The following is a 115,343-nucleotide window of genomic DNA, read 5'->3' on the forward strand; positions in this document are numbered from 1 at the left end:
TGTACTGTCTTCACGTAGGTAGATTGCTTATGACTCGAGTGTCTGGGTGCCGTAGCTGGACTGTCGAAATGCGATTGGTAAACAAGACTGGTTAAGTCTGTGTGAGGATAAGCGCAACTATACGAGAGGAGGAAACGGTTATGGTTGATCGAGTGACCGCTACCGACGAGGCCCTCAAATTAATCGCCTCATTGAAGGAAAAGCATGGCCCTTTAATGTTTCATCAATCAGGCGGTTGCTGCGATGGTAGTTCCCCAATGTGTTATCAAGATGGTGACTTGCTAATAGGTAGTCAGGATATTCTTCTTGGAGAAATTGGCGAAACTCCATTTTACATGAATAAAATGCAATATGAATATTGGAAGCATACCCAACTCATTATTGATGTCGTTGAAGGTCGGGGAGGCATGTTCTCTCTTGAAGGAGTTGAAGGCAAGCGATTCTTATCACGGTCCCGCGCCTTCTCTGATGAAGAATATAAGCAATTAAAAGCATCAAAATCAGTTTAATATAAAAAATAAATCCCCGATCATGGGGATTTATTTTTTATTCATTGATTTCTTTTTCAGTAATAAGGTTTTGAACATCCAAAATTATAGATTCTAACTCTGCCAATCCTTTAGTTGGACTTGATAGAAAAACACTCTCAAGCCGTTCCTGCAAATTATCAGGTTTAATATTCATCAATTCGACACATTGCCTTTGCCACTTATAGGCTGGGTGATGAACATATATACAATTGAGGCCGAATAATAATCCCATCACTCTTGTTTGAGCGGAAGCCATGACAGAATAGAGCATGAGCCAGTCTTCCCGTTCAAGCAAAGCACGGCGATTAGTCCATCGCGTTCCAAAATTCGAATGAGCGTCTATCATGCTATGACTAAGTGACTCTGGGTATACAAGGACTTTAGCTTTTAGACCCTCCAACAGTTCTTCTCCATATAAAGGAATTCCAAAGTGAATAGAGGCTATAATACTTTGATCTTCAGTATCCACTTGAAATTCTTTTGTTACTTTTTTGATTTTTTGAATTACCGTTTCAGTTAAAAAGCTACTAATCTCTAACTTAACTTGATTTACTTCATAAGTTTCCGACCATTCTTCTTCTTCATACTCATGAAATTCCAACACTTTACCTTCTAATTTCTTAATTACGAATAATCGGTCTTCATCTGTTGGTTCTTCCCTCCACAAGATATTTAACTCAATATCTGAGTGAACATCAGCCCAACCTCTTGAAAGGGATCCAGCAATGTAAATTGCCTCTACTTTTTGATTATCTTCATAGACTTTCGCTATTTTAGCAGCTAGTTCTTTTAGCGTCATTTGCTCTCTCCAAACTTTTCATAGAATGTAAATACTGAAGATTAAATGATAGTACAAGCTATTATATTTACACCCTATCAAATAATCAACGACAAGGCTATGTTTATTTTCTTACTTTTTTAGAACCATTCCCTCTCTCCTTAAAAAGGGTACCAACCATATAACGACATGCCATTAACAAGCCAAATAGTTTATATCCTAACATGATCAAGATACAATGGTGTTATAAAAAAATGAAGGAGTGAAGGTATATGAATCGTGAAATTCAACTAATTAAAAGACCAGAATCAACTCCCAACCATGATCACCTCAAAATTCTAAATACAGATACCCCGCAACCTGAAGAAGAAGAGGTTTTACTAAAAACGTTATATGTTTCTGTTGACCCTTATATGAGAGGACGTATGAATGATGTGAAGTCGTATGTAGAACCCTTCAAACTACATGAACCTATTTCTGGCGGAGTAGTAGCACAGGTTAGTGATTCTAAGTCATCTGATTTTGAAAAGGGGGATATCGTAACAGGGAACCTTCAATGGAAAGAATATGTTGTATCTAAAGCTAACTCGTTAAGAAAAGTAGATCCTACACTTGGTCCTGTAACCACTTCTCTCGGTGTTCTAGGGATGCCTGGCTTAACTGCATACTTCGGACTCACTGACATTGGCCAACCTAAACAAGGAGAGACACTTGTCGTTTCTGGAGCTGCGGGTGCAGTTGGATCAGCGGTTGTGCAAATAGGTAAAATATATGGATGTAGAGTAGTTGGCATCGCTGGAACAGAGGAAAAGACACGTTACTTAAGCGAAGAGTTGGATGTAGATGTCACGATTAATTATAAACAGCAAAATGTAAAGAACGCTCTTGAAGAAGCATGTCCTCAAGGTGTAGATATCTATTTTGATAATGTGGGTGGAGATATCGCTGACACAGTTTATCCTTTACTGAATAAGTTTGCCCGGATTGTTCAATGTGGTGCGATCTCCTCCTACAATATTCCTAACGACCAAGGACCAAGACTCCAAATGCACTTAATCAAATCTAGTGCCCTTATTAAAGGATTTACAATTGGCGATTATCAGGATCGATTTAAAGAAGGATTCGATCACCTTTCCACTTGGCTAAAAGAAGGAAAATTAACCTATAAAGAAACTTTTCAAGAAGGTTTTGAAAACATTCCTGATGCCTTTTTCGGCTTATTTACAGGAGAAAACCTTGGAAAACAACTAGTAAAAGTAGCAAATCCCGAATAGAAAAGAGAAATCGACATAAACAATGCTCGGAGCAAAATGCTCCGAGCATTGTTTTTTATATGAGGAAATATCGTATTAGGAGATGTATTGTTACTCATGGTTCTGGTGTACGATTTCCTTTACGATTTTGATCTAAAAGTTTAGATGGAGTTCAGTTACCTCAATCATTTGTACAATTTTCAATCATAGGTGGTCCCCGTTCATCTCAATATGGTAAGAGGGTAAAGAGGAACGGTGAGACTCTTTCTTCTAGTTTAATGCACCTTGAATAACGAAAGTGATAAGAATTGTATCATCTCTCTACACCAAGTGCTCTTTCTAATGATGCTTCACCTTGTTTACTTCTATAAACCTTGTTAAATCAACAAAAAGAAGCATTCCAAATTATATACGAATTGGACTATTAAAACCTTTTTTATTTAATGTTTGATATTCTTAAACCGAACCCGTTCGCACTTACGTTATTTATGTTAGTGTTATCTCACTCAACGCTTGTTTAATATTCGCTCGGGTTTTTACTCTTGTAAAGTCCAGACCCATTCCTACAATTGATTGAGCAATCTCCGGTCTAATCCCTGTTAATATTGTTTCTACCCCTACAAGTTCTAAAGAATGAGTGACTTGAAAAAGGTAGTTTGCTACAGTTGTATCAATTTCAGGAACACCAGAAATATCAATTAATAAATAATGGAGGTGATGCTTCGAACTTTGTTCTAACGAGGTTTCCATAATCAGCTGAGCTCGTTCAGGATCAATTTCTCCAACAACCGGAAGCACAGCTACCCCATCTGCAATTGGGACAACCGGAACAGATAGTTCTGTTAGTTTCTCTTGAGCTTGTTGATACACTTGATTATTATGTTTGATATAGATTTGACTAAATTGGAAGATTACTTGATCAAGTAGTGGATTAATATATTTATTGACATCTAAAACAGTAATAGCTGCAAACTGATTTTCTTTTATTTCTTTATCAAAAGTCTTCCATATTAATGTGCGATAGTATCCCATTATAGCAATGGTTTCATTTAAAGGTATGTTGCTCTTTACTGCTTTTTCACCAATATCATTAGCCCATTGTTCCACCTTACCTTTCACTTCAGCATAATCATTAATCAAGGATTCACCTAAATATTGAAACAAACGCGAGCGCCATTCTTGTATTTCTGTTTTTGAAAGGGCTGATTGTACGATATCTACCAGGTAGTCACTTTTTTCAAACCCTTCTAATTGTTCCGCTAAATGTGTACGATGCTCAATAATCTTATTTCCTATAAAAGTAAGCTCTTCTTTCATAAATACAAAGTCCCTTCACTATTTTACTTATATAATAAGTTTTTATATTAATTTTGTAAAATCATTTAATGAATATACTAATACCGTGGTTTGTCATATTGACCAAACCACTTATAGCGGCGTTTAGAAAACCATATATACAAAGGGGAACCAACTTTAAGTACGCCTGGTAAATAGAGAGCGAACCCTATCAATGACAAAGGTGGCAGAACAATTAGAAGGAATCGAATAGAGCGAAAGCCTTTTTTTAACTCTCCTTGCTTCGTTAAAAGATGAATTTCTTCAAGTGTGTTTTCCCCTTTTAAATATGGATAGTTTCCACTAGCCTCTACCTCTTGGACCGAGACCCATTTCACTTGATCAAACCAATCAAAACGTCGAAGGAACTTTTTCACATGGTAGCAAAAAGGACATTGTGCATCGTAAAACACAATATGCTTCATTTCTTCTCTCCTCCTTATGTTAAATAGACACGAACCCATCCGCGAACACCATTAATCATCCAAATTTCTTCAAATGAATCGAGATTTTTTTTATACAGAGTTTTCTCTTTGATTTTTCCGTTATTTAATAATTTTTCTCTGTAAGTACCTCTTAATAGTCCAGATTCAACGGGCGGTGTGAAATAGTGACCTTGATATTTAACGACGAGATTTGCAATTGTAAATTCTGTAAGTTCTTCTCGTGAATTCCATAATAACACCGCATATACATTTCTACGATTATGAGTTTCATACATAGAGCGATAAGTTGTTTTGTGAAATAAAAACGGATTATTTTCATCGATTGACTCTTTTGCCACACTGCAAAAAACACTTTCCGGCGACTTATCAATCTCTTGAGTCTCTGCATTCAAAGTACCATTTTCATGAAGCAACAACCTTACTTTGTATAGACCCCTAGGGTAGGAGTGTTTCAGTGTCTCAATCTGATCCTCTACTTTCTCTTTATTGTATTGATATTGAAAGTATTCGGTAGAGTTTTCTAGACGGATTAAGTGATAAGAGAGAAGCGGAAAATTCCCATCCTCTAACTTCATAGATTCCAGCAACTGAAAATCAGGTCTTTTCTCCATTAATAATTGCGCTTTCGTAAGAACTTCTTCATATTCCCCGACAGGAGTTGAATCCCATGTTACCCCTCCTCCAGTTCCATATACCGCTTGATCCTGATCTAATAATACAGTCCGAATAGGTACATTAAAAACAGCATCCGCGGTAGGTGTCATATAACCAATTGCGCCACAATAAAAGTCTCTTGCAGAAGATTCAAGTTCAGCTATATAACTCATGGTTCTTACTTTGGGAGCGCCCGTGATGGATCCACACGGAAAAAGTGCCTGGAAAATTTCATGCAGGGTTGTCTTCTCTTCGATAATTGCTTCAATTGTCGAAGTCATTTGATGCACAGTTGGATAAGTTTCAACGTCAAAGAGGTTAGGTACCTTCACCGTTCCCGATACAGCAAGTTTGCCTATATCATTTCGCAGTAAATCTACTATCATTAAATTCTCAGCTTTTTCTTTTTCAGCTTTTCTTAGGGTTTCTTTTTGAACTTTATCTTCTTCTAAGGTTCGTCCTCGACGAGCTGTCCCTTTCATTGGCTTTGTCTTTAGTCTTGTACCGTTTTTACGAAAAAAAAGTTCAGGAGAGGCTGATAAGATTTCTCGGTTACTTCCTAAATTTAAATAAGCACTATACCCAGACTTCTGATTATTTGTCAGCTGCTTATAAAATGAGAAAGTATTCCCTTTAAATTTGGATGTTAGGCGGGTAGTATAATTAACTTGGTACGTATCACCTTTTTGAATCGCATCCTTAATTTGATTTAAGCCATTCTTATATTCCTGAAAACTCCCATCCATTCTCCATTCTGAAGATTCATATGGTAAAATTTCATGATCCAACCTCTGAGAAAGAGGTTTTTCAAACACTCCAAACCAAACAAGAGGCCAAGTAGAGCTTTTATTCACTTTATATGAAGAATCAAATGCCGGGGCTGCTTCATATGATACACACCCTGCTACATAGCATCCTTCAGCTAAAGCCTGTTCTACTAATGAAAACGCATCGTTCACTTCATTTACATGATGGGCTGTAATTATATTGATAGGATCGGAAAACTGTAAGGGATGAAGCTTTCCCTCTTCATCTTCAAATTCAAAATATAATTGTACATCATTCATGTTCTCACCCTTCCCCTTTTTTTCTCCATAAAACACAAAGCCCTTCGGTAAGCATTTTCCGTCATTTGAAAACCACATTCTGTTAAGATTGACTCTGGGTGAAATTGGATACCTTCTACAGGATAAGAATGGTGGCGAACACCCATAACTACAGAATCCTCAGACATTGCACTGATTTCTAGACAAATCGGTATGTCTTCAAAGGGAGTTTGAAAAGAGTGATAACGAGTGACTTGCACAGGGTTAGGTACTCCACGAAAAATACAACGACCATCATGGGTGATCATCGTTACTTTCCCATGCATCGGTTGCTTTCCTTCTTGTACGCTTCCACCAAAATATTCAACAATTAGTTGATGACCTAAGCAAACACCTAGAATAGGAATGGAAGTATAAAAATGTTGGAGAACTTTTTTACATATCCCTGACTCTTCCGGTTTTCCTGGTCCAGGTGACAAAACAATAAGGTCAGGGCTTTTTACCATTATTTCAGCTAACGTTACTTCATCATTCCGAAAAACTACCACTTCTTCATCCATCTGTTTAAAATACTGAACTAAATTATAAGTAAATGAATCATAGTTATCGATTATTACGATCATATTGAAACACCTTCACTTCTAAAAATCTATTCTCTATTATATCGATACTTTCTAACTATTTCACGGTATACCTCTCTACTGGTCCTCACTTTATAAACAAACTTTTATTTAAAATATTAAACTTTTTGAAAAAACAGTTAATTTTGTTGAAAAATTACAAATCTACGTAGTATAATAAAAAATGTGTAAGCGTATACAAAAACTGCTTACCTTACAAAAGGAGGAGGGGTTCAAATGAGTGCAATCTGGCTTGCTGTAGCTGGAGGTATTGTCTTTATACTTGGCTATAAGTACTACTCAAAATTCATTGCAGAAAAGATTTATCGTTTAGACCCAAATTATACGACACCCGCTCATCGTTATAAAGATGGCGTAGATTTTGTTCCTACGAACAAATTCGTATTATGGGGACACCACTTCACTTCTGTTGCTGGAGCTGCCCCTATCGTGGGACCTGCTATAGCAGTATATTGGGGTTGGCTGCCAGCTTTATTATGGGTACTGCTTGGAACTGTATTTGCAGCGGGAGTTCACGATTTTGGAACACTCGTTTTATCTGTTAGGAATAAGGGACAATCAGTTGGTACATTAGCTGATAAGTTGATTGGACAAAAAGCCAAAATATTGTTCTTATTCATTATCCTACTACTTGTATTAATGGTTAACGCTGTTTTCGCTTGGGTTATTGCGAATTTATTTATCTCTTTTCCAGCAAGTGTTGTATCCGTTTTTATACAAATTCCATTAGCTATATGGATTGGCTACAGAGTCTACAAACGGCGCGGAAATATGTTGCTTCCGTCTGTTATCGCTCTTGCAGTTATGTACTTATCAGCTATCGTAGCAAGTTATGTACCTGCGTTACAAATTGATCTTGTCCGTTATTTTGGCGGTGAAGGGTCTGCAGGGTTATTTGGACTTGATGCTACAGCGACAGCTTTCTTTGTATGGATTATTGTTCTAATGGTCTATGTTTACATTGCATCTACTTTACCTGTTTGGAAACTACTACAGCCGCGTGACTATATTAACTCTCACCAACTCATTGTTGGACTAGGATTGCTTTATTTAGGAATGCTAGTCACAAATCCTGAAATTACGGCTCCAGTAAGTAATGCGCAAGCCGATACTTCATGGTTCCCGCTTCTGTTTATTACCATTGCTTGTGGTGCTATTTCTGGATTCCACGGACTTGTAGCTTCTGGAACATCTTCTAAGCAATTGGATAAGGAAACCGATGCTAGATTTGTTGGGTACTTAGGAGCTGTTGGTGAAGGTGCTTTAGCACTTGTAGCCATTATTGCCGTTATTACTTTCTTCCCAACTTCCGCTGAATTTAGTGCGACTTATAGTGGGTTTACAGCTGCTAGCGGAGCAGGATTAGGTGTATTCATTCAGGGTGCTGGAGCTTTGGCCTCAGGCTTAGGGATTCCAGTGTCTGTAGCATCAACGATTGTATCTGTTATCGTTGTCAGCTTTGCTGCTACGACTCTTGATTCGTCTGTTCGTCTGATGCGTTACATTATTGCAGAACTAGGTACAGAATATAACATTGCACCACTCACTAAAACACATGTAGCTACTACAGTTGCTGTTGTTTCTAGTGCGGCCCTTACTCTCATACCTCAAGGACCTAATGGTTTTGGATCTGGTGGATATCTGTTATGGCCGTTATTTGGTACTTCCAACCAATTACTAGCCGGAATAAGTTTACTCCTCATTTCAATTTGGCTAAAACGACTTGGCAGAAATTATTGGCCTGCCTTGATTCCTATGGTATTTCTAATGTTTATGACTCTTTACGCAATGATTATACAAGTCTTAACTCAATGGGCCCCTTGGGGCGATCAGAGTGATTGGTTGCTCTTTACTTTTGGAGCTATCGTCCTTGTATTTACAATTTGGATATTGGTTACAGCGGCTTCTTCTCTTATGGGCAAAGATAAAGATAATATAGAGAAAAGTGCTTAGTCATCAAATTAAGAATGACCTATTTATTAGCTTAATGTACTTTCGATTTTCATAAGCACAGAGAGAGTCGCGCAAATTGTGCGACTTTCTCTTTTTATACGAAAGGGGCAATAACAAATGGTTGAAATTATGATCATACGTGCTGAGAAAGAAATTGGCATGGGTTGCTGTGGTGGGATTTGCGAAGAGGGCATCGTGAATATGAGCAATGAATTTAAACATCATGATGATGATCGAGAACAGATGGGACAGCTTTATCAGAGATTAGATGAGAAATATGGAGAGCAAATTCATATTACCTTTTTAGACCCAAGAAATTTATTCGCTTTGGCGGGGTATTTTATAAAGCAAGTGAAGAATCATCACATTTCTCCTTTAGAAGCCCTGAAAAATTTTTCTAGTCACATTAGATACAATGCCCTTTTCATTAACGGCCAATACTCAGAAAAATCACAAAACTATGATACACTTATTAACGATATGTTGCAGGCGTAAGGTGGGATAAAATGACCGAAAAAAAATACTCATTAAAACGACTATTTCAATTATACGATGAGATATTAAGCCTCCCTCATAAAAACGAGGTTGCGCGAGAATTAAGGGATGAAGATGATCTCTTTCTACTCCTCGTTTATTCAGATATGCTCGGTATTCCTAACCCAGCATTTTACTATACGTTAGAATTGTACCCATATATCATTGAGAAGTTTCATGATTGGCATCTTCGGATGGGTATGGAAAAGTCACCATTAGACGGAATTAGATGTTGCTAAGAAGGGAGTAACTATCATGAGTGATTTACAACAAAACAAAATTCTATTTGTAGGCGGCAAAGGTGGTGTGGGAAAATCAACGACCTCTGCTGCCATTGCCGTAGCCTTTGCTAGAGCTGGTCATAAGACACTCATTGTATCGACGGATCCAGCTCATAACCTAGGAGATATCTTTCATAAAAAAGTAAAACATGAGAAAACGAAGTTGGAAGATCAGTTATGGGGAATCGAAGTAGATCCTAACCGTGAGTCAAAGCGCTATATCCAAGGCGTAAAAGACAATCTTCAAGGTTTAGTTAAATCTAGAATGGTGGAAGAGGTTCACCGTCAAATTGACATGGCAAGCGCTTCTCCCGGAGCAGATGAAGCAGCACTATTTGATCGCTTAATCTCCATCATTTTAGATGAGTCAGATCATTTTGATAAAATTGTATTTGATACCGCTCCTACTGGTCACACCATCCGCTTATTAACACTTCCAGAGCTCATGAGTGTCTGGATCGATGGAATGCTTGAAAAAAGAAAAAAAGTCAACGACAATTATACACAACTTCTCAATGATGGGGAGCCGGTCGATGATCCAATCTATGAAATTTTACAAAAAAGAAAAGAGAAATTTTCGGAGGTCAGAGAGATCATTTTGGATAGCAAACAAACTGGATTTATCTTTGTTTTAATCCCGGAACGTTTACCGATTCTAGAGACCCAACAAGCCATTAAGCAATTAGACCAACATCACCTTCATATAAAAACGTTAATTGTTAACAAAGTACTTCCTGATTATGCAGATGGAGTTTTTTTAGAAAGACGACGGAAGCAAGAACAAAATTATCTAAATGAAATTGATCGGACATTTTCAAAGCAACGCAAAATCCGCGTTCCACTCTTTGAAGAAGATGTTTATGATATGGAGCAACTCTCTACTTTCGCCGATCACTTAAAACACGTACTCAAGGAGGAATCACATAAATGAAAGCTATAACACACGCAGAAACAGAAGGGCTAAGCGGATTATCCTATCAAGATATGGACCAGCCAACAGCAAAACCTAACGAGGTAAGAGTGAAACTAAAAACAGCCGGCATGAATCGCAGAGATGTTTCAGTCACATCTAGACATAAGTCAGATCAGCCTCCTTTCATACTAGGATCGGACGGCGCTGGTATCATCGACGAAGTTGGCAGCCAAGTTCAACACATAAGTAAAGGAGAAGAAGTTATTATTAATCCAGGATTAGGATGGAAGAATAATAGTGACGCTCCCCCTGCTGGGTTTGGAATTCTTGGCTTCCCCGGCAACGGAACGTTTGCTGAATACATTACGATTCCGGCAGATAATGTGGAACGGAAGCCTGACCATTTAAATTGGGAAGAAGCGGGTGTTCTCTCACTAGCTGCACTAACGGCCTATCGCGTTTTATTTACTCGTGGAAACATTAAACAAGGTGACACAGTCATGCTCCCAGGGATTGGCAGTGGTGTGTTAACCTTTGCGCTAAAATTTGCCAAAGCAGCTGGTGCTAGAGTAATTGTGACATCTCGTAGCGAAGAAAAACTCACAAAGGCTAAAGAACTTGGTGCTGATGTTGGTATTTTAACGAGTTCTGATTGGAATGAAGAGTTAAAGGATGAACAAGTAGACGTTTTAGTTGAAAGCATAGGAAAGGCTACTTTCGAAAAATCTTTAAATATCATTCGTAAAGGCGGCACAATTGTTACATTTGGTGCTACTACAGAAGATAAATTCACCATTGATATAAGACATTTCTTCTACGGCCAGTTCAATTTACTAGGTTCGACAATGGGTAGTGCAGAAGAATTTAAAGAACTGCTTCATTTCTTAGAGAAACACGAGATTAAACCCGAAGTGGATCGTATGTTTAGTCTTTCAAATTTCCAAGAAGCCTTTGAATACGTGCAAGACTCAAAGAATTTCGGTAAGATAGGCTTCACTATCGATTAATATAAATATCGCCCTATGGTTTACAGACCTTAGGGCCTTTTCTGTACGAGAAAAACTTCTTTACTTTCTTGACTCAAACCATTGCCAATAAATGATTAAAATTATAATATTAATAGTATTAACACGGCGAACCGGTAAAGAGTAAAGAAAAGGAGAGTATTATCGATGAAAATCCTAATTGTGGACGATGATGAATCCTTGCGAGAAATGATGAAAGATTTATGCACTAAGGATGGATTAGTAGCAGATACAGCTGTAGATGGTCGGGACGGTTTATACTTATTCAACAAAAACCATTATGATATATTAATCGTCGATTACCATATGCCTATTATGGATGGGTTAGAGTTTGTAAAGCACGTACGCTACGAAAATCAACAAGTTCCCATTCTTATAATAACCGAAGATGATCGACAAAAGACGGCAGATCAATTTATTCAAGAAGGTGCTACCGATTTTTCATTAAAACCAATAAAAGCCCTCGACATCATTTCTCGTATCCACCTACATATCCAAATAGTGAATATGAAAAGCAGATTAAAATTAGAAGAAGACGTCTATACAGCTAAAGGAATTAGCAAAGGCACCCTTGATTCTATTGCTTCTTACTTAAAAGAACACCACACTCTTAAGTCAGTAGATGAAATTTCTTCTAGTGTAGGGCTCGCTTACCCAACTGTGTATCGCTACCTGATGCATCTTTTAGAAGAAGGTAAAGTAAAGCAAGTGATTCGCCATCAAAAAATTGGTCGTCCTAAAAAACTATATGAATGGTATACTCACTAAAATTTAAAAGACTTCATTCGTTTAGCTGTAGGCGAGGCATTTTCATTTTGAACAGGGGAAGATTATATCGATCCTCCCCCCTTAAAACCACTTGAAAACGGTTTTCTTTCCCATTAACAATTGTTGTGAAATGATGTTATTATATAGCTAACCACTCCCCCCTTTATATAGTATTTTTGCCAGCAGCCAATTGGAGCTACTGGCATTTTTAATCGATTTTCATGATGGTATGATAACTTAGGGACGGGATGAACATGATGTGTACGAATAACATAGAACTACGTTATCTCCCGTAGCTCGAAAATAAGAAAGAGGCCGAGTTCATTATATAAGAACCCGACCTCTTTCTTATTTTCGATGTAAAAATTCAAAAAAGTCAATAAAAGCATGAAACATTGCAATCGATTGAAAAGTAATAAGGCTCAAAGCAGTCATCGAAAAAAAAGCAATAAATAGCAAACGTACAGCATGAATGCCGTGTAACCAAGCCATTTGAAATCCTCCTTATCGATACACCCCTCTACTTCGAACGGTTTAAATCTATTCTACTCCTCTCACTTCAAATTTCAATTGTTTTATTTGTCGAATACTTTATAATATTTCTTCATATTTCCTCCACCAAGGACGTGTTCTTTCAAGCTGTCCCGCTAATTTAAACAATGTGGCTTCGTCACCAAATCGCCCCATAAAGTGGGATCCTATCGGCAAGTTATTTTCACCCCAATATAGTGGAATGCTCATTGCAGGCTGACCTGTTACATTAGCAATTGGCGATAAATGAGCATAATTCGCAGAAACTTGTAAAATTTCGTCTACAGATTTTTTGGAACCATTATATTCTCCGAGTGGTAAAGGAGGCTTCGAACTAACAGGATGAAGAAGGACATCATATTTTTCAAAAAACTGATGAATTTTCACACTCTCATCAAATAAAAACTGTCGCGCTTCCTCATATTCAAAAACGGTGATTTTTTCACTTTTCTCGATAATTGTTGATAATAGCAGTTCCACATTTTGCGAAGTAGCTTGCTTGCCATTTAACCGTGAAGCATTTCTAACCGCTATAGCTCCTCCAACTACCCAAACGGTAACATAGGCATTCATAAAGCGATGAAGATCGAAATCTGGGTAAGCAATTTCAACATTATGACCTAGATCCTCACATAGTTTAGCCGTTGACTCAATCGCTCCTTGAACTTCTGGTGCTATTTCCATTAAGGAACTAAAGTCAGCCATATAAGCGATATTAAGTGTTCCTGGATCCGTTTCAACATATTTTTGAAAAGGGGCGCCTATGCTAGGAGTAGAAAAGGAGTCCCCCACTTGTGGACCTTCTATGACATCTAACAGGGCTGCACTATCACGGACTGAGCGTGTAATGGCATGATGAACCGATAAACTGTTAATGCGCATAGATAAAGGACTTCGCCCGCGAGTGGGCTTTAATCCAAATAATCCACAACATGACGCTGGGATTCTGATCGAGCCTCCTCCATCGCTCCCATGTGCAAAAGGAATCATTCCCGAGGCTACAGCTGCAGCCGCTCCACCACTTGAACCACCGGGTGAAAAGTCAGGATTCCAAGGGTTCCTGGTAAATCCCAAATAGTCGGACTCAGTAGCAGGAGTAAAACCAAACTCCGGTGTGTTTGTTTTCCCTATAATAGTTAAACCCGACTTTTTGTAACGCTTAACTATTTCATCATCCCACGTGGCCTGAAAGCCTTCCATCACTTTTGAACCATAAGAAACAGGAGCTCCTTCAACAGCATTTAAATCTTTAATGAGAAAAGGAAAACCTCCAAATGGGCCATTCCCTTGATCGAATTCCTCTGCCGACTGATCAAACATTGTATGTACGACGGCGTGAAGTTCAGGGTTTTTGTCGATAATTTTTTGTTGATAATGGTTCGTCAATTCACTTAGCTTTATTTGTTTCTTTTTTAACAATTCAAGTTGACCTAATCCATCCATATTTTGGAGTTCTTGAATAAACATTATCTTTATCTCCTTTACCTAGGCGTGGTCGGTCTCTGGAAAATCTAGACTCCATTTTTATTGTTGGTTTTAACCTTATAAAGCGCCTCATCTGCATGATTGAGAAGTTTATTTTCAGTTTGTCCATGTTGGGGATAAAGCGCAATTCCGATTGATACTCCCAAGTTCAAAGATTTTCCTTCGATCGTAATAGGCTGACTAAAACTCCTCTTCATCATATTCTTTATCGGTTATATCACGACATACCGTAATTATAGACACTTTTCCATTATATAAGACTTTCCCACCATGCATTTCCACCTTTTTCTTCGTTCCATCCACGGCTTTTAAACATCTATTAATTGGCCTAGAAATAAATTCATCAGCTTTAATTTGACCTAGTCTTTCTTGGATATCCTCTTCCTCTTCGTCCACTACAAACTGAAATATATCCGCTCCAATAAGTTCAAGACTACTTGAGGCATTTAATAAACAAATGCCGGACTGATTAACATAGTCAATTTTATTTTCATCTCCATGTACAAACATTGCGTCTTCAGAGGTTTTAACAATATCCCAATACTTGTCACCCGGATATTTAACACTAGTTAGTAACTTGGTTATCAACATATATTTATCATTTTCACTTTTCAACGGTTTGATGGTACATTCACAATTATCCCAATCAATAAACTGATAGGATGCATCACCTTTATTATGATTTCTTTTTCATCTTTATAGAATTGGTTTATCGATTTACCAAGAAGATTCGGTTCCCTATGTAAAATAGTTTCATTTCCATAAGTAAATACGTACAAGTCTTTTTTCTTCTCTACAATCGCTATTCCTTCCTCCATAGAGTTGAGGATATCATCAGTTAGTTCATTACCAATTATTGCCAAGTTAAAGTCCTCCCCTTTATTTATACTTCAGGGAATGTTGTATTTTTTCCATTACATCTAGATACCTGAATGTTTCTTTGTGATATTTATCTAAAGATTCCTTTTCGTTAATTGCTTTCATAAATGCCTCTACTTGCAGACTATATTGGTCACCATACTCTTCAAAACTTCGCTCCCCATAATTATTTTCCAGAGTGATCTTCCCTTGATGGTCGTTCTTGTCAGGTCGGTAAGCATCATGAACTCTAAGCATTCCTTTTGTACCTATTACTTGGTACTCATTTCTAAAATGTGCGTCAAAGCTACAGTCTACTTGAACAATTATATCGTCCTCTAACAAAAGAGTTGCTACAGCGGTAGTATCGACACCAAATTGTTCGTCCATCTTAGCTGTCGTTGTCAGACTTTTCACTTCCCTGTCAAGAATATGCAAGGCAGAGTGTACCCCGTAACAACCTATATCCCATAAAGAACCGCCACCTTTTGATGGGTCCAGGCGAATATTATATTGAGATCGATCAAAATTAAATGAAAAGCTTGAACGTAAAAGAGTGACCTCACCAATCTCCCCTTGTTCTATTAAGCTTTTTACTTTTTGGTGTTGAGGGTGAAACTGATACATAAATGCTTCCTGAAAATATACTCCATTGGCTTCACACGCTCTCATCATCTCTCTTACATCAGCTTGTGTTAATGATGCCGGCTTTTCGCAAAGCACATGTTTTCCTGCTTCCGCTGCTTTAATCGTCCACTCTTTATGTAAGTGATTCGGTAATGGAATATATACTGCTTCTACTTTTGGATCTTCTAATAGAGCTTCATAGTTGTCATATGTGTACGGAATGTTAAATTCCTCTGAAACTTCTTTTTCTTTGCCGCTTTGACTTGCAATAGCATAAACTTCTGCTCCTTCTGTTCGTTGTAATGCTGGAATTAAAGCCTTCTTTGCAATATTTGCTGCACTCATTATGCCCCACTTCATACTTCATTCCCCCTATACAATAACTTTCATAAAATTATAACATTTATTGGTTATAGTGTTAAAAATACCTTTAAAAATGTTATTTTATTGGTTTTCTGTAAAATGTGGTGTTGGAGAGTGATCTCCGTCACCCTTTTGATTTAGCTGCTTTCGCATAGTTTGTTGCTTATCCCACCGCAACCTGAATACACTTCGCTTTCCGCGGGTGACCCGTGAGCCTCCTCAAACAATTATCTATCCAAAACAACAATGATTCCCTAACAACTCTATGATAAAATGATTGTGCATTCGTTCTCTCTCCTTTGCCTTGTTGTGTCGCAACTTTAGGGTATCAAAAGAGACAATGGAGTGCATTTTTTATATTCTCCTGAACCTTTGTGACCGTCATTTAAAATGAAACAGTTTCTGCTAAAATAACTGACACACTTTACTGGAAATTATAATCCCCATTTCATAGTGAATTGCAGCCTCTAATAACAAAACATTTGTTAATCATTATCCTGATTTATACGATGGTTTCCGTTACAAAGGATGGCGTTAGATGTGGTTGACAGGAAAAAACACTCAGCTTCGAGAGATGTTGTTTCCGTTATGGTTGAAAGCGTTTGGAGGTCCGCGAAATCACTCGCTTTCCATGGGCATGTGGCGAGCTTCCTCGGGCTATCGCCCTGCGGGATCTCACCGATCATGTTCATCCCAGCTCTTACGCCTTATAAGGACGAAGGTTAAATCTAGTTCATCAATCCTATCGGGCGTTATCCAGCTCCAGCGCCTAGCGGCTAGTGAGACTTCCTTCGCTTCTGTACGATAAGTCAACATCGAATCACGATGTTCTTCGTGTTTCCTTTATCTCCGACAGCTCAGTCCAGTCCATACGCCGCTGACCAAGGCGCCTCCGCTTTTAAAAGTGGAGTCTCGTGATTTCCCGGACCTCCTTGCCATTGTGAGGCAGACGGAAACCTCAGTAATGGGTTTTTCAAATTGTAGGCTATTCATAGATGGGAGTGGGTGGCTAGGAAACGGGGAGATTCCCAAGCCCCCCATTCGATGTGTGAGAAACGAACCCCTTTCCCATAAGGATCATCTTCCACTATCCGTGTTCTATTGCAATGAACCTCTCTATACCAAGGATTTTAATAGGACCCGCCCGCTATCAAAATTTGCATGCAAACTTAGGAATGGGTGCCTTTTCTTGAAGGGGTATCGAGACACTTATATGGTAAAGGGGCGGAGGGAAACGGGGAGACTCCCATGGGATTTGCGGGACAGCTGAGACCCCACAGGACGAAGTCCGAGGAGGCTCAGCGCCCGCCCCATGGATTTTCCCTAATTTATAAACTGAAAATGGGGATAGAATCTGTTTACATATCTTCTGATAAGAAACATCCCCTTTAGTAGAAAACCAAAGGGGATGTTGGTAAGTCTATTATTTTTTGCTATTTATTTCGCCGACTATCGAGGTGTCATAAATAATTGTGTCCAATACGTACCGTAAGAATCTGAACCCTGTTCTACATAACCGACACCAATATGAGTAAATTCAGCCTTCATAATGTTCTCGCGGTGCCCTGGGCTATTCATCCATCCCTCCACTACTTGTTCAGGACTTCGTTGGCCTGCGGCAATATTTTCTCCAGCTCTTGAATAAACAAAATCATATTGATCCATCATTTCAAAAGGTGACCCATAGGTTGGAGACGTATGATCAAAGTAATCATTATTCGCCATATCCTGGGATTTCAAACGGGCTAAGTCACTTAGACGATCATACATTTCTAAAGGTTGTAAATCCTCTTTTGCGCGTTCCTCATTCACTAGTTCGACCACTTCTTCTTCGTAGTTAGACGGGCTTTCAGATTCTAGGGAGCTTGTCGAATCTTCTCGACTCTCAAGTTCCCCCATTTCTTTGAGTTGTTTTTCAAGCTCTTGTTGCTCAGGTTGGTCTTGTTCTCGAATTTTTTGAGTTTTCTCTGGATTGAATAGCTGATTTAAGTTCGTTTCAAACTCATCCATCGTTATATTACGATCATCTAACCAACCTTTTATATGATTCGACCATTTATCAAAGGTCGTTGGTTCATCACTTTTCCACATTTGCTCAGCTAATGCTGGAGTGGCAACAGAAACCATAAACAGAACAGCAATAAAGACAAGTAAATACTTTCTAAGCATACAGGTCCACTCCTTGCATTTAATTATAAGTCAAGTATTTCACGATCTAGGTGGCGCTCACAAGAGGCTATAGATAGAAATATACTACTTAATTCATGGGAATATATCCAACTATTTCTATATTACCCTGAAAGGATCTGTTTTAAAACACAAGATCCCCTTACTGACTGGTAAGGGGACTTTGATTATTTACTCTTTAACTGACCTTTCACGATGTCCTTTGGATGCAAGGAGAAGTCATAATCACGTGAAAATTTCTTCAAACGTTTCTCATCAACTGGATTTACGAGCGAAACTACAACTCCTGGCAGTGATCCTAACCTGGCCGTTCGTCCGGCTCTATGAATATAAGAAGTAGCATCTTTAGGAATATCTAGATTAACGATATGCGTAATATCCTTTACATCAAGACCACGTGCCGCTACATCTGTTGCAAGTAAAACGTGATATTCACCATTACGAAAACCCCGCAGAGCTTTAGCACGCTGTTCCTTATCAGCATCACTATGAAGGATTGCTAGTTCTAGACCTTTGTACTTTAATTTTTCTGCATAAACACTCAAATTACCAATATCCTTCATAAAAACAAGACCTTTGAAATCATCCATACGAGCTAACTTTCGTACAATTTCAATTTTTTCTCGATCTTCACAAGCTATAAAGGTATGTTCTACATCTGGTTTTAAAGTTTCCTGGGCTACACGTATTACTTTAGCATCCTTCATGAATTCTTGTGCATGACTTTCAACTTCTTTTGGTAAAGTTGCTGAGAATAGCAAGATTTGCCGTTCCTTTAATGTACTCTTTATTATACTTTGCAAGGTTTGAATATGTTCAGGAACAAGTAACTGATCCGCTTCATCAAAAACGAGCGTCTTGATTTCATGGGCCTTAAGCTTTTTCTTCTGCATCAGCTCATAAACGCGTCCGGGAGTTCCTATGACTAATTGAGGCTTTTTCTTGAGCTTGTCTATTTGTCGATTAACATTAGCTCCTCCAATCAATGTCATACTATTTATACCGCTGCCTTTCGACCACGTTTGTACTTCCTGATGGATTTGCATTACTAGTTCGTGAGAAGAAGCTAAAATCAATATTTGTGTATGTTTCTTAGTAGGGTCAATCTCCATTAGCAATGGTAGTAAATAAGCAAGAGTTTTACCGCTTCCCGTTGGTGCCTCTGTGATGACATCTTTCCCAGCTAGGATGTAAGGAATGCTATCTTCTTGCACAGTGGTTAGTTGACTGAATTGTGATTGATCCCAAGCCTCTTTCATGAATGGCAGCATCTCTTGAAACCAGTTTTGATTTAATGAATGACTCATAAATAATTATCTCCTTTTGTTCATTTCATTTTCATAAAAAAACAGGCCTCAACCCATGCCTAATGGAAAGAGACCTTTTCCGTACTTTATTATGGATTTTCATTATAGCATAAACTATTCTTTCTCGATATATTCCTTCATTTTATCAAGGTGATTGGCATCTTCTTTTTTAATAATTTTTTTGATCAACGGCTTTACCAAAGAGTTACGCAATCCTTTTGTAAATAACTCTCCCTTAAATTCTACCTTTGTTCCTTCAGTTGTTTCAATAAATTGATAATGATAACGAAGGTCAAGTCCGTTTTGTTCACTTCTTGCTGTGTAAGATTTATTATTTTCAAAATTGGTAATTTCAATAGTTGAAGCAACTTTCCGTCCTCTGATCTCACGAACTTCTTTGAATTGGTACCCTTCACGAACAGGTCCTTGCGTGAGCGGTTCAACCCCCACAACAGCTTCCATCATTTGTGGACTGTTTGTAAAAGTAGTTGCCGCTTGGAATACGTTCTCTAAAGGTTTGTTTATAATAACTACTTTCTCAAGGAAAGGCATAATGTAGACCTCCGAATATTATAGTGATGTGGTACTCATTGATAAAGACATTACCTCTATCAATATATTACCATTAATCCATTTAAAGTGCGTGTGCAAAAAGACGCCAAATTAGAAGCAAGCAGGTCGAGGCAACGAAGTTTCTGAGGACCAGAGTGTAGGCTTTTTTCCTACATGAGGACCGGAAGAACGAGCCAAAGAAGAGATGCGCCGCTTAACATTTGGTGACTTTTTGAACATCCTCTTAAAGAGAAGCAGTCAAGAGTATAATCATTAATCCTAGCTACTACTGCTTCATATGGAAATTGTTTGTTCTAGTACATTTAATAGCTTATGTTAAAATAAAACCATTCTAATAAGTAGGAGAATAACTATGAATAAAAAATTAGATCATATCGGTGTTGCTGTTCGTCAAATTGAAGAATCCATCGATTTTTATAAGAACGTTTTAGGTGCTAAAATGATTGACCACTATCGTAGTGAAGCGAAAGGCGTGGAAAGCGAGATTGCGATCATGGATATTGATGGTGACCGTACTGAGTTATTGTGCCCTACAAATAATTCGACGTCTCCCATTGCTCGTTTTATTAAGCAAAAAGGCAAAGGTGTTCACCACATCGCCTATCAGGTGGATGATTTGGAAGAGGCACTTCAAGCCCTGAAAGAAAAAGGAATTCGCGTGATGGAGGACACTCGTCGTACGAATAAACATGGTAGGAGGTTAATTTATTTAAACCCCGCCGATACAGAAGGCACAATTATTGAATACTGCGACTATCCAAACGAAAAATAAAATTTTTATAACTTGTTTGCTTCACTTTATTTACTTTACTATGCATACAATACCTCCTCTTCACTCAAGCTAATCAAATAGATAGAACCAAAGAGGTGGAAAAAATGGACTGGTTTTCCGTAGTTCCTTTTATCGTTGTAATTGCAGCAGCAATCTGGACAAAACAAGTAATTCCCAGTTTGCTATTCGGAGTTATTGTAGCTGGATACTTAGTAGAACCTCACTGGCTCAACGGCATGATCAAAACTTTGGAATTTATCATGGCAGGTCTATCAGACGAAAGTAATCTTAAAATTATTATTTTCCTCTACGCATTTTCTGCACTTATTGGTTTGATTCGTATGTCTGGAGGTATAAAGGGTTTTGTAAAAGCAGCTACAGAGAGAATTGAAAACAAACGTGGAGCTTTTGTGCTCACCTGGCTCTCTTCTGTAGGGACCTTTGCCGCCCCAAGTTTTCGAATCGTAACAATTGGGCCAGTTATGAAGGCAATGCGCAAAAAAATTCCGATGTCCAAACAAGAGCTCGGCTTTGTTATCGAAACGACAGCGTCACCGCTTGTTGTGTTAATTCCGGTTGCGACAGCATTTGTCGGATACATGACCTCAGTGATCGATTTATCTTTGGAACAGGCAAATGCTTCAGGTGATTCCTACTCTCTTTTTCTTCAAAGTATTCCTTTTAATTTCTTTGCAATATCAATGTTGCTTCTAGGATTCTATTTAAGTTTCTTTCATAGCAGCAAAAAAAAGGCAAACGATAAAGAGAAAACTGAGGAGGAGAAAAAAGAAGAAGAGGATGATCAGTGGGAGGATTGCCATCCATCTGTCATGAAGGATTTACCAGCAAAGCCTTGGAATTTAATCACCCCACTAATCAGTGTCATTGGTCTAACATTTGCATTTATGTATGCAATTGGTGTTAATAATGGTAAATCCGGCTTCAGTGCTCTGATCAATGATGGTGTCCTTGATGCAATGGTTTTAGCCGTAGTTATTACAATCATGTGGTTTGTTTTCTTTTTAAAATTTAAAAAAGAGCACTTAAAGAAAATGATGAGTGGTTTAATTGATGGCGGTAATGATATGATGACAGTCATCCTTTTACTCGCCATGGTATGGGGGTTAAGTAAAGGAACGGAAGCACTAGAATTTGCAGATACCATTTCTGAATCCTTTGACTGGATTCCCGCAAGTTACGTAGCTGTAGTCATATTCATCGCCGGCTGTGGCTTATCTTACTTTATAGGCTCAGCCTGGGGGACATGGGGAATACTTATGCCTGTGGCCTTATCCATTGCCACAACATCTGGAAGTTCATTACCTGTTGTGATTGGAGCCGTCTTCGCCAGTGGAACATTTGGTGCGTTTTCGTCACCCCTAAGTGATGATACGAATACGACTGCTGGGATTTTAAATTTAAACACCATAGAGTATGCAAAATTCAAACTGAAACCAGCACTTATTGCCGCTGGGGTCGCTGCTGCAGGCTATTTAGCATTATCCTTTTTCATATAATAAACCCCACCGTCGATGGTGGGGTTTATTATTATACTCAAGTTACAATTACAGATTGTAATATTGCTTTTTGAACATGAAGACGATTTTCCGCTTGTTGGAATACGGCTGATCGAGGACCATCAATAACAGAAGCGGTCACTTCTTCCTCCCGATGGGCAGGAAGGCAGTGAAGGAAACGAACATCATCTTTTGCCAGTTTCAAAAGTTCATCATTCACTTGAAAACCATCAAAGGCTTGCAATCGTTCATCTATTTCACTCTCTTGACCCATACTGGTCCAAACATCTGTATAAACAACATCTGCATTCTGAACAGCGACCTTTGGATCAGGTTCAATCTTTATCGATCCATGGTTTTTTTCTGCAATGTCTTCAGCTTGTTTCACTACTGCTTTATCTGGTTCATACCCTTGAGGTGAAGAAATAACAACATCCATTCCCATCATCGCTGATAAGATCATGAGAGAATGTGCCACGTTATTCCCATCGCCTATATATACAACTTTAAGTCCTGACAATCTACCCTTCAATTCCAAAATAGTAAACACATCCGCCAATGCCTGACAAGGGTGATAGACGTCACACAACCCATTAATCACAGGTATCGAAGCGTGTTTAGCGAGCTCCGTTAATTTTTCATTAGAAGTGGTACGATACATAATTGCATCTACATATCCCGATAAAACTTGAGCGGTGTCCGCAATCGTTTCACCACGACCAATCTGAATATCACGCGAATTCAAATAAAGAGCATGCCCCCCCATTTGCACCATCCCCACTTCAAAGGAGACGCGTGTGCGGGTGGAAGATTTCTCAAAAATCATACCTAAGGTTTTTCCTGCCATCATACTGTTATGAGGATTCTCTTTTAGGTCCTGTGCTTGAGCTAGTAATTGGGAAACATCACTCTGTGTGAAATCCACCCAAGTAAGAACATCGCGACCTTTTAAATTATGAGTGTGTGCTATCATTTCTTCCATTAAATTCACCCTAAATGCACTCCTTTTCTGTACTCCCAGGTAATGGGGTTGGTTGATATGGGTCATACGATAAAGATTCAATATAGGCATTAAAGGTGGAAGGTTGAGTAAAGACAGTTATACCACTTTTTAATGCTTGAATTCTTCTCAAAGATGCTTCTTCCGTATTTTGGTCATTCATATATACTTGGGCTTCCTTCAACTTTATCCAATCTGAAAATTTCAGATCAATTGATTGGCCTTTAACAAATCCAGTTGTTTCGACGAGACAAGCCTGTTTATTTTCAAAAGGATTAGGTAAATGCTCAAATACCTTTGCCATCGCCTCTTCCACAGTAAAACCAAGACACATACCCTCTCCTGTTGACAGCATATTTGCTCCAAGTTTGTGATCAAGTTCAGGCAGAGCATGGGATGAAAACAACGGATACTTCACAGCTACGTGCTGAAAAGTTGGCTGGTGGAGATTTGTAAAGTCCAACGTTGGATCACCGACTAACGATCTGATAGCCAATTCAATCATTGAGACTCCTGATACTTTACTTATAATAGGAACGGTCCGACTCGCACGAGGATTGACTTCAAGGACATAAATTGTATCTTCAGACAATAGAAATTGAATATTCATAATTCCTTTATACTCTACCTCTTGAACAATTTGTTGAGCATATTGCTTCAATGTCTCTTTTACATCAATCGATAAATTCGGAGATGGAAAAATAGCCATACTATCTCCAGAATGAACGCCCGCCGGTTCAACGTGCTCCATAATTTCCGGGATAAACACATGTTTTCCGTCTGCTACAAGATCAATTTCTGCTTCCATCCCCGTTGTAAACTGATCGAGTACAATTGGGTAGTGCTGCGAGTCAGTTTCCTGTAAAGCATTTTTTAATTCAGATTCACTCTCTACTTTCACCATGCCCTGGCCACCAATTACATAAGAAGGACGACAAAGCAATGGGTACGAGTATGAATCAGCTACATCCAACGCTTCTTCCATCGTGTGACACATGGATCCTGGAATATGTGGTATATCTAATTTTTTCAAAACCGAGTAAAACTGTTCTCGGTCCTCGAGCTGTTCGATCGTATCTACACTAATTCCAGCAAGTGGGATCCCCACCTCTTCTAATTCATCCGCAATATTGATAGCGGTTTGCCCACCAAACTGTGTAAATACGAGATCAATGCCCTCATGTTCAACAATTGATTCAATAACTTCTTTATTAATTGGATCAAAGTAAAGACGATCGGCAGTCGTATAGTCTGTACTTACCGTTTCTGGATTATTATTAATCATAATCGTCGTCCAACCGAGCTTTCGTAAGCTCTGAATAGCTTTCACCGCACTGTAGTCGAATTCAACACCCTGACCAATTCGAATAGGACCCGCACCTACGATCAATGCTTTTTTATTTGGGGGAAGCGGTGTGATTTCATTCGTTCCTGCATAGGTCGTATACACATAGTTTGTTGCTGCCTCAAACTCAGCCGCACAAGTATCAACCATCTTATAGCTAGGCTTGATATTGTATTCCTTGCGCATCTGCTTTATCTCACTTTCATTTACACCCTTCAGTTCAGCTAGCTTTTTATCCGTGAATCCTTGGATTTTAGTCGTTTTTAGAAGTTGTTTTGTAAGCTCTTCGTTTTGAATAGTTGCCTCTGCTTTCACTAGATTGGAAACAATATTCAAGAAAAATAGGTCAATTAAAGTTTCCTTGTGAATAGTGTCTGTGCTTACTCCTTGCTTTAGTAATTCTATAATGGCGAAATAACGTAAATCAGTTGGTTTTCTTAAATGGTCATAAAGTTCATCAGGGTTCATATTAGTGATGGACTGGTCAAGCGATGCCACCGCTTTTTGGAATGCCCCTTCAAGTGTTCGATCAATAGCCATAACTTCCCCTGTTGCTTTCATTTTCGTACCAAGTTTACGGTCGGCATTAGAAAATTTATCAAATGGCCAACGTGGGAATTTAACTACGACATAATCTAATGCTGGTTCGAAACTCGCATAAGTCGTTCCCGTTAGTGGATTCTTCAACTGATCTAACTTGTAACCTAACGCTAGTTTTGTAGCCATTTTAGCTATTGGATAACCCGTCGCCTTTGACGCCAGTGCCGAAGAACGACTAACCCGAGGGTTTACCTCAATTACATAATAATTTTTACTATGAGGGTCTAACGCGAACTGCACGTTACAACCTCCGATAACGTCAAGAGCTGAGATTATTTTAAAAGCGGCTGTTCTCAACATTTGATACTCTTGATCCGTAAGCGTTTGAGATGGCGCGACAACGATAGAATCCCCAGTATGAACTCCAACAGGGTCAAAGTTTTCCATATTACAAACGCTAATACACGTTCCATTAACATCACGCATGACTTCATACTCCACTTCTTTAAAGCCAGCTATGCTTTTTTCTATAATCACCTGACCAATAGGACTAGCTTTGAGCCCGTTAGTAATGAGTTCCTTTAACTCTTCTTCATTATCGGTAATTCCACCTCCACGGCCACCTAGGGTATAGGCCGGACGACTAATAACCGGATATCCGTATTGATCCGTGAATTGCAGAGCCTCTTCCACACTTGCAACCACTTGACTTTCTGGTACAGGTTGGTGCAAGTCATCCATCAATTCTCTAAATAATTCACGATCTTCACCTTGTTGAATAGATGCCACGCTTGTGCCTAGTAGTTCAAGATTATATTTTTCGAAAATATTATGTTTATTAAGTTCAACAGCTAAGTTAAGTGCGGTTTGTCCTCCAAGTCCTGCAAGAACTGCGTCAGGACTTTCTTTTTTGATAATAGCCTCCACACTTCTAATAGTTAGAGGTTCACAATAAACCTTATCTGCGACTTCATTATCAGTCATAATCGTTGCTGGATTATTATTTATAAGTACAACCTCATGCCCCTCTTCTTTGAGTGCAAGACAGCCTTGTGTACCGGAATAGTCAAATTCTGCAGCTTGCCCGATAATAATAGGACCTGAGCCGATTACGAGTATTTTTTTAGGCATAGACTTGCCCTCCCTTTCTAGTTGCTATATTGCTTAAAAATTCGTCAAAAACCCATTTTGCATCCTCTGGTCCTGGATTTGCTTCTGGATGAAACTGGGCCGATAAAATTGATTTGGAAGGATGCATTAACCCTTCGACCGATCCATCATTAATATTGCTAAAACTAACTTCTAGTACTGTTTGCTCTATGCTACTTTCGTCTACTACATAATTGTGGTTCTGAGAGGTAAGAAAGACACGTCCTGTTTGATGATCTTTCACAGGATGATTAGCCCCACGGTGTCCAAATGCCAGTTTCGTAGTATCCGCACCATAGGCTAATGCAATCACCTGGTGCCCTAAGCAAATACCTAACGAAGGAAACTCTTCTAAGACTTCTTTTAATTCAGGCAAACAATGGGTAGCGTCCTTTGGATCCCCAGGTCCATTCGATAGTACGACACCGTCTGGATTCAGCTCCTTGATGATACCCATATCAGTAAACGGCACTACTGTCACACGTGTTTCCTTTTCCAAAAGCTGATCAAGAATAGAGCCTTTGAACCCAAAGTCAATGAGTACAATGTGCAAATCCCCTTCCCCATGAGTAGTAGGTTTCGGACAACTAACTTGAAATATATGCCCAACTTCCTTTGTGTCTGAGGGTTTTGTAGACTCTAATGCTAAGGTTGCCTGGCAAGTTCCATGACTTCTGATCGCCTTAGTCACTTCTCTTGTATCTACCTCTGTCAAAAAAGGTATGTTCCATTTATTCAGATAATCTTTTAATGATATTGTGGCTTGATAATGCGTTGCCGTATCAGCACATTGAAGCATAACAACTCCGCTGACTTGTGGTTCAGCACTCTCAGAGTCAACTTCATTGATCCCGTAATTCCCAACTAATGGATAAGTAAATACGACAATTTGACCTTTATACGAAGGATCTGTTAATACCTCTTGATATCCTGTCATCCCTGTAAAAAATACGATTTCTCCTTCTAGAGTATTTTTCCACTGTTCAGATGCTTTACCCTTAAACGTTTGACCCTCTTCTAATGTTAGAAAACCTTGCATATTTCCACCCCGCTGTATATTTATCAGTACAATAGTATTTTTATACATTCATGTGTGTAAAAATGACTTTGCAGAAATGACTGTCATTCCTGTCAAAGTCTCCTTGCTAACTATTACTTAAGATTAACTTTCTCATATTCTAGCACTTTTTGCAATATACTTATAGCCTCATCGATTTCTTCCCTTGTCACATTCAATGGTGGCAGCAACCTGATCACACGCGGACCAGCTAGCACAGCCAGAAGACCGTTTTCCCGAAGTTTATGAATAAAGCCAATCGCATCCTCATCGATTTCAATACCAATTATTAAACCTTGGCCGCGCACTTCTTTCACTCCACTCAAGGTCAGTAATTTCTTCTGTAATTGCTGATGGAAATAAACACCTTTTTCCTGGACATCTTGTAAAAATTGATCAGAAAAAATAGTTTGTAGTGTTGCCTTAACAGCTGCAGAAGCAAGAGGATTCCCACCAAAAGTAGAGCCATGTGATCCTGCATTAAAAGTCTCGGCGAGTTCTGCTTTTCCTAGCATTGCTCCTACAGGAAAACCACTGCCTAAACCCTTAGCAGATGTAACGATATCAGGATCTAAGTTATGCAACTGGTAAGCAAAAGGCTGGCCTGTGCGTCCAATTCCTGTTTGAACCTCATCAATGATTAGTAAAGCACCGAGTTCTTTACATTTTTCTTGAATCGCTTGTAAAAATTGCTCCGTACCTTTAACCACTCCACCTTCACCTTGGATAACTTCAACCATGATAGCTGCAACCTTTTGATCGTTAACTTGTGCTACTGCTTCTGTATCATTATACGGTAAATATTCAAATGTGGGAAGAAGTTCTCCAAAACCTTCATGTACTTTTTCCTGGCCCGTCGCACTCATCGTTGCAAACGTTCGGCCATGAAAGGACTGCTTGAATGTAATAATTTTATCCTTCTTCGTATGCTTTCGAGCTAGCTTGATCGCTGCTTCATTTGATTCTGCTCCACTGTTGCAGAAGAATACGTAGTCAAGATCAGTAGGACCTGTTAAAAGTTCGGCGGCATCTTCTTGAATAGGAATTTGATACAAGTTGGAAACATGCCACACTTTCCCTAACTGCTCTTGAATAGCCTGCTCTACTGCAGGAGGACGATGACCTAGGTTACAAACAGCAATCCCAGATACAAAATCCAAGTATTGTTTATTGTTATCATCAGTAACAACCGTTCCTTCGCCTGATTGAATAGTTAGAGGGAAACGATTATATGTTGGAAAAACACTCATTATTTGGTCACCTCTTCCTTCCGCTGCTGATAGATCGTTGTCCCCTTAATCGTTTCTCCTTCGATTAAAGAGCGCTCTCCACTAACAACAAGTACTTCTTGTAAATCATCTGATAGAGCAGATATTGCTGCTGTTACTTTTGGAATCATTCCACCGTAAATATCCCCATCCTCAATCATTTTTTGAATTTCTTCAGGGGTAGTTCGATCAATGATTTTCCCTTGTTTGATAATTCCTGCCACATCTGTTACAAAAAGCAACTTCTCAGCATTTAACGCATTGGCCACAGCTGCGGCTCCAGCATCTGCGTTCACATTTACTAATTGCCCTTCACTCGTTCTGGCGAGCGGAGCAATAACAGGAATATACTCATGATCAAGAAGCTGTTTAATTAGGTTACCTTTAACTTGTTCTACTTGACCGACAAACCCTAATTTCTCTTCATCTATTAAACTGGCCTGAATTAACCCACCATCAGAACCCTTTAAACCTATGGAATGCCTACCGTGTCTAGCTAACGATGATGTAACTTGGTTGCTTACTTTTCCACCAAGAGTCATCATTACAACGTCTAGTGTTTCCGCTGTAGTTTTACGAAGCCCGTCATAAAATTCTCCTTTAATCCCCAGATCATTGAGTAATGACGTAATAGCAGGCCCCCCACCGTGTACAATGACACAGTGATAATGTTCGCTAAGTTGGATGAAACTCTCATAAAAACTTTCGCTCAATTGGTCAATCATACTTCCGCCAAGCTTGACAACAATAACGGGTTTTTCTCTAGGTTCGGTAGCTTGCATTGATTTTGATATAGTCATATGTTAAATCACACCCCCAAGCCGTACCTGTGCCAGTCCCTTCATGAAGGTCAATGTTTACCGTTACGTTTTCCTTGCTGAGATCCTTAGTTGCTTGTTCTTCTGAAAAAGAGCATGGCGTACCCTCACTAAATACGAGTTGACCTTCAATATAAATATCACACTTCTCAGCATTGACATGTGCTTCACTATGGCCAATTGCTCCAACTATTCTTCCCCAGTTTGCATCTACACCATAAACTGCTGTTTTCACAAGACTCGATCCCACTACTTTTTTTGCTACAATTCGAGCTTCCTGATCAGACCAAGCACTTGAAACATTCACCTCAATTAACTTTGTAGCTCCTTCACCATCTTTAGCAATTTGCTTTGCCAAATCCTCACAAACAAGTTGAAGTGTCTGGTGGAAATCTCCCCACTGAGAATGATCAGGCGAGAGAGAATGATGCTCTACACTTCCATTCGCTAAGGTAAGCACCATATCATTAGTGGACGTTTCTCCGTCGACCGTAATTTGGTTGAATGACTTATCAATTGATTGACTTAAAGCTAATTGCAAATGTTCTGATTCAATTTTTGCATCTGTAGTTATAAAACCGAGCATGGTAGCCATATTCGGATGGATCATGCCCGATCCTTTAGCCGCTCCCGCAATGGTTACTGTTTCTCCGTCAATCTCTACTTGATAACAAGCTGATTTTTCACAAGTGTCCGTCGTTAAAATTGCCTGCTGAAAATCGTGAGCTCCTGTTTCGGAGGGGTGAACATTTTCTACTCCATACTTGATCTTATCCATTTCCAACTGTTCACCAATGACACCTGTAGATGCAACAGCAACATATTCTTTACGTATAGAATATTGATTTGCTACTAGTTCTCGCATCGTATAAGCATTTGTCAGGCCTTCATTTCCTGTACAGGCATTGGCAATAGCACTATTAATTGCGATTGCTTGGATCTTCTGAGATTCAGCAATACTCTCTTGGTTGACCTTTAAAGGTGGTGCTTGAAAATGACTTTGAGTATAAACGGCCGCAACAGAAGCAGGGTGATCACTTATTAATAAACCGAAATCTTTTTTTGAGCGTCTTAAACCACAATGGATTCCTCCAGACTTAAAACCTTTTGGCGATATAACCGTTCCATCCTCAATCTTCTCAATATTGCATGCGTCCGTTGTTTGAATCAATCGCTCTCTCCCTTTCTATTCATCTTATGGATAAACTGGAACTTGATGAAGTCCCGTAGATTCATCATTCCCTAGTACTAGATTCATATTTTGGACGGCCTGACTGGCTGCCCCTTTCATTAAGTTATCGATGACTGCCACAATAGTAACACGACCCGTGCGTTCATCGAGTGTAAGACCAATATCGCAATAATTGGAAGCATATACATCTCTTGTACATGGAAAATCACCGGCTTTTCTAATCCTGACGAACGGTTGATTTTCATAAACTTTTTGATATAACTTAATTAATTCCTCTAATGAACGAGACTCCAATAATTCTACATATATAGTTGCCATGATGCCGCGCGTCATAGGAACTAAGTGAGTCGAAAACGTAATCGGATTTGTTTCGCTATTCCAAATCTTTAACTGTTGTTCGATTTCTGGGATATGCTGATGCTGATTTACTTTATATATTCTAAAATTTTCTTGGGTATTCGCAAAATGGGTAACAGGACTAGCATTTTTTCCGGCTCCAGATATACCAGACTTAGCATCAATAATAATACGTTTTGGATCAGCAAGCTGTTCGTTCATAACAGGTGCTAAACCTAAAAGTGTAGCTGTAGGGAAACATCCTGGGTTAGCGATCACTTTTGCAGACTGAATCGCTTCTTTATTCCACTCAGGAAGGCCGTATACTGCCTTTTCAAGTACTGATTGGATAGCGGCCTCTTTTTTATACCAATTCGTATACGTTCTGCTATCTTTAAGTCGAAGGTCTCCAGAGAGGTCAATCACTTTTGCTTTTCCTTCTAGAAGCTTTGGTGTCAGCTCACTTGACACCCCTGCTGGTGTCGCAAGGAAAATAATATCAAGTTGCTTACTCATTTTGTCTGGATTAAGATCTTGCAAAGTATATTGTTCATTGTTTACATGACTGTATAATTCTTGAAAAAATTCTCCGGACTGGGTGGATGAGTATAAGTTAATAGAGTCTATACCAGGATATGATGATAATAGTCGAAATAACTCTACCCCTCCATATCCTGTTGCTCCAACGATACCAATTTCCAAACTTCATTCACCTCTTTTGTGTATGTGTATAAATATTATTTATACCGTATATTTAAACTATTATTACGCGTGATGTGAATTCTGTCAACAGTTGTACAGAAAGTTTTCTTATTAATAGGAAAATTGAAAGAATAACATACTTAAAATAAACAATTAAACTCCTTAGACATTGCTCCAACATGTAAGCGAATATGCAAATTAAGAATATAAGAGACCAGCAAATTTAAATGCTGGTCCCTTATTTCTATTCAATGTCAAACGACTGAAATATGCTTTTCTCAGGTAACTTATAAACCTCTCGCCCTAGCAAATGATTAATAATTACTTTGTTACGGTGAACAGCAAGTCCTAGATTAGTCGAGCCAACACCATGTGTATGAGATATGCCAGTATGCACATAGATCTCGTTTTCAACATGCTCCGTCTTTTTCAAACGGTAATCGGCTTCGACTTTATAACGTCCTTCTTCATCCCATTCTAAAAAATCACTCAAATGGTGGATAAAGCCTGGAACGTACGGCTTGTATCCAGTTGCCGTAATCACGACATCACTTTCATGCTTAAACCACTCTTTCTTTTGCCAATGATAACAGTCAAGTACATATCCATCTCCTTCTTCCTTAGGATGAATACCATTTACTTCACTTAAAACTTGAAGACCTGTATCAATTTTCTCTTCACCAATTGAATATTCATACAAAAGGTTATAAATATCATCAATCGTATGATTACTAATCCCCTTATAATAAAGTCCTTGTGTTGCGAAAATTTCATCCTTATCCTTTTGGGGAAGTTGATAAAAGTATTTTACGTAATCAGGGGAAAAATGTTCAAGGCTTAGCTTTGACTCTTCCATCGATTCAAAGCCTGGTGAACGAGTGATCCAGTCTAACCTGAAACCACACTCTCGCTGTTCTTTTAAAAGTTCACGAAACGTTTCAGCAGCACTTTGACCGGAACCAACCACAGTAACTGATTCAGCACTCCGACAGCGTTCTTGATTCGGAATATAATCTGCCGTATGAAATACATCTTTTTTTGGTAATTCCTTAAACGATTTCGGCATAGTAGGCACACTGCCCGTTCCCATCACAATGTGCTTCGCCTTATAAGTATTCAATTCTTCTGATGATAAATCCTCCACCACAACTTCAAAATAATCGGTTTGTTCTTTAACGTGGCGTATACTAGATACACGCTGAGCAAACTGACAGCTTTCAATCCTACGAGAAGCCCATTGGCAATAATCATTGTATTCTCGTCGCGGGATATCCAGTCTCTGGAGAAAATAGAATTGGTACATACGATCATTCTTACTAATATAATTTAAAAAGCTGTGTATATTGGTTGGGTCAGCCATGGTTACAAGATCTGCAAGAAAAGGGACCTGTAGCTTGGTACCTTCAATTAACATACCTGGATGCCATTCGAAGTGCTTTTTTTTCTCAAAAAACAGGCTGTCTACTTCATCCATTTCATCTAATAAAGCAGCGAGGCTTAAGTTGAAAGGCCCAACACCTACTCCAATTAGGTCGTATATCTTATCCTGAGCTGTCATTTATGTTTCACTTCTCCTTTTTTCTGAAAAGACATCCATTTCAGAATCATTCACTATTTCTCATGTTACCATAATTCCTAAATAAACAGTAATAGATGGTAAGAGTTCTTATTAAGCTCTTTAGTTTTCCAACTAAGAGGATTGATCACTAATTTAACGCAAATAAAAAGAACTGCTTTTCATTAATATGAAAAATAGTTCTTTATGTTCTTAATTAGTTAATATTATGGGTTAATCCTTGAGCTTGACTCATAAAATTCACATAAAATAATTGATAAGGATAAGGGGTGTCATGTTTGTTGGTGCTTTATCTTCATAATCCCAGAGAAAAGCAGTAAAATAGCACCTAAGCCAATGAGGATAGAATCTGCTTCTTTAATAGCGACCTCCACCTCAAACAGCCATATCCCCGCACCTATTAAAAATAATACCCAGCCTGCGATTGAAAGTTTCCGCTGCATAATCTCATCCCCTCTTCCTATTTCTTATAGAAATTGTAACATGGTCGAAACTTTTTTCACTGCCCACTCGTATTCAATAAAAGTAGATGATTAACAGCCACCTCAATCTGAATATCCTAATTAATGAATAATATGCGAAAGAGCCTAAATGATTACACAGTAATATTTAAATGAAAATATAGGAGATACTTATGATTAAGTTAATAAATGCAGAAAACAGAAAGGATTACCTACCTTACCTACTTCTTGCCGACGAGAATGAAGACATTATAAACGAATACATTAATGATGGAGAAATGTATGCCATTACATCAGAAAACCAAACGATCGGTGTTTGTTTATTTATATTTCCAGAAATTAATGTGGTCGAAATTAAAAATATTGCTATAATTTTTTCAAAACAAGGGAAAGGATTAGGGAAAGCTGTTATCCAAGAAGCATGTACTTTTTTTAGAAGAAGAGGATATGCACAACTAATTGTAGGGACGGCTAACTCTAGTATAGCTAATATCATTTTCTATCAAAAAACTGGATTTCACATGGAGGCAATACGGAAGAATTTCTTTCATCGTATCCAGAACCTATTTACGAAAATGGGATTCAAGCAATTGACATGATTGTATTTTCTAAAGACCTTACTTAAAGGAGATGACAGGATTGAAAAAAAAGCTCTACAAATCAACTAGTAATAAAATGTTAACAGGTGCGTTAGGCGGCATCAGTGAGTTATATGACATTGATGCGAGTTTACTAAGAATTCTATATGCTGTTGGTGTTTTTCTTAGCAGTGGATTTCTCGTTCTTGTGTATATCGTTGCAGCCATTATCATGCCTACAGATAAAGAATTAAATGATCAGATGTAACTGAAATAAGAGCAGCCCCAAAAAATAACAGGATTTTGATCAGCTGCTGATCAAAATCCTGTTATTTTTTTGTATTTCTCACACTATTTATTGAATTTACTTAATCAACTACAATATAAGCAATCATCGGCCCATCATTTTCAATGTCGGCGTGAGTCGTACATATCAATCGATAAACCCCTTCTTTATCGAACTTAAGGTCCACTACTGTTTCACTCCCTTGTTTCACTACACCCTTTTTATCCGTCCCCTCAATCATAAAAGGGTGTTCCTGTCCATTCACTCCATAAATACTTAACTTAAAAGATTCTCCTTCTTCTGCAAAAATCGTCCCAGGGTCCCAGCGATACGCTTCTATTTCTTCGCCATTTGGCTTTTCTGCTTTAAACTCTCCTGTAACTAAATTAATCGTTCGCACCGTTTCACTATTCGATTCAGAAAACGTAGGAATAGACCCATTCCAAAATGAATTAGCTGCAAATAATGCTGCAACCACCAATACAAAACCACTGACTACGAAAATAATTTTTTTACCAGAAAGAACTAATGCTTTCAAGCGAACCCCTCCTAAGGCTTGTATGCTTATGTATATGCAGGCAAACCTTAGGAACTTGTCTACTTTCTTATAAAAGCTGAATTCTACTTAGATTTAGTTATAAAAACATCAGGGGGATCAACGGTGAAACGCATGACTTTACCTGAAGAAGGATGAGTAAAAGATAATACACTGGCATGAAGACCCAACCGACCTATCCCTTTTTTAACGGCTCCATATTTTTTATCATCTGCAATAGAGTGGCCAAGATCTTCCATGTGAACTCGTATTTGGTTTTTCCGTCCTGTTTCTAGTTGTATTTCTAATAAAGAGAAGAACTGGTTCGATTGCAATCGTTTATAATGAGTAACTGCATGTTGACCCTCATTAGGCTTAGTACTAGAGTGCATACGCAGAGCACTTGATTCCTTTAACCATGAAGTTATCGTACCTTTAGCCTGCTTGACCTTCCCTTCTACTAATGCAATATATGTACGTTCCTTCACTACACTCCTCCAAGAATTCTGAAGCTGATGTTTAATTTTCTCACTTTTAGCAAACATCATAACCCCGGAAGTATCTCGGTCGAGGCGATGAACGACAAATATTCTTCCACCAGGATTTGTACTACGAACATGATTCATCAACTGATGGTGGGCTGTTTTGCGCTTTTCCTTCGGTGACGAAACAGACAAAAGCCCAGAGCTTTTCTCTATGACAATGATGTCCTCATCCTCATGCAGGATTTTTACGCCTTGAAAAATAGGTTGTTTCTTAGATACGCTATTAGGAATGATTTCCACCATTTGCCCTGGTTGGAGTTGATAGTTATATGCTGTTTCCGTTTGCCCATTTACAGCTACTTGTCCACGAGATAGCAAAGATTTCACCGAGTTACGGCTACGATGAGATAAAATGTTCAGCAAGTATTTAAGAAGCTGAGTGGATTCTTCAACCATATACTCTTCAGGTTGTTTTGTTTCATTTCTTTTTTTCAAAAGTGTTCCTCCTCAATACCACGTTAGCTTACCGTTTGATTTAATGATTATATTCTTATTATAATACGATGGTTCATTATTAAACCGAAGCATGGTTTCCAGTCTGTTGCGCCTCCACTAGAGCCGAATAAAATCCGCCACGTTCGACAAGATCATGATGTTTACCGATCTCTATGATCTCTCCACGCTGTAGTACTAGAATCAGATCAGCGGAACGAATCGTGTTCAATCGATGAGCGATTACAAATGTAGTTCTACCTTCCATCAACTTTGCTAACGCATCACTGATTTTCATCTCTGTCACAGTATCGATACTGCTCGTCGCTTCATCCAAGATTAATAAAGCAGGATCAGCCAGCATAGCTCGAGCAATGGAGAGAAGTTGGTGTTGCCCATGACTAACCCCTTTCCCATCAGAGTCTAGGACGGTATTATAACCATTTGGTAAATTGACGATGAATTCATGAGCGTGCGCTGCTTTAGCTACTTCTTCTACTTCTACATCTGTTGCATCAAGACGACCATAGCGTAAATTTTCTCGTATAGTTGTATTAAACATTGTCGAGTCTTGCAATACAACTGCCATTTGATCTCGCAGGCTATTCCTTGTGATTGACTTTATGTCACGACCGTCAACTAATATTGATCCAAGATCAGTTTCGTAAAAACGAGATAATAGCGAGATAATCGTAGTTTTCCCAGCTCCTGTTGGTCCTACTAATGCGACAGTATCTCCAGGGGAAGCATGAAAACTAATATTAGAAAGCGTTTTCTCTTCTTCCTTATAAGAAAAACCTACCGAACGAAATTCAATATCCCCTTGCATTTCATCAACTGCGGTTGCCTGTTCCTCATCTTGTTTTTCTTCGGTCTCATCAATAATTTGAAAAGCTCGTTCAGCCCCTGCAACTGCCGACAAAATCATATTGTACTGATTGGCAAGATCATTTAAAGGACGAGTGAATTGACGTGAATATGTAGTGAAGGTCACAATTACACCAATTGAAATATTTCCATTGAGCGCAAGCAGACCACCTGCCCCAACAATAATTGCAAAGCCAATGTTATTTAACATATTCATTAACTTAGGAATGAACCCAGAATATGTTTGCGCCCAGTACCCTGATGTTTTTAATGCTTTGTTTTTCTCTTCGAAGTCTTTAATAACTCTTTCTTCACGAGAAAACATCGATACAATCGTTTGACCTGAAAATATTTCCTCTACGTACCCATTTACGTCACCAAGGTGATTTTGTTGTTCTTTAAAATAGAGCCCCGTCCGCTTCGTAATCCACTTCATACCGAAATACATTACTGGCACAATCATTAAGGTTAACAGAGTAAGGAGTGGACTGAGCCAGAGCATAACAGATACTGTCCCCAAAATCGTTAGCACGCTCGTTACGAACTGAATAACTGCAGTATTCAAGGTTCTACTCACATTTTCCATATCATTGGTTAGGCGACTCATTAGCTCCCCTTGCTGCCGCTCCTGGAAAAACAAAATCGGTAGTTGTTGCAAGTGTGCAAATAGATGACGACGCATAGCATAGACTGTATTTTGTGCAATGCCAATCATCAAATAGTTTTGCAACCATAAAAATAACGAATGAAAGGCGTATACTCCAACGAGTAAACTAATCATAATTAAAAGTGTCTCGGTAGCTGGCGTTGCTATAACCCTATCGACAGCAACCCCTAACAAATAAGGACCCATCAAAGATAAAATTGAACTCAACAGAATGATCACAATAACGATAGTAAACCGCTTTTTCTCATATGCCATATAACTCCAGATTCGCTTCAAGGTCGACTTCATATCCCCTACTTTAGGAGGAGACGCACCTATGCCCTGATGACGTTTAATTGGTGTACGATCCGTTTTCTTGGAATCATCCATTACATCACATCCCCCTGCTGTGATTGGTAAATCTCTCGATAGTAAGGGCTAGCTGCAAGCAACGAACCATGGTCTCCCTCTGCCATAATCTGCCCTTGATGTACTAATAAGATTTTATCTGCAGCCATTAACGAACTAATTTTCTGAGCTACCATGATCACTGTACAGTGCTGCTGCTTTAACGTTGTTAAAAGCCTTACTTCCGTATGAGCATCAAGAGCACTCGTACTATCATCTAAAATTAATATTTTCGGTTTGCGTACCAAAGCTCTAGCAATGGATAGGCGTTGTTTCTGCCCACCTGAAAAGGTTACCCCCCTTTGGCCAAGATGTGTATTATATCCATCGGGTAAAGTAGTTATAAATGAGTGAATTTCTGCTTGCTTTGCTGCTTCGATAATTTCTTCGTCTGTTCCGTCTTCTTTTCCCCAAGCAATATTTTCTTTTACACTTCCTGAAAATAAATGGATGTCCTGTGGAACAAGACTGATTTGTTGACGCAGGCTTTTCACACTGAGGTTCGTAATCTCGTGATCGTCTATCAAAATTCTCCCACTGCTTTTTTCAAAAAGTCTAGGAATTAGATGCAGCAAGGTCGTTTTTCCTGAACCCGTTTCTCCAAGAACACCTATAGTTTCACCAACTCCAGCCTTAAAACTAATCTTTTTCAAAGTTTCCCTTCCATCCCTATAGAGAGAAACTTGATCAAAAGTAATACTGCCTCTTAATGTAAACTCACGTACGCCCTCCTGTGCAAGATAGCTCGGTGTTTTCTCATCGAGCACTTCACTGATGCGGTTGGCTGAAGCATTCCCTCGGGAAAAAACCATAATTAAAAATGAAAAAATTGAGAACGTGAACATTATTCTAGTAGCATAATTTATAATAGCAACGATCTCACCAGCTTGCGCACTACCAAAACTCAGTTGTGTAGCTCCGAACCAAAGAATGATCAATATAATCACGTTCATCCCAAGCATAACTACAGGCATAGCCAACTCCATTAGCCTTAATGCCTGTTTGTTCTTATTGATAAGCGAATGGTTTACTGTATGAAATCGTTTCTCTTCATAATTCCCACGATTGAAACCTTTGATTAGGCGTATTCCTGATAAACTTTCGCGTATTACAGTATTCACACCATCTAAATTAGTTTGCACTCGTTTAAATAATTTGACACCTTTGACCAAAATCCCCAATAAAAAAACCCCAAGCACAGGGACTGCCACAACAAGGATAAAAGCTAATTCTACATTAACTGTAAAGGCCATTACTACGGCGAAAATAATAAATAAAGGGGCCCGTAATGCAATTCGCATAAGCATTAACACCAAATTCTGAATTTGAATAACATCATTTGTCATACGGGTAACCAAATTAGGCGTAGAATAAGCTTGGAAATTTTCATTCGTAAACTCTTGGACTTTCTTAAAAAGATCACCACGCAACTCATAACCCACACCTTGGCTGACATTAGCTGCAAAGAACGAATTGGTTATTCCGGCAATAAATGCGAGCAACGATAAACCAATAAGAACACTACCCCATACGGAAACAACCGTATAATTTTCTTGCATAATCCCTTCATCAATTATGCGTGCTAGCAATAACGGTTGGACTAGTTCTACCACGAGTTCTATAAGCATTAGTATGATAGCAATTATTGCTGAAATTCTATAATTAGATGCATAAGAGAATACTTTCTTCATAATTATCCCCCGATATCTGAAAGTTCCCACTTACTATACAGGATAATGATATGTTGGAGAACTGATTAGACTTTAACCATTGTCAAAGAACTTGAGTGAGTGAAGAATTTCACCCAAAAGACGGACTTACCATTAGAAACAGACCGTCTTTTTTTAAATGATAAGGTACTTTTAATTTACAAGGATGTTAGAAAAAATGGCCTGGATATTTTTCCAAGCCATTTTTTCTGTATTTAATAATGAAAAATATGTGATTATAGTTGAGGTGAAACTCAATAATCATTGTTATCCATATTTATCACAAGGAACCTGATAACAATGGCAAGCCCAACTTTTTGGTTTTATATTTTGTCTGCAGGATAGGAAATCCCCATTTGTTCTCGTGCTTCCTGTAAAATTTGCGCAGTAATTAGTGAATTTTCATGTGAGTTAACCGTAGATTGAGTTGCTCCCTGTTCAACTAGACCGATAAATTCATTAATTTCATAGTACATCGATGGATAGGTATGTGAAACGTTTAAATTCTCAATCTCTCCATTGTTATATTGAATAAATACATCACTAGGTTCTGAAATATTAGGGATAACTAACACACCTTCTTCTCCTTGAATTTCAGAAGGGGAATGCGAATGACTAATTTTCGAGTGCATAACAACAGCTTCCATGTGCGGATATGTTAGCAGTAAACTTCCTTCTCCATCCACACCAGAGCTTAATGCTATACCATTTGCTTGAACCTTATCTGGCTCACCGAATAACACAACCATTGGATATACGCCATATACACCTAAGTCCATTAATGAACCATTAGAAAATTCAGGATTAAAGGCATTCAGTACCGTTCCCTCTCTGTAAGCATCATACCTGGAGGAATATTTACAGAAATTCCCGACATATCTTCTCACTTTTCCAATTTTATAAAGATTTTCTTGAATCGACAAGAAAGATGGCATGAGAGTTGATTTTACTGCTTCCATCAACATTACACCGTTTACTTTAGCCGCTTCAATCATGGATGCTACCTCCCGTTCATTGGAAGCAAAAGGCTTCTCACAAAGAACGTGTTTCCCATTGTTCATGGCTTTAATTGCCTGCTGAGCATGAAATGAATTCGGACTAGCCACATAAATCGCATCCACTTGTTGACTCTCTACCAAGTTATCTACGGATGTGAATATCTCAGGGACATCAAATTTTTGAGCGAATTCAGCTGCACGTTTCTCAGTTCTCGAATATACGGCCTGCACTTGAAAATTTTCAAGATGGTTACCTGACTCAATCATAAGTTTAGTAATAAAATTAGTACCTATAATGCCAAAACGGATCATATTATTAACTCCTTAATTTTACTGATTTGTTTTTAATTATAACAGTCTCAGCTATGGAGGAGGAAAATCAATTCACATTCCTATGTACCGTGCCGAATGTGAACAACTCGGCACCATTATTCCTTGATCTGCTTCAACCCTAAATTGGCAAGCACTTTATGACCTTCAACTGTCGGATGTACGTCCTCTTTGATGATATAGTCAGGATTTCCTTTGAATGCTTGGTAAGCATCTATAAGTTTTACTTCCGTAAAGTGACTTAATAATTCAATAAGTGAACTGTACTGTACATTTATATAGTGAAGAGGTTGATTCAACGTCTTTCCCTCTATGGGATACGGATTATAAATGTTATAAACTAAAATTTTCCCGTCGGTTAATTTGTCTAGCTCCATCACAGTGGAATAAACATTAAACAAAAGATTTCGAACAACAATCCCTACTTCATCCATGTTAATCCCTTTTACCCCTTTATCTTTATGCTTCTTTAATATATTTAGTAAATCATTTCCACCAATATAGACAACCACATAATCTGAATCTTTGACCGTGTTTTGAAATACCTCATTTTCACGAATTGCTTGGAGCATTTCTCCTGATGTTAATCCAGGAATTCCCAGGTTGGTAACTTCTAGGTTGGCATCTTCACCGATGACGAAAGGGAATGCCTCTCCAGGAGGGAATTTATTTTCTTTCTTTAAATTATATCCATAAGGGATGGAGTCGCCAATAGCCACAAGGTGCTTGGGATGTCCTGCTTGTACCATGTAGGGAGTTATAATATTTATAACTAAAAGGAAGCAGAGCAGAACACTTATTTTCTTCAATGGTATATCTCCCTTTTTAGCTCTAATTTTAACTTTCCTCTTTAGCATTCCAGCTTAAATAACAATTCAATCAAAGTTAATTCTTCCATTTTTACTGCAATAAGTAAATATACTGTCTATTTAGGTATATAAAAAAGAAAGACGCGGTTCTCCGCGTCTTTGCCTATTAACTTCCTATAAACATTTGCGTCCAGTAATTACCACTTTCTGAATAGCCAATTCCAATTTCAGTCATGTTTTCGTTCATAATGTTTTTTCGGTGTCCTGAACTGTTTAACCATCCATCTACTACTGACTCAGGAGTTTTCTGCCCTTTTGCTATATTTTCTGCAGCTGTTCGATAGTCTACATTATATTCCTTAAGCATATCAAAAGGAGTACCATATGTTGGTGAAGTGTGAGAAAAATATTCATTTTCTGCCATATCCTCAGATTTATCCTGAGCTACCTCCGATACTTCTTTGCTTAATTTTAAAGGTTGGAGCCCTTGCTCTTCACGGGCCTCATTTGTCAATTGGACAACTTGCTCTTGAACCTCACCTGTTGCCTCATCAGTTCCACCGTCTCCAGTGTCTTGTCGTTGTTGATTTTGTTGGTTTTGTTGATCCTGTTGATCTCGTGGTTGATCTCGCTGCTGGTCTCTTTGCTGATCTGGTTGTGCTTGTTGTTGTCCCCAATTGTTTCTATCCTCTGGAATGATAGGGCCTCTACCTGGATTGGGAAAGTTATTGTCGAAACGGTTTATGTCTGGTAAACGTCCATTTTCTTGGTTTCCAGGTCCATAAGTTACCTGGTTATAATCGTACCCTGTTTCATCTACTGCACCATCGTTATTATTCGCACCACATGCAGGTAGTGTTATCATGCTAAACGCTATTAATGTGGTAAAATATACTTTTTTCATCATTTGCCTCCTAAAAGAAATTCCTCCCCATTACTATGTGCATAGAGATAGAAAATATCATGATAAAAGACAAAAAAAAGCCGCTAAATGATAGCGACTTTTCCATTTATTCCGTGCATTTTCATTAATTGGGGGTTTTACAAAAGATTCTCCTGCAGCCGAAATGAAACGACTTTCGATTCCGTCATAGCTTCTATGGCGAATCGAATCCCTTCACGTCCGATACCTGATCCTTTTGTACCACCAAAAGGCATAGCATCAATGCGGTAATCACTGCTGTCATTTATCATAATACCACCCACGTTCATATGCTTTATTGCAAAAAAGGCAGAATTGATTTGGCTTGTGAAAATCCCGGCCTGTAATCCGTAATTTACACTATTTGAACGTTCAACAGCCTCATAAAGCGAATTCACAGGATAAATAAGAACCACCGGACCAAAAATTTCTTCCTTCGCAATGGTCGCATCGTCAGACACGTTTGTTAAAACAGTAGGTGTATAATAAGAACCATCTCGTTTACCGCCAACTTCAATAACGGCACCTTTAGCAACGGCTTCCTCCACCCAACTTTCCACACGTTGTGCTTCCCTTTCGTTAATCAGCGGCCCGATATCGGTTAATTCGTTCATTTTATCTCCTACCTGCAATTCAGCGGTTCGATTTACAAATGTATCGAGAAACTTTGAATAAATTCTTCTTTCAACGTAAATCCTTTGAACGCCAAGACAATTTTGCCCAACAGCTGAAAAAGCACCAGATACTGTTGCCTGAACCGCATCGTGAAGATCAGCATCTTCAAGTACAATGACAGGAGAGTTGGATCCAAGCTCCATACTTAGTTTTTTCGTACCTGCTTTTTGCGTGATGTGTTCACCAGCAACAGGTCCTCCCGTAAATGAAATCATCCGTACAGCAGGGTGAGTAACCAAAGGATCTCCGATTTCGCGGCCTGATCCTGTTACTACTGAAAGAAATCCCTCGGGTAACCCCGCTTCTACAAAGGCATCAGCTAACTTTAATGCACTAAGAGGTGTAACCGAAGCAGGTTTTAAAACAATTGCATTACCAGCAGCAATCGCCGGGCCAATTTTATGGGCTACCATATTCAGTGGGTCGTTAAACGGTGTAATGGCTCCTACAACACCCACAGGAAAGCGATAATAATATCCCACCCGATTTTCACTGCCTTCGTTTTGGTCAAAATTAATCGTCTCGCCATTGATTCGCCGTGCCTCTTCCGCACTGATTTGGATCGTCTGTGCTGCACGCTTCACTTCCCCACGCGCCTCATTAATTGTTTTACTGCCTTCGCTTGCAATAACTTGGGCAAAGTCTTCCATGTGCTCTTTCATGTAAACCGCTACCTTATTTAAAATGGCTATTCGTTCGTGTGTCGGCCACATTTGAGTGGTGCGATACGTGCGATCAGCCATTTCTATAGCTTCAATCATTTGTTCCTTAGAAGCTAAAGGGACCTTAGCAATTACTTGACCGTTTTGAGGATTAACGACTTCGAACGTTTTTTTGCCTGCCACCCACTTTCCGCCAATTAACATTTTCATCGCCTTCACCTTCGTATGCATCGTTATCACCACCCGTTAGATTTTGGTAAGCTTTTTCTGTTTTTGATAATGAATCAAGTCGATCAATAATGAAAATCCAGTCTCTTTTAAGCCAGCTCCAGCTCCAGTTAGAAGTATCGGCCCAGATAAGTCACACTCATACAGAATGGCATTTGTAGCACCAGTCACACTAGCAAGTGGGTCTGTAGCATCAATACATTCAGGTTGAACTGAAGCTACAACTGTGCCATTTTCCTGTTTAATACGAGCTAATAACTTCCACTTTTTATTTTCTTTTAATGCGGATTGCACTTGATTCTTTGTAATATGAGTAATTCCTTCACAATACACATCCGTATGAGAAATCTCCACGCCCATAATATAATTCGATAAGATTGCGGCCTTGTATCGAGCGTCATACCCCTCGACGTCACTTGTCGGATCCGCCTCGGCATACCCTAGTTCTTGGGCTTTTGATAATGCTCCCTCATAAGATTGGCCTTTTTCCATTTCCGATAAAATGTAATTCGTCGTACCGTTAAGAATCCCTCGAATCTCAGTAATTTTATTTCCCGCTAACGTCTCAATCGGCATTCTCAATGCAGGGGTGCCACTCATTACTGTTCCTTCAAAGCCAAAGAACACATCATTGTTAGCGGCCAATTCAGCAAGTTCACGATACGCAAGAGCTACAGGACCTTTATTAGTCGTCACAACACTTTTGTGATGTTCAAATGCGGTGCGGCAATGAGTAATTGCAGGCTCACCTGTATTTACATCAGTGAACGTCACCTCCACAATGACATCAGCATTACTATTTGTAATCGTATCAATACTGCTTAAACCTTTAATGAGATTGGAGCTACCCTCATAAGCTTCGACAGAACCTGTGTCCCGAACAGCTTCTAGTAAATCATTAACATGTAGACCTTCAGGATCATATACAGATCCCTTCATAACATCAGCTACAGCTACTATCTTTGAATCAAAACCATAGGACTCAAGCAACGATTCTTTTTTTTCAGCTAAAATTTCAGCCAGAGCTTGCCCGACTCCACCAAATCCGATAAAAGCAATGTTCGTTGTCATACTCTCCCTCCTACCCTTTGAAAAAATTTTCGATACTTTTCATCATTATTGCTACTCCATCAACCATCGCTTTTTCATCAATATCAAAGCTAGGATGATGCAAACTCCGCTCTTGCTCCAATCCACATCCTAGAAAAAACATCGCACCAGGAATTTGTGCTGTCATATAACTGAAATCTTCACTTCCCATTCCAAAGGGTTCTTCAAAGATCTCCATACCTTCTCCTGCTTTTCGAAAAAGTTTGTTAATCGATGGATCATTTACTAATGCAGGTTCACCTTGCTGAATACTTAGCTCATAATCTCCCCCTAAAGCATTGATCATAAGACATACTTGCTCAACTTCTCTAGCTAATTGTTCTCTTATCTTTCCCTCGTAAGAGCGTACTGTTCCTTTGATACTCACTGTACTCGGAATAATATTATGGGCTTCTCCTCCATAAATTTGTCCTATACTGACCGTCCCTACTTGTAATGGATCTACTTTTCTCCCATTCAAACTATACAGGGCTTGCAATACATAAGTAGCCATCCACAATGGATCAAGTGTTTTGTGCGGATACCCACCGTGGCCACCGCGTCCTTTAATGACTAAATGAAATTCATCATTATTAGCCATGCTAGGACCATCATGAACCTGAATGGAACCCCTCTTTCTCCATGGACACATATGCAATGCAAGCACACCATCTAAGTCATCAAGGATACCAGACTTCAGCACTTTCACTGCACCCGTTTCACCGTTATCATCACAGCTCTCTTCTGCCGGTTGAAAGATTAATTTAACCGTGCCTCTCCAAGAATTTTCCTCAAAATTTTCAACAAGTAGCTTTGCCACCCCTAACAAAATGGCGGTATGAGCATCATGACCACAAGCATGCATTATCCCTTGATGTTGAGAAACATACTCTAGAGATGATTGCTCTAAAATCGGCAAGGCATCGATATCTGCTCGTATTCCAATTACAGGACCATCACCTGTGGAAAGGGTGGCGATGATTCCATAACCACCCACCCCTGATTGAATGTGATCTAAGCCAAAGCTACGCAAAACCTGAATAATTTTCTCGCTTGTATGACTTTCCTGAAAACTTAATTCAGGGTATTTATGAAAATGACGTCTCCACTCTATTAACTTCGGAAGAATTTCTTCAGCTTGAGTATCAAAGTCCAGCTTTTTGGTGTTCAACTAAATCACCTGCCATATTAGCTGCGCACCGCCATGTTCTTTGGAAGTGCTTTAAAAGCTTGTTGTAAATCTTGTTTTAAATCTTCAATATCTTCTATCCCTGCCGAGTAACGAATTAACCCTTCAGGTATTCCCATAGCTGCTCTTTCCTCTGGAGTACATTCAACATGGCTCGTCGTTCGAGCAGGACCGACTACAGTCTCTACACATCCAAGGTTCGCAGCACGATTGGCGTACTTAAGTTTGGGCAACAAGTGACGTACCGTATCGATGCCTCCTTTAACTGCAAAGCTCAACATTCCACCATAGCCTTTCATTTGTTCTTTAGCTACATCGTGATGAGGGTGTTCTTCAAGTCCTGGATAATAAACACCCTCTACTAAATCAAACTCTTTTAAATACTCTGCAATCGCTTGAGCATTTTGATTTTGCTTATCTACACGAAGTTTTAATGTTTTCATACCACGTAGTAGAAGGTAGGCAGCCATCGGATCTAACGTTGCACCGTTAATTTCACGATAGTGATAAATTCGTTCCACAAGTTCTTTAGTCCCACAGACCGAACCACCTAAAGCATCTGCGTGCCCCCCTAAGAATTTCGTAGCACTATGAATAACAAGGTCAACTCCAAGGTCAATTGGGTTTTGGTTTACTGGTGTGGCAAACGTATTGTCAACGATAACCGTTGCTCCCATAGCTTTCCCTGCTTTAGCCATGCGCTTAATATCAGTGATTTTAACGGTTGGGTTAGTCGGGCTTTCTAAATAAAGCACTTTACAACCTTTTTTAATTTCTCGTTCAATTGCCTCATGATCTCCAGTATCACAAAGCATAACCTCAACATTTTGTTTAGGCAGGAATTCTGTAAAAATTTTATTTGTTCCACCATACGTATCTTTAATGGATACAATTCGGTCTCCTGGATATAGAAGCGTTCCCAATGTGTTGCTAATAGCAGCCATACCTGTCGAGAAACTGGTTGCCGCTTCAGCCCCTTCTAAAATGCGTATCTTTTCTTCAAATGCTTCTACCGTAGGGTTAGTATTTCGCCCATAAATGTGGCCTTTTTTATTACCAATTGCCACTTCATACCATTCATCCATATCTTCATAACCATAAGAAACACTATGAACGACTGGAACCTGCGTAGCTCCAAAAGCGAGAGAATCCTTTTCCCCTGCCCAGATTGATTTAGTACTAAATTTAGCTTCCTTCACGATCATCAGCCTCCTTATATTCCATTAATTGATAAGCGTAACGGGCGATTGCCGTATCCTGAACTCCCGTACCTGTTAAATCACATACTGTAATTTGATCATCACTTAATCGGCCCGCTTTCATCCCGGTTGTTATCTCACCTAATTCAACTGTTGCCTCTTTTACTTTTTCATTCGCACAAGTTCTTAGCTCACCTAGCCTTAGAGATTGTTCCAACACATCACAAACGAAGAGATCTGCTTTCTCAAGCACCTTGGTATCCAGTTCTTGCTTATGCTCTGCATCCGATCCCATCGCTGTAATGTGAATACCTGAATGAAGCCAGTCCGCGTGAATAATTGGATCAGTTGATGGGGTAGTTGTTACCACAATATCGCTATTTTCTACAACATTTTTAGCACTCTTACTTAGTTCAACTGCCAATCCAAGCTTTTCCTCCATTTCTTTTTGATATTTAACCATATTTTCTTTTGTTCTTCCGTAAACATAAACCTTATCAATAGGCCTGATATTCACAAGCGACTCCAACTGATACCTGGCTTGTGACCCTGTGCCAATCACACCAACCACTCGACTATCTTTTCTACTTAAATATTTACTGGCTACCGTTCCTGCAGCAGCAGTTCGTAAGTCCGTCAACAACCCATTATCTGCAAAGATCGCTTTAGGCTCACCAGTGATCGCACTAAGCAAAATCATCATGCCATTCGCACTTGGCAATCCTAATTGAGGATTATTAAAAAACCCCGAAGAAAGTTTGACGGCAAAGGTATCTAAACCTTCAATATAAGCCGACTTAATATCTACTTCTCCGTTATTTTCCGGAACATCGATTCGCATAATAGGCGGCATTGTAACTTTCTTCGTTGATAAATTGGAGAAAGCTGCTTCAATCACTGCAATTAAATTTGTATCTAATCGTATAACGTTATCAATTCGATCCCTGTCATATAAACGAATCGTTCCCACCTCCTAACTAATTTGACCATTGCTGTTAAGAAACATAGAAGATTCTTGCTTAACGATCAGTTCTCGTGGATACGTTGTAAACTGTTCACAACCTGTATCTGTTACACGGAATGTTTCACTAATTTCAATACCGTCATGATCAAACCAGAGCCCCGGAATTAAATGAAAGGTCATATTGGGTTGTAATACGGTTTGATCTCCTTTTCGTATGCTAGCCGTATGCTCTCCCCAATCAGGAGGGTAATTCAGACCAACGGAATACCCAAGTCGTGCCTCTTTCTCAAATCCATACTGTTTAATACTCTTTGACCAAACTGCCTCCAACTCACTACAAGTGACCCCTGGCTTTGCAGTTTGTAATACATTTTGAATTCCTTCTAATACAACAGGAGCTAGCACTTCTAACTTGTTACTTGGCTCCCCGATCGACACCGTACGTGCTAATGGAACATGGTAACGCTTATAACACCCTGCTAATTCCACTATTACAGGGCTTCCCTCGACAAACGGTCGATCAGACCACGTTAAATGTGGAATGGCCGTATGGTCTCCAGTTGGTAAAAGCGGGACAATAGCCGGATATTCTCCACCATAATCTGGCGTACCTTTAATAAGATGATAGTAAATCTCTGCAGCTGTATCGCATTCCCGACGACCTGCATTAATGCTATCTATACCCTTCGTCATCGCTAAATCTGCAATGACTCCAGCACGTTTCATATATTCTATTTCCTGATCTGATTTAACCATTCTTACACGATTCACTAATAGGGAGGCATCTTGAAACTTTGCATTAGGCAAACCCTTTTTCAAACGTTCCATAGCCATTCCCGTAAAATAGTAATGGTCCATCTCTACACCAATACGCCTAGTCCCTTGACCTACCTGGGAGAGAATCGCAGCCATAAAATCCATTGGGTGACGTATTTCTGAATGCACATAATAATCTGGATAAGCGATGACATTCTCTTCATAAATCCAAGTAGTCGCTTTAGCTCCATTAGCATCTTGATAACGGCCAATCCAAAGTGGCTGCGGCTCGTCAATTACAATGACAAGCATTTGATGAACATAAAAGGACCACGCGTCATAACCTGATAAATAGTTCATATTAGCTGGATCAGTGATAAGCAATACCTCGATACCCTTCTTAGCCATAAGCTCTTTCGTATCGTCTAATCTTTTTTGATACTCTAAAATATCAAATGGAAGCACCATGACTATCCCTCCCTCTATTATCTGAATATTAAAACTTCTATACTTCCATTGTATTCATTGTTAAATTGATATGTAATGTAAAAATTGTATGAAGTTTTAAGGGAAAGTTTTATACAATAATTCTGTTAGTCAAATTAGTGCTGATGTAGCTTCATCTAAAATAAGAATCGGTGGATAAAAACATACGGGCAATGGCTAGTCGTTGTTTCTGTCCTTCTGAGAGTTTAAACCCTCGTTGATACGGAAACTGAAGTAGCCATTCAAAAATCACTAGCTGAACTGACAGAAGGGAGAACGACACTCATCATTGGCTCACCGATTAGCAACTATTAAAAATGCTGACAGAATTATTGTTGTTACAAATGAGGGGATTGCTGAGCAAGGAAATCATGATGAGCTCCTGCATTCTAAAGATATATACAGCCGCCTTCACGAAGCACAATTTAGATAGTACTCATTCAAAAAGCCGAACTTAAGTTCGGTTTTTTCATTTTTTTCCTGTTTCTCTATTATATGTATGATAATTTATCCGATAATTTAATTAATGGGAACATATATAGTTGTCCAACTGGAGAAATGAGGAGTTTTATTCATGAAAAAGTTTTGGAACATCAAGGAATCGATTAGAGGTAAGATATTTTTAGTCTCGCTAATTTTGTTAGCGGTTCCAGCTATCGTAATTGGTTTAATAGGGTACCAATCAAGTAAAGCGAGCCTTGACGAACTTGGAAAAACAAATTTAAAAAATAGTGTTGAGTCTGCACTTAATATGATTGAAATAGCCAATCAAAATGTAGAAGACGGCAGTATGTCTTTAGATGAGGCTCAAGAATCTGTTAAAGTACAGTTACTTGGTGAGCTTAATGAAGATGGCACTCGTCCGATTAATCCGAATATAGATTTAGGAGAGAACGGATATTATTTTGTTTTAGATGAAGAAGGGACAGAATTAGCTCACCCACTTCTAGAAGGAGAAAATATTTGGGATAGCCAAGACTCTAATGGTGTCATGGTTGCTCAAGAATTGATTGAGAAGGGAACAAATGGTGGTGGTTTCACCTATTTTGAGTGGCCTTTGCCTAACGATTCTAATACAGAAGCCCCCAAGGTTTCTTATTCTGCACAAGACTCTGATTGGGGATGGGTTGTTGTGTCGGGTACTTATATGATGGACTTTAACAGTGGTGCCAGCCAAATTTTGTATAGCTTATTAATTACGTTAGGAGCCGCATTACTTATAGGCGTTCTCATTATATGGGTGTTTACAGGGAAATTAACTAAACCAATCAAAGAGCTTTCTCAACATTCCAGACAAATGGCTAATGGTGATTTTATTATGGAAGATTTAGAGATCACCACTAAAGATGAAGTTGGCAATCTAGTTCATAACTTTAATACTATGAAAATTAATTTGAGAGAACTTGTTCGGTCCGTTTCCGAGTCATCTGAACAAGTCGCTGCTGCCTCACAGCAATTACACGCTAATGCGGAAGAGAACTCATCAGCAGCTGAACAGGTAACTATCGCTATACAAGATGTTGCAGCAGGTTCTGATAAACAATTGGAGAATGTGAATGAATCTTCTTCATCCATTCACCATATTTCTCAAGACATTCAATCCATTTCACATCACGTAAAAGATTTATCAACATCCTCTAGCGAAGCAGCCAATATATCAGAGTCTGGTGAACAATTGATTCAAAGCGCTTTACAACAGATGGAAGAAATTAATGATAATAGCGATGTGACTAACCGAACCATTCAAGTATTAGACCAAAAGTCCGGAGAAATCGGAAGCATCGTATCGCTAATCACCGACATTTCCGAACAAACAAATTTACTAGCCCTTAATGCAGCAATTGAAGCTGCACGAGCAGGTGAACACGGAAAAGGCTTTGCCGTGGTAGCTGATGAAGTTCGGAAATTAGCCGAACAGTCAAACAAATCAGCAAGCCACATTATGGAACTTATTACCGATGTACAGTCCAAAACCAAAGAAGCAGTGGAATCCATGAATAAAGGGGAAGGCGCTGTGAAAAAAGGAGTACAAACAGTTCATGAAGCAGAGGAAGCCTTTATAAAAATCACAAATGAGGTTCAACAGCTTTCAGGAGGTATGCAGGAAATTAATAGCTCTGTTCAAACAATTACAGAGCGTAGTCAAAATCTAGTAGAATCTGTTGATATAGTGAAGGAGATTTCTGTTCAAGCATCAGAGCATTCCCAACACGTCGCAGCAGCTACAGAGGAACAAAATGCATCGGTTGAAGAAATCTCTTCTGCTAGTGAAACCTTAGCCCATGAAGCCAATAAACTGCAGGAACAAGTAAGTCGATTTAAATTCTAATAATAAAGGAGTGTTTCTGAGTTATCTCAGAAACACTCCCTTCACTCTTCTCCAAACATAAATGTTCGATGATGATAAGAAACTGAAAATGCGAGACCTACTGCTATTAAAAAGGCTAGCAAGGAACTCCCACCATAGCTAATGTACGGTAATGGAATACCGGTGATCGGCAATAGCTGAATAGACATACCAATGTTTTGAAACACATGAAAGGTAATCATACAAATCAAACCAACCATCAAATACGTACTGAATTTGTGATTCGCACGTGACGCAATCGTAGTTAATCGATAAATAAATAAGAAAAAAGCAAGTAGAACAACACAACTACCAAGAAAACCATATTCTTCTCCGACTATACTGAAAATGAAGTCCGTATGACTTTCAGGCAAATATAATTCTCGTTCTCCCATACCTTTCCCATACATTTGACCAGATCCAATAGCACGCATGGCTCTTATAAGTTGAAACCCTTCTGAAGAACTATACTGTTGAGGGCTTAACCAAGCATAGATTCGCCCCAATTGATACTGTTTTACTCCTAAGTATTGATCCAGTAACTGAGGAAAATTTAAGGCTGTCCATATTAACACTGACCCAGTAAGTATTACAGTTCCAAATATCGGGAGAATGACACGCCATCTAATACCTGAAATCACAATCATCCCAGCCATAATCGCTAAAAAGACAAGTGCTGTTCCCAAGTCTGGTTGTTGCATGATAAGCACTAATGGAAGCAATGTAAGGCCAACAATTTTACCTAAAAGTACTAAGTCATTTCTTATATGAATTAACTTGTTTTTCTCATGATGATTTGTTATAACATTGGACAAGATCAGAATCGTGAACACTTTCATAAACTCAGAAGGCTGAATCGACCCAAAACCAGGTAGAATAAACCAACTTTTTTGTCCTTTTATCACAGGGGCAACAGTCGCTGGTGCAAGAATTAACGCCAATAGGACGATAAGCCCGGCAATGTATAAGGGCCAACTGATCTTCTTATAAAAATCAGGCTCAAAATAGAGCATGATGGCGATGACGACCCCACCTACTCCATACCAAATTAATTGTTTAAACATAAAGTTTTCATTATATTGAGCGCTTTGCTGAGCGCTATACAAAGCCACACAGCTAATCGTTAAAAATAAACACAAAGTAAAAAATAATTTCCAATCGAACCGTTCCTCAAAATTCACTTTTATCCCCTTCCCCCTTTCCAAGGGACTCTAAAAAGACTCACGGAATCCATTTAACCATATCTTTTCAATAAAAAGAAGGTAGAATACAAAAACACTTAAAAATCTCCATACTCTCTAATTATTTTACCACATACATACTAGTCTAAGTCTTGGTCATATCTAGTTCTTTAAAAATCCCCAAGCAATCTAGTTCGCTTTTCCTTCAAATGTTAAACTATAAGGAATATGTAACATCCTCCCCGAATAGTAATCGCGAAGAAAAGTTATTGAAATTATGGGCTGTGAATAAAAACATCAAAAATCGTCCTGCCCCCTCGTTAGAAACAGAGAAAGAGCTCAAGGGAGTGATCGCTATTCGCGGACGAACAACTCTGTGCGATATATACCAATGATTGTGAACATCCCAAACTTTTAGATTGATTAACACTACAAAATTGTGATATTTGTATCCATTATGTTTCAATTAAGATAACATGCCGATCATAAGCCTTTACCTTATTGTCGGGAATCTAGACTAACTTATTAAGGAGCAAATTGAATGACCAAACAAAAAGTTCAAGGTAACCAAGTTGACCCCTACACACGCTGCACACACTATCATAGTACCGTTGATATCATCGCCATTAAATTTTATTGCTGTAACGAGTATTACGCGTGCTACTACTGTCATCAGGAATTAGCAAATCATACAACATCCAAATGGCCAAAGAACCAATGGAATGAACGAGCAATTCTCTGCGGCAACTGTCATCACGAACTAACCATCCATGATTACATGAATGCATCCGCATGTCCTCAATGCGAAAGCTCCTTTAATGAAAAATGTATCCATCACTTCCATCTATACTTTGATACCTAAAAAAAGTTTCGTTACAGTAATTACTGTAACGAAACTTTTCACTCAAAGCAGTTTAACTGCTCTAACTACATCTTTAGCTGCAGTTATCGCAGTAATAGCGGATACACCATCGGCACCAACTTCCATTACCTCACGAGCATTTCCAACGGTGATACCGCCAATCCCGACAAGCGGAATCCCAGGATATAAAAACTTCACCCGCTTGATCCACTCGACACCAACCGGCTCCTTTGCATCCACCTTCGTAGACGTAGCAAACATAGGACCAGCACCTAAATAATCCACCACATCAACAGCACTACCCTTTAGCTCCTCTTCATTAGAAATTGAAAGACCTATAATTTTCTTTGGAAAAAGGGAACGGAGCTCCTGTACATCAACATCGTCCTGACCGACGTGAATACCATCCGCCTCAAGTGGATCCACCAAAACGCTATCATCATTTACAATAAACAAGACATCATGCGTCCGGCATAACTCGCGCAACCTCTTGCCCAGTGCAAGCTTCTCTTCTCCTTGAAGTGATCCTGGACCTTTCTCTCGGAACTGAAAAGCTGTTATCCCACCTTCAATCGCTTCTTTAAGAATGTCAGCCGGATCACGCTCGCAGTTTTGGCTACCCATTATTAAATACTTTCTTAAACGTTGGCTCAGTTCCATAACTATCTTTCCTCTAATTGCGTTAAATCCATAGCTAAGGCATCGATGAAACGGGCAGCAAACGTTCCAGGTCCGTTTACACTCGTGAGACGCGCTGCTTTTTCAGCTGCTAATCCATAGAATCGAGTAGCTGCATGAGCTTGATCAAACCGCGTTCCTGATGTGGAAAGGCAAGCTGTTAAAATTGACCCTAGCAAACAACCAGAACCCGTTACCTTGGCTAATAAGTCATGTCCTGTTTCATTTTTCACCACTTCTTGTCCGTAGCTTATCGTGTCAACTTCCCCAGTTACAATAGCTAAAGTATTGTATTTTTCAGCCACTTGCATAGCGATAGTTTCGTTGTCTCCTTCTCCAATTGAATCGACACCCTTTGTTGCCACAGAAACACCAATAATATGAGCTAGTTCTCCTGTGTTGCCTTTAATCGCTGTAGGCTGAACCTCAGATACAATTTGTTCAAAAGCTTTCGCACGAAACGATGTAGCTCCAACTCCTACTGGATCGATGACTACAGGAATACCCTTTTCATTGGCAGCTTTTCCTGCAAGGATCATCGCTCGCAAATGAGGTTCAGTTAAAGTCCCAATATTGATTAACACACCGTCCGATAGCTGAGCAATATCCCAAGCTTCTTCCTCGGCCATTGCCATAATTGGAGATCCTCCAAACGCAAGCAGCCCATTAGCACTAAAGTTCATCACAACTTGATTCGTTAAATTGTGAATGAGAGGCTGTTTTTCTCTGACTTCATTTACAAGTTTTATACTCATTTGTTCATAACCTCCTCGCGTGTTGCAAAATGGTTCGTAGGTCCACTTCCTTTTCCAATGTCAAAGGAATGTCGAATCGCTTCCGTTACGAAATGCTTAGCTTGTTCCACTGCTGTTGATAATGGTGCTCCTTGACTTAAGAATGCGGTAATAGCTGCTGCATACGTACATCCAGTTCCATGCGTATTGTCCGTATCGATCCTCTCACTCGAATAGGTAAGAATGCTCGATCCATCATATAAGAAATCAATCGCTTCTCCTTCGAGATGACCTCCTTTTATTAAAGCAGCATTGGCTCCAAATCTGGAGCATATTTGTTCAGCAGCCTGTTTCATATCTTCAGTATTTCTGATTTTTTCTTCCAAAATGAATTCAGCTTCTGCAATATTGGGTGTAATCACAGTAGCAAGAGGGATTAAATGGTCACGCAACCAACTTCTTGACTCCTCTTCTATTAAAGTATCCCCACTCGTGGCCACCATCACGGGATCCATCACGTAAGGAGCATTCACTTCAGGTATCCATTCAGCGACTACCTTCATCATCTCCATGTTTGAGATCATCCCTGTCTTAAATGCATCTACAGGTATATCTGAGGAAATTGCTTCAAGTTGACTTTTCAGTATCTCAATCGGTACATGATGCACATCCTTAACTCCTGTTGTATTTTGAGAGACGACTGAAGTGATTACGCTCATTCCATAACTTCTCAATTCTTGAAATGTTTTTAGATCGGCTTGAATGCCGGCACCTCCACTCGGATCAGTGCCAGCAATCGTTAAGGCTGTTGAGACATTTGTCATTTAGTGTTCACTCCTTCTCCTTGAGGCCATTCTTCACAGGAATAAGCCATTTCCCAAAATTTCAACTCAAGTTGACAGCTCTTCCTGAAGGCGTCTTTCATGCGTTGTCGCTCGGTTTCTGAGGCTTGGTCGGCTAATTCATCGAGGCGTTGGCGCATGGCGTTGGATAGCGTTTCAAATTCCTCATTTGCGTAAAACTTAATCCACTGGTAGAAGGTATCATTCGGTGTTGGCTGATACTTTTTCATCAAATGATTACCGATCTCTAGATACGTCCACGGGCATGGAAGCATAGCGGCTAAAATTTCACCTAATCCTCCCATTTGGGCGTGGTACATCATGTGTTTGACGTAGTGATCAGCTGTTGGAGGAAGCGGGTATCCATGTAGTTCATCATATCCAACACCGATGACATCACAAAAATTCATGTGTGGGTGTGTTTCACTATTTAGTATAAATCCTACTTGCTCATTAAAGTATTCAATGTCTTTTCGGTTGGTCGATTTAGAGATGCCAATGCCATAAATGTGCATAAATGCGTTCAAGTATTCATAATCGGCTTTAATATAGTGGGCTATGGAATCGTGTGGCAAGTCCCCTTTACCGATTCCGTCAACGAATCGATGGTTAAAAATTGCTTCGAATATATCATTGTTTTCCCTTCTTAGGGTCTCTGTAAAACTCATTAGTTTAACCTCCTTGATTTTTAGCGGAATCTAAATAGATTCCGAGCAGTTATGCGTTAGCTTGCGGTATTAATTTTGTTTGGCGTACTCGTGATGCTACGAACCAACCAAGTAATGATCCGCTAATACTGCTTACGAGAAAAGGCGGGATAAAAGCAAAGGCCCCCGCCGCACTTCCCATTAATACAGTGGCAAAGGGAACAGCGAACAGTGCACCAATAAAACCAGATCCTATCATCTCTCCTGAAGCAGCAGCGAATGACTTTTTTGTCCATTTGTAAAAATATCCAGCAAGTAAAGCACCAATCATCCCGCCAGGAAAGGCTAGTAATGTTCCTAGTCCAAGTAAGTTTCTCAGCAGTCCGATCACGAATGCAATAGCTACCGCAGGAATCGGGCCAAGGGTGATGGCCGCCATGACGTTTACAGCATGTTGAACAGGATACGCTTTTGCTATCCCTGCAGGAAACCATAGAAGTTGGGCGCCAAGCGTTCCAATGGCAACAAAGACAGCCATCGTTGTAAGTAAATGTGTTCGATTCATTCTCTTCCTCCCATTCTTTGAAGTAGGGGCCGGAAAACACAAAAAAGCCAGATCCTTGGGGGGACCTGGCTACGTATAGGTAGAGTAATAGACTTATCGTCTAACTACTTCCCTCCGCTGGTCTTAACCAGATCAGGTTGATAAGAGTCGGAAAGGTTGTTCCTTTCCTCTCAGCCCATTCCGGGCCCCCCTAGTAGTTCATTTCATCAATTCGCTTGGTTGAGTTCATCATAACAAAGCTTCTTTGATTTGTCATGGTTAAAGGTGTAACATTTTTCACAGGGAAGCGACTGAACTGGTAAGAAAATGAGGGAGACTTTCTAAATGAAAAAATGGATGCTTGTATTATTACTATTTGGCGTTGCCTGTGGTAAAACTGAAGTGGATGAAGGATCTGAGGATGCAGGAACTCATCCAGAGGAAGAGTCTGAAGAAATGAATTCCTTTTCCGGTTACGTTATGGATCAACATGAGAACAGGATTTTGGTCGTTAATACGATTGAGAACGAAGGTGGTTCACCCATATGGGTATCAGGGGTAGACCAAGGTATGTGGATCGGGAAGAAAGTTGAGGTTAGAATAGCCGGCCAAGTTGCTGAATCCTATCCAATGCAAGGAGAAGCAAAAGATGTGCAAGTTGTAGAATCTCCATCACCTGAAGGAGCCAGTCTAACGGAATCTCAGGTTTTGGCTAAAGCACTGGCAGGTATTGACCGGAGTAACGCACTGGCAGTTGAGAGTTTAACTTATGAGGCAGAGGATGATCACTGGACTGTAAAACTTCGGTCTACTGTGACAGAAAGTGGATCAGAGAAAGTGATTATATCTGATAAATTGCCGGACTGAGTTTTTAAAGGGGAGTATCTTAGAAGTAAGTAGCTCCGATACCGTAGAGAAACAAAGGACTATTGAGGACTCGATTCCGAAATAATGGGGTTCGTTACCGTATGAGGGATAGGGGTGACTTTGAAACAACTCGCTTTCCTGCGGGGGACTGGCAAGCCTCCTCGGTCGTTGACACTCCCTGTGGGGTCTTGCCTAACTCCTTCTCCCGCGGGAGGTCTCGTCGTTTCAAAGCCACCCCTTTCGACATGGAAATTAACGCCCCCCCATAGGAGAATGCGTCTTATCTATGCTATAGAATAAAACCTTACCCCACACGGCTTCCGTTCTCCTTACGAAAGCAAGAAGGTCCGGGAAATTGCGAGACTCTCCTTTAAAAGCGGAGGCGCCTTGGTCAGCGGCGTATGGACTGGACTGTTGACTTATCGTACAGAACCGAGGGAAGTCTCACTAGCCGCTAGGCGCTGGAGCTGGATAACGCCCGATAGGATTGATGAACTAGATGTAGCCTTCGTCCTTATAAGGCGTAAGAGCTGGGATGAACATGATCGGTGAGATCCCGCAGGGCGATAGCCCGAGGAAGCTCGCCACATGCCCATGGAAAGCGAGTGATTTCCCGGACCTTCAAACGCCATTCTTTGTAACGGAAACCACCGAAATGTCTCGAAATTGAGTCTTCCCCAATCTAAAGCTTTAGTTTAACAAGAAAATATAAAAGAACACTTAGGCATTAAAAATCCAAGCTTTTTTGTTTGTTATTTGTACTTTTATTTATGGAACTACTTATCTTAAAGAGCTCCCCTTATTTATTCATCCACTTTTTTTAACATCCAAAGTCTTACACTAAGCTCAAGTAAAAATAGGTCATCTGCATTCAATAAGGAAAGTCCGGTCAATTGCTCAATGTTTCTCAGCCGATGTAGCAGTGACTGCCTATGCAAGTTCAAAGCCCGTGCCGTCTGACTTACATTGCTGTTGAATTTATTATAAATGATAAATGTATGAATTAAGTCCGTTTGACGTTTCTGGTCATAGTCTATCAATTTATGAAGAGTGTTCTTAACAATTTCTTCAATTTCTTTTTCATGAGAAAGTGCCATCAATAATCTATTCATTCGTGTATCGCTGAAGAAGGTACGCTCTCCTATTTCATGTTGTTGACGCCCAATATTATGCGCTGTAACGGCTTGATTATAGCTTTTATGAAACACATACAACCCATCTTTATGCATCGATATTCCCCAGGAAATTTTAATTCCAGCTAATAATTCATTTAAGCGTCGTTCAACAAGGTCAAGAAACTGATTTGATGTTTCCATATAAGGACGATTGTCTGCTTCTAAGAAAACAATAACTTCTCCATCTTCAAATGTAGCCATGGTTCTCCTTTTTAAAACATCCCCTGCATGGGCTACTTCTTTTTGAATATAATAATTTCGACTATGCATGGAAGAGGACATAACAGCTTGATCAAAACCTCCAATATGCTCAGTAGCTTTCTTTTTAAAACGGATATTACCAACAAGACAAATATAGGGCTTTGTTAAATCATAACCTAGGAGTTGTGCTTTTGACTGAAGCTGTTTATCCATGTCGATATTGGTTTTAGCTAAATCGAGAAGGAAGTTGTCTTTCAATCGAATTTCTGTCATTTCAATTGCATTTTCTTTCACAAAATATAGTGCACAGGAAGTCAAAGCATGTTCCAAAATATTTAAATTGGACCAGGTTAGTTCATCGTCTGATTCAGGTTTAAATAAGAGGTAGCCTTGTTTTTTATAGTTCGATAAAATCGTCAATTGATAACAACAATCTTCGCCAATTTGATACTGCTCGATGTAATGATATAAAGGGTGATCTTTAAAAGGTGTTTCATATGAAGGAATGAGCTGATAGTCACCTTCAACCTCTCCATTAAGTAAAGCGATCATATGACTGTCGAAATAGTAATTGGCACGGATAAGTTTGTTATGATCACTAATTGCCACGGGAATATTTGTATTTTCATAGACTATTTTCATAATCTCCTGCAATCCCATTCCGTTTAATACGCAGTTAATCAATTCCTGTCGAATTTCTTCTGTACGCTGTTGAGCAGTTCGCTTCTTTTTACTAATTTCATTCAAGACATCATGGAGAACATCTCCAAACCTTACTTCCCACGGAATTTCAATTAGAACTAATTTATGTTCAGATGCTAAACTCATTATGCGATCTGGAATTTTGTAAATGTGTCTTCCCGTTGCAAAGGCTAGTGCAGATGCACCTGAATCAATGACATCTTGAACATACTTTTCAAGGGCGACAGGATCGTTTCCACACCCTATACCAGTACTTAATACAAACTCGTTTTTTCTGACAAAATTCTCTACTGGTGTTTCAATGACAGAAATCCATTCAATTTCTCTTTCTTCTAGATGAGCCTTTCCCATTAGAACCTTCGCGAGTTCCATTATAGGCAATTGCAGGACATCCTTTACATGTATACCCATCTTACCACCCCATTACATTCTTATCTAAATTAATTGTTGAATTGTAGCATGGTCTATATTATTTCCGCTGACTATAATAACCACATTCCTCCCTTTTGCTTGGGTATCTTTTAACACCTTTCCAATTCCTGCTGCGGCTGCTCCTTCTATAATCATTTTATGAAATTCCATCATAAAAAGGATTCCTTTTTCAATCATTTCTTCTGAAACGAGAAGACTTTCATCCAGGTATTGTTGTGTTAAAGGAAAAGTGTGCTGATTCTTGGGGCCTAATCCTCCCAGTAAACTATCTGCCAAGGTCTCCGTTTCTTTCATCGTGATAGGAGTTCCCTTCTTGAGACTTTCATGCATGACAGCTGATGCTTCCATAGAAACTCCTTGGATATGGATTTCAGGAATCATCGATTTAAGAGTGAATGCAATACCCGTTAGCAATCCTCCCCCAGACAAAGGAATAACCACCTGATCAACATCTGGGCACTGATGCATGATCTCAAGTCCAATCGTGCCTTGTCCGGCAATCACTTTAATATCATCGAATGGCTTAATAACAAACAAACCCTGTTTTTTTTCTAAACCATAACAATAAGCCTCGGCATCATCCTGGTTTTCACCTACCTTTTTTACATGGGCACCTAACCTTCTCAGTCGATTGACTTTCTCCTTAGGAACCCGATTAGATATACAAATGGTTGCTTCAATATCAAGTTGCTTAGCTACATACGCAACGGCTATTCCATGATTTCCTGTTGAAAAAGTAGTGACACCCTTCTTCCTTTCTTGGGCCGTAAGTGATAATAGTTTATTTGCCGCACCTCGTAATTTAAATGCTCCCGTTGGTTGGCAATTCTCCAATTTCAAGTATATATGATTGCCTGTTCGTTCTGATAATGGTTCCGAAAATAAGAGTGGTGTTTGGTCAATTATTCCTTGAATCCTGTGATTCGCCTTCCATACCTCACGCATAGTAAGTGCTTCACCCATGGGCTCCCCCCTGAATTCAGATTATTCTGATAATATAACATATAAAATAAGACCGCACGATATGTACGACCTCATTTATTATTCCTAGAACAAGTTTTAAATGAACATGTTCTAACAAAAGGGATTTATCTTACAATTAGTATACTACATAAACCTGTATAAACATAGATATTTAGTTCGACAAATCGCTTCATAGAAAGTGCTAGCCCTGGATCAAGTTATCATTATGACGTCTTTTTCTTTCCACTCGCTTTTTTAGTCGTGGTCTTTCTTTTTGGAGCTACTTTCTTAGATTCCTTCGTACTTTCAAGTGACTTTTCGAGTGCATCCATTAAATTGGTCACATTGTCAGGAGTAGTTTTGCTCTTAGCGGTCGTAACTTCTTCGTTATTACGTTTCGCTTCAATAAGCTCCATTAATGCAGTTCTGTAATTGTCTTTATACTTTTCAGGTTGAAACTCAGCGGTTAATTGGTCAACTAAGGTGACTGCTGTACTCAACTCTTTCTTACTCAGATCGAATTGTTCTGGAACATTTGGAACATCCGCTATACTACGAACCTCATCTGGGTAATGAATAGTCTCCATAACGAGTGTATTTTCATAAACACGAACGATAGCTAGTTGTTCTTTTGAACGGATAATGATCTTTGCTATGCCAATTTTCCCTGTATCCCCTAATGCTTGTCGTAGTAGTCCATATGCTTTTGTCCCACCCTCATTAGGAGACAGATAATAACTACGGTCAAAATATATTGGATCAATATCGTCCAGCTTTACAAAATCCAAAATTTCAACTGATTTATCCTCTTGTTCTTTCTTTAAGCTTTCTAAATCCTCTGCATCGAGTACAACAAACTTATTTTTCGCATACTCGTAAGCCTTTACAATTTCATCATTGGATATTTCCTTATCACATACTGGACATCTTTTCTTATATTCAACCGGGGACTTGCATTCCTCATGTAATTGACGAAGCTTAATATCCTTGTTTTCTGTTGCGGCATGGAGTTTAACAGGAATATTAACCAATCCAAAGCTGATCGTACCCTTCCACATTGTATGCATCGTCCACACTCCTTTTTCATAGCATGTACTCCCATAAAAGAATTATGATTAAAATCCTTATTCATGCCCAAACTAACTTTGAATTGAAGGTGATGACTGTGAACCAACCAATGCTCCCCACGTTATCTTCTACTCCTCCTAAAGAAGATAAATGGATGTATGAGATCAAATATGACGGGTTTAGAGCCTTTTTAAAATGGACCAAAAAAGGCATGACACTTACTAGTAGAAATGGAAAAGATTTATCCTCATATTTTCCAGAAATTATTAACGTCCATGGAATAGAACCCCCTACGGATCTTCCCCTTTTATTAGATGGGGAAATTGTCATATTAAATACACCGTATCAAGCAAATTTTGGTCTTTTACAAAAACGTGGACGTATAAAAAAGTCGGAAAAAATCCAAAGCCTTGCAAAAAAGCGTCCCGCTACTTTTATGGCTTTTGATGTATTACAACAGAAGGAGGACCTTTCGTCACATCCATACACAAAACGAAAAGCAATTCTCCATTCATTGCTTGAAGATATTGATCTTCCTCAGATTCAGCATGTGACGGCCTTTGAGGATTGGGAGGAAATCAAACAAATATGTTTCGATTATTTAGGGGAAGGAATTGTCGCCAAATTAAGGAAAAGCACTTATACGTACAACAAACGTTCCAGGGAATGGTTAAAAATCAAACAATGGCGAACAGTGTCTGGATTTCTAACCAAATATAATCCAGAGAATGAATATTATACGTTAGAGGTTTTTGACAAAGAACAGAGGGTTTCTTTAGGAAGTTTCAAACATGGATTAGATTCAGAGCAAGCGCAAACGCTCCGTACTTTTTTTAAAGAAAAAGGGGAGAACTGGCACTTAGAACCAAGTGTCTGCGTAGATGTTCATTGTTTACAAGCAGAGGCAGGAGAGTTAAGAGAGCCTTTATTTAATGAATTTCGCTTTGATTTAGCGCCTAGGGAATGTACCGAGGAAAAACGCAGGTGGGACATAGCAATGCTTCCTGAAGAAGTAGAGGCTTCGCATACTGAGAAAATCTTATGGTCTAAAGGACTTACAAAGCAAGATTATTTAATTTATTTACGTAGAATGGCTCCGTATATGCTTCCTTATTTTCAAAAGAAAAAAGTAACAGTCATTCGTTATCCCGATGGAATAAAGCAACAATCTTTCTTTCAAAAACATCGCCCCGATTATGCGCCAGATTTCGTTGGTGGATGGAAAGAAGAGGACGGAGAGGTATCGTTACGAGCCGATCAGGTTTCTTCCTTAACATGGTTAGGGAATCAAGGTGCTCTTGAGTTTCACTTACCCTTTCAAAAGGCCTTAGCCAAGCATCCAGATGAAATCATATTTGATCTAGATCCACCCAATCGCTCTTCTTTTCACTTGTCTGTGGTGGCAGCTCAACTACTAAAGCATTTACTCGACAAATTAGAAGTGCGTAGTTTTGTAAAAACATCTGGTAATAAAGGGCTGCAGATTCACATCCCTATAGAAGAAGGAAGCTTGAGCTATGAGGAAACAAGAAAGTTTATCGAATCATTAGCCAAGCTTATAGTAAAAGAAAAACCTGACATTTTTACAACAGAACGATTAAAGAAAAAGCGGGGAGACCGACTATATGTAGATTATGTACAGCATGCGGAAGGAAAAACAATCATCGCTCCCTATTCAGCTCGTGCTACGGAGGAAGCAAGTGTAGCAACCCCACTATTTTGGAGTGAACTCAAGGAGAGCTTAGATCCTACAGCATTCACGATCGAAAATGTCGCAGAGCGAGTCCAGGAATTTGGTTGTCCTTTTCAAGATTATGATCAATTTCGACAGCTTCAACCGATTGAAATAATGAAAGAGTTATAAAAAACCGACCTTTTGATGAAGTATTAAATGGGGGTGTTGATGGCTAGAATATCTAGTCGCTTCCCGAAAATGAATTGGAAAATATTCTCGTCACCCCCTCTTTTCTGCTGAAGCAGAGTTATGGCTATAGAATATTTCTCCTTATTTCTTTTTTTATCATGCCTTATCCAACTAAAAAGCAGTCCAATAGAATGGACTGCTAGAATCTATGTTATTTAATGTTTTGTATTTCTTAAAACATACCCAATTAAATGAATATCATGCCTTATCTATTTTCAAGATCGACTTTCTTGTTGATCTCTTAGCTTAAATTTTTGTAATTTCCCACTTGCATTCCTTGGTAACTCTTCAACAAATTCATAGCGCCTTGGCCGTTTATAGCGTGCCAATCGATTGCTTGACGTGCAAAACTCGTCTAGTTCATCTTCTGTTAATTTACCTTTACTTACAATGTAAGCAACAACTCGTTCGCCCCACATTTCATCAGGTTCTCCGATAACCGCTGCATCAATAATTAAGGGGTGATCAAATAAAACATCCTCTACTTCTCGTGAATATATATTTTCTCCACCAGAGATAATCATATCTTTCACCCGATCACTAACCCAAAGATAATTTTCATCATCGAAATACCCTATATCACCCGAGTGATACCATTCTTTATACATGACTTCTTCAGTAGCTTCCGGTCGTCTATAATACCCCTTCATTGTGCTAGGGCCCCGTACAACGATTTCTCCTAATTCACCGGAGTCACAAATGTTATCAGGGTCAGCAGGCCCATCTTCACGTGTCCTCACCACCCGAACATCATGATTAATTAGGGCTCGTCCTGCTGATCCTGCTTTAGATATTTGTTCATCTTCTAACAGAACGGTAATGGCCGGACCCATCTCGGTCATTCCGTAGGCCTGAATCAATTGAACACCTATAGCATCATGTAAACGAGTTGTTAAAGCCGGGGCCATGGGGGCTCCACCATATAGTCCTTGCCTTAGTGTCGCGAAATCCTCTTGACTATATTCTTCTTGCAAAACCATATTCCACATCGTCGGAGCAGCAAATAAAGTAGAGATTTGTTCTTCACGAATGGTTTGAATCATAGCTGATGCATCAAAATGGTGGAGTACAACATTAGAAGCACCTATCATCACTCTTGGGAAGAATGTACAGTGAAGTTCGGCACAGTGGAACATCGGAGCAACGGTTAACCCTCGATCGTGTTGAGTAAGTCTTAAGGTTGCCGTTAAAACAAGTGCTTGGTCCACCATGTCCCGATGGGAATGCAACACGCCCTTTGGAGCACCAGTGGTCCCTGAAGTATACATGATCGCATAGATATCGTCTTCATCCACTAGACAGTCAGGTTTCGATGTTTGTGAGTGATTAATCGCGTCATAGTAATTTTTCGCATAAGATAATTCATCTTCGTCAATGGACCAATAGGTGATTTGAGGTAATGAGACCGCGACGCCTTCAACGGATGCAGCCGTAGCTTTTTCAAATAGAACAATTTTAGGATCAGCATCTTTAATAATGTAGTCTATCTCTTGAGCCGTGAGTCGAAAGTTAATAGGGTTAAAAACAGCTCCAATTTTCATACAGGCAAACAACGTTGTAGCAAATTCTGCCGTGTTGAAAAGCACAGTAGACACTCGGTCTCCTTTATCTACTCCCTCCGCTAGTAAAGCATTGGCTAGTTTATTCACTTCAAGGTCCCACTGCTGATAGGTCCACCTTGTTCCTAATCGTAAATCAACAAGTCCTTCCTTGTTAGGATACTTGGCTACAGTTTGTTCAAACATACTCGTTAACGTTGGCCCCATTACTCATGCACTCCTTTTTATTTTTTATATGTTCTCTTACTTTGGTTGCAATCTTATCGCACCGTCGAGTCGAATCACCTCCCCGTTCAGCATGGAATTTTCTAAAATGTTTAGAGCGAGTTTTCCATATTCTTTTGGCTGACCTAAGCGATTTGGAAACGGGGTCTTTTTACCAAGAGCATCCTTTGCAGACTCTGGAAGTAAGTCGAACATCGGTGTTTCAAATAATCCAGGAGCAATGGTCATCACTCGAATTCCATAACGTGCTAGTTCTCGCGATATAGGTAATGTCATAGAGACAACTCCACCTTTTGATGCGCTATATGCCGCTTGACCAATTTGCCCTTCGAAAGCTGCAATTGATGCAGTATTTATAATCACACCTCGCTCACCTTCACTATTTGCCTCATGATCTTTCATTCGTTCGGAAACGAGACGAATCATATTAAATGTTCCAATTAGGTTTACTTCTACTACCTTTTGGAACGACCCTAAATCATGTGTTGTTTCTTTTCCTAACACCTTTTCTGCAATCACGATTCCTGCGCAATTAATTAATCCATTTATATACCCAAAATGACGGACTGACCCTTCTAACATTTGTGTAATTTGCTGTTCTGACGTGACATCCACTTGGTAAAATAAAACAGAACCTTTTAGTTCAGCTGCTAACTTTTGTCCTTTTTCAGCATTTTGATCAGCGATTATTACTTTACCACCGTTTTCTACAATGGTTCTTACAGTTGCTTCACCTAATCCAGATGCTCCTCCCATAACCACAGCCACAACGTCTTTGACTTCCATTACTATCCCTCCAGTCGTTCAATAATGGTGGCATTTGCCATTCCCATCCCTTCACAAACTGCCTGTAATCCATACCGTCCTCTTGTTCTTTCTAATTCATGGACTAAGGTAGTTAACAATTTTGTACCCGTAGCTCCTAGAGGATGTCCCAATGCTATTGCTCCCCCGTTAACGTTGAGTTTACTAGCATCAACTCCTGTTTCTTTTAACCAGAACAACGGAACAGAGGCGAACGCTTCATTAACTTCAAATAAGTCAATGTCTTCAATGCTTAGTCCGGATTTTTTTAAAACTTTTCGGGTTGCAGGTACTGGACCGGTCAACATGAACGTGGGATCAGAGCCAACGACGGAACGGCCGATAATTCTAAAACGAGGCTTTAAACCAAGCGACTCTGCTTTTTCACGTGACATCAGTAATACAGCTGAAGCCCCATCACTTATTTGGCTAGAATTTCCTGCAGTAATTACACCATCTTCTTCAAATACAGGAGTTAGTCCTGCTAATGTATCAACCGTAGTTCCGGGTCTTGGCCCTTGGTCTTTTTGCATCATAAGAGGCATCCCTTGTTTATCCTTAGTCTCTACAGACATAATTTCCGTGTCAAAATGCTCATTTTTAATGGCTTGGAGGGCTTTCTCGTGACTTCGAGAGGCGTATTCATCCAGTTCATTTCTGCTTAAATTCCAGTGTTCTGCAATCCGTTCTGCAGAAAATCCTTGATTTATGATTTCATAGCGGTCCGTCAACTTTTCACTGTAGTTGATACCTTTCATATTTGAAAACATCGGCACACGAGACATACTCTCTACACCAGCAGCAATAACCACGTCCATATCGCCACTTGCAATGGCCTGGGAGGCAAAATGAACAGCTTGCTGACTTGATCCACATTGCCGATCTATGGTCACGCCCGGAACTTCCTTAGGGAACCCTGCAATAAGTGAAGCCACCCGTGCTACATCACCAGCTTGCTCTCCTACTTGTGAAACGCATCCTGCTATAACATCATCCACAGCTTGAGGATCAAGGGAAACACGATCAACAACTTCCCTAAGTACTTTAGCTAGTAACTCATCAGGTCTTATCCCGCTAAGGAGACCATTTCTCTTTCCTACAGGAGTACGAACGGCTTCTATGATGACAACTTCTCTCATAATAAATCCCTCCAATTGAGCCTTTTAAACCAGCCCCATTTTTTTAGCTATAATCGATTTCATAATCTCATTTGACCCAGCATAGATTGCCGTAACAGGGGCATCTCGAAACCGTCTTGCAATCTCATATTCTTCCATATATCCATAACCGCCATGTAAGTGCATACAAGTTGCTGCTACTTTTTTGACAAGATCCGTAATCCACCACTTCGCCATCGAAACTTCTTTTACAACATCCTCACCCTTCATATGAGCTTCAATTGTACGGTCCAAGTAGGATCTGCCTATCTCCACTTCAGTTTGAAGTTCTGCTAACTTAAATTGTGTGTTTTGAAATGAAGCAATGGATTGTCCAAACGCCTTCCGTTCTTTGACATAATCTATGGTTAATTCAAGCATACGTTCACTTGAAGCAATTCCACCTATCGCAACAATTAATCGCTCTTGTTGGAGCTGGTCCATAAGGTAATAAAATCCCTTACCTTCTCCCCCGAGTAAATTCGCTTTTGGTACTTTCGCATCCTCAAAAATCAATTCAGCTGTATCCTGACTATGCAAACCAACTTTATTTAATTTATTTCCCCTTGCGAATCCCACTGTACCTCTTTCCACAACAATAAGACTGATCCCACGATGAGCTGGGTTTGCTTTCAGGTCAGTCTTACAAACAACGACAATTAGATCTGCTTGAATCCCATTTGTGATGAAAGTCTTTTCACCATTGATAATAAAATGATCATCTTTTAACAGAGCACTTGACTGAATAGCTGACAAGTCTGACCCTGCTCCAGGTTCAGTCATTGCGATAGCCGTAATTAGTTCCCCGCTTGCACATTTTGCCAGCCATTTATCTTTTTGTTCATTAGTACCATAATGATACAGATAAGGAACTACGATATCGTTATGAAGGCCAACCCCTATTAACCCTGTACCAACCTTTTCTAATTCTTCATTTATAATTACTGAATATCCGAAGTCAGCACCAAAGCCCCCGTACTTTTCATCTAGCCATGGGCAAAGAAACCCTTGTTCTCCAAGTTTTTCCCAAAAAGATCGAGGGATCATCCCATTTGCTTCCCAATCTTTAAAGTGTGGGTACGCCTCTTTAGCTAAAAACTTTTTTTCCGAAGTACGTAGAATGTCATGTTCTTCTTTTATATATTCTGCTTTCATTGAGTACCCCCTTTTTGGAATGATCAGATTTAATAATTCAAAAAATACCTTCCTTAATGATATTCGTTTCTTATGACTGAATTCCTGCTGTTATCAGTAAGCGTTTTCATTTTTAACAAAAAAAAGCGATCCTTTTTAAAAAGGTACCGCTTTTTTTTATATAGGAGGAGACTTTAGGTAGGGTGTTATTACTTTATGAATCTTCCAGATCACTTATGCCAAAGCTGATTATAAAATACTTTCGATAGCTTTAGCTACTCCATCTTCATCATTTGTAGTTGTAACCCAAGTAGCTGCTTCCTTAAGATCTGCTTGAGCATTTCCCATAGCAACTCCAATACCCGCTTCTCTTATCATAGCCATATCATTTAAACTATCACCAACAGCAAGCACATTGTCCATTTCTATATTCAGGCGTTCACACACTTTTAGAAGAGCTGCGGCCTTGTTGACACCAGAGGGGTTCACTTCAATATTTGTAGGGCTTGAATTTGAGATTTCTAATGCATCATTATTTAAAAGTTCATCTAGTACTACCTGTCTTATTTCATCATCTTCAATATCAAAGCCAAACTTCAGCCAATCATATTCTTTAACCTCTTGTTCAAAATTCTGAGAGCTATTGAACTGACCTTGAACAGTAGTAGACCAATAGTGGACCTTATGTTGTTGTCTAAGTTCCCAAAGCCGTTCAACAAGTTGGTAATCTAGAACCGTTTGGTCAATAAGTTCGAACTTATTGTTGTAGATTTCTCCCCCATTTATTGTGACTATATAAGATGAATCTCCTAATGACTCCGCTATTTCTTGGCAACGATCAAGGGAACGTCCGGTGCTTAGAACTACATGGTATCCTTTTTCCTTAGCGTTCTTTATCGCATTTAGGTTCGCCTCAGACACCGTTTCCTTAGAGTTTAGTAAAGTTCCGTCCAAATCTAATGCTATCAGTTTAATTTGTTTTTGCATGGATGTGTGTCACGTCCTCTCTTTTGCTCCCCTTATTCTAATACAAATGAGGGAAATGATACAGGTATACTGTAGAACTTTTTCGATAAATAAAAGATAGAAGCCTACAGACAACTTAAAATCTATAATTCTACTCCACAGGAATAAAGGTTGTCGGTTCATGCAACTACATTACATCACCTTCATCAGCACCTAAAATATACAAACACCCTATCACAACCAAATAATTCCATCAGTTATAATTGAATGGTTAATCCTATTGAATATCCAATAAAAAGAAGATGTATACCCTTAGCGTTTCCTCACATTTTGCTCAAACTACCCCACTTTTAATAAAAATTAAAAGCTTAAATATGATTAACAAAATACTTAACGGGGTATATTAAAAATGAAACCATACCATAAGGAGGATCTACATGTTTGATTATACTGTCTCTACAAAAAAAGGAATAGATGAAGCTGTTAATAGCCTAGAAGCATCTTTAAAGGAAGAACAATTCGGAGTACTTTGGACTTTTGATATTAAAGATAAACTCCAGGAAAAAGGTCTTGATTTCGAAAATGAATATAAGGTATTAGAGGTGTGTAACCCTAAAGAAGCGCAACGAGTCCTGAGTGAGAACAAAATGGCCGGTTATTTCTTGCCTTGTAAAATGGTTGTTTATGATGACGAAGGAACGACAAAGATCGGAATGCCTAAGCCAACATCACTAATAAGCATGGTTAATGATGAAAATATTGAAGCACTAGCTAAAGATATCGAGGATCGCCTTATAATATGTATTGACCGAAGTGCATGAGAACTGTATTAAAAAAGACAACCATCTAACGGTAAGTAGTCCAGTTTGGGAGCATAAATATACTATCCCCTAAATTGGACTACTTTTTCATATGAATTCACAAATGAAATTGTAGTAACGCCAAGCGCATTAAATCTCTAGCCTTGCCAACACACGTTAATAGTACTGGGTCTATTAATGGCAGAGTTGGATCAATCTAATGTACTGGCAAGACCGTCTGCGGAAAAATAATCGTAAGAGACCCCACAGCGTATCCGAGAGACTCGAGGGTTCTCGTCACCGGGAAAGAGAGCTAATTCCTCCCTATTAACCCTTTATTGAATCAGAACGAGCATTTTCCAATAAGGAATTTGCTCTTTTTTTGTAGAAGGATTCACACTGTATTTCACAAGTTAACTTTAATCATCATTCAACGATTATTTCTACGGTTTGTCACTTTTCACTTTAATGGTCTATAGGAGGAATGTTCTCACTAGAACGATCTTTTAAGGAAAAAATAAAAGTTCCGCTTGGTGTAAGTGCTCCGTAAAATACTTGTTTAACGTCTGTAACTTGAACTTGACTATTCACCAATTGCTGACGAATCCAATCTTCATCCTTGTTCATTTTTTCCAACAACTCATATTGAATTTCCCCATCTAAAATAACAGGGATATCATATTCTCCTTTTGATACTTGTACACCCATATCAGACTTCGTTGCCCATTCTTTTTCTGACTTTAACTTAACAGATAATTGACCATTAGCTTCTACAATGGCAATTTCGACATCCTTCACCGTGAAAACACTCTTCTCTCTTAACATTTGAACGATATTATCAATGGCGTAATGAACTTTTTTCATATTCTCATAAAGAAATTCTCCATTATATATGACTACCGTTGGTTCAAATGTAAGTAACTTTCCCACTTTTCGACTTTTTAATTTCATAAAAATAATAAATTGATGGAGTAAAGCAAGGGTAACCATAGCAACTGCCGTATGAATGTGTTCTATATTAGGATCTGCAATATCAGCACCTACTACAGCACCTAATACTAGTATGACTAGGAAATCAAATACTGGCAGTTCACCAACCGAACGTTTCCCCATATAAAGCCCGATGACAAGCATGAAAGGTAAGATCGTCACAATTCTTCCAATCACTTTAAGTGAATCCATTAATATATCCATGCAAAAACCACCTCGTTTCTATCCTATCCAAATTATTTATTTTTAACGGTTGACATTATACCTACAGGGGTATATTATTAGTCATGTACTATTCAAATTAACGAAAAATAAACTTCCTTAAAGGAGGTAAACAATATGGAATATAACAACTCTGTTAAAAATAGAGTGAAACGTATGGAAGGTCAGCTACGCGGTGTATTGAAGATGATGGATGAAGGCAAGGATTGCAAAGACGTTATCACCCAACTTTCAGCAACTCGAAGTGGACTGGATCGTACAATTGGTTTAGTGGTTAGCTCAAATCTAGTCGAATGTATCCAGGAAGCAAACGATGAAGTGACTAAAGAAGAGTCAATCAATGAAGCAGTGCAGTTATTAGTCAAAAGCAGATAAAACCAATCATCTATTGATTACGTGAGTCTTACAAAAAAATTTTAACATTCTATATACCCATAGGTGTATAAGTATATTAGGAGGATGAATATGTCAGAAACAAAGAAAACCAATATTATTTTATTCAGTGGAGATTACGATAAAGCGATGGCCGCTTATATCATAGCAAACGGCGCAGCCGCTTATGACCATGAAGTAACAATCTTCCACACTTTCTGGGGATTGAACGCACTTCGTAAAGATGGCCATATCGCCGTCAGGAAAAGCTTTACGGAAAAAATGTTTGGCAAAATGATGCCTAGAGGCGCAGATAAAATGGGCCTTTCAAAAATGAACTACGCTGGATTTGGCCCAAAAATGATTAAAAATGTTATGAAAAAGCATAATGCGATGCCATTACCAGATTTAATCGATATGGCACAAGAGCAGGATGTGAACCTAGTAGCTTGTACAATGACAATGGACTTACTTGGTTTACAAAAAGAAGAGTTACTAGACGAAATTGAGTATGCAGGTGTTGCCGCTTATTTAGGAGATGCTGAAGACGGTAACGTTAATCTATTCATTTAATTAGGAGGTGTAAAGAAATGAAAACAACAACAGCAAAAGAAGTAGAAAAGCAATACCAATCCTTAAACATCATTGATGTTCGTGAAGTCGAAGAAGTAACTACAGGGAAAATCCCCGGCGCGGTTCATATCCCACTCGGCTTACTTGAATTTCGCATGAATGAACTTAACAAATCAAAAGAATATGTTATGGTTTGCCGTTCTGGAGGACGTAGCGGCCAAGCTACTCAATTTCTTGAGGGGCAAGGATACAACGTTACGAACATGGACGGTGGCATGATGAATTATGAAGGAAAAACGGAATAAACTTCCGATAATCTAAAGGAGGATTTTTAGATGGATATTAAAACACATCAAACGTTAGACGCTAAGGGTCTTGCTTGCCCAATGCCCATTGTAAAAACTAAAAAAGTAATGAAAGACTTGGAAGCAGGACAAGTTATTGAAGTTCAAGCAACCGATAAAGGTTCCACTGCAGATATGAAAGCATGGGCTGAAAAAACGGGTCATCAGTATCTTGGAACCATGGAAAAAAGCGATGTATTAAGCCATTACATTCGAAAATCTAGTGACGAAGATTCTCAGGAAAAACAACACCCACACGTAGTAGATAATGAAATGATCCAATCGCTAGATGATGATTCCATTATTTTAGATGTTCGTGAAGCTGCAGAGTATGCTTTTGGCCATATCCCGAATGCAACATCTGTTCCACTAGATGAATTGGATGACCGCATGGGCGAGTTCGATGATACGAAGAATATTTATGTTGTTTGTCGTACAGGAAATCGTAGTGACATGGCAGCCCTAAAATTAGCAGCTCGTGGCTTTGAACATGTCTACAATGTTGTACCAGGTATGAGCGACTGGTCAGGTGAAACTTCAAAATTAGATTAAATTTTTTTACTACAAATTATACCTTAGGGGGTAATAAAAATGGCGATAACTGCAATGACAGCAAAAGAAGTCACTAAAAAAGTCTTCAACAAAGAAAACTTATTTATTTTAGATGTTCGTAACGAGGATGCATTCGAAGATTGGAAGATTGAAGGAGAAAATTTTTCTTACCTTAACATTCCTTATTTTGATCTTCTTGATGGTGTAGAGGACATCCTTGATCAACTACCATCCGACCAAGAAGTATTAGTCGTGTGTGCCAAAGAAGGGTCGTCTGTTATGGTTGCAGACATGCTTTCGGAAGAGGGACGTGACGTTTCTTATCTAGAAGGAGGTATGAAAGCCTGGAGTGAACATTTGGAACCTGTTAAAGTTGGCGATTTAAATGACGGTGGTGAACTGTATCAATTTGTTCGAATTGGCAAAGGATGTCTATCTTACATGGTAGTATCCAATGGAGAAGCAGCAATTGTAGATGCTTCTCGTATGACAGATGCCTATCATAATTTCGCCAGGGAAAAAGGTGTAAAGATCACTCATTCATTGGATACGCACTTGCACGCAGACCACATTTCAGGTGGGCGTACACTATCAGAACAAACCGGAGCCACTTATTGGTTACCACCTAAGGATGCCACAGAAGTAACATTTAAATATGCACCGTTAAAAGACAATGAAGTAGTTAAAGTAGGCGATACTAGCATTACAATTCACGCCTTGTACTCACCTGGACATACAATTGGGTCCACATCATTTGTAATTGATAGTAGCTACCTTCTCTCAGGAGATATCCTATTCATTGATTCTATAGGACGCCCAGACTTATCAGGGCAAGCAGATGATTGGGTCAAAGACTTACGCGAAACTTTATATTCTCGCTATAAAGAACTTTCCCATCAGTTACTCGTACTTCCTGCACACTTCATGATCATGGATGAATTAAATGAAGATGGTACTGTGGCCGAGAAACTCGGAACGTTATTTGATAAAAACCACGGGTTAAACATTGAAGATGAAGCAGAGTTCAGAAAAATGGTAACAGAAAACTTGCCACCACAGCCTAATGCGTATCAAGAAATTCGAGAAACAAACATGGGCAAAATTAGTCCTGAAGAAGAATACCAACGCGAAATGGAGATTGGTCCAAACCGTTGTGCTATTAGATAAGTTAAACTTTCTTGCAAAAAAGCAATTATAATATTAAATGGAGGTATTTAAGATGAATTCAACAAAAGTATTAGATGCAAAAGGTATGGCATGTCCTATGCCGATCGTTAAAACAAAGAAAGCTATGAAAGAATTAGAGACAGGTGACGTTCTTGAAATTCATGCAACAGATAAAGGAGCCAAAGGTGACCTTACTGCATGGGCTAAATCTGGCGGACATGAATTTTTAAAAAATGAAGAAGAAAACGATGTTCTTAAGTTTTGGATCCAAAAAGGGTAAGTAATGCTAAAAGGGAACCTGGCAGGGTTCCCTTTTTTAAAGGAGGTTGATCGGCAATTATGGAAATTGGTTTAATTATTACTATATTCTTAATCGGCTTTGTAGGTTCCTATGTGTCTGGCATGTTAGGCATTGGTGGATCAATTATTAAATATCCAATGCTCTTATATATTCCTTCATTAGTTGGTTTCACAGCATTTACAGCTCACGAAGTATCTGGAATTAGTGCTGTACAGGTTTTTTTCGCAACAATTGGAGGCGTGTGGGCCTACCGTAAAGGCGGTTATCTTAATAAAAAATTAATTAGTTACATGGGTGTTAGTATCTTGGTTGGTAGTTTTATTGGTGGCTATGGGTCCCGCTTTATGCCTGAAGATGGTATAAATATTGTTTATGGAATATTAGCTTTAACAGCTGCTGTCATGATGGTTGTACCAAAGAAGGGAATAGATGATATACCTTTTGATCAGGTAAGGTTTAATAAGTGGTTGGCAGCCACTCTTGCTCTTATTGTAGGTATAGGTGCGGGGATAGTAGGAGCAGCCGGTGCATTTCTGTTAGTTCCTATCATGCTAGTCGTTTTAAAAATTCCTACGAGGATGACAATTGCCTCTTCATTAGCAATTACTTTAATATCTTCAATAGGTGCTACGATTGGTAAGGTTTCTACTGGTCAAGTTGATTATGCAGCAGCTTCCATTATGATCGTTGCTAGCCTAATCGCTGCCCCCTTAGGAGCAAAGGTTGGTAAATCCATGAATACAAAAGTATTACAAACTATATTAGCTGTTCTCATTATTGGAACAACAATCAAGATTTGGTTAGACATTATTTAAAAAGCCTTCACCCCATGGGGTGAAGGCTTTTTCATTATTCTTGCTCTGATGTGTCATCTTTCTCTTCCTCAATCATCTCTGTTTCATCAAGATAGCGAAGAAGGTCACCATAAATGATGGAATCAGATATTGCTAATTCTTCTTCTGCCGTTTCAAACCCAGGTTTGCAAGCTTCCTCTTCTATCTCTTCACCTGTTTCACGGTCATAACACATTCCTTTGACACCTACATATTCCTCATTTGCAAAGTCACCGTCCCGCGTAATCATCATTTGACGACGGTCTTCACTGAATAAGTCATGTCCAAACTGTACTGGATTATCATCCTCAACACCTAATAAGTTCATAATTGTAGGACGCAAATCAATCTGTCCACCAACTGTATCATTCTTTTGAGGTTCAATCCCTTCACCAATCATCAATAACGGTACACGCTGAAGTTGGAATTGTTCATATTCATTAATATCTTTGTCTAAATATTGACCCATAGCTTCCTGATGATTTTCAGAGATTCCAAAGTGATCTCCATAGATTACTAGGATTGTATCATCGTATAGGTCAGACTTTTTAAATTCTTCAACAAACTGTTTTAACGCTTCATCCTGATAACGAATGGTCTGGAAAAAGCGGTTTAACGTTCCACTAGAAGTTTCACCTTCCTCGATATATTTCTTATCCTCTGGCAGTGTAAACGGGTGATGGTTCGTTAGGGTAATCATCTTGTTATAAAATGGTTGTTCAAGATTTTCCATCTTATCTAAGGAATCCATAAAGAAATACTCGTCAAGATAGCCCCACCCATATGATTTTTCCTCTGTTACATCATAGTCTTCTTTTGAATAAAACTCATCATATCCAAGAGAATCATACATCACATTACGGTTCCAGAAGGTTTTATCATTAGCATGCATATTTGTAGATGTGTATCCATGTTCACCTAACACTTCTGGCGTAGCTTCATATTCATTACCCGAATGCGTAAAGAAAGCAGCACCTCGGTTTAAACCGTACATTGAATTATCAAGCATAAATTCTGAATCTGAAGTACGTCCCTGTTTTACTTGATGGTAGAAGTTACTAAAGTAAGCCCCTTCTTCTTTTAGATCATTGAAGTAAGGCGTTAATTCCTTCCCATTTAACTTGTTATCAACAACAAATGTTTGGGTACTTTCAAGTGATAGAGCAATAACGTTTTTACCTTCTGCAACGCCTGTCATCTCACTATTCGGCTCTGATTTTTTTTCATTTAAATAGTTTAAGGCCGGTACTAATTCATTACTATCTGCAAAAGTTTTCTTCATTTCTGTCTGACCTTGAAGGACAATGTCGTACACGTGGAAATTAATGACTCCGATATATTTAACTAACATATTGCGATCAAATGCACGTTCAAGAAGATCGGTACGTTCTGTCTCCGCCCATGCTAAATTCACAAGAAACAACGGAATGGCAACTATAGCAAGTACAAGACCTTCTCGACGTTTCGGCATGAACCTTTGAAAGCGTGCAGGTTTTAAATAAAATAATAGAAAGACTGCCGCCAAAACGTCAACAAATAGAAAAATATCTGTTACAGATAAAATATTTGTTATACTGCCACCTAATCCCGCTAGATTTGCCACCTGCCCAAGCATAGGAATCGTAACAAAATCACTATACTCACGATAGAATAGGACATTAACATACAGGACAACTGAGCCTATAATATATGTCACTAATAAACCTCTCCGCCCAGCTAGTAAGATTCCTATCCCAAATAGAAGAAGAATACTACTTAAGGGGTTAAAGGCTAGAATTGCAGCTTCATTAGCATTTTCTACACCAAGTGTGAAGATGCTCCCTTGGATGATATACATCTTGATCCAAAAGATTGCAATGACTGCCGCATATATAAACCATTTACTTCGATTGTCTTTATTAAATAATTTATCAATTTTAAACATAGTATAACCTCCGTTAATTCTGCACTTTTCTATTCTACCTTATATCCCCTCTTTTTTGAACTTAAAACTGGCTTATTTTATTAAATTGAAATATTTGTAATCTATTATTCAAATCTTTGACACATAATAAATGGATAAATATACCCTTCACAGATAAAATTACCTATTAAACTATAAAGCCTTGAAAACACCTGTATCTTACAAATTGTTTACCCTATTTATACTAAAATTATTCCCGTCTATTAAAGGATAAAAATTCCACTGAAGACTATTATAGGTAAATGCACTCATTTTATCGACTATTTTCTGTAATATTGATAATAAACCAGAAAATGAACACCAAAAATTGATACTGAACACGATAGTTTCAACCTCTGCTCCACTTTTTATGGAGATCGATATTTTGTTAATATATAACTTGCCAATTTTAAAGAAGTGAATTATCAGATCCCCAAACTATTAGATTAGAACATGAAAACATCATAAAAGAAACCTATTTCTATATGTAAGATACATAGGTTAGATTTTCCTTTATATGTAAAACGAAAAAATTGAATTCCAGGTAACTTTATAATTACTTAAATTTTTATCTCTAATTTTCATATCGCAATCAACTTTTTTATGTTAACTTATTTTATAATTAGTTAACATAAAGGAGATGAGTTAATTGAACAACGAAAGTAAAAGGTTAAGAATCATAGTAAATTGCGCCATTTTTGCTGCAATTACAGCTATTCTTGCTCAAATTGAAATCCCCCTCCCTTTAGTACCAATCAGTGGACAAACACTGGCCGTAGGATTGACAGCCACTATTTTAGGAAGTCGCCAAGGTGCTATTGCCATGATAGGTTATGCGGCTATTGGAGCAATAGGTCTCCCCGTATTTGCTGGTTTTAGCGGTGGCGTACAAGTTCTTGTGGGGCCTACTGGCGGATATATTGTTGGCTTTGTAGCAGCCGCCTATTTTACGGGGTTCATTCTAGAAAAAACAAAATTTTCCATACCTTGGGCTTTAGTAGCTAATACAGTCGGAATGATCATTACATTATTATTCGGAACTGTTCAACTAAAGTATGTAATGGATCTAACCTGGACACAGGCTATGGCCGGAGGAGTATACCCGTTTCTCATTGTGGGATTGATTAAGGCATTTCTATCTAGTTGGATTGGAATTATTGTGAGAGAGCGTTTAATACATGCTCATCTACTTAAAAATAACCACAAAGACGCAGCTTAGTTCAGTGCCATCTTTATTAAAGGGTGGCTTATTTTACTTTACTGCCTATTTAGAATATTCATCCGTCTCATTTATTATAATAGGTAAAAAGCATGAAAAATCTTTAAATAATCAAAGGCAACTAGGTTAGCGTGAAAGTAATATGCGCTATGCTCATGGGTTTTCACTAATTCAGCAAATAAAATGGGTAGAAAAGAAAAATGAAAAAATATGCTTACTGCTTATTACCTGGGAAATTTTTATTTAGACAAAATGTTAATGCAGCAATAATTAGCGGCATTGTAAAGCTTATGAACAGGTGAATGTTGTTCACCCTCGTTTGCTACTACTATATGTAACCCCTAAAGGAAAACAAGATTATAAAGTAGTCCCATGTATAAATTAAATCAACGCTAGGAACAGATCTGGTTCTGTCTTTAGAATCACAGAAAGGGACTCTGGGGTACAATTCGCTTTCCTCGGACGAAGAAGTCTCATCATTCCCCTGAACCCCTTGCCGTCGTTGAGGTAAACGGAACCGCAACAATCTATCTGTATGGTTCACCCATCGGTAATCGTGCTAGAACCATCGAATAGGCTACCGTCGTAGTTCGATTAAAGCAACTTTAATATGGATAATGATTGATTATCTGTAGTGGTATTTGTTATCGACTTTTTGTGGTTCTTATACTATTTCATACGCACAGGCTACAATAATACAGGACACCCTCTCCCGTACTAGTCCAAAGCGAAAAACACACATCATAAGCGTTCCGTTGTTTAGCTTTCTCATCATAGCATTGATTGGATGGGAATCTGCGAGGCTCCTGCGGAAAACTGGCCGAAGAGACCCCTCAGTGAGAGACGAACGAGGAGACTCGCAGATTCGTCCGCGGAAAGCTAGCTAAGATTCCCAACTTCTGTTGATATCGATACTTCCACAATAAGGAACTTCCTTGTCTTATTACAAGTCAACAACATTGATGAAGTCATTAGTGGGTAACATATCTTTTCCCTGAGCCCTTTCCTTTGTTTTTTGTTTCCCATGAAAGAACCACGGATGCTTCTTAACTATCTATAAACCTTGATAAATCAACAAAAAAAGCAGGCCAATCTATATCAGAGTTGGACTGCTAGAAATTTCAAAACCAAACACTTCATAAAAGTTCCTAGAATGTTGTTAGTTAATCTTCTGTTTTTAACTCTATAATAATCGTACTAACTACTGTTATTATAACAATACTCGATAATGTTACAGCAAATGCAAAAGACATGAACTTGTTCCTCCCTTTACCAAGTTTTAAATCCTTGCGAACCATTTGGTGCGTTCTGAATCATTTCGGCTAAAGGGACTGTATAAGCAACTGCTATGAGAATCAATGCTATACCAATCCATAGTTTCCAATTTTCTAAGACTTTTGGTGTGTTCTCCGAATCGCTGGTTGCTATAGGAAAGACTACTTTAGAATGTTGATCTGATTTTGGTGCAAACCACCAGAGTTGCACGACAATAAACACTAGAATAGTTGCTGACAAAAACAAGATGGAACCTCCTATTGCCATCGTCACATGATTGCTCAACACTCCTTCAAACCAGCTTTCGGCAGCTTCATGATTATAGCCAGTGTAAGCCGTTCTTCTAGGAGCTCCAAGTAACCCTAACAAATGTTGAGCAGTGCTCATCAATAACATTCCTATCGACCACGTAACAATCTGAAGAAATGCCAACTTTTGTAGTGATTTTGTAAATTGCCGCCCTGTTAAATAGGGAACGAGCCAAAATGTCAGACCGAAAAACGTCATAGCTACAGGGGTACCTACAGTAATATGAAAGTGCCCTACAACCCACATTGTATTGTGAATAACTTCATTCATTTGAAAGCTCGCATTTATAATCCCACCAGCCCCTCCAGGAATAAAGAAAGCCATTGCTACAAAAATTGATGTAAAACGGACATCTCTCCAAGGAAGCTTTGTCACCCACCCAAATAAACCTTTTCCACCTAGTTCTCTCCCTCTTAGTTCAAAGGTAGCAAACATTGAAAAAGCAGTCATAAGTGACGGTACGATAACCATAAAAGTAAGTGCCGTTTGAAGGAACTTCCAAAAACTTGAGATCCCCGGCTCTGTTAACTGATGATGGAATCCAACAGGAATTGAAAACAATATAAACAAAATAAAGGACAAACGAGCTAATGAATCACTGAAAACTCGACCACCTATAATTTTCGGAACGATAACGTACCAAGCAATATAAGCAGGTAACAACCAAAAATAAACAAGTGGATGACCAAAATACCAAAACAAGGAACGACTTAGTTCAACGTTAATCCCATCTACCCATCCGAAAGCCCATGGGATGAACTGAAATAAGACGGTGGCAACTACACCTAGACAAGCAATTACCCAAAGGATAATCGTAGAAACTGTCATGAATGCAAAAAGCGGACTTAGAGACCCCTTATTCTTCTTCCGCCACGCTCGGTAGTGGGAAATTAACGCAAATCCTTGAATCCAAGTACCAACTACAAATAATGCCAAACCCACATAAAAGAGCCCATGAGCTTGGAGTGGAGCATAAAAAGTGTATAAGACAGATGCTCTGCCTGTAACAACCATAATAACAACTAATATCGTTCCTAATGCAGTAACCCAAAATCCTATCCAATTCCAACGCAAAACCTTTCGACTAAAATAGCCTAGCGTTCGACTCATTCCTGCCTGAAAGAATGCAAATATGAAAAAAGTTGTAAAAACCAAAGCCAAAAGAATACCGTGAGCTGTTAGCACTTGATAATAATCGAGCCACGGTGGCAAAGTCAATGCATCATTTCTAATAAAAACTTGGAGTAATCCACAAAGCGTACCGATTATAAAGGCAACATAAGCAAATCCTAAATTGTATAAAGCAACTTTTCGGTCTAAATTTGAAACTTGAAGAACATCCATTATTCGACCACCTCAATCTCTGTACTCATAAAATGATGGCCATTGCCACAGTATTCATTACATATAACTAAATAAGTTCCAGTCTCTTTAAATGTGTGAGTTTTATGATTTATTTGTCCAGGTACAGCCATCATATTCACATTTGTACCTACTATGGAGAAGCTATGAACTACATCCTCACTCGTTATTGTAAAAGTTACTTCCTCCCCTACAGGAACCGTAACTTTTCCAGGTTTATAACCAAAAGTCAACGCCACCATTACTACTTCATATGAACCATCTTCCTTTTGTTGGAGACCGGGTTCATTAAAAGGTTTCGTTTCATTTACCTTTTCCGAGTCGATAGTCATCTGACCTCCAGATGGTGTATGCCCTTGGTGAAAAGCACTCACACCAACTACAGATAAAAAGATTATAAGAGCAATAATACCGAAGGCTAACCATATTTTTTCAAATTTATGCAAATGCATGTAACAACCCTCCCTGTGTTAGGTTCTTCCAATATAGAGTAAATAGATGCTCATCCACATGACTATAATAATTACCCCAATAAATATCACACTGAATAGCGTTCCCTTCAGATTTTCTTCAGATTTAGTCTTCAATGATCCATCCCCCTTTTTATTTCTTATACTTTTATAATTGTAACGATGAAACTGTTTCATCGTTATCAGGGAATCCCCTCATCTTTTGCAGCAGATTCCCTGATTCTAAAATCCCCACAAAAAAGCCTGCAATTCTGCAGGCTTTTAGGGATTTACCCATGGTATCTTTTAGTAAGTTACTTATATGTATTTATTCTATTACTTTTCGTGGTATGGTATAATGCTTTTAGGAGTGATGGTTATGAATAAATCTATTTGTCCTCGATTTGAAAAGGCAATAGGTATCCTTAGTCAACGTTGGACTGGCCTTATCATTTATCAACTATTAGAAGGCAACCAACGCTTTAGAAGCATCGAATCATCGATTGGTATTAGTGGAAAAGTTCTCTCAGACCGCTTGAAGGATATGGAAAAAGAAGGGCTTGTTAATCGTGAGGTTTTTCCTGAGACTCCGGTTCGAATAGAATACTCCTTAACTGAAAAAGGACAATCTTTAAAACCTATTATAGATAATATAGAATCTTGGTCCCATGATTGGATTAACTTAACTCAAGACGATACCGGAATTTCGAAATAATCTACGGAGACCTTACTATTAATATAAGTAGTTCCGTTACCGCGGAGAAACATACGAAATAGCATACTAATTAGCAGGCCAAGTCGCATATGATTTGGTCTCTTATTTCCCTCTTATATATCAATGGTTATGGGATACTACACAACTATCATACAAAATCGCAACAAAAATAACATAATGACAAAACACAGACAACATAAAAACGACCTTAAAAAGACTCAGAGAAAATACTGAGCCTTTTTGCTTGTTAATTATAATGCGTATTTAATGTGAAAACCTATGATGATTCCCTTGTGATTTAATATGTTATTCCCAATTTTCGCTTCCAATACGGAACCAGTTACTATTAATGTAAGGTCTTTTTTTCTGTATTATATCGACATTTCCCGGGAAATATCGAGTTTTACATTATTTCACTTATAATTTTTGATTTAAATACCCATAATAGTTGCTATCTACTTAAAAAAGGATGAGAGATCTCATGAAACCTTACTTATGCCCCAATTGCAAAACAAATAGGTCAAGATTTAATAAGATTAAACAAGTATCTACTTCTGTAAAATTAGACCCAAGATCTGGTGAGGTTCTTTCGGAGTGCAGCTCTGATCAACTTGCAGTCTATCACATCGATTACAAAGGACCTGAATATAAGATTCAGTGTGGCTCATGTGGTTTAATAGAAAATGAACTTACTTTTCTAAGTTTTGCAGAACATAACCCACTTTCTTAGTCCATTAACACACCATTCCTGATCACGGGACAAATATTTGGAATTCGCACATGAAATTTTCATGTGTAAATTATGACGTTATTTATCCTAGTCATTCGTCTTCTAATCATAATGCGATTCCTATTCTAATTCAAATTTCGTATATAAAAGCCCCTGATATTATTGATAATATCAGGGGCTTTTATACTATTTATTCATACTTGATAGAAAGTCTCCAAGTAAATCATCATCATCTTCCTCCACTTCATTATCACTTACACTACTGCGGAGGTCACCTTGCAAACTATCTAAATTTAAGTCATCCAGGTCATTGTCGTTATGTTCTGACGAGGATTCATCAATTTCTTTTAATTGTGGGTCTTTTTGATCATCCGTTTTCTCTTCACTAGCAGCAATCTCTTCTTGGAGATAGAGTGCTTCATCGATGTCTACAGATTTACTGTTTAATGAGGCTAATAATGTCATCGCCCTTGTGGGATCACTCATCAATTGATAGATAATGCTTCCCATTAGAGCTTCTGAGTGTTCGTGCTTCATCCAGTTACGTTGTTCTTTGGTAAGCTGGCGGGGCAAAGGGATCGTAACCGTTTCTTTTTCCTTTGAAAGAGAGCGACTAACCCCATCCATTACGAACTCTGCAACTTTACTTGAAAAATTCCTTCGCTCCGTCTCTTTTAGTTCCGTCAACTGTTTTAGCAAATGATCTGGTGTGTCAGAGGGGACACGAAATGTAATGGACTGCCCCCTTTCCACACCTTTCTTATCATTACTCATTTAATCACCTTACTTCGATGATGCTTTCTCTTTCTTGTTGTCGTCCTTTTTCGCATTTACGGCTTCTGATTTACGTTGGAAATCAGAAATTAACTTATAGTAAGCATTGGCCATCATCCAAATACTTTCATTTTCGTCTTCAAAGAAGTCAATATTAAATCCATCTAACTTATTATTAAGTGTCTTAATATATTCTTTTAATACAGCTGAACCTCCGCCAACAAAATAGCAAATCTCTGATTGAGAATTCTTTTGCCATACATTTCTTAAGAAGCGATATTGCTTCTTGGCTAATTCTAAGAGAATGCGGTCTGTGGTATCATGAACGCTGGTTCGACTACCTTTTACCATAATGTGATGGCGGTCATTTTTCCTTGTGATAATGTCTACAACGTCACGACGACTATCCAATTGAACACCATGTTTAGTCATAATTTCATCACGAATTTGCTCTAATGACTCAGCCACTCCTAAGTTAAATCCTTGCGCCTTATCGTCATCAACATTACGATTCCTGATCACAGCGATATCTGTTGAAAGACCTCCAATATCTTGAATAAGGATTTGCTTGTCTACTAGTTCTTTATTGATAATATTTAAGTCGTTATCCATCACTAAGTTCACATATGCTGCAAACCCTTCAGGGTAAACCTTAACCTCATCAAATTTGATATTCACTTTCATCCCTTGATATTTAGGAGTTACTAGGAATTCCACTTGGTGGACTGATCCTAGGAGTTGGGAGCGATATCCAACATCTTTACCTTCTTTCACTTCACGAAGAGGAAGACCTGTTCCAAGGGTGTAGTTTGCTTCAATTACACTGTTTTTGTGTGATTGTGCATCTTTTCTCGATACTGAATCTAAAGCAATAGAGGCAAACAACATTATGAGAGTTTGATCTTCTTCAGATTTACTGCTTCCTGGATCTAATTCAGTTGAATTATCACTCTTAGCAGCAAGATTACCTACTCGATAAATCGCATTATTCTCTTGTAGTGCAGGAGAATGCACGCGAATATGTATATTATCAATAGGGTCTTTATCATCTAAGTCCTCAATCCCAATTACCGGACGGTCCTCCAAATCTCTCGCGAGTACATTAGGTATATATAATTCAGATTCTAACTTGCCGAAATTCGCTTTTACTGAATCGTTTCCTACATCAACAGCAGCAATTCTTGATTTTGTCATATAATTGCTCTCCTTTTAAAAATGGATTTTTTGCTAGATTTATCTAGCTATACTATTAAACATATTAGATTCCTGTTTAATAGTCAATGTGACTATTTACGTGTTCATTAATGTGTACAAATATGCGGTTTTAGTGTACATGTATACAAACACGCACACTTCCTTTAGTAACAACTTGTTTGCATTTTTGTATACAAGCGTACGTCTTTGTGTACAATTTAAATACTTTTTGTGTACATGTTTACTTTTTCGTTTACATTAAAATGACTCAATTAACAAGCGTGATTTAGTAGATAATGTAGTAGGAGTTTAAATAGAAGTGAAGAAAAAGTTTGAATATAAATAGTTTGAGAGTTAAATCGCGAGAGAATATTGAATGAATTTTAAACGAGATGAATTGGTAATTATATTAAATTTACTATCAAAGGGAAAATCATATTTCATAAAATTACCACAGGAAAAACGGACACTGTTAAGGTATCCAGTATACTGTTAACCATTTACCTGTTCTTTTAAATAAAATCTTTTGATCCTATTGAGATTGTGCTTTAAATTGCAGAACAAAATTATATCTTCAACTTACCTATTTTCCCATCCCCCAAAAATCACACTCTTATAATACACTTGTGTAAGAGGAATTAATTTGCACACTTCAAACCCGCCCATTCCTTTATTCTTCAGAAATTACTAGAGAAAGCTATTAAATATGTGAGGGGGTGCGTTAGATTATATAGTAAGTATGTTCTACTGACCTCAATTTGTATTCTTTTACGTATACATGCGTGCATTATCGTATACATGGCTGCAAGTCAACGTGTGTTCGCATTTGTATACATGCATACGTAATTGCGTACAAATTAAATACATATTGCATACATGTAAACATTTTTGCATACATGAATAGTCACTATATTATAATGAGTGTGATGATAGATTTATAATAAAATGACGCACGTAGACCGCTTCTGAGAAGAGTTCAAGCATCTATTGGTACATTGATACTCAAATGAATTAAAATCCGTGAGAAACTATGAGAAGCACGTTTACGAGTAAGTAGTTCCGTCTCGGTGGATAAACTTACGAAATAGCATATGATTGGGGCTCTTATTTTCACCTTATATATAAATGGTTATGGGATAATAACACTTGAATTATCAGACAAAATCGAAACCCAAATAACATAATGACAATAGCTGTTGTCAACGTGCTAATTACTCTGTTGATTTTTATAGACCAAGTAGATAATTATCATTTTATGTTGAATTAATTGTAGAGTATGTGAAGGATTGTTCTTAACAGAGCAGTATTGTTGAAGACTCGATTACGAGATGATTGTGTGGAGAAAGGGGCGGTGGGGAAGGAGTCGCTTTCCGTGGGCGTGCGCTGAGCCTCCTCAGGCTGGCGCCTTCCGGGGTCTCATCTAACCCGCGTATCCCACAAGAGTCTCCCCCCTTGCCCTATGTTTCTATCGAAATCGTGCCGTACGACCTTCCCTGTTAAAGTATGAGATATCTATTATAACGCCAATTGAACCCTGCTGATACAGACCAGTGAATATTACCATAACACTAGATCTATTGAATCACTCAGATAAGTTATTAGATTACCTGTTTAGATGAAGTGCGCCTGTTAAGGGGCCTTGACAATAAGACTCTGTAGTAATAATTTCAGGACATAAACGGCAACTAGGAACTTACTTGGCGTGTTATTTCAGTTTGCAACTGCACACTTGTTCCATATGGTGTAGCGAACACAGAAGACGACTTATGGCAGTAGGGCCCGTTCATTAAAAGCAAAGGATGGGTGGCTAGGAAGCGGGGAGATTCCCAAGCCCCCATTGATGTGTGAGAAACGAATCCCTTTCCCAGAAGGACTATCTTCCACTATCCGTGTTCTATTGCAATGAACCTCTCTCTGTCAAGGATTTTAATAGGACCGCCCGCTATATGCAAACTTAGGAATGGCTGTTTTTTCTTGAAGTGGTATCGAGAAACTTATATGGTAAAGGGGCGGAGGGAAACGGGGAGACTCCTATGGGATGTGCGGGACAGCTGAGACCCCACAGGACGAAATCCGAGGAGGCTCAGCGCCCGCCCCATGGAAAGCGAGCCGTTTCCCGCAGCCCCTACATTCACACAAACATCTCGAATTCAAGCACAATCTCTGATTTTGTATGCTAATTTATATGTTAAATACCGATAATCGTTGATATAACAAGGAATAATAAGAGACCAAATCATATGCGATTTGGTCTCTTCATTCGTATGTTATTTCATGTTTTGTACTCGAAAACTGAATCCGTTACTCTTAAAGGAACCGTACTCTAGTTGATCAACCTTCTATTCTTATAAATAAAACCTTTAAATAATTACCTTCCTTAAATTGTGACGAAGTTTTAAAATCATTAGGTAAAGAGTATTCTTCCACTATTTTATATTTCCTACCCATTTCATTGAATGCCGTTTCTGCGAAGGATTTAAATTTACTCATATTAAATTTACTACAATTGGTTGAAGCGACAACTACACCGTCACGTTCAGTTATCTCAATTGTCTCTTTTAATAATTTTGTGTAATCCTTTTCCGCACGAAAAGTTGTTTTTTTCGACCTTGCGAAACTAGGTGGATCAAGGACAACAAGATCAAACTTCTTATCTTTTCTTTTAGCATATTTAAAATATTGGAATACATCTTCAACGACAATATCCTGTACTTCGTAGTCCACACCATTTAGGCTGAAATTTTCGATCGTTTTTGCATAACTACGATTAGCTAAATCAACACTTGTGGTATGGGATGCCCCTCCCAATGCAGCAAAAACAGAAAATGCGCCTGTGTAAGAGAATGTATTTAAAACCTTTTTCCCCTGTGCATACTCGTTGCGAATTTTTTTCCTAACCTCACGTTGATCTAAAAACACTCCTACCATGGCACCTTCATTCAAATAAACAGCAAAGCTTACTCCATTTTCTTTTACAATTATAGGGAAATCACCTCGTTCGCCAGTAACAAATTCGTCCTCTTCAATGTATTGTCCTTGTTTACCGAACCTTTTCTTTTCATAAATAGCTTGATATTCAATCAATTCAGTTAGTGATTCTAAAACATAGTCCCTAAAAGTAAAAATTCCTTCACTGTACCAATTGATTAAGTAGTAACCGTTAAAGTTATCGATTGTCAAACCGCCAATACCATCCCCTTCCCCATTAAAGATACGAAAAGCATTAGTATCATCAGCAGAAAAGAATTTTTTTCTTAAGCTAATGGCCTTTTGCAGACTTTTTTTGAAAAAATCTCTATCAATTTCTTCTTCCTTGAGTGTCAAGAGCCAGCCTAACCCTTTATTTTGTAAACCATGGTAACCTTTTCCGATAAATCCTCCTCTTTCATCTAACAGTTTTAAAATTGCACCTTCTTCCTTTAACTTCTCAGGATTGACTAGAGATGACTTTTGAATAAGTGGATAACCTTTACTATATTTGTTAACATATTTACTTTTTACAGTTAAAGTTGTTTCTTGTGACATATAAATCTCCCGTCTTCTTAGTGATTTGCTTCTATGTTAAAGATATCTTTGATCGCAAGCAAGTTTTAATCAACATTTTGCAACCTTAATGATCATGGAGAATTAGTATAAGTTTTATATTATCGGATATGTCTAAAGTATTCTTAAAATTGGAACTCCCTCTCCTAGCTTTAGGTAAGCAGAATCTTTTGAGACACGAAATAAAATTGGTACGATAAAAGAGAATTAAATGATTTAAAAAAAGAAGGAAGATGCAGAATGACAGATAAACAATTGAATGAAATAAAATTTTCCGTATTAGATTTAGCTCCAGTTGTAGAAGGAGGCAGTCCAGACCAATCCTTTAGGAACAGTGTGGACTTAGCTCAAAACGTTGAAAAATGGGGATTTACGAGATATTGGATGGCAGAACATCATAATATGCCATTTATAGCGAGTTCGGCTACATCTATTGCTATTAGTCATATTGCTCATCATACATCTACGATTCGAGTAGGATCCGGCGGAGTTATGCTTCCAAATCATGCACCCCTTATCATAGCTGAGCAATTTGGGACTCTTGAGACGCTGTTTCCTGGCCGTATTGACCTAGGCTTAGGTCGAGCCCCAGGTACTGACCAAATAACCGCTCAAGCGCTTCGTCGTAACTTAAACGGTGATGCCAACAACTTCCCTGCACAGCTTGATGAACTTCGTGGGTACTTTGATCCTTCTTTATCTACAGGAATAAACAGAGTTCACGCTATACCAGGGGAAGGGCTTGATGTGCCAATTTGGTTGCTTGGGTCAAGTGGCTTTAGCGCTCAATTAGCCGGCCAACTCGGTTTACCTTTTTCCTTTGCTAGTCATTTCTCCCCAAACAATACAATGGGAGCCTTAGATTTATATCGTCGTAATTTCCAGCCCTCTTCAACCTTAGATGAACCTCATGTAATGGTAGGAGTGAATGTCATTGCGGCAGATTCTGATGAGGAAGCTGAACGGTTAGCTACATCACTTTACCAACAATTCCTAAACTTAATTCGTAATACGAATATGCTGTTACAGCCTCCTGTTGATGATATGAATGAAATTTGGATAGAGCAAGAAAAGCAAGCTCTACAACAACAGTTAGGAGCTTCAATTATCGGCGGTCCTGAAAAAGTTCGCGCTGAATTGCAAAATTTCCTTAATGATACACAAGCGGATGAAATGATGGTAATTTCCCAAATATACGATCACGATGCACGTCTTCGCTCGTATGAAATTGTTGCGGATATTATGAATAGCTAGTTATTGACCCAGTCACAAATGTGGCTGGGTTTTTTAAAACCATCAGAGGGTAAGTTTACGTTATAATAAATTTAATAAAGGACGGTGTTTTTTCATGAAAGAATTAGTTGGAATCTGTAAATACTGCGGACGAAACATCTACTGTATGGATGGATTTTTGGATGGAGAAATTGTAAAAGACAACACCCTCATATGCCCAAAGTGTGCAGAATGAAAAAACAGATTCCTAAGATGATGTAGTTTGCTTTAGGTACAAAAACTGAACTACTTCAACTGAAAATTCAGTCTCTCCTCTTATAGGTCCAATAAATAATCACAAACAGTTTCTATACCTTTTGTGAAATTTTCGATGTGTAAGTGTTCATTTGGTGCGTGCAAGTTCTCAGAAGGTAACCCAAATCCCATTAAAACAACAGGAGCATCGAGGACTCTAGAGAATACTTCTACAATAGGAATTGACCCTCCTTCTTTAGGAAAAAGCGGACGTACACCATAAACTTTTTCAAAACTACTCGCTGCTTTTTGAATCATTTCATTAGTAGAGTCTAAAGAAACAGGTTTAGCTTGAATTAGCTGGTTTAAGGTAACTTTGCTGCCCACTGGCTTCTGTTTTTGGATATGCTGTTCAATTCGCTTAAACACTTCCGATGGATCTTGGTCCCCAACGAGGCGACAACTTATTTTTGCCTGTGCTTGGCTTGGTACAATGGTTTTCAAACCTTCCCCTTGGAAACCACCACCCACTCCGTTTATTTCCAGAGTAGGACGTATTCCTACTCGTTCTTGAAAAGTAAAACCATTTTCACCATATAAAACGTCTAAACCTAATTGTTTTTTTGTGCTCTCTTCATCAAAAGGAATTTCAGCTACCTCATTACGAAGCTGTTCAGTTGGCTCCGGAACCCCTTCATAGAAGCCTTCTACTGATACCTGACCCTGATTGTTATGAAAAGATCCTAACAACTCGACGAGTGTATGAATACTATTAGGCACCCCTCCCCCATAAGATCCCGAATGAAGGTCTGTATTAGCCGTTTCCACATTTAATTCTAGCGCTAAGGCTCCTCTCAAGGAGGTACATATTGCTGGTTGTCCTTTTTCGATAAATGAAGTATCAGAAATAAGCACCGCATCTGCAGATAGTTTTTCTTGGTTTTCCTTAATAAAAGGGGCTAAGTTCGGACTCGCTACTTCCTCTTCCCCCTCTATACAAAACTTCACATTTACCGGGAGTTTTCCGTGCTCCTCCATTAATAATTGCATAGCTTTTACATGAATAAATAATTGGCCTTTATCATCTGTAGCGCCGCGAGCATATATTTTGTCGTCTTTAATAGTAGGTTCAAAAGGAGGTGTTTCCCATAATTCTAGAGGATCAGCTGGCTGCACATCATAATGCCCATAAATAAGCACTGTTGGTTTATCATCGGCATGTAACCAATCACCATAGACAATTGGGTGACCTTCCGTTTTAATAATCTCCACATTTTCCATCCCTGCTAGCTCTAGGGAATCTGCTAGCCACTTTGCCCCTCTTTGAACATCAGGTTTATGTTCTGATAAGGACGATATACTTGGTATGCTTAAGAATTCCACTAATTCGGTTAAAAACCGACTTTTATGTAATTCAACTTGTTTCCTCATACAATCTCTCCTTATAAATTAGGTTTAATATTTAACATAGCCAAATATTATTAAGACTATTATATCAAATCGGCTGCTTTTATTCTCGAGCACTAATAAGTGATTGTGTATGTCATCTCGTTTGGCGTTGATGGGGAGGAAATTGGTGAGACTCTTGCGGAAAAACCTACGCATCGAGACCCCGCAGCGCAGCTAATTTCCTCCCCATCAACCATTACCTCTTATTAAACAATCTGGGGCTTTAACGTAATAAGATAAGCAACTTGCCTAATAAAGAAATCAATACTTTTCACAACAAAATTAACACACCAAATTAATAAGTAAAAAGAAGACTCTGTGGTAGATACCACAGAGTCTTAGAAGACCTATTCTATATATTTTACAATCAGCCCTGCTGATTTACTTCCAATACAGGGGTCGCATGATTTGAAGGATCTGATAACGTGTTTTTCTTTTTGAATAAGCTTTGAACTTTTTCAACAGCCACTAAAACTAGAAATGTGATTAATACAGTTAGTGACAACATATAAAGAGATGTAAGCATAAGCTATTATCCCCCTTCTCCATTAATATATCGGGATTTATTATTAAATCCTCTTATATAATACCAAATATCCCGATAATGTAAACACATTTTTTGTATTCTCTTAAATACTTTCAATTTCTAATCGTTTCCTTGAATACATTTAAAAAAGACATAACAAATGAAGCTCATCTTATTTTAGTTAATGAACTGGATAAATAACGCTACTTTGACAATCAAAGCTTAAAGTTCTTAATATACTTGTGACCGCTTGAAAGAGTTGACACAGTTTTTTCTTGTTAAAATATAACATTTTTTCCAGTTAAGGACTGCCCTTTTATTTATAAGAGTGTGTATGATCGTCTTACCAATCATACAACCATTGTTACTCTTATCAATATCGATGCTCACGAAAGGGGTAAACATACGAATAGTTATGCACATTGACGAAGTTGTGCTTGTTGCGCTAACTTAGCAGGATTGTTGAAGACTCGATTCCGAGATGATTGTGTGGAGAAAGGGGCGGTGGGGAAGGAGTCGCTTGCCGTATGTTTCTATCGAAATCGTGCCGTTCTACCGTCCCTGTTAAAGTATGAGATATCTGATATAACGCCAATTGAAGCCTGATACAGATCAGGAGATATGGCCATCACAGAGGAATGCTTTTCACTTGAAGCACCACATCTGATGCTTCCGTTCTCCTCACGAAAGCAAGAAGGTCCGGGAAATCGCAAGACTCCTGTGGGATGAACATGATCGGTGAGATCCCGTAAGGCGTAGCCTGAGGAAGCTCACCACATGCCCACGGAAAGCGAGTGATTTCCCGGACCTTCTAACGCCATCCTTTGTAACGGAAACCACCGTATAAATCAGGACAATGATTAACAAATGTTTTGTTATTAGAGGCTGCAATTCACTATAACATGGGGATAATAATTTCCAGTAAAGTGTGTCAGTTATTTTAGCAGAAACTGTTTTATTTTAAATGACGGTCACACAATACTATTTTCTAATATAAAAATTCCTAGCGTATCGTTCATACTGTAGTCACTTTAGAAGCTTTCTCTGATCAGGGCCTAGAATAGAGCCTTCTTAAATCTTGATAAATCAACAAAAAGAAGCAGTCCAATCTATATAAGAAAATGGACTGCTAGAAACTTAGTTATTTAATGTTTTATACTCTTAAATCAAAAACCATTACTATTTTAGATGAGTTTCTTTTCTATTTACTATTATAGCAGGGACAGTATAAACCCAATAACCACTATGGCACCAATTATCATTAAAATTGTACGTATCATGAATGACATCCTCTCTTCCGGGTATTACTCTTCACTTTCCTTATTTATCTGCATATAAAACGATAAGTATGTAATTTCGTTCATTTTCCTCATAAGATCACAAAAAAACTAGACCCACCATCAGGTCTAGTTCTTTGTTCTCTTATGGAAGTACTGTTGACCCCATCAGATAACGATCACATTCACGAGCAGCTTCACGGCCTTCGTTGATAGCCCAAACAATCAAACTCTGTCCTCTGCGCATATCTCCAGCAGCAAATACACCCTCTTCGTTCGTTGTATATTTACCATATTCGGCTTTAATATTTGATCTATCTGTAGTTTCTACGCCTAGTTTATTAATCAAGTCTTGTTCCGGCCCACTAAATCCGATGGCAAGCAATACAAGATCTGCTTTCCAGACTTTTTCAGTACCTGGAATCTCACGACGCATTCGATTTCCTTTTTCATCAAAAATCAATTCAACATTAACTGTATGAACCTCTTTTATACGACCTTTCCCATCACCTACGAAACGTTTAGTCATAACAGCATAGGCCCTAGGATCACGCCCCAAGTTAGCAGATGCCTCATTATGACCATATTCCACACGGTGTACAATTGGATATTGTGGCCATGGATTAGTTAGGTCATCACGGTCTTCAGGTTTTTTATCATAAATATCAAATTGCGTAAGACTTTTACATTCATGACGTACAGATGTAGCTAAACAGTCTGTCCCCGTATCCCCACCACCGATAACAATGACGTCTTTATCTTTGGCAGAAATATAGTTGCCATCTTCAAGGTTAGAGTCTAAGAGACTTTTAGTATTTGAATGAAGGAAATCCATCGCATAATGAACGCCTCTCAAACTTCTGCCTTCAGCTTCTATATTGCGGTGTACAGTAGCTCCTCCACAAAGTACGACAGCGTCATATTCATCGCGAAGTCTAGATACAGGATAGTTGCGTCCCACTTCTGTATTCGTCACAAATTTGATGCCTTCTTGTTCTAAAATATCTACACGACGTTTTACGATGGAATACGAAAGTTTCATTTCTGGGATTCCGTAAGTAAGTAGACCACCTACACGGTCGTTACGTTCGTAAACAGTCACGAGATGCCCTGCTTTGTTTAATTGTGCAGCAGTTGCTAGTCCAGCTGGACCTGAGCCTACGACTGCTACTTTTTTACCTGTCCGAGTTTCTGGAGGCTCAGGCTGAACCCATCCATTCTCAAAGCCTTTTTCAATAATTGAACGTTCAACTGTTCGAATAGCCACAGGTGGTTCGTTTATCCCAAGTACACAAGCACCTTCACAAGGCGCTGGACATGCGAATCCTGTGAATTCAGGAAAGTTGTTCATTTCATGTTCTTTATTCAAGGCTTCTTTCCATTGTCCCCGATAGACTAGATCATTCCATTCAGGAATTAAGTGATATACAGGACAACCTGTTGTTGAGCCATTGATTTCCATACCAGATTGACAAGTAGGGACGCCGCAATCCATGCAGCGAGCCCCCTGAACTTGTACTTCTTCTTCAGACAAAGGAAGTGTATAGTCATTCCAATCCTCTGTCCGGTCGGCTGGGTCACGTTGATTTTGTGATTGCCGTTCATACTCCATAAAACCTGTCGGCTTCCCCATTAGATCCCCTCCTGTTGTATTTTAGGCTTTAACCGGTTCTTTTGTACTTTCATCAAAGGCTGTCATCTCGGCATCATAATTATTTAAGCCACTTTCCTTAAGGACTTTAATTCTCTCTTGAATCTGAAGATATGATTCAGGAATAACACGTTTGAACTGAGGAAGTACTGTCTTCCAATCATTAAGAATCCGTTGAGCTTTCGGGCTATTGGTATACTTAACGTGATCTTGGATCATGTTATAAAGATCATAAATCTCTTCATCATCTGTTAAGGATTCTACCCTTACCAATTCCGCATTAACTTTCTTATGGAATTCGTCCTCTTCATCCAGTACATAAGCTGCTCCGCCAGACATACCAGCGGCAAAGTTTCGGCCTGTGGCACCTAGGACTACGACTTTTCCACCTGTCATATATTCACAACCATGGTCACCTACACCTTCGACTACAACGTCAGCACCACTGTTCCTTACACAGAAACGTTCTCCTGCTAGGCCATTTACGAATGCTTTTCCTTCAGAAGCTCCGTAGAAAGATACGTTCCCTACAATTGTATTATCTTCTGGAATAAACGTTGATTTTTTCGATGGGTGAACGATAATTTTACCACCAGATAAGCCTTTACCTACATAGTCATTCCCATCACCAATTAAGCGAAGAGTCATACCTTTAGGAATAAATGCACCAAAACTCTGACCAGCAGACCCCTTAAATGTGAGACTAATCGTATCCTCTTTGAGACCTTTTTCTCCGTAGCGACGGGTGATCTCACTTCCAAGTATCGTACCTGTTACTCGATGGATGTTTCGGATAGATCCAGTTGCTGTTACTGGTTCTCCTTTTTCAAGAGCATCTTTACATAACGGTAAAAGTTCCTCATTATCAATCGTTTTTTCTAAGCCGTGGTCTTGTTTTTTAGTGGCATAACGACCGACACTGTCAGCTACTTCTGGTTGATGAAGTAAAGCCGATAAGTCGACTCCTTTTGCTTTCCAGTGATCAATATTTTCATTGGTTTGTAAGACGTCTGTACGACCAATCATTTCATTAATTGTACGGAACCCTAGCTCTGCCATGAGTTCTCTCGCTTCTTGGGCGATAAAGCGCATGAAGTTAGCTACATGCTCTGGATCTCCATTATATTTCTTTCTTAATTCAGGGTCTTGAGTGGCTATACCTACAGGACAAGTATTTAAATGACATACACGCATCATTACACAGCCTAATACAACTAATGGAGCTGTTGAGAAGCCATATTCTTCTGCGCCTAATAATGTAGCTACAACAATGTCTCTACCTGTCATCATCTTACCGTCTGATTCTACGACAATACGATCACGCAGACGGTTAAGAAGCAACGTCTGGTGGGTTTCAGCTAAGCCAATTTCCCAAGGCATTCCTGTATGCTTCAAACTCGTTCTTGGAGCGGCACCCGTTCCACCATCATAACCACTGATTAACACGTGATCCGCACGGCCTTTAGCTACACCCGCTGCAATGGTACCTACTCCTACTGCAGATACAAGTTTTACACTGATACGTGCTTTTGGATTAGCATTCTTCAAATTGTGAATCAATTCTGCTAAATCTTCGATTGAATATATGTCATGATGCGGTGGTGGAGAAATAAGCTCTACACCTGGAGTAGATCCACGCACTTCAGCGATCCATGGATACACTTTTTTCCCTGGAAGATGTCCACCTTCACCAGGTTTCGCACCTTGAGCAACTTTTATTTGAATTTCATCAGCGTTTACGAGGTAATGACTAGTTACGCCAAAACGTCCAGAAGCTACTTGTTTAATTGAACTACGTCTAGAATCACCACTTTCATCAGGAGTAAAACGGCCAGGATCTTCTCCTCCTTCTCCTGTATTACTGCGGCCACCTACACGGTTCATAGCTACAGCAAGTGCTTCGTGTGCCTCTTGACTGATTGAACCATAAGACATCGCACCTGTCTTGAATCGTTTACAGATTTCTTCCACAGATTCTACTTCATCAATCGAGATCGACTCGCGCTTCTTAAAGGAAATTAGCCCACGAAGAGATTGAAGGTTGTTGGTTTCATCTGTCAACATTCGGGAATATGACTTAAACAAGTCAAAGTCATTGGAGCGACAAGCGTATTGTAACGTATGAATGGTTTTTGGATTGTATTGATGATCTTCCCCATTTGCACGATATTGATAATCATCACCAGGATCAAGGTTTTTCGATCCCTTACGATGTTCACCAAAGGCATTTTCATGTCTCATTAATACTTCTTTTTCTATAATATCTAATCCTATTCCACCTAAGCGTGATGCTGTACGTGTGAAATAACGATCAATGACCTCAGGGTGAATACCAACTGCTTCAAATATTTGTGCCCCTCGGTAACTTTGAATCGTGGATATTCCCATTTTGGATAGGATTTTAATTACACCATCAGTTACAGCATTCACATATCGGTTAACTGCAAAGTCAAGAGATTCAACGTCAAGATCGCCTGTTTCAATTAAGTCATTTAATGATTGATAGGCTAAATATGGGTTGATTCCTTCTGCCCCATACCCTAGTAGTGTGGCGAAGTGATGAACTTCACGCGGCTCTGCTGATTCAATTAGAATACTGACCTTAGTTCTTGTTCCCTGACGAATTAAGTGGTGATGTAAGCCAGAGACGGCAAGCAACGCTGGAATAGCCGCATGGTCTTGGTTAACTCCACGGTCGGAAAGGATTAATAGAGTTGTCCCTTTCTCTACTTCCTGATCCGCTTTTTCAAACAATTCATCTAACGCCTGTTCCATAGCATTCGAATCTGACTTGGCATCAAATAAGATTGGTAAAGTCTCTGCTCCGAATCCTTCTAAGTTTTGTTGACGTAATCTCTCAAGCTGGTCGTTTCTTAAAACAGGAGTTTCCAGTCGGATTTTACGGCAACTGTCAGGTTTTGGATCAACAAGATTTCCTTCTGCACCAATTGTAGTTTCGACCATTGTAATGATCTTTTCACGTATTGCATCAATCGGCGGATTTGTTACTTGGGCAAATAGCTGTTTGAAGTAGCTATATAGAAGTTGTGGTCTTTGTGATAAAACAGCTAATGGGGAATCGTAACCCATTGAACCAACTGGGTCTTTCCCGTCTGAAACAAGTGGTTTCAGGATTTTATTTAACTCTTCCGTTGTATACCCAAAAGCCAGTTGATGATCAATCAATTTTACATTTGATTGCTCCGGTTCTGTTTTCGGTTCAGGCAATGCTTCTAGATCCATTTTATATTCATCTAACCATTCGCGATATGGTTCCTGATTAGCAATCTCAAGTTTAATTTCCTCGTCCGGGATAATTTCCCCCTTTTCAAGGTCAACGAGTAACATTTTTCCTGGATGAAGACGCCCTTTATATAAGATATCATCGGCAAAGATATCCAGTGCACCAACCTCTGATCCAAGAACAATCATTCCGTCTTTTGTTACATAATAACGAGCTGGACGCAGTCCATTACGGTCAAGGCATGCACCGATTTGCGTACCATCTGTATAAGCAAGCGCAGCTGGTCCGTCCCACGGTTCCATTAGACAGCTATGATATTCATAGAAATCTTTTTTCTTTGGATGAATAGATTCATCATTTGCCCAAGGTTCCGGCACCATCATCATCGCAGAATGAGCCAATGAACGCCCAGATAAATAAAGGAATTCAAAAGCGTTATCAAACATAGAGGAATCACTACCGTTAGAGTCTATAACAGGTAACAATTTCTGCAAATCTTCTTCACTGAAATATTCAGACTCACATAATACTTGTCTAGCCCTCATCCAGTTCACATTACCTCTTAATGTATTAAATTCACCATTATGAATCGTATATCTGTTTGGGTGTGATCTTTTCCAACTTGGGAACGTGTTTGTACTAAAGCGTGAGTGAACTAATGCTAAAGCTGTCTTAAAGTCTGGATGGTTCAAGTCGATATAAAAAGAGTCAAGTTGTTCTGGAACAAGCATCCCTTTATAAACAATCGTGCTTGAAGACAGACTACTAATATAAAAATCATCGTAGCCATCCATTTTAGCGGTTTCGATTTCCGCACGCTTACGGATAATATATAAACGACGTTCTAAAGCCATACGATCATCGATTCCTTCACCAGGAGCGATAAAAGCCTGTCGAATGAAGGGCTTTGTTTTCTTAGCATCATGACCAACAAAAGAATCATTAATTGGCACTGTTCGCCAACCTAAGAACTGTTGCCCTTCTTCTTTAACTATTCTTTCAAAAATTTGCTTGCAGTGCATTCGAGTATCGTGGTCTTCGGGAAGAAAGATCATACCAACACCGTATTTTCCTTCAGGCGGCAGTTCTATATCTTCCTTTTCACATTGCTTTTCAAAAAAGTAGTGCGGGATTTGTGTCAGGATCCCTGCTCCATCGCCTGTACTAACGTCAGCTGCTTGACCGCCTCGGTGTTCCAAATTACAAAGGATGGTGACTGCATTTTCAACAATGCTATGTGATTTTGTTCCATTAATATTAGCAAGCATTCCGATTCCACAAGCTTCATGCTCATTCTCAGGATGATACAACCCTTGAGGAATTGGATATCCGTTTTTTTGCATATTGGTTCCCCCTCATCTTCTCTTATCCTTGAAGTCTCTACGCAAAAGTGACAAAATTCTGTTTTTTCATTTCGTACTAGTATAGCATGAAGAAAAGCATATTTCACGCTTAGAACGCTTTGATGTAGAGTCTCATAAGTAATTTTCCGAAAATTAAATTATTTTATTTCACCTTCAAAATCCTTGAAATGAATGGGGTTGTTTGAAAATACCCCTTACATGAAAGCGTAACCATCATATGATAAAAAAATTTAAATTTTTAACATATACCTCTGTTTTTTTGGCTGGAAATTGTATAATAGTTCCATTACATACAAGATATACGTTTATTTTTGCATAACCTTACATTATTATACACAATTAAATAAAGGAGCTGAAATTATTTATGAGAAAACAAGAAAGAATTAGAGATCACGGTGTAAACATAGGTGAATTTTCTCCAGGTTTAAACAACTTAATTACTGATGTAAAGGGTGTTACTATTGGACACGTCACGTTAAGCAATGAAGATATGCAAACAGGAGTTAGTGCAATTATTCCACATCAAGGCGACTTGTTTAACGAAAAACTAATTGCCTCCACATATGTAATTAATGGATTCGGTAAAACCATGGGTACCATCCAAGTTGAAGAAATGGGTACTTTAGAAACTCCAATTGTGTTAACAAACACACTAAGTATTGGCACAGCTGCTGAGGCAGTTATTGAGTATATGTTAGAGCGCACTCCCGAAATTGGTAGAACAACAGGATCCGTAAACCCTGTTGTTGGAGAATGTAATGATATGTACCTGAACGATATTAGAGAAAGATTTATTAATAAAGACCATGTTCTAACAGCCTTGAATCGAGCTTCAACACTTTTTCATGAAGGAACTGAAGGAGCTGGTACTGGCATGCTTTGTTACTCATTAAAAGGCGGCGTCGGCTCCTCTTCAAGAATAATCAAATTAGCACATGGGACCTATACGTTAGGAGTCTATGTTGTAACAAATTTCGGGATATTGAGGGACTTAAAAATTGATGGAAAGCCGATTGGGAGACAGGTTAAGGAGAGATTACAAAAGAATATTGAAGACAAAGACAAGGGCTCTATTATGATTATAGTTGCTACCGATCTCCCTTTATCCGAAAGGCAATTAAATCGAATTTTAAAAAGAAGTGTGACTGGGTTATCCCGAACCGGAAGCGTCATTACAAATGGAAGTGGGGAGATTGTGATTGGTTTTTCAACCGCAACAAAGATCCCGCACAATCCGACAAATCAATTATTAACGATTCCCACATTGCATGAAGATGAAATGGACCATGCTTTTCGAGCAGTTGGCGAAGCGACAGAAGAGGCAGTATTAAATTCATTAATTACTGCACAACATGTCATCGGAAGGGATGGTCATGAACGACCTTCTTTAGCTGATTTATTACTTGAATACTCATTAAATATTGGGTGAATTATATTATTATTTTAAGATGTTGAGGGGGTACAAACATCAATAATAGAATGGTTGATTAGATGGGAACCTGCTCACTTTCAGCCGATCCTATTCCTCTGTCTTCATTAGAATGGTCCCTAGTGTTGCACCTAAGACTGTAAAATCGCAGCACTCAATCCCAATGGATATCTTCATTTGTGATCGAGTTTATAAATCATAAATATTGTAACAACTGTTCCAACTAGTAATACGGCTGCATTCTTTTTTAAGAATGACTGAGTCTGTTTTCATAATATTCTGTATTTTATTGAGGACAGACGTCTCCCGCAAAATAACCCTGATGGTTATTTGTTGAGAGGCGCGTTTTACGTTATAATCTATCATCCTCTAATGGGAGTAGATCAAATATTTCTCCACTCTCTATTGATGCTACTAATTTTTGTAACCAATGATAATAAGGCTTGGAACCCTCTATCTGCCTATAAGTTAAAATTGCTTCTTCTCGAAGGTTCTCATCAAGATCATCTAATTCCAGAAGTTCATCCAACTCATGCTGTGCTTTGTTGATGGCATCTAAATTAGTTTTAGCTTCCCGTAGCCACTTTTTCGTAAAAAAATTAGTAAAGAATTGAAAGAAATCCTTTTCGGCCACAAACGTTTGCCTTCTTGTACCTTTTCGAAATGTTTGCTTTACAATGTTGTAGTCTTGAAGCTTCTTCACTCCCGTACTCATGCTTGGCTTGCTCATGCCTAACTTCTCGCGCATTTCATCAAGCGTCATATCATCCTCAAAGTACATCGTGCCATACAAGTTACCGGCACTTCGAGTAACTCCGTACAAATCCATTGTTTCAGCAATCGAGTCAATCACAAATGCTTGTGCCTCATCTATAGCATTACGTGCGCGCTCATCGTGTTTATCCGCCATTTACAACCTCCTCCGTCAAACAAAGTAAGTTTTATTAAATTTTTTCTTTACAAACTTATCTTAACGAAATATCTCAGCATGTCAAAATTTTAAATTATTAAAATTTACGGTTCGGGCCAATCAGTTCGACCTTGATGTTCCAGCACTTCAAGACCAAGGCGTACCAACTGATCAAACAGAACGTTTCTCTAAAGAAGCGATGAATGACCCACAAACAGAAGACAACCCTCGTGACTTGAAAGTTCAAGATTACCATTAGATCTATAAGCGCTGCTTCAATGAAGTGCCTAAGTCTAACTAAATAGTATAAGGTGAACTCTCCTTTAAGGAAGTTTGCCTTCCCATTACATCATAATTAATGTCTCCCTTTTAAAAGCAAAGCAATTATTTAAAAACGATCGTTTTGTTTTTATGCACAATTAACCGATCTTCAAGATGCCATTTCACAGCTCGAGCAAGTACACTGCGTTCAATGGAGCGACCCATTTTCTTTAAATCATCGACATTATCACGATGATCTACACGCATAATATCTTGCTCAATAATCGGCCCTTCATCAAGATCGTTCGTTACATAATGGGAAGTGGCTCCGATTAACTTCACTCCACGTTCATAAGCCCGTTTGTGTGGGTTAGCCCCAATAAAAGCGGGTAAGAACGAATGGTGAATATTGATGATCTTAAAAGGTTGTTCAGCTACAAATTCAGGCGTAAGAATTTGCATATATCGAGCGAGAACAATGAGATCAATATCATATTCTTCAAGTAAAGAAAGCTGTTGCTCTTCCACTTGCTTACGAATGTTTTTATTTGCAGGAATATGATAAAAAGGTAAATTGAACGATTCTACAAGTTCTCTGCAATCTTCGTGATTACTCACTACGAGTTTTATATCTGTGATTACATCACCACTTTGCCACTCAAGTAAAAGTTCCCGTAAACAATGCAATTCTTTCGAAACAAAAATCGCCGTTTTTTTTATGTCATATGCTCCTGTTAAATCCCATGACATATCAAATTGTTCTGCAATTGGCTGAAAACCTTCTCGAAACGTAGCTTCTGCCTCAGGTAGATGTGGCGATTCAAATTCAATTCTCATAAAGAATCTTCCATCTTGAGGGTCTGTCGTATATTGATTTGATTCAATAATATTAGCTTCGTTTTTGTGCAAAAACTGTGTTACAGCAGAGACGATCCCACGTTTGTCCGGACACTTAATAAGTAAGCGGGCCGTTTGTTTATTTTTTTCCTGATAGGTCTGAATTTGTTCTTGAATATACGACTTCATAATCAAACTCCTTTTCTGTAACTTCATCTAACCATGTGGAGCATAGCATTTATTGCAACACTTGGATCTTTTTTATTAATTGATCAGCTCGGCTAAGATTTAGTGATTTTTCTCTTTTTTTGTTCACAGTATCATTTTATAAAATGCTTGCTCTATGAGACTTAATAAGTACTTCTATTTTCGTTGATATGCCCGTGTTTTTCAAGTTTTATCGTGTACTTACTGTAAGAAGCTTATTCCTATTATACCTTTTTTATAAAACATGCGTATTTCGGCATAATAGATATGATTACAACAATTAAAGGTACATTGTTATACTAGAGAGGAATTAATTGTAGGCACGGAGTTGTAGGTGTATGCAATTGCAAAAAATGTACATCCGGAAAGGTGGAGGTCAAGTGAGTGAAAATAAGCCAAAAATCTTAGTACTTGGTGCTGGATATGCTGGGATGATGACAACGAGGAGACTCTCTCAGCAGTTAAATCCAGAGGAAGCTGATATTACTTTAGTTAACAAACATAATTATCATTATATAACGACATGGCTTCATCAAGTAGCTGCAGGTACGGCAGAACCTAATAGTTCTAGGGTAATGATTAGTGATGTCATCGATACAAAACGTGTACAGTTGCATTATGATTCCGTAGTTGAAATTAAGAAGGACGAACAACGAGTGATCCTTGAGAACGGAGAATTAAGCTATGATTATCTCGTTATTTCTCTTGGGTTTGAAACTGCAACCTTTGGCATCCCTGGAATTAAGGAACATGCGCTTAAAATTGAAAACATCGACAGCAGCCGCTACATCCGTGAGCATATTGAATTCCAATTTGCACGCTACAGCAGTGGTGTAGACAAAAATGAGGATAATTTGAACATTTTGGTTGGCGGAGCAGGTTTTACTGGCATTGAGTTTGTCGGAGAACTAGCAAAGCGCGTTCCGGAATTATGTAAAAAGTATAATATCGATCGGGAGAAAGTTCGTATCATTAACGTAGAAGCTGCCCCTACCATTCTTCCTGGATTTGACGAGGATCTAGTGGAATACGGTAAAAAATCTCTAGAAGATCGAGGGGTTGAATTCCGCATCGGTGCAAAGATTCAAGAGTGCACGGAAAAAGGATTTGTTATCGGTGATGATAGAGAGGAAATAAACGCAGGTACAGTCGTTTGGACAGGTGGAGTTCAAGCCAGTCCAATCGTTAGTGAAGCTGGATTTGATATTGTTAAAGGGAAAGTTACTGTAGAAGACGATTTACGTGCCCCTGGACATGACAATATTTTCATCATAGGCGACTGCTCTTGGGTCATGGATAAAGAAAATGACCGTCCTTATCCTGCTAATGCACAAAGTGCTATCCAGGAAGCTGACACTTGTGCTGCTAATTTGCAGGCACTTCTTCATGATGAGCCATTACAAAGCTTTATCTTTGATTACAAAGGAACGGTAGCTTCTCTTGGAGGAAGCGACGCTATGGGGACGATCTTTGACGATAAAAAGCTATTTGGTATGAAAGCAAAAGCCATGAAAAATATCATCGATGATCGCTATTTATACTTAGTAGGTGGACCTAAGCTTATTCTTAAAAAAGGGAAAGTACGCTTCTTTTAATTTGAGGAGGGAGGAAACAACGTGAAAAACTTTTTCTGGATTCTAACATTAGTATCAATTGGTCTCACTACGCTCTATACGGTAATGAGCCGCATGTCAGAAGCTAATCGAGACTTTCGCTAATGAACTAAAAGGCCTGCTCTTTCCTAGGAAAGAGCAGGCCTTTTTAAAATGGCTGTGTTAACTTGTTGTTGATTTTTGTTGCAAAAACACATGCCCCTATTGTTGAAAAACGGATGGTAGTTAGTTCTGTATTTTCAAGAATGCGAATGGAGGGACAGGAAACCACTCACTTTCCGCGGGGAAGACGGCAAGCCTCCTCGAGCTAAAGCTCTGCGGGTATCAGTTTTTCAGTGGCCTCAGCTGTTGTCCTCAACCCCCATTCCACCTTTACTAACGGAATCATTCTTTTTTACAACTCTTTATTCCATAATACTGCACGATGGTTGAATAAACTTCTTTCTCAACTTGAGCAACGAGCAACATAAACGTTTATCACAGCCTTCACAATTAATGCATGTGTCTGAGTAACATACTTTCCGATGGATTTAGTATTAATGTAAGCAGCTCATTTTTGGCTTCAAACACTCGACGTTTATTGTCCATATGCTGCCATTTCCCTTTGCGAACAGGTAATGAAATCTTTACTTCTTTTTCAACATTACGATTCATCAAGTAAATCATGTGCTCTTCTTTTGTCTCATCACCAAAGTGGTCAACACCATTTGTAGTGCTCCGCTCAAAAGCAAAAACGTCTTCATGAAGAGCATGAGGTGTCCAGGCGCCTGTGCGAATAGCCTGGTGTTCTTTTCTCCACTGTCCAATGGTTTGGTACCACTCTACAAGTTCCTGCTCTTCACGACCCCATGGGAAAGGTTTACGGTTATCAGGGTCTCCTTCACCCGTCACCCCTGCTTCATCCCCATAATAGAGAGAAGGTACACCTGGAAAGGAATATAACCACAGGCTTAATGCTTTGACTTGAGCCTGAATGATCCTTGAACGTCTTTCGTCTGAGAATTCCACAGGTATAAATCCATCTAATAACGTTTTAATTCGCTCTACATCATGACTGGAAAGCATATTCATAACAGAGTAGAAGTACGATTTTGGATAGTGTTCACTTAACGTTAATAATCGACGATGAACAAAATACGCATCCACTTCCCCTTTAATAAATCCAAGCATAAGCTCACGTAGAGGATAATTCATAACAGAATCCAGTACTCCACCTAATAGATAATCACGGCGTTTCCCGTAGGCTTTCTTATTGGAGGCATCTTCCCACACTTCCCCCAGTAGTACACTAGATTCGTTATTTCTTTTTAACTGTAAATAGATTTTCTTAATTAAGTCATCTGTGAGCTCATCAGCTACGTCAAGGCGCCAATGCTTCATCCCTGCTCTTTGCCAGGTTTTGATCACACTATCTTTATCATGCACCAGAAAATGCTGGTAACTTTGATCTTCTTTGTTTAGAGTTGGCAAAGTTCCTACGCCCCACCAAGCTTCGTATTCATCTGGATAATTATGAAACTGGTACCAGGAATAGAAAGGAGAATCTTTAGATTGATAGGCTCCGAGCGTATCGTATTCATTACGTTTGTTAAAATATTTACTATTACTTCCAGTATGGCTAAATACACCGTCCAACATGATTTCTAAGCCTCGTTCAGCCGCTTCTTCAATCAACTTTTCAAAATCTTCTTTAGTCCCTAAGAGTGGATCAACCTTATGGTAATCTCCTGTATCATACCGATGATTGCTTTCAGCCTCAAAAATAGGATTTAAATAGATAACAGAAATACCAAGGGATTTAATATAGTCTAGCTTCTTAATGATTCCTTCTAAATTACCTCCAAAAAAATCCCAGCGAACAACACCGCCGTCTTCGTCACGAATATAATAAGGATCATTCTCCCAATGCGTATGCATGACACTAGATTTAGGTGCTTTATTCAGATCCAATTCGCCACCTATATTAAAACGATCAGGGAAGATTTGGTACATAGTCGCATGCTTCCACCATTTAGGTGTTTCGTAACTTGGATCATAAACCGTGATCTGCCAAGAAGGTGGAACTTGTTCATAAATGACACCTTCCCCGCTTTCTTCAATATTCACTCTTCCATAATAAAGAGTTTCCTCATCGGTGATTATTTCAAAGTAATACCAAACGAGTTGGGGAGTATTAGGCATTTCCACCGTTGTTTCATAAGAAAAAAACTGATGTTCCTCACTATACAAATCCATATCCTGCGTGTACTCCTGATCAGACTTGTCATGAATGTGATGAAGAACAACACGTGACACATCATAGTGATTATGGATATCAATAGTTAGAGTAACATTCGAACCATTCGGTGCAGCACCAAATGGTTCTCTGAATTTTGTATGAAAACTATTATGATAAATATTTTGTTGTCTCACAAGGAGTCCTCCTTCACCCCATTATTTAAGTATGCCAGAAGGCTGAATTTTCCAAATATCAGAGGCATATTCTTGAATGGTTCGATCGCTTGAAAATTTTCCGGAACGAGCAATATTAACTAAGCTCTTCTTATTCCATAAGTGCGCATCCAGAAAATCTTTACTAATCTGAGACTGAGTATCTATATAACTCGCAAAATCCTTCAGAACAAAGTATTCATCATTATACATTAGTAAATTATCATAAATATCCCGAAACTCCATTTCCCCTTTAGAAAATGGGCTGTTATGAATAAGTTGATCAATCGTATGTCTAGCGCGATCATCTTCATTATAAACTTGGCGAGATGAATAAGAGCCATTTCTATAGAATTCAAGAACTTCATCAGAACTTAATCCAAAGGCATAAATATAGTCGTCTCCAACTAAATCATGAATTTCAACATTTGCCCCATCCATCGTCCCTAAAGTGATCGCCCCATTCATCATGAACTTCATATTTCCCGTTCCTGATGCTTCTTTACTTGCGGTTGATATTTGTTCACTAACATTTGTTGCCGGGATAATTCGCTCTGCTAATGAAACGGAGTAATTCTCTAAAAAGACAACCTTCATTCGATCATTAACCATAGGGTCACGATTTACAACGTCTGCTACGGTATGAATCAACTTAATGACCCTTTTGGCAAAATGATAACTAGGTGCTGCCTTTGCCCCGAATATAAACGTACGAGGCGTCATATTGAAATTAGGGTTTTCTTTTAATTCATTGTATAAGTGCATAATATGCAAAGCATTTAGTAACTGGCGCTTATATCCATGCAATCGTTTAATGTGCACATCAAATATGGAAGATGGATCTACTACAAGTCCGGTATAACCTCTAATAAATTCAGCCAACTCTTCTTTCTTTTGTTGCTTAATATTACCCAATTGATGTAAGAAAGATTTGTCATTCTTATTTTTTAACAGGTCCTGTAAATAATCTGGCTTTTGCATCCACTGTTCACCAATTGACTCACTAATTAGGCGAGAAAGCGGCTTATTTGCATGCATCAACCAACGTCTATGGGTAATGCCGTTCGTTTTGTTATTAAAACGTTCTGGAAAGGTATCGTAGAATATTTTCATTTCTCGTTCTTTTAAGATATCAGTGTGTAACTTGGCGACTCCATTAATGCTATGACTGCCGACGATCGATAAATGAGCCATCTTCACAACACCGTCAGCGACGATGGCCAGGCTGGCAATACGATCAAATTCCCCTGGGTGTTTTTCCCAGAGTGTTTGACAAAAGCGCTCATTAATTTCATTTATAATCATAAATATTCTTGGCAAAAGCGTTCGTACCAATCCTACCGGCCAAGTTTCGAGCGCCTCACTGAGTGTAGTATGGTTTGTATAAGACACGGAAGATTGAGTAATCCTCCACGCTTCTTCCCACCCTAGCCCTTTTTCATCCATTAACACACGCATTAACTCAGGAATAACTAGAGCAGGGTGTGTATCATTAATATGCAGTGCCGCATGTTCCGGAAACAACGCCAACGGCAATTCTAATCGTTCGAAGTTACGTACCGCACTTTGAACTCCAGCTGATACGAGAAAGTATTCTTGTTTCAGTCGAAGTCGTCTTCCTTCTTCATGTGAATCGTCTGGATAAAGGAATTCAGAAATCTCTTCTAATGATCGTTTATGTTCCAAGAAACTATCGGAACCTGATTGGTGTGACGCTTTTTTTAAGGTATCATCATCATTGGACTCTGCTGACCATAAACGAAGCGTATTGACAGTCTCATTTTCATACCCAACTATAGGAACATCATAAGGAATCGCTCGTACCTGTTCATAATCAAAATGTTTACATTTAAGCGGTACTCCTTTATGGTTAACCATTTCTACTTTTCCACCGAAACGAACTTCAATGGCTTCATCAGGTCTGCGAACTTCCCAAACAAATTCTCTTGATAACCATTGGTCGGGTAATTCAACTTGATAGCCATCGATAATTCGCTGATCAAACATCCCGTATTTATAGCGAATGCCATACCCGTGCCCAGCGTAGCCTAAAGAAGCTAGTGAATCTAAAAAACAAGCAGCCAATCGACCAAGACCACCATTACCAAGACCGGCGTCACTCTCCTCCTCTTCAATTTCAGATAGAGAAAAGCCTAGTTCATCTAATCCATTCTTAATTACCGTAAGTAATTGCATGTTTAATAGATTATTTCCTAGTAGACGACCCATAAGGAATTCCATAGAAAAGTAATAGACTTGTTTCTCTTTGCTGTCCATATAATGTTTATTTGTCTGTGACCAATTCCTATTGATTTCCTCTCGCATAAGCGATCCTAGTGCTCGATAGGCATCAACATCAGTAGCTGATTCCATTTTCTTTCCCTGGATTGCTTCTAGTTTCTCAGAAAATGCCCGTTTGAATTCTTCTTTATCGCTAAACATAGGGTATCCTCCCATTTGCGCCTCACTACTCTAAGGTTGCTTCATACAATTCACTATATTGATTGGCGGAGTATTTCCATGGAAACTGACTCTGCACCATATTCTTTACAAGCTGTTTCCAGGCCTCTGAATCATTGTAAGTTTCAATGGCTCTGCGAATTGTAAACAACATGTCGTGGGCGTTATAATTAGTAAACGTAAATCCGTTACCTTCTCCAGTTTTTTCACTAAATGGCTGTACAGTATCAGCTAAACCACCTGTCTCACGAACGATCGGTGCAGTTAAATAACGAAGCGCTATTAACTGTCCAATTCCACAAGGCTCAAATCGCGAAGGCATTAAGAAGAAGTCACTTGCGGCGTACACTTGACGAGAAAGAGGTTCACTGAACATAATATTCGCGGACAACTTCTTCGGATACTTCGATTGTGCCCATTGAATCATCTGTTCATACTCGTATTCTCCTGTTCCTAGTACAACAAGCTGTAAGTCTTCCTGATCCAGTAGTTCATCAATAATTCTCCCAACTAAATCAAAACCTTTTTGCTCAACGAGACGGGAAACGATTCCAATCATCGGGATATCTTTATTAACAGGTAATCCTAGTTCTTCCTGAAGCCACATTTTATTTTGCGCTTTTTTCATGAGTGAACTTCGATAAGGAAAAGCAAGTGATTGATCCTTTAATGGATTATACGCTTGCACATCGATCCCATTGACAATACCTGATATTTTTCTTGAACGCTCTCGAAGGACTCCATCTAGGTTTTCCCCATAATATGGAGTTTGAATCTCTTTAGCGTACGTTTCGCTTACCGTTGTAATATGATCGGCAAAATTCAAAGCGGCTTTCATAAAATTAATGTTGCCGAAAAACTCAAGACCACCTGTAGTCATCATATGCTCGTCAAGCCCGAGCAAATCATATAATACAGCATCCGGATAAACACCTTGGTATTTTAAATTGTGAATCGTAAAAACAGTTTTCATATCATGAAAATACGGATCATTGCCATAATGAGTATGCAACAAGACAGGAATTAGACCAGATTGCCAGTCATGGCAGTGCAATACATCTGGTTTCCACTCCATTTTTCTGATCATTTCCATAATAGCCTTATTAAAGAAGACAAACCTTTCTGCCTCATCGTCATAACCATATAAATTAGAACGCTTAAAATAATATTCGTTATCTATAAAATATACAATAATACCATCATACTCAATAAACTCAATCCCCGCGTACTGATTTCTCCAACCCATTTCAATATTAAAAGTTTGCGAGGTCGTTAGCTGCATCTTCCATTCATCGCTCATATCTTCATATTTAGGGAGCACAATTCTAACATCATGTCCTTCTTCTCTTAACGCCTGTGGCAAGGATCCTAATACATCCGCAAGGCCACCTGTTTTAACAAACGGTGCGCATTCTGAACCAATCATCAACACATTCATTCTTTCTCATCTCCTTATGTTCATTGAAAGCAGAAAGTGAAATTCTATTCTTAGAGGGACATTCTTCTTCCCCGACATGGTTAGTTAAGTCCAAAGTGGGTGACGTAAGTATTTCTTGCATTGACGGATAAGTTGATCCATTCACTACTCTTATTTTCACTTCGATTTTTAATAATTTTAAAAAAATAACCAAAAAGGGCTGTCGGAAACGTACGTTCAGACAGCCCCTTTTATCTTATTTACATCGTTTTCCGTTTAGCAACGACAAAAGGTTTTTCAGGAGCACCTATAAGTGTACGTCCGTTCGAAATCTTACAATCTTTATCTAAAATCACATTCTCAAGTACAGCATTCTCCTCGATATCACACCTTTGCATGATGATTGAGTTCTTGATAATGGCACCTTTACCAACCCTTACTCCCCGAAAAAGTATACTATCTTCAACATGTCCGCTCACGATACAACCATTAGCTACAAGCGTATTCGATACATCTGATAATCCTTCATATTTAGAGGGTGGCTCGTTTTTTATTTTAGTAAAAATGGGTGAGTCTTCTTTAAACAATTCATCATGTGCTGATTCATTTAGCAGTTTTCTACTGTTACGATAATAGCTTTCCACCGAATTTATTAAAGCATGACTCCCTTGGTATTCATAAGCGTTAATGTGAATTTCCGGAAGTCTTCCTTTAATGCCATCCAGGAACAGGTGAGAACAATTATGTGCAATGCAGTTCTCAACTAGATAATAAAGATAATCTTTTTCGATAATGTACATATCCATATATACATTTGAACTTTTCTGATCATTGTGAATCGCCATTACTCGGTCACTATCGTCAATCGTCAGTTTATGTGCGAGATTATGCTCGGGTTGAAGGTCTCTTATTTTTTTATAAACAACCGTTACATCTGCTCCAGACTTCTTGTGGGCCTCCAGAACTTCGAGGTAGTTAATATTGCAAATACTTTGTGAACCTGATACAACAATATAATCGGCTAGGGTACGTCTAATAAAATCAATGTTATTGTGGAAATGTTGCAAATCTCCACGTGATAAGTCTGTGGGATCATTCCAATCGGGAGGTAAAATGAACAGTCCCCCACGGTTGCGATCTAAGTCCCATGCCTTCCCTTGCTCTAAATGATCCATCAGGGAGCGGTACTTGCGACGAGCAAATACCGCAATGGAATCAATACGGGAGTTTGTCATATTAGAGATGGTGAAATCGATCATCCGATAACGACCAGCATAAGGAACGGCGGCTCCACATCTAAAGTAAGTCAATTCTTCAAGAAAATCCTGTTCATGGTCCAAATTTATAATTCCAGCGATACGATCCATAACGTCACCTCTTATTTTATAATCGTGGCATAGCTTGATGCCATCACACTTCCTTCATCCGCTATTAAGGTGATGGGGCTTTTCGGGTTAGGATCACCAATAACGGCATTGTCTTCAATGATGCTCCCCTCTGCAATAATCGCACGGTTAATTTTTGCATTTTCACCAATTACAACATTGGGCATGATGACAGAATCTTTGACCACGGAGTTCCGTTTAACGTGCACACCGTAGAAAATAACTGAAGTATTTACCGTTCCGTAAATACGGCACCCTTCATTTATCAGAGCATTTTTCACCGTAGAGGAAGGAGCAATATATTGGGCTGGCTGATTTGGATTTTTGGAATAAATACGCCAGGAGTTTTCACTTAAATTAAGTTCTGGTTCTTCTTTTAACAGATCCATATTAGCTTCCCATAGACTGTCAACCGTCCCCACGTCTTTCCAATATCCATCAAACGTATAGGCATTTAATTTTTTATGATCATAAAGCAGAGCAGGAATAATATCTTTACCAAAGTCATGAGAGGAACCTGGCTTCTCTTCATCGTCCATTAAATACCTTTTTAAAACCTCCCACTTGAAGATATATACTCCCATAGAAGCGAGATTGCTTAATG

General features: G+C 38.8%; 97 protein-coding genes, 3 pseudogenes and 1 riboswitch (1 of these 101 running past the window's edge). Of the genes and pseudogenes, 31 read left to right on the forward strand and 69 right to left on the reverse strand.

Annotated elements, in window-relative coordinates:
* Positions 1 to 140: 140 nt before the first annotated feature.
* Positions 141 to 509: a DUF779 domain-containing protein gene (locus ACFQIC_RS03210; protein WP_204708771.1), complete on the forward strand. Its 369-nt coding sequence runs from the start codon at positions 141 to 143 to the stop codon at positions 507 to 509.
* Positions 510 to 546: 37 nt separating this feature from the next.
* Here the strand turns inward: ACFQIC_RS03210 and ACFQIC_RS03215 are convergent, their stop codons facing one another.
* Positions 547 to 1,329, reverse strand: coding sequence for a DUF4037 domain-containing protein (locus ACFQIC_RS03215; RefSeq protein ID WP_204708770.1), 783 nt, complete (start codon positions 1,327 to 1,329; stop codon positions 547 to 549).
* A gap of 251 nt (positions 1,330 to 1,580) precedes the next feature.
* Here ACFQIC_RS03215 and ACFQIC_RS03220 point away from each other — a divergent pair, with 251 nt between their 5' ends.
* Complete coding sequence (locus ACFQIC_RS03220) at positions 1,581 to 2,582, forward strand: NADP-dependent oxidoreductase (RefSeq protein WP_204708769.1); 1,002 nt, start codon at positions 1,581 to 1,583, stop codon at positions 2,580 to 2,582.
* A 465-nt stretch (positions 2,583 to 3,047) separates the two neighbouring features.
* Here the strand turns inward: ACFQIC_RS03220 and ACFQIC_RS03225 are convergent, their stop codons facing one another.
* From ACFQIC_RS03225 to ACFQIC_RS03240, 4 genes are all read right to left on the reverse strand, one after another.
* Positions 3,048 to 3,878: an STAS domain-containing protein gene (locus ACFQIC_RS03225; RefSeq protein ID WP_204708768.1), complete on the reverse strand. Its 831-nt coding sequence runs from the start codon at positions 3,876 to 3,878 to the stop codon at positions 3,048 to 3,050.
* Between the two features lie 77 nt (positions 3,879 to 3,955).
* Positions 3,956 to 4,321 (reverse strand): thiol-disulfide oxidoreductase DCC family protein, encoded by a 366-nt coding sequence (locus tag ACFQIC_RS03230; RefSeq protein WP_204708767.1) that lies wholly within the window; start codon positions 4,319 to 4,321, stop codon positions 3,956 to 3,958.
* A gap of 14 nt (positions 4,322 to 4,335) precedes the next feature.
* Positions 4,336 to 6,063, reverse strand: coding sequence for an aminodeoxychorismate synthase component I (pabB, locus tag ACFQIC_RS03235; protein ID WP_204708766.1), 1,728 nt, complete (start codon positions 6,061 to 6,063; stop codon positions 4,336 to 4,338).
* Positions 6,060 to 6,665, reverse strand: coding sequence for an anthranilate synthase component II (locus ACFQIC_RS03240; protein WP_204708765.1), 606 nt, complete (start codon positions 6,663 to 6,665; stop codon positions 6,060 to 6,062). Before ACFQIC_RS03240 ends, pabB begins: the two co-directional genes overlap by 4 nt.
* Before the next feature lie 234 nt (positions 6,666 to 6,899).
* Between ACFQIC_RS03240 and ACFQIC_RS03245 the strand changes: the two genes are divergently transcribed.
* The 6 genes from ACFQIC_RS03245 (at position 6,900) to ACFQIC_RS03270 (ending at position 12,157) form a co-directional block, all read left to right on the forward strand.
* Positions 6,900 to 8,636, forward strand: coding sequence for a carbon starvation CstA family protein (locus ACFQIC_RS03245; protein WP_204708764.1), 1,737 nt, complete (start codon positions 6,900 to 6,902; stop codon positions 8,634 to 8,636).
* Positions 8,637 to 8,753: 117 nt separating this feature from the next.
* Positions 8,754 to 9,131 (forward strand): hypothetical protein, encoded by a 378-nt coding sequence (locus ACFQIC_RS03250; RefSeq protein ID WP_204708763.1) that lies wholly within the window; start codon positions 8,754 to 8,756, stop codon positions 9,129 to 9,131.
* An 11-nt stretch (positions 9,132 to 9,142) separates the two neighbouring features.
* Positions 9,143 to 9,409 (forward strand): cory-CC-star protein, encoded by a 267-nt coding sequence (locus ACFQIC_RS03255; protein WP_204708762.1) that lies wholly within the window; start codon positions 9,143 to 9,145, stop codon positions 9,407 to 9,409.
* Between the two features lie 16 nt (positions 9,410 to 9,425).
* Positions 9,426 to 10,382, forward strand: a complete 957-nt coding sequence (locus ACFQIC_RS03260) for an ArsA family ATPase (protein WP_204708761.1) — start codon at positions 9,426 to 9,428, stop codon at positions 10,380 to 10,382.
* The gene (locus ACFQIC_RS03265; protein ID WP_204708760.1) at positions 10,379 to 11,371 is read left to right on the forward strand and encodes a zinc-binding dehydrogenase; all 993 of its coding nucleotides are present in this window, start codon (positions 10,379 to 10,381) and stop codon (positions 11,369 to 11,371) included. Before ACFQIC_RS03260 ends, ACFQIC_RS03265 begins: the two co-directional genes overlap by 4 nt.
* Before the next feature lie 165 nt (positions 11,372 to 11,536).
* Positions 11,537 to 12,157: a response regulator gene (locus tag ACFQIC_RS03270; RefSeq protein WP_204708759.1), complete on the forward strand. Its 621-nt coding sequence runs from the start codon at positions 11,537 to 11,539 to the stop codon at positions 12,155 to 12,157.
* A gap of 348 nt (positions 12,158 to 12,505) precedes the next feature.
* Here the strand turns inward: ACFQIC_RS03270 and ACFQIC_RS03275 are convergent, their stop codons facing one another.
* The 9 genes from ACFQIC_RS03275 to ACFQIC_RS03315 form a co-directional block, all read right to left on the reverse strand.
* Positions 12,506 to 12,649, reverse strand: a complete 144-nt coding sequence (locus ACFQIC_RS03275) for a hypothetical protein (protein ID WP_204708778.1) — start codon at positions 12,647 to 12,649, stop codon at positions 12,506 to 12,508.
* A 99-nt stretch (positions 12,650 to 12,748) separates the two neighbouring features.
* Positions 12,749 to 14,155: an amidase gene (locus ACFQIC_RS03280; RefSeq protein WP_204708758.1), complete on the reverse strand. Its 1,407-nt coding sequence runs from the start codon at positions 14,153 to 14,155 to the stop codon at positions 12,749 to 12,751.
* Positions 14,156 to 14,199: 44 nt separating this feature from the next.
* A complete protein-coding gene (locus ACFQIC_RS03285) occupies positions 14,200 to 14,373 on the reverse strand; it encodes a diguanylate cyclase domain-containing protein (protein WP_390216937.1) in 174 nt (57 codons plus the stop codon).
* Positions 14,354 to 14,764, reverse strand: coding sequence for a PAS domain S-box protein (locus ACFQIC_RS03290; protein ID WP_204708756.1), 411 nt, complete (start codon positions 14,762 to 14,764; stop codon positions 14,354 to 14,356). The genes ACFQIC_RS03285 and ACFQIC_RS03290 overlap by 20 nt, the downstream gene beginning before the upstream one ends.
* A 20-nt stretch (positions 14,765 to 14,784) precedes the next feature.
* Positions 14,785 to 15,036 (reverse strand): hypothetical protein, encoded by a 252-nt coding sequence (locus ACFQIC_RS03295; RefSeq protein WP_204708755.1) that lies wholly within the window; start codon positions 15,034 to 15,036, stop codon positions 14,785 to 14,787.
* 16 nt (positions 15,037 to 15,052) lie between these two features.
* Complete coding sequence (locus ACFQIC_RS03300) at positions 15,053 to 16,018, reverse strand: Gfo/Idh/MocA family protein (RefSeq protein WP_204708754.1); 966 nt, start codon at positions 16,016 to 16,018, stop codon at positions 15,053 to 15,055.
* A gap of 1,452 nt (positions 16,019 to 17,470) precedes the next feature.
* The gene (locus ACFQIC_RS03305) at positions 17,471 to 18,190 is read right to left on the reverse strand and encodes a CAP domain-containing protein (RefSeq protein WP_204708753.1); all 720 of its coding nucleotides are present in this window, start codon (positions 18,188 to 18,190) and stop codon (positions 17,471 to 17,473) included.
* A gap of 185 nt (positions 18,191 to 18,375) precedes the next feature.
* Positions 18,376 to 19,515 (reverse strand): DEAD/DEAH box helicase, encoded by a 1,140-nt coding sequence (locus tag ACFQIC_RS03310; protein WP_204708752.1) that lies wholly within the window; start codon positions 19,513 to 19,515, stop codon positions 18,376 to 18,378.
* Positions 19,516 to 19,629: 114 nt separating this feature from the next.
* On the reverse strand, positions 19,630 to 20,067 hold the full coding sequence (locus tag ACFQIC_RS03315; RefSeq protein ID WP_204708751.1) for an SRPBCC family protein: 438 nt from the start codon (positions 20,065 to 20,067) through the stop codon (positions 19,630 to 19,632).
* Positions 20,068 to 20,440: 373 nt separating this feature from the next.
* Here ACFQIC_RS03315 and ACFQIC_RS03320 point away from each other — a divergent pair, with 373 nt between their 5' ends.
* Entirely contained in the window at positions 20,441 to 20,860 is a 420-nt protein-coding gene (locus tag ACFQIC_RS03320; RefSeq protein WP_204708750.1) for a VOC family protein, read from the forward strand.
* Positions 20,861 to 20,964: 104 nt separating this feature from the next.
* Positions 20,965 to 22,377 (forward strand): Na+/H+ antiporter NhaC family protein, encoded by a 1,413-nt coding sequence (locus tag ACFQIC_RS03325; protein ID WP_204708749.1) that lies wholly within the window; start codon positions 20,965 to 20,967, stop codon positions 22,375 to 22,377.
* Between the two features lie 37 nt (positions 22,378 to 22,414).
* On the opposite strand, the gene argF is transcribed toward ACFQIC_RS03325, so the two are convergent.
* The 9 genes from argF to ACFQIC_RS03370 form a co-directional block, all read right to left on the reverse strand.
* Positions 22,415 to 23,359 carry an ornithine carbamoyltransferase gene (gene argF / locus ACFQIC_RS03330; protein ID WP_390216949.1) on the reverse strand — a complete coding sequence of 315 codons (945 nt, stop codon included), beginning with the start codon at positions 23,357 to 23,359 and terminating at the stop codon, positions 22,415 to 22,417.
* A gap of 10 nt (positions 23,360 to 23,369) precedes the next feature.
* Positions 23,370 to 26,393, reverse strand: a complete 3,024-nt coding sequence (locus ACFQIC_RS03335) for a carbamoyl phosphate synthase large subunit (RefSeq protein WP_204708748.1) — start codon at positions 26,391 to 26,393, stop codon at positions 23,370 to 23,372.
* A complete protein-coding gene (locus ACFQIC_RS03340) occupies positions 26,386 to 27,450 on the reverse strand; it encodes a carbamoyl phosphate synthase small subunit (protein ID WP_204708747.1) in 1,065 nt (354 codons plus the stop codon). The genes ACFQIC_RS03335 and ACFQIC_RS03340 overlap by 8 nt, the downstream gene beginning before the upstream one ends.
* Positions 27,451 to 27,563: 113 nt before the next feature.
* Positions 27,564 to 28,721, reverse strand: a complete 1,158-nt coding sequence (locus ACFQIC_RS03345) for an acetylornithine transaminase (RefSeq protein ID WP_390216950.1) — start codon at positions 28,719 to 28,721, stop codon at positions 27,564 to 27,566.
* The gene (argB, locus tag ACFQIC_RS03350; protein ID WP_204708745.1) at positions 28,718 to 29,536 is read right to left on the reverse strand and encodes an acetylglutamate kinase; all 819 of its coding nucleotides are present in this window, start codon (positions 29,534 to 29,536) and stop codon (positions 28,718 to 28,720) included. The genes ACFQIC_RS03345 and argB overlap by 4 nt, the downstream gene beginning before the upstream one ends.
* Complete coding sequence (argJ, locus tag ACFQIC_RS03355; protein ID WP_204708744.1) at positions 29,499 to 30,725, reverse strand: bifunctional ornithine acetyltransferase/N-acetylglutamate synthase; 1,227 nt, start codon at positions 30,723 to 30,725, stop codon at positions 29,499 to 29,501. The genes argB and argJ overlap by 38 nt, the downstream gene beginning before the upstream one ends.
* Positions 30,726 to 30,749: 24 nt before the next feature.
* Positions 30,750 to 31,784 (reverse strand): N-acetyl-gamma-glutamyl-phosphate reductase, encoded by a 1,035-nt coding sequence (argC, locus tag ACFQIC_RS03360; protein ID WP_204708743.1) that lies wholly within the window; start codon positions 31,782 to 31,784, stop codon positions 30,750 to 30,752.
* A 244-nt stretch (positions 31,785 to 32,028) separates the two neighbouring features.
* The gene (locus ACFQIC_RS03365; RefSeq protein ID WP_204708742.1) at positions 32,029 to 33,342 is read right to left on the reverse strand and encodes a lysine N(6)-hydroxylase/L-ornithine N(5)-oxygenase family protein; all 1,314 of its coding nucleotides are present in this window, start codon (positions 33,340 to 33,342) and stop codon (positions 32,029 to 32,031) included.
* A 290-nt stretch (positions 33,343 to 33,632) separates the two neighbouring features.
* Positions 33,633 to 33,803 (reverse strand): hypothetical protein, encoded by a 171-nt coding sequence (locus ACFQIC_RS03370; RefSeq protein WP_204708741.1) that lies wholly within the window; start codon positions 33,801 to 33,803, stop codon positions 33,633 to 33,635.
* Positions 33,804 to 33,994: 191 nt separating this feature from the next.
* Between ACFQIC_RS03370 and ACFQIC_RS03375 the strand changes: the two genes are divergently transcribed.
* The gene (locus ACFQIC_RS03375) at positions 33,995 to 34,420 is read left to right on the forward strand and encodes a GNAT family N-acetyltransferase (RefSeq protein ID WP_390216938.1); all 426 of its coding nucleotides are present in this window, start codon (positions 33,995 to 33,997) and stop codon (positions 34,418 to 34,420) included.
* 40 nt (positions 34,421 to 34,460) lie between these two features.
* Positions 34,461 to 34,667, forward strand: coding sequence for a PspC domain-containing protein (locus tag ACFQIC_RS03380; RefSeq protein WP_390216939.1), 207 nt, complete (start codon positions 34,461 to 34,463; stop codon positions 34,665 to 34,667).
* Between the two features lie 100 nt (positions 34,668 to 34,767).
* On the opposite strand, the gene ACFQIC_RS03385 is transcribed toward ACFQIC_RS03380, so the two are convergent.
* The 14 genes and pseudogenes from ACFQIC_RS03385 to ACFQIC_RS03450 all read right to left on the reverse strand — a co-directional run.
* Positions 34,768 to 35,223: a cupredoxin domain-containing protein gene (locus tag ACFQIC_RS03385; RefSeq protein WP_204708739.1), complete on the reverse strand. Its 456-nt coding sequence runs from the start codon at positions 35,221 to 35,223 to the stop codon at positions 34,768 to 34,770.
* Positions 35,224 to 35,306: 83 nt separating this feature from the next.
* Positions 35,307 to 36,161: an RluA family pseudouridine synthase gene (locus tag ACFQIC_RS03390; RefSeq protein WP_204708776.1), complete on the reverse strand. Its 855-nt coding sequence runs from the start codon at positions 36,159 to 36,161 to the stop codon at positions 35,307 to 35,309.
* Between the two features lie 118 nt (positions 36,162 to 36,279).
* Positions 36,280 to 38,100: an ABC transporter ATP-binding protein gene (locus ACFQIC_RS03395; RefSeq protein WP_204708738.1), complete on the reverse strand. Its 1,821-nt coding sequence runs from the start codon at positions 38,098 to 38,100 to the stop codon at positions 36,280 to 36,282.
* Positions 38,100 to 39,809: an ABC transporter ATP-binding protein gene (locus tag ACFQIC_RS03400; protein ID WP_204708737.1), complete on the reverse strand. Its 1,710-nt coding sequence runs from the start codon at positions 39,807 to 39,809 to the stop codon at positions 38,100 to 38,102. The genes ACFQIC_RS03395 and ACFQIC_RS03400 overlap by 1 nt, the downstream gene beginning before the upstream one ends.
* A gap of 341 nt (positions 39,810 to 40,150) precedes the next feature.
* Positions 40,151 to 41,137, reverse strand: coding sequence for a Gfo/Idh/MocA family protein (locus ACFQIC_RS03405; RefSeq protein WP_204708736.1), 987 nt, complete (start codon positions 41,135 to 41,137; stop codon positions 40,151 to 40,153).
* A gap of 116 nt (positions 41,138 to 41,253) precedes the next feature.
* Positions 41,254 to 41,964: an SGNH/GDSL hydrolase family protein gene (locus ACFQIC_RS03410; RefSeq protein WP_390216940.1), complete on the reverse strand. Its 711-nt coding sequence runs from the start codon at positions 41,962 to 41,964 to the stop codon at positions 41,254 to 41,256.
* Between the two features lie 166 nt (positions 41,965 to 42,130).
* Positions 42,131 to 42,868 (reverse strand): CAP domain-containing protein, encoded by a 738-nt coding sequence (locus ACFQIC_RS03415; protein ID WP_204708734.1) that lies wholly within the window; start codon positions 42,866 to 42,868, stop codon positions 42,131 to 42,133.
* Between the two features lie 137 nt (positions 42,869 to 43,005).
* Positions 43,006 to 44,454, reverse strand: coding sequence for an aldehyde dehydrogenase family protein (locus ACFQIC_RS03420; RefSeq protein ID WP_204708733.1), 1,449 nt, complete (start codon positions 44,452 to 44,454; stop codon positions 43,006 to 43,008).
* A 15-nt stretch (positions 44,455 to 44,469) separates the two neighbouring features.
* A complete protein-coding gene (locus ACFQIC_RS03425) occupies positions 44,470 to 45,522 on the reverse strand; it encodes a homoserine dehydrogenase (RefSeq protein WP_204708732.1) in 1,053 nt (350 codons plus the stop codon).
* A 10-nt stretch (positions 45,523 to 45,532) separates the two neighbouring features.
* A complete protein-coding gene (locus ACFQIC_RS03430; RefSeq protein WP_390216941.1) occupies positions 45,533 to 46,711 on the reverse strand; it encodes a M20 metallopeptidase family protein in 1,179 nt (392 codons plus the stop codon).
* A gap of 17 nt (positions 46,712 to 46,728) precedes the next feature.
* Positions 46,729 to 47,934, reverse strand: a complete 1,206-nt coding sequence (locus ACFQIC_RS03435) for a cystathionine gamma-synthase family protein (RefSeq protein WP_204708731.1) — start codon at positions 47,932 to 47,934, stop codon at positions 46,729 to 46,731.
* Entirely contained in the window at positions 47,915 to 48,898 is a 984-nt protein-coding gene (locus ACFQIC_RS03440) for a cyclodeaminase (protein ID WP_204708730.1), read from the reverse strand. The genes ACFQIC_RS03435 and ACFQIC_RS03440 overlap by 20 nt, the downstream gene beginning before the upstream one ends.
* Before the next feature lie 3 nt (positions 48,899 to 48,901).
* Positions 48,902 to 50,116, reverse strand: coding sequence for a M24 family metallopeptidase (locus ACFQIC_RS03445; protein ID WP_204708729.1), 1,215 nt, complete (start codon positions 50,114 to 50,116; stop codon positions 48,902 to 48,904).
* Positions 50,117 to 50,251: 135 nt separating this feature from the next.
* Positions 50,252 to 50,354 (reverse strand): annotated as a pseudogene (locus ACFQIC_RS03450) (ATP-binding cassette domain-containing protein); the annotation flags it as partial.
* Between ACFQIC_RS03450 and ACFQIC_RS03455 the strand changes: the two are divergent.
* Both ACFQIC_RS03455 and ACFQIC_RS03460 read left to right on the forward strand, forming a co-directional pair.
* A pseudogene (locus ACFQIC_RS03455) lies at positions 50,351 to 50,567 on the forward strand (multidrug ABC transporter ATP-binding protein); the annotation flags it as partial. The pseudogenes ACFQIC_RS03450 and ACFQIC_RS03455 overlap by 4 nt on opposite strands.
* A 141-nt stretch (positions 50,568 to 50,708) precedes the next feature.
* Positions 50,709 to 52,463, forward strand: a complete 1,755-nt coding sequence (locus ACFQIC_RS03460; RefSeq protein WP_204708728.1) for a methyl-accepting chemotaxis protein — start codon at positions 50,709 to 50,711, stop codon at positions 52,461 to 52,463.
* Between the two features lie 41 nt (positions 52,464 to 52,504).
* Here ACFQIC_RS03460 and ACFQIC_RS03465 read toward each other — a convergent pair whose 3' ends face one another.
* The gene (locus tag ACFQIC_RS03465) at positions 52,505 to 53,662 is read right to left on the reverse strand and encodes an FtsW/RodA/SpoVE family cell cycle protein (RefSeq protein ID WP_204708727.1); all 1,158 of its coding nucleotides are present in this window, start codon (positions 53,660 to 53,662) and stop codon (positions 52,505 to 52,507) included.
* A 541-nt stretch (positions 53,663 to 54,203) separates the two neighbouring features.
* On the opposite strand from ACFQIC_RS03465, the gene ACFQIC_RS03470 reads away from it, so the two are divergent.
* Positions 54,204 to 54,524: a CHY zinc finger protein gene (locus ACFQIC_RS03470; protein ID WP_204708726.1), complete on the forward strand. Its 321-nt coding sequence runs from the start codon at positions 54,204 to 54,206 to the stop codon at positions 54,522 to 54,524.
* A 42-nt stretch (positions 54,525 to 54,566) separates the two neighbouring features.
* Here ACFQIC_RS03470 and thiE read toward each other — a convergent pair whose 3' ends face one another.
* The 5 genes from thiE to thiW are packed head-to-tail and all read right to left on the reverse strand — an operon-like array spanning position 54,567 to position 57,990.
* On the reverse strand, positions 54,567 to 55,184 hold the full coding sequence (gene thiE, locus ACFQIC_RS03475) for a thiamine phosphate synthase (RefSeq protein WP_204708725.1): 618 nt from the start codon (positions 55,182 to 55,184) through the stop codon (positions 54,567 to 54,569).
* 2 nt (positions 55,185 to 55,186) lie between these two features.
* Complete coding sequence (gene thiM / locus ACFQIC_RS03480) at positions 55,187 to 55,957, reverse strand: hydroxyethylthiazole kinase (protein WP_204708724.1); 771 nt, start codon at positions 55,955 to 55,957, stop codon at positions 55,187 to 55,189.
* Positions 55,954 to 56,760, reverse strand: a complete 807-nt coding sequence (gene thiD / locus ACFQIC_RS03485) for a bifunctional hydroxymethylpyrimidine kinase/phosphomethylpyrimidine kinase (RefSeq protein ID WP_204708723.1) — start codon at positions 56,758 to 56,760, stop codon at positions 55,954 to 55,956. Before thiD ends, thiM begins: the two co-directional genes overlap by 4 nt.
* Complete coding sequence (tenA, locus tag ACFQIC_RS03490; RefSeq protein ID WP_204708722.1) at positions 56,757 to 57,446, reverse strand: thiaminase II; 690 nt, start codon at positions 57,444 to 57,446, stop codon at positions 56,757 to 56,759. The genes thiD and tenA overlap by 4 nt, the downstream gene beginning before the upstream one ends.
* Before the next feature lie 49 nt (positions 57,447 to 57,495).
* Complete coding sequence (gene thiW / locus ACFQIC_RS03495) at positions 57,496 to 57,990, reverse strand: energy coupling factor transporter S component ThiW (RefSeq protein ID WP_204708721.1); 495 nt, start codon at positions 57,988 to 57,990, stop codon at positions 57,496 to 57,498.
* 92 nt (positions 57,991 to 58,082) lie between these two features.
* Positions 58,083 to 58,192: riboswitch (TPP riboswitch) on the reverse strand.
* Positions 58,193 to 58,314: 122 nt separating this feature from the next.
* Between thiW and ACFQIC_RS03500 the strand changes: the two genes are divergently transcribed.
* Positions 58,315 to 58,836, forward strand: a complete 522-nt coding sequence (locus ACFQIC_RS03500; protein ID WP_204708720.1) for a DUF3221 domain-containing protein — start codon at positions 58,315 to 58,317, stop codon at positions 58,834 to 58,836.
* A gap of 803 nt (positions 58,837 to 59,639) precedes the next feature.
* Here ACFQIC_RS03500 and ACFQIC_RS03505 read toward each other — a convergent pair.
* From ACFQIC_RS03505 to ku, 3 genes are all read right to left on the reverse strand, one after another.
* Positions 59,640 to 61,325, reverse strand: a complete 1,686-nt coding sequence (locus tag ACFQIC_RS03505) for a PucR family transcriptional regulator (protein WP_204708719.1) — start codon at positions 61,323 to 61,325, stop codon at positions 59,640 to 59,642.
* A 24-nt stretch (positions 61,326 to 61,349) separates the two neighbouring features.
* Entirely contained in the window at positions 61,350 to 62,309 is a 960-nt protein-coding gene (locus ACFQIC_RS03510; RefSeq protein ID WP_204708718.1) for a pyridoxal-phosphate dependent enzyme, read from the reverse strand.
* A 224-nt stretch (positions 62,310 to 62,533) separates the two neighbouring features.
* Positions 62,534 to 63,376 carry a non-homologous end joining protein Ku gene (gene ku / locus ACFQIC_RS03515; RefSeq protein WP_204708717.1) on the reverse strand — a complete coding sequence of 281 codons (843 nt, stop codon included), beginning with the start codon at positions 63,374 to 63,376 and terminating at the stop codon, positions 62,534 to 62,536.
* Between the two features lie 44 nt (positions 63,377 to 63,420).
* Here ku and ligD point away from each other — a divergent pair, with 44 nt between their 5' ends.
* Positions 63,421 to 65,241, forward strand: a complete 1,821-nt coding sequence (ligD, locus tag ACFQIC_RS03520) for a DNA ligase D (protein WP_390216942.1) — start codon at positions 63,421 to 63,423, stop codon at positions 65,239 to 65,241.
* 275 nt (positions 65,242 to 65,516) lie between these two features.
* On the opposite strand, the gene ACFQIC_RS03525 is transcribed toward ligD, so the two are convergent.
* From ACFQIC_RS03525 to ACFQIC_RS03545, 5 genes are all read right to left on the reverse strand, one after another.
* Positions 65,517 to 67,067 carry a long-chain-fatty-acid--CoA ligase gene (locus ACFQIC_RS03525; protein ID WP_204708715.1) on the reverse strand — a complete coding sequence of 517 codons (1,551 nt, stop codon included), beginning with the start codon at positions 67,065 to 67,067 and terminating at the stop codon, positions 65,517 to 65,519.
* A 36-nt stretch (positions 67,068 to 67,103) separates the two neighbouring features.
* Positions 67,104 to 67,871 carry a 3-hydroxyacyl-CoA dehydrogenase gene (locus tag ACFQIC_RS03530; protein ID WP_204708714.1) on the reverse strand — a complete coding sequence of 256 codons (768 nt, stop codon included), beginning with the start codon at positions 67,869 to 67,871 and terminating at the stop codon, positions 67,104 to 67,106.
* A 2-nt stretch (positions 67,872 to 67,873) separates the two neighbouring features.
* Complete coding sequence (locus ACFQIC_RS03535) at positions 67,874 to 69,028, reverse strand: thiolase family protein (RefSeq protein ID WP_204708713.1); 1,155 nt, start codon at positions 69,026 to 69,028, stop codon at positions 67,874 to 67,876.
* A gap of 24 nt (positions 69,029 to 69,052) precedes the next feature.
* Positions 69,053 to 70,201: an acyl-CoA dehydrogenase family protein gene (locus ACFQIC_RS03540; RefSeq protein ID WP_204708712.1), complete on the reverse strand. Its 1,149-nt coding sequence runs from the start codon at positions 70,199 to 70,201 to the stop codon at positions 69,053 to 69,055.
* A gap of 228 nt (positions 70,202 to 70,429) precedes the next feature.
* On the reverse strand, positions 70,430 to 71,167 hold the full coding sequence (locus tag ACFQIC_RS03545; RefSeq protein WP_204708711.1) for a Cof-type HAD-IIB family hydrolase: 738 nt from the start codon (positions 71,165 to 71,167) through the stop codon (positions 70,430 to 70,432).
* A gap of 416 nt (positions 71,168 to 71,583) precedes the next feature.
* On the opposite strand from ACFQIC_RS03545, the gene ACFQIC_RS03550 reads away from it, so the two are divergent.
* Positions 71,584 to 71,967: a DUF302 domain-containing protein gene (locus tag ACFQIC_RS03550; RefSeq protein WP_204708710.1), complete on the forward strand. Its 384-nt coding sequence runs from the start codon at positions 71,584 to 71,586 to the stop codon at positions 71,965 to 71,967.
* A 444-nt stretch (positions 71,968 to 72,411) separates the two neighbouring features.
* On the opposite strand, the gene ACFQIC_RS03555 is transcribed toward ACFQIC_RS03550, so the two are convergent.
* On the reverse strand, positions 72,412 to 73,140 hold the full coding sequence (locus tag ACFQIC_RS03555; RefSeq protein WP_390216943.1) for a DUF421 domain-containing protein: 729 nt from the start codon (positions 73,138 to 73,140) through the stop codon (positions 72,412 to 72,414).
* A gap of 135 nt (positions 73,141 to 73,275) precedes the next feature.
* On the opposite strand from ACFQIC_RS03555, the gene ACFQIC_RS03560 reads away from it, so the two are divergent.
* The 7 genes from ACFQIC_RS03560 (at position 73,276) to ACFQIC_RS03590 (ending at position 77,282) form a co-directional block, all read left to right on the forward strand.
* Positions 73,276 to 73,533, forward strand: a complete 258-nt coding sequence (locus ACFQIC_RS03560; protein ID WP_204708709.1) for a metal-sensitive transcriptional regulator — start codon at positions 73,276 to 73,278, stop codon at positions 73,531 to 73,533.
* A 90-nt stretch (positions 73,534 to 73,623) separates the two neighbouring features.
* On the forward strand, positions 73,624 to 74,103 hold the full coding sequence (locus ACFQIC_RS03565; protein ID WP_204708708.1) for a DsrE/DsrF/DrsH-like family protein: 480 nt from the start codon (positions 73,624 to 73,626) through the stop codon (positions 74,101 to 74,103).
* A gap of 17 nt (positions 74,104 to 74,120) precedes the next feature.
* Complete coding sequence (locus ACFQIC_RS03570) at positions 74,121 to 74,408, forward strand: rhodanese-like domain-containing protein (RefSeq protein ID WP_204708707.1); 288 nt, start codon at positions 74,121 to 74,123, stop codon at positions 74,406 to 74,408.
* A 30-nt stretch (positions 74,409 to 74,438) separates the two neighbouring features.
* Positions 74,439 to 74,999: a sulfurtransferase TusA family protein gene (locus ACFQIC_RS03575; protein WP_204708706.1), complete on the forward strand. Its 561-nt coding sequence runs from the start codon at positions 74,439 to 74,441 to the stop codon at positions 74,997 to 74,999.
* 39 nt (positions 75,000 to 75,038) lie between these two features.
* On the forward strand, positions 75,039 to 76,166 hold the full coding sequence (locus tag ACFQIC_RS03580; protein WP_204708705.1) for an MBL fold metallo-hydrolase: 1,128 nt from the start codon (positions 75,039 to 75,041) through the stop codon (positions 76,164 to 76,166).
* 52 nt (positions 76,167 to 76,218) lie between these two features.
* On the forward strand, positions 76,219 to 76,446 hold the full coding sequence (locus tag ACFQIC_RS03585; RefSeq protein ID WP_204708704.1) for a sulfurtransferase TusA family protein: 228 nt from the start codon (positions 76,219 to 76,221) through the stop codon (positions 76,444 to 76,446).
* Positions 76,447 to 76,505: 59 nt separating this feature from the next.
* Complete coding sequence (locus ACFQIC_RS03590; RefSeq protein WP_204708703.1) at positions 76,506 to 77,282, forward strand: sulfite exporter TauE/SafE family protein; 777 nt, start codon at positions 76,506 to 76,508, stop codon at positions 77,280 to 77,282.
* Between the two features lie 34 nt (positions 77,283 to 77,316).
* Here the strand turns inward: ACFQIC_RS03590 and ACFQIC_RS03595 are convergent, their stop codons facing one another.
* Positions 77,317 to 79,224, reverse strand: coding sequence for an LTA synthase family protein (locus tag ACFQIC_RS03595; protein WP_204708702.1), 1,908 nt, complete (start codon positions 79,222 to 79,224; stop codon positions 77,317 to 77,319).
* Between the two features lie 667 nt (positions 79,225 to 79,891).
* Between ACFQIC_RS03595 and ACFQIC_RS03600 the strand changes: the two genes are divergently transcribed.
* Positions 79,892 to 80,461 (forward strand): biotin transporter BioY, encoded by a 570-nt coding sequence (locus tag ACFQIC_RS03600; RefSeq protein ID WP_204708701.1) that lies wholly within the window; start codon positions 79,892 to 79,894, stop codon positions 80,459 to 80,461.
* Positions 80,462 to 81,730: 1,269 nt separating this feature from the next.
* Here the strand turns inward: ACFQIC_RS03600 and ACFQIC_RS03605 are convergent.
* Complete coding sequence (locus ACFQIC_RS03605) at positions 81,731 to 83,389, reverse strand: b(o/a)3-type cytochrome-c oxidase subunit 1 (protein ID WP_204708700.1); 1,659 nt, start codon at positions 83,387 to 83,389, stop codon at positions 81,731 to 81,733.
* Entirely contained in the window at positions 83,389 to 83,859 is a 471-nt protein-coding gene (locus tag ACFQIC_RS03610; RefSeq protein ID WP_204708699.1) for a cytochrome c oxidase subunit II, read from the reverse strand. Before ACFQIC_RS03610 ends, ACFQIC_RS03605 begins: the two co-directional genes overlap by 1 nt.
* Before the next feature lie 376 nt (positions 83,860 to 84,235).
* Here ACFQIC_RS03610 and ACFQIC_RS03615 point away from each other — a divergent pair, with 376 nt between their 5' ends.
* A complete protein-coding gene (locus tag ACFQIC_RS03615) occupies positions 84,236 to 84,571 on the forward strand; it encodes a winged helix-turn-helix transcriptional regulator (protein ID WP_204708697.1) in 336 nt (111 codons plus the stop codon).
* A 916-nt stretch (positions 84,572 to 85,487) separates the two neighbouring features.
* Here the strand turns inward: ACFQIC_RS03615 and ACFQIC_RS03620 are convergent.
* From ACFQIC_RS03620 to ACFQIC_RS03630, 3 genes are all read right to left on the reverse strand, one after another.
* Entirely contained in the window at positions 85,488 to 86,075 is a 588-nt protein-coding gene (locus ACFQIC_RS03620; RefSeq protein ID WP_204708696.1) for a hypothetical protein, read from the reverse strand.
* A gap of 9 nt (positions 86,076 to 86,084) precedes the next feature.
* Positions 86,085 to 87,269 carry an Alp7A family actin-like protein gene (locus tag ACFQIC_RS03625; RefSeq protein WP_204708695.1) on the reverse strand — a complete coding sequence of 395 codons (1,185 nt, stop codon included), beginning with the start codon at positions 87,267 to 87,269 and terminating at the stop codon, positions 86,085 to 86,087.
* A 2,331-nt stretch (positions 87,270 to 89,600) separates the two neighbouring features.
* Positions 89,601 to 90,794, reverse strand: coding sequence for a class I SAM-dependent rRNA methyltransferase (locus ACFQIC_RS03630; protein ID WP_204708694.1), 1,194 nt, complete (start codon positions 90,792 to 90,794; stop codon positions 89,601 to 89,603).
* Positions 90,795 to 91,052: 258 nt separating this feature from the next.
* On the opposite strand from ACFQIC_RS03630, the gene ACFQIC_RS03635 reads away from it, so the two are divergent.
* The gene (locus tag ACFQIC_RS03635) at positions 91,053 to 92,066 is read left to right on the forward strand and encodes an LLM class flavin-dependent oxidoreductase (protein ID WP_204708693.1); all 1,014 of its coding nucleotides are present in this window, start codon (positions 91,053 to 91,055) and stop codon (positions 92,064 to 92,066) included.
* A 294-nt stretch (positions 92,067 to 92,360) separates the two neighbouring features.
* Here the strand turns inward: ACFQIC_RS03635 and ACFQIC_RS03640 are convergent, their stop codons facing one another.
* The 4 genes from ACFQIC_RS03640 to gltB form a co-directional block, all read right to left on the reverse strand.
* Positions 92,361 to 93,710, reverse strand: coding sequence for a dipeptidase (locus ACFQIC_RS03640; RefSeq protein WP_204708692.1), 1,350 nt, complete (start codon positions 93,708 to 93,710; stop codon positions 92,361 to 92,363).
* Between the two features lie 385 nt (positions 93,711 to 94,095).
* Positions 94,096 to 94,254: a hypothetical protein gene (locus ACFQIC_RS03645; protein WP_204708691.1), complete on the reverse strand. Its 159-nt coding sequence runs from the start codon at positions 94,252 to 94,254 to the stop codon at positions 94,096 to 94,098.
* Between the two features lie 1,422 nt (positions 94,255 to 95,676).
* Positions 95,677 to 97,164: a glutamate synthase subunit beta gene (locus ACFQIC_RS03650; protein WP_204708690.1), complete on the reverse strand. Its 1,488-nt coding sequence runs from the start codon at positions 97,162 to 97,164 to the stop codon at positions 95,677 to 95,679.
* A 21-nt stretch (positions 97,165 to 97,185) separates the two neighbouring features.
* Entirely contained in the window at positions 97,186 to 101,769 is a 4,584-nt protein-coding gene (gene gltB / locus ACFQIC_RS03655; protein WP_204708689.1) for a glutamate synthase large subunit, read from the reverse strand.
* A 385-nt stretch (positions 101,770 to 102,154) separates the two neighbouring features.
* On the opposite strand from gltB, the gene ACFQIC_RS03660 reads away from it, so the two are divergent.
* Positions 102,155 to 103,219, forward strand: a complete 1,065-nt coding sequence (locus tag ACFQIC_RS03660) for a DmpA family aminopeptidase (protein ID WP_204708688.1) — start codon at positions 102,155 to 102,157, stop codon at positions 103,217 to 103,219.
* A gap of 352 nt (positions 103,220 to 103,571) precedes the next feature.
* Here ACFQIC_RS03660 and cudC read toward each other — a convergent pair whose 3' ends face one another.
* On the reverse strand, positions 103,572 to 104,129 hold the full coding sequence (gene cudC, locus ACFQIC_RS03665; protein ID WP_204708687.1) for a choline uptake/conversion transcriptional regulator CudC: 558 nt from the start codon (positions 104,127 to 104,129) through the stop codon (positions 103,572 to 103,574).
* A 127-nt stretch (positions 104,130 to 104,256) separates the two neighbouring features.
* Here cudC and ACFQIC_RS03670 point away from each other — a divergent pair.
* Positions 104,257 to 104,388 (forward strand): annotated as a pseudogene (locus ACFQIC_RS03670) (NAD-dependent alcohol dehydrogenase); the annotation flags it as partial.
* Positions 104,389 to 104,513: 125 nt separating this feature from the next.
* On the opposite strand, the gene purU reads toward ACFQIC_RS03670, so the two are convergent.
* Positions 104,514 to 105,416, reverse strand: coding sequence for a formyltetrahydrofolate deformylase (gene purU, locus ACFQIC_RS03675; RefSeq protein ID WP_204708686.1), 903 nt, complete (start codon positions 105,414 to 105,416; stop codon positions 104,514 to 104,516).
* Positions 105,417 to 105,787: 371 nt separating this feature from the next.
* Between purU and ACFQIC_RS03680 the strand changes: the two genes are divergently transcribed.
* Positions 105,788 to 107,029 (forward strand): NAD(P)/FAD-dependent oxidoreductase, encoded by a 1,242-nt coding sequence (locus tag ACFQIC_RS03680; RefSeq protein WP_390216951.1) that lies wholly within the window; start codon positions 105,788 to 105,790, stop codon positions 107,027 to 107,029.
* 510 nt (positions 107,030 to 107,539) lie between these two features.
* Here the strand turns inward: ACFQIC_RS03680 and ACFQIC_RS03685 are convergent.
* The 5 genes from ACFQIC_RS03685 to ACFQIC_RS03705 all read right to left on the reverse strand — a co-directional run.
* Positions 107,540 to 109,459: a glycoside hydrolase family 13 protein gene (locus ACFQIC_RS03685; RefSeq protein ID WP_204708684.1), complete on the reverse strand. Its 1,920-nt coding sequence runs from the start codon at positions 109,457 to 109,459 to the stop codon at positions 107,540 to 107,542.
* Between the two features lie 21 nt (positions 109,460 to 109,480).
* Entirely contained in the window at positions 109,481 to 111,919 is a 2,439-nt protein-coding gene (locus ACFQIC_RS03690) for a glycogen/starch/alpha-glucan phosphorylase (protein WP_204708683.1), read from the reverse strand.
* A gap of 25 nt (positions 111,920 to 111,944) precedes the next feature.
* A complete protein-coding gene (glgA, locus tag ACFQIC_RS03695; RefSeq protein ID WP_204708682.1) occupies positions 111,945 to 113,375 on the reverse strand; it encodes a glycogen synthase GlgA in 1,431 nt (476 codons plus the stop codon).
* A gap of 239 nt (positions 113,376 to 113,614) precedes the next feature.
* Positions 113,615 to 114,721 (reverse strand): glucose-1-phosphate adenylyltransferase subunit GlgD, encoded by a 1,107-nt coding sequence (gene glgD / locus ACFQIC_RS03700; RefSeq protein ID WP_204708681.1) that lies wholly within the window; start codon positions 114,719 to 114,721, stop codon positions 113,615 to 113,617.
* Positions 114,722 to 114,732: 11 nt separating this feature from the next.
* Positions 114,733 to 115,343, reverse strand: the 3' portion of a protein-coding gene (locus tag ACFQIC_RS03705) for a glucose-1-phosphate adenylyltransferase (protein WP_390216944.1). The gene runs 553 nt beyond the window's last position; 611 of the gene's 1,164 nt are visible here — the last part of the coding sequence; its start codon lies beyond the right edge, outside the window; its stop codon occupies positions 114,733 to 114,735.

This window comes from Halobacillus seohaensis (assembly GCF_042663045.1).
GTDB lineage: Bacteria > Bacillota > Bacilli > Bacillales > Halobacillaceae > Halobacillus_A > Halobacillus_A seohaensis.

What these genes read in the sequence shown, in the direction of transcription:
- ACFQIC_RS03445 (WP_204708729.1), bottom strand. Translation starts at nt 50,116, where the DNA reads ATGGTGCTTCCATTTGATATTTTAGAGTATCAAAAAAGATTAGACGAT.
- ACFQIC_RS03610 (WP_204708699.1), bottom strand. Translation starts at nt 83,859, where the DNA reads ATGCATTTGCATAAATTTGAAAAAATATGGTTAGCCTTCGGTATTATT.
- ACFQIC_RS03395 (WP_204708738.1), bottom strand. Translation starts at nt 38,100, where the DNA reads ATGGATGATTCCAAGAAAACGGATCGTACACCAATTAAACGTCATCAG.
- argF (WP_390216949.1), bottom strand. Translation starts at nt 23,359, where the DNA reads ATGGAAGAAATGATAGCACACACTCATAATTTAAAAGGTCGCGATGTT.
- ACFQIC_RS03640 (WP_204708692.1), bottom strand. Translation starts at nt 93,710, where the DNA reads ATGAGGAAACAAGTTGAATTACATAAAAGTCGGTTTTTAACCGAATTA.
- ACFQIC_RS03660 (WP_204708688.1), top strand. Translation starts at nt 102,155, where the DNA reads ATGAGAAAACAAGAAAGAATTAGAGATCACGGTGTAAACATAGGTGAA.
- ACFQIC_RS03505 (WP_204708719.1), bottom strand. Translation starts at nt 61,325, where the DNA reads ATGGGTATACATGTAAAGGATGTCCTGCAATTGCCTATAATGGAACTC.
- ACFQIC_RS03625 (WP_204708695.1), bottom strand. Translation starts at nt 87,269, where the DNA reads ATGACAAAATCAAGAATTGCTGCTGTTGATGTAGGAAACGATTCAGTA.
- ACFQIC_RS03470 (WP_204708726.1), top strand. Translation starts at nt 54,204, where the DNA reads ATGACCAAACAAAAAGTTCAAGGTAACCAAGTTGACCCCTACACACGC.
- ACFQIC_RS03650 (WP_204708690.1), bottom strand. Translation starts at nt 97,164, where the DNA reads ATGGGGAAGCCGACAGGTTTTATGGAGTATGAACGGCAATCACAAAAT.
- ACFQIC_RS03230 (WP_204708767.1), bottom strand. Translation starts at nt 4,321, where the DNA reads ATGAAGCATATTGTGTTTTACGATGCACAATGTCCTTTTTGCTACCAT.
- ligD (WP_390216942.1), top strand. Translation starts at nt 63,421, where the DNA reads ATGATTAAAATCCTTATTCATGCCCAAACTAACTTTGAATTGAAGGTG.
- ACFQIC_RS03575 (WP_204708706.1), top strand. Translation starts at nt 74,439, where the DNA reads ATGGATATTAAAACACATCAAACGTTAGACGCTAAGGGTCTTGCTTGC.
- ACFQIC_RS03555 (WP_390216943.1), bottom strand. Translation starts at nt 73,140, where the DNA reads ATGGATATATTAATGGATTCACTTAAAGTGATTGGAAGAATTGTGACG.
- ku (WP_204708717.1), bottom strand. Translation starts at nt 63,376, where the DNA reads ATGCATACAATGTGGAAGGGTACGATCAGCTTTGGATTGGTTAATATT.
- ACFQIC_RS03340 (WP_204708747.1), bottom strand. Translation starts at nt 27,450, where the DNA reads ATGCAAGGTTTTCTAACATTAGAAGAGGGTCAAACGTTTAAGGGTAAA.
- ACFQIC_RS03540 (WP_204708712.1), bottom strand. Translation starts at nt 70,201, where the DNA reads ATGAAAGCAGAATATATAAAAGAAGAACATGACATTCTACGTACTTCG.
- thiD (WP_204708723.1), bottom strand. Translation starts at nt 56,760, where the DNA reads ATGACAAATGTCTCAACAGCCTTAACGATTGCTGGCACTGATCCGAGT.
- ACFQIC_RS03325 (WP_204708749.1), top strand. Translation starts at nt 20,965, where the DNA reads ATGGACTGGTTTTCCGTAGTTCCTTTTATCGTTGTAATTGCAGCAGCA.
- ACFQIC_RS03315 (WP_204708751.1), bottom strand. Translation starts at nt 20,067, where the DNA reads ATGCCTTTCCTTGAGAAAGTAGTTATTATAAACAAACCTTTAGAGAAC.
- ACFQIC_RS03280 (WP_204708758.1), bottom strand. Translation starts at nt 14,155, where the DNA reads ATGTTTATTCAAGAACTCCAAAATATGGATGGATTAGGTCAACTTGAA.
- ACFQIC_RS03215 (WP_204708770.1), bottom strand. Translation starts at nt 1,329, where the DNA reads ATGACGCTAAAAGAACTAGCTGCTAAAATAGCGAAAGTCTATGAAGAT.
- ACFQIC_RS03210 (WP_204708771.1), top strand. Translation starts at nt 141, where the DNA reads ATGGTTGATCGAGTGACCGCTACCGACGAGGCCCTCAAATTAATCGCC.
- ACFQIC_RS03535 (WP_204708713.1), bottom strand. Translation starts at nt 69,028, where the DNA reads ATGAGAGAAGTTGTCATCATAGAAGCCGTTCGTACTCCTGTAGGAAAG.
- ACFQIC_RS03425 (WP_204708732.1), bottom strand. Translation starts at nt 45,522, where the DNA reads ATGACAACGAACATTGCTTTTATCGGATTTGGTGGAGTCGGGCAAGCT.
- ACFQIC_RS03375 (WP_390216938.1), top strand. Translation starts at nt 33,995, where the DNA reads ATGATTAAGTTAATAAATGCAGAAAACAGAAAGGATTACCTACCTTAC.
- ACFQIC_RS03365 (WP_204708742.1), bottom strand. Translation starts at nt 33,342, where the DNA reads ATGACAGCTCAGGATAAGATATACGACCTAATTGGAGTAGGTGTTGGG.
- ACFQIC_RS03635 (WP_204708693.1), top strand. Translation starts at nt 91,053, where the DNA reads ATGACAGATAAACAATTGAATGAAATAAAATTTTCCGTATTAGATTTA.
- ACFQIC_RS03290 (WP_204708756.1), bottom strand. Translation starts at nt 14,764, where the DNA reads ATGTTGATAACCAAGTTACTAACTAGTGTTAAATATCCGGGTGACAAG.
- ACFQIC_RS03420 (WP_204708733.1), bottom strand. Translation starts at nt 44,454, where the DNA reads ATGCATACGAAGGTGAAGGCGATGAAAATGTTAATTGGCGGAAAGTGG.
- ACFQIC_RS03680 (WP_390216951.1), top strand. Translation starts at nt 105,788, where the DNA reads ATGTACATCCGGAAAGGTGGAGGTCAAGTGAGTGAAAATAAGCCAAAA.
- ACFQIC_RS03645 (WP_204708691.1), bottom strand. Translation starts at nt 94,254, where the DNA reads ATGCTTACATCTCTTTATATGTTGTCACTAACTGTATTAATCACATTT.
- glgA (WP_204708682.1), bottom strand. Translation starts at nt 113,375, where the DNA reads ATGAATGTGTTGATGATTGGTTCAGAATGCGCACCGTTTGTTAAAACA.
- ACFQIC_RS03510 (WP_204708718.1), bottom strand. Translation starts at nt 62,309, where the DNA reads ATGGGTGAAGCACTTACTATGCGTGAGGTATGGAAGGCGAATCACAGG.
- ACFQIC_RS03300 (WP_204708754.1), bottom strand. Translation starts at nt 16,018, where the DNA reads ATGAAGTGGGGCATAATGAGTGCAGCAAATATTGCAAAGAAGGCTTTA.
- ACFQIC_RS03460 (WP_204708728.1), top strand. Translation starts at nt 50,709, where the DNA reads ATGAAAAAGTTTTGGAACATCAAGGAATCGATTAGAGGTAAGATATTT.
- ACFQIC_RS03275 (WP_204708778.1), bottom strand. Translation starts at nt 12,649, where the DNA reads ATGGCTTGGTTACACGGCATTCATGCTGTACGTTTGCTATTTATTGCT.
- ACFQIC_RS03255 (WP_204708762.1), top strand. Translation starts at nt 9,143, where the DNA reads ATGACCGAAAAAAAATACTCATTAAAACGACTATTTCAATTATACGAT.
- ACFQIC_RS03530 (WP_204708714.1), bottom strand. Translation starts at nt 67,871, where the DNA reads ATGGAAGTCAAAGACGTTGTGGCTGTGGTTATGGGAGGAGCATCTGGA.
- ACFQIC_RS03310 (WP_204708752.1), bottom strand. Translation starts at nt 19,515, where the DNA reads ATGAGTCATTCATTAAATCAAAACTGGTTTCAAGAGATGCTGCCATTC.
- thiM (WP_204708724.1), bottom strand. Translation starts at nt 55,957, where the DNA reads ATGAGTATAAAACTTGTAAATGAAGTCAGAGAAAAACAGCCTCTCATT.
- argB (WP_204708745.1), bottom strand. Translation starts at nt 29,536, where the DNA reads ATGACTATATCAAAATCAATGCAAGCTACCGAACCTAGAGAAAAACCC.
- tenA (WP_204708722.1), bottom strand. Translation starts at nt 57,446, where the DNA reads ATGAGTTTTACAGAGACCCTAAGAAGGGAAAACAATGATATATTCGAA.
- pabB (WP_204708766.1), bottom strand. Translation starts at nt 6,063, where the DNA reads ATGAATGATGTACAATTATATTTTGAATTTGAAGATGAAGAGGGAAAG.
- ACFQIC_RS03525 (WP_204708715.1), bottom strand. Translation starts at nt 67,067, where the DNA reads ATGGGGCCAACGTTAACGAGTATGTTTGAACAAACTGTAGCCAAGTAT.
- ACFQIC_RS03270 (WP_204708759.1), top strand. Translation starts at nt 11,537, where the DNA reads ATGAAAATCCTAATTGTGGACGATGATGAATCCTTGCGAGAAATGATG.
- purU (WP_204708686.1), bottom strand. Translation starts at nt 105,416, where the DNA reads ATGAAGTCGTATATTCAAGAACAAATTCAGACCTATCAGGAAAAAAAT.
- ACFQIC_RS03435 (WP_204708731.1), bottom strand. Translation starts at nt 47,934, where the DNA reads ATGATCGTGAAGGAAGCTAAATTTAGTACTAAATCAATCTGGGCAGGG.
- ACFQIC_RS03370 (WP_204708741.1), bottom strand. Translation starts at nt 33,803, where the DNA reads ATGCAGCGGAAACTTTCAATCGCAGGCTGGGTATTATTTTTAATAGGT.
- ACFQIC_RS03260 (WP_204708761.1), top strand. Translation starts at nt 9,426, where the DNA reads ATGAGTGATTTACAACAAAACAAAATTCTATTTGTAGGCGGCAAAGGT.
- ACFQIC_RS03285 (WP_390216937.1), bottom strand. Translation starts at nt 14,373, where the DNA reads ATGATGAAGAGGAGTTTTAGTCAGCCTATTACGATCGAAGGAAAATCT.
- glgD (WP_204708681.1), bottom strand. Translation starts at nt 114,721, where the DNA reads ATGGATCGTATCGCTGGAATTATAAATTTGGACCATGAACAGGATTTT.
- ACFQIC_RS03550 (WP_204708710.1), top strand. Translation starts at nt 71,584, where the DNA reads ATGTTTGATTATACTGTCTCTACAAAAAAAGGAATAGATGAAGCTGTT.
- ACFQIC_RS03245 (WP_204708764.1), top strand. Translation starts at nt 6,900, where the DNA reads ATGAGTGCAATCTGGCTTGCTGTAGCTGGAGGTATTGTCTTTATACTT.
- ACFQIC_RS03605 (WP_204708700.1), bottom strand. Translation starts at nt 83,389, where the DNA reads ATGGATGTTCTTCAAGTTTCAAATTTAGACCGAAAAGTTGCTTTATAC.
- thiW (WP_204708721.1), bottom strand. Translation starts at nt 57,990, where the DNA reads ATGAATCGAACACATTTACTTACAACGATGGCTGTCTTTGTTGCCATT.
- ACFQIC_RS03400 (WP_204708737.1), bottom strand. Translation starts at nt 39,809, where the DNA reads ATGAAGAAAGTATTCTCTTATGCATCTAATTATAGAATTTCAGCAATA.
- ACFQIC_RS03305 (WP_204708753.1), bottom strand. Translation starts at nt 18,190, where the DNA reads ATGCTTAGAAAGTATTTACTTGTCTTTATTGCTGTTCTGTTTATGGTT.
- ACFQIC_RS03390 (WP_204708776.1), bottom strand. Translation starts at nt 36,161, where the DNA reads ATGGTTGAAGAATCCACTCAGCTTCTTAAATACTTGCTGAACATTTTA.
- thiE (WP_204708725.1), bottom strand. Translation starts at nt 55,184, where the DNA reads ATGGAACTGAGCCAACGTTTAAGAAAGTATTTAATAATGGGTAGCCAA.
- cudC (WP_204708687.1), bottom strand. Translation starts at nt 104,129, where the DNA reads ATGGCGGATAAACACGATGAGCGCGCACGTAATGCTATAGATGAGGCA.
- ACFQIC_RS03225 (WP_204708768.1), bottom strand. Translation starts at nt 3,878, where the DNA reads ATGAAAGAAGAGCTTACTTTTATAGGAAATAAGATTATTGAGCATCGT.
- ACFQIC_RS03545 (WP_204708711.1), bottom strand. Translation starts at nt 71,167, where the DNA reads ATGCAAAAACAAATTAAACTGATAGCATTAGATTTGGACGGAACTTTA.
- ACFQIC_RS03620 (WP_204708696.1), bottom strand. Translation starts at nt 86,075, where the DNA reads ATGAGTAATGATAAGAAAGGTGTGGAAAGGGGGCAGTCCATTACATTT.
- ACFQIC_RS03220 (WP_204708769.1), top strand. Translation starts at nt 1,581, where the DNA reads ATGAATCGTGAAATTCAACTAATTAAAAGACCAGAATCAACTCCCAAC.
- ACFQIC_RS03415 (WP_204708734.1), bottom strand. Translation starts at nt 42,868, where the DNA reads ATGAAAAAAGTATATTTTACCACATTAATAGCGTTTAGCATGATAACA.
- gltB (WP_204708689.1), bottom strand. Translation starts at nt 101,769, where the DNA reads ATGCAAAAAAACGGATATCCAATTCCTCAAGGGTTGTATCATCCTGAG.
- ACFQIC_RS03320 (WP_204708750.1), top strand. Translation starts at nt 20,441, where the DNA reads ATGAATAAAAAATTAGATCATATCGGTGTTGCTGTTCGTCAAATTGAA.
- ACFQIC_RS03585 (WP_204708704.1), top strand. Translation starts at nt 76,219, where the DNA reads ATGAATTCAACAAAAGTATTAGATGCAAAAGGTATGGCATGTCCTATG.
- ACFQIC_RS03560 (WP_204708709.1), top strand. Translation starts at nt 73,276, where the DNA reads ATGGAATATAACAACTCTGTTAAAAATAGAGTGAAACGTATGGAAGGT.
- ACFQIC_RS03335 (WP_204708748.1), bottom strand. Translation starts at nt 26,393, where the DNA reads ATGCCTAAAAAAATACTCGTAATCGGCTCAGGTCCTATTATTATCGGG.
- ACFQIC_RS03580 (WP_204708705.1), top strand. Translation starts at nt 75,039, where the DNA reads ATGGCGATAACTGCAATGACAGCAAAAGAAGTCACTAAAAAAGTCTTC.
- ACFQIC_RS03590 (WP_204708703.1), top strand. Translation starts at nt 76,506, where the DNA reads ATGGAAATTGGTTTAATTATTACTATATTCTTAATCGGCTTTGTAGGT.
- ACFQIC_RS03405 (WP_204708736.1), bottom strand. Translation starts at nt 41,137, where the DNA reads ATGATCCGTTTTGGCATTATAGGTACTAATTTTATTACTAAACTTATG.
- ACFQIC_RS03570 (WP_204708707.1), top strand. Translation starts at nt 74,121, where the DNA reads ATGAAAACAACAACAGCAAAAGAAGTAGAAAAGCAATACCAATCCTTA.
- ACFQIC_RS03690 (WP_204708683.1), bottom strand. Translation starts at nt 111,919, where the DNA reads ATGTTTAGCGATAAAGAAGAATTCAAACGGGCATTTTCTGAGAAACTA.
- ACFQIC_RS03250 (WP_204708763.1), top strand. Translation starts at nt 8,754, where the DNA reads ATGGTTGAAATTATGATCATACGTGCTGAGAAAGAAATTGGCATGGGT.
- ACFQIC_RS03240 (WP_204708765.1), bottom strand. Translation starts at nt 6,665, where the DNA reads ATGATCGTAATAATCGATAACTATGATTCATTTACTTATAATTTAGTT.
- ACFQIC_RS03630 (WP_204708694.1), bottom strand. Translation starts at nt 90,794, where the DNA reads ATGTCACAAGAAACAACTTTAACTGTAAAAAGTAAATATGTTAACAAA.
- ACFQIC_RS03265 (WP_204708760.1), top strand. Translation starts at nt 10,379, where the DNA reads ATGAAAGCTATAACACACGCAGAAACAGAAGGGCTAAGCGGATTATCC.
- ACFQIC_RS03500 (WP_204708720.1), top strand. Translation starts at nt 58,315, where the DNA reads ATGAAAAAATGGATGCTTGTATTATTACTATTTGGCGTTGCCTGTGGT.
- ACFQIC_RS03615 (WP_204708697.1), top strand. Translation starts at nt 84,236, where the DNA reads ATGAATAAATCTATTTGTCCTCGATTTGAAAAGGCAATAGGTATCCTT.
- ACFQIC_RS03595 (WP_204708702.1), bottom strand. Translation starts at nt 79,224, where the DNA reads ATGTTTAAAATTGATAAATTATTTAATAAAGACAATCGAAGTAAATGG.
- ACFQIC_RS03565 (WP_204708708.1), top strand. Translation starts at nt 73,624, where the DNA reads ATGTCAGAAACAAAGAAAACCAATATTATTTTATTCAGTGGAGATTAC.